106 protein-coding genes and 1 riboswitch (2 of these 107 cut by a window edge) are annotated in these 112,132 nt (G+C 72.4%); of the genes, 63 read left to right on the top strand and 43 right to left on the bottom strand.

All coding sequences use genetic code 11. The features are described 5' to 3' along the window. Nucleotides 1-493 carry the 3' portion of a hypothetical protein gene (locus tag ACFVWY_RS15505; RefSeq protein WP_389871852.1) on the top strand. Its footprint begins 398 nt before the window's first position, so 493 of the gene's 891 nt are visible here — the last part of the coding sequence; the start codon falls outside the window, past its left edge; its stop codon occupies nt 491-493. A gap of 29 nt (nt 494-522) precedes the next feature. Beyond that, nucleotides 523-1,173, top strand: coding sequence for a uridine kinase (locus tag ACFVWY_RS15500; protein ID WP_389871851.1), 651 nt, complete (start codon nt 523-525; stop codon nt 1,171-1,173). Nucleotides 1,174-1,225: 52 nt separating this feature from the next. Here the strand turns inward: ACFVWY_RS15500 and ACFVWY_RS15495 are convergent, their stop codons facing one another. Further along, nucleotides 1,226-2,158, bottom strand: a complete 933-nt coding sequence (locus tag ACFVWY_RS15495) for a carbohydrate kinase family protein (RefSeq protein ID WP_389871849.1) — start codon at nt 2,156-2,158, stop codon at nt 1,226-1,228. After that, complete coding sequence (locus ACFVWY_RS15490) at nt 2,155-3,165, bottom strand: pseudouridine-5'-phosphate glycosidase (RefSeq protein WP_389871848.1); 1,011 nt, start codon at nt 3,163-3,165, stop codon at nt 2,155-2,157. Before ACFVWY_RS15490 ends, ACFVWY_RS15495 begins: the two co-directional genes overlap by 4 nt. Before the next feature lie 142 nt (nt 3,166-3,307). Between ACFVWY_RS15490 and ACFVWY_RS15485 the strand changes: the two genes are divergently transcribed. Further along, nucleotides 3,308-3,670: a cupin domain-containing protein gene (locus ACFVWY_RS15485; protein ID WP_389871846.1), complete on the top strand. Its 363-nt coding sequence runs from the start codon at nt 3,308-3,310 to the stop codon at nt 3,668-3,670. Nucleotides 3,671-3,725: 55 nt separating this feature from the next. On the opposite strand, the gene ACFVWY_RS15480 is transcribed toward ACFVWY_RS15485, so the two are convergent. From ACFVWY_RS15480 to ACFVWY_RS15470, 3 genes are all read right to left on the bottom strand, one after another. Then, entirely contained in the window at nt 3,726-5,033 is a 1,308-nt protein-coding gene (locus ACFVWY_RS15480; protein WP_389871844.1) for an MFS transporter, read from the bottom strand. Nucleotides 5,034-5,106: 73 nt separating this feature from the next. After that, nucleotides 5,107-5,649 carry a methylated-DNA--[protein]-cysteine S-methyltransferase gene (locus ACFVWY_RS15475; protein WP_389871841.1) on the bottom strand — a complete coding sequence of 181 codons (543 nt, stop codon included), beginning with the start codon at nt 5,647-5,649 and terminating at the stop codon, nt 5,107-5,109. 139 nt (nt 5,650-5,788) lie between these two features. Then, nucleotides 5,789-6,673: a glycerophosphodiester phosphodiesterase gene (locus ACFVWY_RS15470; RefSeq protein ID WP_389871838.1), complete on the bottom strand. Its 885-nt coding sequence runs from the start codon at nt 6,671-6,673 to the stop codon at nt 5,789-5,791. A gap of 216 nt (nt 6,674-6,889) precedes the next feature. Between ACFVWY_RS15470 and ACFVWY_RS15465 the strand changes: the two genes are divergently transcribed. The 5 genes from ACFVWY_RS15465 to ACFVWY_RS15445 all read left to right on the top strand — a co-directional run bounded on the left by ACFVWY_RS15465 (nt 6,890) and on the right by ACFVWY_RS15445 (nt 14,099). Further along, a complete protein-coding gene (locus ACFVWY_RS15465) occupies nt 6,890-7,777 on the top strand; it encodes an MHYT domain-containing protein (protein WP_389871836.1) in 888 nt (295 codons plus the stop codon). Nucleotides 7,778-7,863: 86 nt separating this feature from the next. Beyond that, nucleotides 7,864-9,990, top strand: a complete 2,127-nt coding sequence (uvrB, locus tag ACFVWY_RS15460) for an excinuclease ABC subunit UvrB (RefSeq protein ID WP_389871833.1) — start codon at nt 7,864-7,866, stop codon at nt 9,988-9,990. 141 nt (nt 9,991-10,131) lie between these two features. Beyond that, nucleotides 10,132-10,710, top strand: a complete 579-nt coding sequence (locus ACFVWY_RS15455) for a TerD family protein (RefSeq protein WP_124718298.1) — start codon at nt 10,132-10,134, stop codon at nt 10,708-10,710. 130 nt (nt 10,711-10,840) lie between these two features. Next, nucleotides 10,841-12,778: a TerD family protein gene (locus ACFVWY_RS15450; protein ID WP_389871830.1), complete on the top strand. Its 1,938-nt coding sequence runs from the start codon at nt 10,841-10,843 to the stop codon at nt 12,776-12,778. Between the two features lie 316 nt (nt 12,779-13,094). Beyond that, nucleotides 13,095-14,099, top strand: a complete 1,005-nt coding sequence (locus ACFVWY_RS15445; RefSeq protein WP_389871828.1) for a TerC family protein — start codon at nt 13,095-13,097, stop codon at nt 14,097-14,099. A 632-nt stretch (nt 14,100-14,731) separates the two neighbouring features. Here the strand turns inward: ACFVWY_RS15445 and ACFVWY_RS15440 are convergent. Both ACFVWY_RS15440 and ACFVWY_RS15435 read right to left on the bottom strand, forming a co-directional pair. Beyond that, entirely contained in the window at nt 14,732-15,385 is a 654-nt protein-coding gene (locus ACFVWY_RS15440; RefSeq protein WP_389871826.1) for an MBL fold metallo-hydrolase, read from the bottom strand. Between the two features lie 10 nt (nt 15,386-15,395). After that, a complete protein-coding gene (locus tag ACFVWY_RS15435; RefSeq protein ID WP_389871823.1) occupies nt 15,396-16,085 on the bottom strand; it encodes a maleylpyruvate isomerase family mycothiol-dependent enzyme in 690 nt (229 codons plus the stop codon). A gap of 175 nt (nt 16,086-16,260) precedes the next feature. On the opposite strand from ACFVWY_RS15435, the gene uvrA reads away from it, so the two are divergent. Both uvrA and ACFVWY_RS15425 read left to right on the top strand, forming a co-directional pair. Beyond that, nucleotides 16,261-19,227, top strand: a complete 2,967-nt coding sequence (uvrA, locus tag ACFVWY_RS15430; RefSeq protein WP_389871820.1) for an excinuclease ABC subunit UvrA — start codon at nt 16,261-16,263, stop codon at nt 19,225-19,227. A gap of 279 nt (nt 19,228-19,506) precedes the next feature. Continuing rightward, nucleotides 19,507-19,935, top strand: a complete 429-nt coding sequence (locus tag ACFVWY_RS15425) for a Rieske (2Fe-2S) protein (protein ID WP_389871817.1) — start codon at nt 19,507-19,509, stop codon at nt 19,933-19,935. A gap of 114 nt (nt 19,936-20,049) precedes the next feature. On the opposite strand, the gene ACFVWY_RS15420 is transcribed toward ACFVWY_RS15425, so the two are convergent. Continuing rightward, complete coding sequence (locus ACFVWY_RS15420) at nt 20,050-20,976, bottom strand: hypothetical protein (RefSeq protein WP_389871814.1); 927 nt, start codon at nt 20,974-20,976, stop codon at nt 20,050-20,052. Between the two features lie 230 nt (nt 20,977-21,206). Here ACFVWY_RS15420 and ACFVWY_RS15415 point away from each other — a divergent pair, with 230 nt between their 5' ends. From ACFVWY_RS15415 to ACFVWY_RS15350, 14 genes are all read left to right on the top strand, one after another. Continuing rightward, the gene (locus ACFVWY_RS15415; protein ID WP_389871811.1) at nt 21,207-21,818 is read left to right on the top strand and encodes a papain-like cysteine protease family protein; all 612 of its coding nucleotides are present in this window, start codon (nt 21,207-21,209) and stop codon (nt 21,816-21,818) included. Between the two features lie 4 nt (nt 21,819-21,822). After that, nucleotides 21,823-22,731 (top strand): hypothetical protein, encoded by a 909-nt coding sequence (locus ACFVWY_RS15410; protein ID WP_389871808.1) that lies wholly within the window; start codon nt 21,823-21,825, stop codon nt 22,729-22,731. A 97-nt stretch (nt 22,732-22,828) separates the two neighbouring features. Then, a complete protein-coding gene (uvrC, locus tag ACFVWY_RS15405) occupies nt 22,829-24,916 on the top strand; it encodes an excinuclease ABC subunit UvrC (protein ID WP_389871805.1) in 2,088 nt (695 codons plus the stop codon). Then, the gene (rapZ, locus tag ACFVWY_RS15400) at nt 24,913-25,902 is read left to right on the top strand and encodes an RNase adapter RapZ (protein ID WP_389871802.1); all 990 of its coding nucleotides are present in this window, start codon (nt 24,913-24,915) and stop codon (nt 25,900-25,902) included. The genes uvrC and rapZ overlap by 4 nt, the downstream gene beginning before the upstream one ends. Next, nucleotides 25,899-26,933 (top strand): uridine diphosphate-N-acetylglucosamine-binding protein YvcK, encoded by a 1,035-nt coding sequence (gene yvcK / locus ACFVWY_RS15395; protein ID WP_389871799.1) that lies wholly within the window; start codon nt 25,899-25,901, stop codon nt 26,931-26,933. The genes rapZ and yvcK overlap by 4 nt, the downstream gene beginning before the upstream one ends. Then, the gene (whiA, locus tag ACFVWY_RS15390; protein ID WP_352275030.1) at nt 26,924-27,913 is read left to right on the top strand and encodes a DNA-binding protein WhiA; all 990 of its coding nucleotides are present in this window, start codon (nt 26,924-26,926) and stop codon (nt 27,911-27,913) included. Before yvcK ends, whiA begins: the two co-directional genes overlap by 10 nt. A 261-nt stretch (nt 27,914-28,174) precedes the next feature. After that, nucleotides 28,175-29,185, top strand: coding sequence for a type I glyceraldehyde-3-phosphate dehydrogenase (gene gap / locus ACFVWY_RS15385; protein ID WP_389871796.1), 1,011 nt, complete (start codon nt 28,175-28,177; stop codon nt 29,183-29,185). Between the two features lie 108 nt (nt 29,186-29,293). Continuing rightward, on the top strand, nt 29,294-30,505 hold the full coding sequence (locus tag ACFVWY_RS15380; protein ID WP_389871793.1) for a phosphoglycerate kinase: 1,212 nt from the start codon (nt 29,294-29,296) through the stop codon (nt 30,503-30,505). Nucleotides 30,506-30,511: 6 nt separating this feature from the next. Next, nucleotides 30,512-31,288, top strand: coding sequence for a triose-phosphate isomerase (gene tpiA / locus ACFVWY_RS15375; protein ID WP_389871790.1), 777 nt, complete (start codon nt 30,512-30,514; stop codon nt 31,286-31,288). A 115-nt stretch (nt 31,289-31,403) separates the two neighbouring features. After that, a complete protein-coding gene (gene secG / locus ACFVWY_RS15370) occupies nt 31,404-31,640 on the top strand; it encodes a preprotein translocase subunit SecG (RefSeq protein ID WP_389871788.1) in 237 nt (78 codons plus the stop codon). Nucleotides 31,641-31,749: 109 nt separating this feature from the next. After that, complete coding sequence (locus ACFVWY_RS15365; RefSeq protein WP_266720873.1) at nt 31,750-32,085, top strand: RNA polymerase-binding protein RbpA; 336 nt, start codon at nt 31,750-31,752, stop codon at nt 32,083-32,085. Nucleotides 32,086-32,236: 151 nt separating this feature from the next. Continuing rightward, entirely contained in the window at nt 32,237-33,889 is a 1,653-nt protein-coding gene (pgi, locus tag ACFVWY_RS15360; protein ID WP_389871786.1) for a glucose-6-phosphate isomerase, read from the top strand. 4 nt (nt 33,890-33,893) lie between these two features. After that, nucleotides 33,894-34,397 (top strand): PH domain-containing protein, encoded by a 504-nt coding sequence (locus ACFVWY_RS15355; RefSeq protein ID WP_389871783.1) that lies wholly within the window; start codon nt 33,894-33,896, stop codon nt 34,395-34,397. Then, a complete protein-coding gene (locus tag ACFVWY_RS15350) occupies nt 34,394-35,944 on the top strand; it encodes a PH domain-containing protein (protein WP_389871781.1) in 1,551 nt (516 codons plus the stop codon). Before ACFVWY_RS15355 ends, ACFVWY_RS15350 begins: the two co-directional genes overlap by 4 nt. 63 nt (nt 35,945-36,007) lie before the next feature. Here ACFVWY_RS15350 and pgl read toward each other — a convergent pair whose 3' ends face one another. The 5 genes from pgl to tkt are packed head-to-tail and all read right to left on the bottom strand — an operon-like array spanning nt 36,008 to nt 42,581. Continuing rightward, nucleotides 36,008-36,790, bottom strand: coding sequence for a 6-phosphogluconolactonase (gene pgl / locus ACFVWY_RS15345; protein ID WP_389871778.1), 783 nt, complete (start codon nt 36,788-36,790; stop codon nt 36,008-36,010). Further along, nucleotides 36,787-37,806, bottom strand: coding sequence for a glucose-6-phosphate dehydrogenase assembly protein OpcA (gene opcA, locus ACFVWY_RS15340; RefSeq protein WP_389871775.1), 1,020 nt, complete (start codon nt 37,804-37,806; stop codon nt 36,787-36,789). Before opcA ends, pgl begins: the two co-directional genes overlap by 4 nt. After that, the gene (zwf, locus tag ACFVWY_RS15335) at nt 37,803-39,335 is read right to left on the bottom strand and encodes a glucose-6-phosphate dehydrogenase (RefSeq protein ID WP_389871772.1); all 1,533 of its coding nucleotides are present in this window, start codon (nt 39,333-39,335) and stop codon (nt 37,803-37,805) included. The genes opcA and zwf overlap by 4 nt, the downstream gene beginning before the upstream one ends. A 5-nt stretch (nt 39,336-39,340) precedes the next feature. Next, complete coding sequence (gene tal / locus ACFVWY_RS15330) at nt 39,341-40,459, bottom strand: transaldolase (RefSeq protein WP_389871769.1); 1,119 nt, start codon at nt 40,457-40,459, stop codon at nt 39,341-39,343. A 34-nt stretch (nt 40,460-40,493) separates the two neighbouring features. Continuing rightward, nucleotides 40,494-42,581, bottom strand: coding sequence for a transketolase (tkt, locus tag ACFVWY_RS15325; protein ID WP_389871766.1), 2,088 nt, complete (start codon nt 42,579-42,581; stop codon nt 40,494-40,496). A 319-nt stretch (nt 42,582-42,900) separates the two neighbouring features. Here tkt and ACFVWY_RS15320 point away from each other — a divergent pair, with 319 nt between their 5' ends. Then, the gene (locus ACFVWY_RS15320; RefSeq protein WP_389871763.1) at nt 42,901-43,854 is read left to right on the top strand and encodes a heme o synthase; all 954 of its coding nucleotides are present in this window, start codon (nt 42,901-42,903) and stop codon (nt 43,852-43,854) included. A gap of 96 nt (nt 43,855-43,950) precedes the next feature. Further along, complete coding sequence (locus tag ACFVWY_RS15315; RefSeq protein ID WP_389871760.1) at nt 43,951-44,307, top strand: hypothetical protein; 357 nt, start codon at nt 43,951-43,953, stop codon at nt 44,305-44,307. A gap of 78 nt (nt 44,308-44,385) precedes the next feature. On the opposite strand, the gene ACFVWY_RS15310 is transcribed toward ACFVWY_RS15315, so the two are convergent. From ACFVWY_RS15310 to ACFVWY_RS15300, 3 genes are all read right to left on the bottom strand, one after another. After that, nucleotides 44,386-45,399: a heme A synthase gene (locus ACFVWY_RS15310; RefSeq protein ID WP_389871757.1), complete on the bottom strand. Its 1,014-nt coding sequence runs from the start codon at nt 45,397-45,399 to the stop codon at nt 44,386-44,388. Between the two features lie 136 nt (nt 45,400-45,535). Continuing rightward, the gene (locus tag ACFVWY_RS15305; RefSeq protein ID WP_389871755.1) at nt 45,536-46,303 is read right to left on the bottom strand and encodes an ABC transporter permease; all 768 of its coding nucleotides are present in this window, start codon (nt 46,301-46,303) and stop codon (nt 45,536-45,538) included. After that, nucleotides 46,300-47,226 (bottom strand): ABC transporter ATP-binding protein, encoded by a 927-nt coding sequence (locus ACFVWY_RS15300; protein WP_389871753.1) that lies wholly within the window; start codon nt 47,224-47,226, stop codon nt 46,300-46,302. Before ACFVWY_RS15300 ends, ACFVWY_RS15305 begins: the two co-directional genes overlap by 4 nt. A gap of 199 nt (nt 47,227-47,425) precedes the next feature. On the opposite strand from ACFVWY_RS15300, the gene ACFVWY_RS15295 reads away from it, so the two are divergent. The 10 genes from ACFVWY_RS15295 (at nt 47,426) to ACFVWY_RS15250 (ending at nt 56,022) form a co-directional block, all read left to right on the top strand. Further along, nucleotides 47,426-48,166: a helix-turn-helix transcriptional regulator gene (locus tag ACFVWY_RS15295; protein ID WP_389871750.1), complete on the top strand. Its 741-nt coding sequence runs from the start codon at nt 47,426-47,428 to the stop codon at nt 48,164-48,166. Continuing rightward, a complete protein-coding gene (sufB, locus tag ACFVWY_RS15290; protein ID WP_389871747.1) occupies nt 48,163-49,584 on the top strand; it encodes a Fe-S cluster assembly protein SufB in 1,422 nt (473 codons plus the stop codon). The genes ACFVWY_RS15295 and sufB overlap by 4 nt, the downstream gene beginning before the upstream one ends. Nucleotides 49,585-49,641: 57 nt before the next feature. Then, the gene (gene sufD, locus ACFVWY_RS15285) at nt 49,642-50,859 is read left to right on the top strand and encodes a Fe-S cluster assembly protein SufD (RefSeq protein ID WP_389871745.1); all 1,218 of its coding nucleotides are present in this window, start codon (nt 49,642-49,644) and stop codon (nt 50,857-50,859) included. Further along, on the top strand, nt 50,859-51,176 hold the full coding sequence (locus ACFVWY_RS15280) for a bifunctional 3-phenylpropionate/cinnamic acid dioxygenase ferredoxin subunit (RefSeq protein WP_093539686.1): 318 nt from the start codon (nt 50,859-50,861) through the stop codon (nt 51,174-51,176). The genes sufD and ACFVWY_RS15280 overlap by 1 nt, the downstream gene beginning before the upstream one ends. 7 nt (nt 51,177-51,183) lie before the next feature. After that, the gene (gene sufC, locus ACFVWY_RS15275; RefSeq protein ID WP_389871743.1) at nt 51,184-51,948 is read left to right on the top strand and encodes a Fe-S cluster assembly ATPase SufC; all 765 of its coding nucleotides are present in this window, start codon (nt 51,184-51,186) and stop codon (nt 51,946-51,948) included. After that, complete coding sequence (locus ACFVWY_RS15270; protein WP_389871740.1) at nt 51,945-53,201, top strand: cysteine desulfurase; 1,257 nt, start codon at nt 51,945-51,947, stop codon at nt 53,199-53,201. Before sufC ends, ACFVWY_RS15270 begins: the two co-directional genes overlap by 4 nt. Before the next feature lie 25 nt (nt 53,202-53,226). Continuing rightward, nucleotides 53,227-53,682, top strand: a complete 456-nt coding sequence (sufU, locus tag ACFVWY_RS15265; RefSeq protein WP_072483050.1) for a Fe-S cluster assembly sulfur transfer protein SufU — start codon at nt 53,227-53,229, stop codon at nt 53,680-53,682. Continuing rightward, nucleotides 53,679-54,032, top strand: a complete 354-nt coding sequence (locus ACFVWY_RS15260; protein ID WP_389871737.1) for a metal-sulfur cluster assembly factor — start codon at nt 53,679-53,681, stop codon at nt 54,030-54,032. The genes sufU and ACFVWY_RS15260 overlap by 4 nt, the downstream gene beginning before the upstream one ends. Nucleotides 54,033-54,209: 177 nt before the next feature. Further along, nucleotides 54,210-55,604 (top strand): hypothetical protein, encoded by a 1,395-nt coding sequence (locus ACFVWY_RS15255; protein WP_389871735.1) that lies wholly within the window; start codon nt 54,210-54,212, stop codon nt 55,602-55,604. A gap of 64 nt (nt 55,605-55,668) precedes the next feature. Continuing rightward, on the top strand, nt 55,669-56,022 hold the full coding sequence (locus ACFVWY_RS15250) for a VOC family protein (RefSeq protein WP_389871732.1): 354 nt from the start codon (nt 55,669-55,671) through the stop codon (nt 56,020-56,022). Between the two features lie 57 nt (nt 56,023-56,079). On the opposite strand, the gene ACFVWY_RS15245 is transcribed toward ACFVWY_RS15250, so the two are convergent. Continuing rightward, nucleotides 56,080-57,111, bottom strand: a complete 1,032-nt coding sequence (locus ACFVWY_RS15245; protein ID WP_389871729.1) for a hypothetical protein — start codon at nt 57,109-57,111, stop codon at nt 56,080-56,082. Between the two features lie 210 nt (nt 57,112-57,321). Here ACFVWY_RS15245 and ACFVWY_RS15240 point away from each other — a divergent pair, with 210 nt between their 5' ends. Next, the gene (locus tag ACFVWY_RS15240) at nt 57,322-57,642 is read left to right on the top strand and encodes a DMT family transporter (protein ID WP_389871726.1); all 321 of its coding nucleotides are present in this window, start codon (nt 57,322-57,324) and stop codon (nt 57,640-57,642) included. Then, nucleotides 57,642-58,178 (top strand): TetR/AcrR family transcriptional regulator, encoded by a 537-nt coding sequence (locus ACFVWY_RS15235; protein WP_389871724.1) that lies wholly within the window; start codon nt 57,642-57,644, stop codon nt 58,176-58,178. Before ACFVWY_RS15240 ends, ACFVWY_RS15235 begins: the two co-directional genes overlap by 1 nt. Nucleotides 58,179-58,239: 61 nt before the next feature. Here the strand turns inward: ACFVWY_RS15235 and ACFVWY_RS15230 are convergent, their stop codons facing one another. Beyond that, the gene (locus tag ACFVWY_RS15230; protein WP_389871721.1) at nt 58,240-59,127 is read right to left on the bottom strand and encodes a winged helix-turn-helix transcriptional regulator; all 888 of its coding nucleotides are present in this window, start codon (nt 59,125-59,127) and stop codon (nt 58,240-58,242) included. A gap of 296 nt (nt 59,128-59,423) precedes the next feature. Between ACFVWY_RS15230 and dapD the strand changes: the two genes are divergently transcribed. Further along, complete coding sequence (gene dapD / locus ACFVWY_RS15225) at nt 59,424-60,413, top strand: 2,3,4,5-tetrahydropyridine-2,6-dicarboxylate N-succinyltransferase (protein WP_389871718.1); 990 nt, start codon at nt 59,424-59,426, stop codon at nt 60,411-60,413. Here dapD and dapA read toward each other — a convergent pair. After that, nucleotides 60,404-61,294, bottom strand: coding sequence for a 4-hydroxy-tetrahydrodipicolinate synthase (gene dapA / locus ACFVWY_RS15220; RefSeq protein ID WP_389871715.1), 891 nt, complete (start codon nt 61,292-61,294; stop codon nt 60,404-60,406). The two genes, dapD and dapA, sit on opposite strands and share 10 nt — an antisense overlap. A 214-nt stretch (nt 61,295-61,508) precedes the next feature. Here dapA and ACFVWY_RS15215 point away from each other — a divergent pair, with 214 nt between their 5' ends. Then, a complete protein-coding gene (locus tag ACFVWY_RS15215) occupies nt 61,509-62,129 on the top strand; it encodes a DUF4232 domain-containing protein (RefSeq protein ID WP_389871964.1) in 621 nt (206 codons plus the stop codon). A gap of 16 nt (nt 62,130-62,145) precedes the next feature. On the opposite strand, the gene ACFVWY_RS15210 is transcribed toward ACFVWY_RS15215, so the two are convergent. Further along, nucleotides 62,146-63,279 (bottom strand): lipid II:glycine glycyltransferase FemX, encoded by a 1,134-nt coding sequence (locus ACFVWY_RS15210; protein WP_389871712.1) that lies wholly within the window; start codon nt 63,277-63,279, stop codon nt 62,146-62,148. A 138-nt stretch (nt 63,280-63,417) separates the two neighbouring features. Here ACFVWY_RS15210 and ACFVWY_RS15205 point away from each other — a divergent pair, with 138 nt between their 5' ends. Further along, on the top strand, nt 63,418-64,131 hold the full coding sequence (locus ACFVWY_RS15205; RefSeq protein ID WP_389871710.1) for an antibiotic biosynthesis monooxygenase: 714 nt from the start codon (nt 63,418-63,420) through the stop codon (nt 64,129-64,131). Between the two features lie 171 nt (nt 64,132-64,302). Here ACFVWY_RS15205 and ACFVWY_RS15200 read toward each other — a convergent pair whose 3' ends face one another. Further along, the gene (locus ACFVWY_RS15200) at nt 64,303-66,156 is read right to left on the bottom strand and encodes an endonuclease/exonuclease/phosphatase family protein (RefSeq protein ID WP_389871708.1); all 1,854 of its coding nucleotides are present in this window, start codon (nt 66,154-66,156) and stop codon (nt 64,303-64,305) included. 195 nt (nt 66,157-66,351) lie between these two features. Between ACFVWY_RS15200 and ACFVWY_RS15195 the strand changes: the two genes are divergently transcribed. Together ACFVWY_RS15195 and ACFVWY_RS15190 are read left to right on the top strand one after the other, a co-directional pair. Next, nucleotides 66,352-67,827: a hypothetical protein gene (locus ACFVWY_RS15195; protein ID WP_389871706.1), complete on the top strand. Its 1,476-nt coding sequence runs from the start codon at nt 66,352-66,354 to the stop codon at nt 67,825-67,827. A 217-nt stretch (nt 67,828-68,044) separates the two neighbouring features. After that, nucleotides 68,045-69,523 carry an alkaline phosphatase PhoX gene (locus ACFVWY_RS15190; RefSeq protein ID WP_389871704.1) on the top strand — a complete coding sequence of 493 codons (1,479 nt, stop codon included), beginning with the start codon at nt 68,045-68,047 and terminating at the stop codon, nt 69,521-69,523. An 89-nt stretch (nt 69,524-69,612) separates the two neighbouring features. On the opposite strand, the gene ACFVWY_RS15185 is transcribed toward ACFVWY_RS15190, so the two are convergent. From ACFVWY_RS15185 to ACFVWY_RS15175, 3 genes are all read right to left on the bottom strand, one after another. Continuing rightward, nucleotides 69,613-70,842 (bottom strand): TerD family protein, encoded by a 1,230-nt coding sequence (locus ACFVWY_RS15185; protein ID WP_389871701.1) that lies wholly within the window; start codon nt 70,840-70,842, stop codon nt 69,613-69,615. A 96-nt stretch (nt 70,843-70,938) separates the two neighbouring features. After that, complete coding sequence (locus ACFVWY_RS15180; RefSeq protein ID WP_389871699.1) at nt 70,939-71,157, bottom strand: hypothetical protein; 219 nt, start codon at nt 71,155-71,157, stop codon at nt 70,939-70,941. Between the two features lie 83 nt (nt 71,158-71,240). Next, nucleotides 71,241-72,050, bottom strand: a complete 810-nt coding sequence (locus ACFVWY_RS15175; protein ID WP_389871697.1) for an NAD-dependent epimerase/dehydratase family protein — start codon at nt 72,048-72,050, stop codon at nt 71,241-71,243. 278 nt (nt 72,051-72,328) lie between these two features. On the opposite strand from ACFVWY_RS15175, the gene ACFVWY_RS15170 reads away from it, so the two are divergent. After that, nucleotides 72,329-73,303, top strand: coding sequence for a 5-dehydro-4-deoxyglucarate dehydratase (locus ACFVWY_RS15170; RefSeq protein ID WP_389871695.1), 975 nt, complete (start codon nt 72,329-72,331; stop codon nt 73,301-73,303). Further along, a complete protein-coding gene (locus ACFVWY_RS15165; RefSeq protein ID WP_389871692.1) occupies nt 73,300-74,478 on the top strand; it encodes a hypothetical protein in 1,179 nt (392 codons plus the stop codon). Before ACFVWY_RS15170 ends, ACFVWY_RS15165 begins: the two co-directional genes overlap by 4 nt. A gap of 125 nt (nt 74,479-74,603) precedes the next feature. Here ACFVWY_RS15165 and ACFVWY_RS15160 read toward each other — a convergent pair whose 3' ends face one another. From ACFVWY_RS15160 to ACFVWY_RS15150, 3 genes are all read right to left on the bottom strand, one after another. Next, the gene (locus tag ACFVWY_RS15160; protein ID WP_389871689.1) at nt 74,604-76,055 is read right to left on the bottom strand and encodes a peptidoglycan D,D-transpeptidase FtsI family protein; all 1,452 of its coding nucleotides are present in this window, start codon (nt 76,053-76,055) and stop codon (nt 74,604-74,606) included. A 124-nt stretch (nt 76,056-76,179) separates the two neighbouring features. After that, a complete protein-coding gene (locus ACFVWY_RS15155; protein WP_389871686.1) occupies nt 76,180-76,653 on the bottom strand; it encodes a GNAT family N-acetyltransferase in 474 nt (157 codons plus the stop codon). A gap of 4 nt (nt 76,654-76,657) precedes the next feature. Beyond that, nucleotides 76,658-77,428 carry an IclR family transcriptional regulator gene (locus tag ACFVWY_RS15150; RefSeq protein ID WP_389871683.1) on the bottom strand — a complete coding sequence of 257 codons (771 nt, stop codon included), beginning with the start codon at nt 77,426-77,428 and terminating at the stop codon, nt 76,658-76,660. A 170-nt stretch (nt 77,429-77,598) separates the two neighbouring features. Between ACFVWY_RS15150 and ACFVWY_RS15145 the strand changes: the two genes are divergently transcribed. The 4 genes from ACFVWY_RS15145 (at nt 77,599) to ACFVWY_RS15130 (ending at nt 81,594) form a co-directional block, all read left to right on the top strand. After that, nucleotides 77,599-79,122, top strand: coding sequence for an aldehyde dehydrogenase (NADP(+)) (locus ACFVWY_RS15145; RefSeq protein WP_389871680.1), 1,524 nt, complete (start codon nt 77,599-77,601; stop codon nt 79,120-79,122). Continuing rightward, nucleotides 79,119-79,619, top strand: a complete 501-nt coding sequence (locus ACFVWY_RS15140; protein ID WP_389871677.1) for a hypothetical protein — start codon at nt 79,119-79,121, stop codon at nt 79,617-79,619. The genes ACFVWY_RS15145 and ACFVWY_RS15140 overlap by 4 nt, the downstream gene beginning before the upstream one ends. A 91-nt stretch (nt 79,620-79,710) precedes the next feature. After that, nucleotides 79,711-80,418 carry a DsbA family oxidoreductase gene (locus ACFVWY_RS15135; protein ID WP_389871674.1) on the top strand — a complete coding sequence of 236 codons (708 nt, stop codon included), beginning with the start codon at nt 79,711-79,713 and terminating at the stop codon, nt 80,416-80,418. Nucleotides 80,419-80,532: 114 nt separating this feature from the next. Next, a complete protein-coding gene (locus ACFVWY_RS15130) occupies nt 80,533-81,594 on the top strand; it encodes an aminotransferase class V-fold PLP-dependent enzyme (protein ID WP_389871671.1) in 1,062 nt (353 codons plus the stop codon). A gap of 5 nt (nt 81,595-81,599) precedes the next feature. Here ACFVWY_RS15130 and ACFVWY_RS15125 read toward each other — a convergent pair whose 3' ends face one another. From ACFVWY_RS15125 to ACFVWY_RS15110, 4 genes are all read right to left on the bottom strand, one after another. Continuing rightward, nucleotides 81,600-82,619 (bottom strand): VOC family protein, encoded by a 1,020-nt coding sequence (locus tag ACFVWY_RS15125; RefSeq protein WP_389871669.1) that lies wholly within the window; start codon nt 82,617-82,619, stop codon nt 81,600-81,602. A gap of 42 nt (nt 82,620-82,661) precedes the next feature. Next, nucleotides 82,662-83,978 (bottom strand): hypothetical protein, encoded by a 1,317-nt coding sequence (locus tag ACFVWY_RS15120; protein ID WP_389871666.1) that lies wholly within the window; start codon nt 83,976-83,978, stop codon nt 82,662-82,664. Further along, nucleotides 83,975-84,850, bottom strand: a complete 876-nt coding sequence (locus tag ACFVWY_RS15115) for a class I SAM-dependent methyltransferase (RefSeq protein ID WP_389871663.1) — start codon at nt 84,848-84,850, stop codon at nt 83,975-83,977. Before ACFVWY_RS15115 ends, ACFVWY_RS15120 begins: the two co-directional genes overlap by 4 nt. 181 nt (nt 84,851-85,031) lie before the next feature. Further along, on the bottom strand, nt 85,032-86,138 hold the full coding sequence (locus ACFVWY_RS15110) for a pyridoxal-phosphate-dependent aminotransferase family protein (RefSeq protein ID WP_389871660.1): 1,107 nt from the start codon (nt 86,136-86,138) through the stop codon (nt 85,032-85,034). Between the two features lie 110 nt (nt 86,139-86,248). Between ACFVWY_RS15110 and ACFVWY_RS15105 the strand changes: the two genes are divergently transcribed. Beyond that, nucleotides 86,249-87,349, top strand: a complete 1,101-nt coding sequence (locus ACFVWY_RS15105; RefSeq protein WP_389871657.1) for an amidohydrolase family protein — start codon at nt 86,249-86,251, stop codon at nt 87,347-87,349. Nucleotides 87,350-87,672: 323 nt separating this feature from the next. Beyond that, entirely contained in the window at nt 87,673-88,791 is a 1,119-nt protein-coding gene (locus ACFVWY_RS15100; protein WP_389871655.1) for an SCO1860 family LAETG-anchored protein, read from the top strand. Nucleotides 88,792-88,817: 26 nt separating this feature from the next. On the opposite strand, the gene cobC is transcribed toward ACFVWY_RS15100, so the two are convergent. Continuing rightward, nucleotides 88,818-90,305: an Rv2231c family pyridoxal phosphate-dependent protein CobC gene (cobC, locus tag ACFVWY_RS15095; RefSeq protein ID WP_389871652.1), complete on the bottom strand. Its 1,488-nt coding sequence runs from the start codon at nt 90,303-90,305 to the stop codon at nt 88,818-88,820. A 95-nt stretch (nt 90,306-90,400) separates the two neighbouring features. Between cobC and ACFVWY_RS15090 the strand changes: the two genes are divergently transcribed. Further along, the gene (locus tag ACFVWY_RS15090; RefSeq protein WP_389871649.1) at nt 90,401-91,123 is read left to right on the top strand and encodes a ZIP family metal transporter; all 723 of its coding nucleotides are present in this window, start codon (nt 90,401-90,403) and stop codon (nt 91,121-91,123) included. 29 nt (nt 91,124-91,152) lie between these two features. On the opposite strand, the gene ACFVWY_RS15085 is transcribed toward ACFVWY_RS15090, so the two are convergent. The 7 genes from ACFVWY_RS15085 to ACFVWY_RS15055 all read right to left on the bottom strand — a co-directional run bounded on the left by ACFVWY_RS15085 (nt 91,153) and on the right by ACFVWY_RS15055 (nt 99,775). Then, on the bottom strand, nt 91,153-92,556 hold the full coding sequence (locus ACFVWY_RS15085; protein WP_389871646.1) for a cobyrinate a,c-diamide synthase: 1,404 nt from the start codon (nt 92,554-92,556) through the stop codon (nt 91,153-91,155). Nucleotides 92,557-92,578: 22 nt separating this feature from the next. After that, nucleotides 92,579-93,178, bottom strand: a complete 600-nt coding sequence (gene cobO / locus ACFVWY_RS15080; protein WP_389871643.1) for a cob(I)yrinic acid a,c-diamide adenosyltransferase — start codon at nt 93,176-93,178, stop codon at nt 92,579-92,581. Further along, nucleotides 93,178-95,238: a putative cobaltochelatase gene (locus ACFVWY_RS15075; protein ID WP_389871640.1), complete on the bottom strand. Its 2,061-nt coding sequence runs from the start codon at nt 95,236-95,238 to the stop codon at nt 93,178-93,180. Before ACFVWY_RS15075 ends, cobO begins: the two co-directional genes overlap by 1 nt. Beyond that, a complete protein-coding gene (locus ACFVWY_RS15070) occupies nt 95,235-96,842 on the bottom strand; it encodes a cobyric acid synthase (protein WP_389871638.1) in 1,608 nt (535 codons plus the stop codon). The genes ACFVWY_RS15075 and ACFVWY_RS15070 overlap by 4 nt, the downstream gene beginning before the upstream one ends. Next, nucleotides 96,839-97,837: a cobalamin biosynthesis protein gene (locus ACFVWY_RS15065; protein ID WP_389871635.1), complete on the bottom strand. Its 999-nt coding sequence runs from the start codon at nt 97,835-97,837 to the stop codon at nt 96,839-96,841. Before ACFVWY_RS15065 ends, ACFVWY_RS15070 begins: the two co-directional genes overlap by 4 nt. A 138-nt stretch (nt 97,838-97,975) precedes the next feature. Further along, a riboswitch (cobalamin riboswitch) is annotated at nt 97,976-98,106 on the bottom strand. Nucleotides 98,107-98,254: 148 nt separating this feature from the next. After that, a complete protein-coding gene (locus tag ACFVWY_RS15060; protein WP_376684236.1) occupies nt 98,255-98,485 on the bottom strand; it encodes a hypothetical protein in 231 nt (76 codons plus the stop codon). Nucleotides 98,486-98,521: 36 nt separating this feature from the next. After that, a complete protein-coding gene (locus tag ACFVWY_RS15055; protein WP_389871631.1) occupies nt 98,522-99,775 on the bottom strand; it encodes an anion permease in 1,254 nt (417 codons plus the stop codon). Between the two features lie 239 nt (nt 99,776-100,014). On the opposite strand from ACFVWY_RS15055, the gene ACFVWY_RS15050 reads away from it, so the two are divergent. The 3 genes from ACFVWY_RS15050 (at nt 100,015) to ACFVWY_RS15040 (ending at nt 103,349) form a co-directional block, all read left to right on the top strand. Next, nucleotides 100,015-100,674, top strand: a complete 660-nt coding sequence (locus ACFVWY_RS15050) for a class II aldolase/adducin family protein (protein ID WP_389871962.1) — start codon at nt 100,015-100,017, stop codon at nt 100,672-100,674. Between the two features lie 66 nt (nt 100,675-100,740). Beyond that, nucleotides 100,741-101,868: an alpha/beta hydrolase gene (locus ACFVWY_RS15045; RefSeq protein ID WP_389871628.1), complete on the top strand. Its 1,128-nt coding sequence runs from the start codon at nt 100,741-100,743 to the stop codon at nt 101,866-101,868. 188 nt (nt 101,869-102,056) lie between these two features. Then, nucleotides 102,057-103,349, top strand: coding sequence for a hypothetical protein (locus ACFVWY_RS15040; RefSeq protein WP_389871960.1), 1,293 nt, complete (start codon nt 102,057-102,059; stop codon nt 103,347-103,349). Nucleotides 103,350-103,426: 77 nt separating this feature from the next. Here the strand turns inward: ACFVWY_RS15040 and ACFVWY_RS15035 are convergent, their stop codons facing one another. Continuing rightward, nucleotides 103,427-103,840 (bottom strand): VOC family protein, encoded by a 414-nt coding sequence (locus ACFVWY_RS15035; protein WP_389871626.1) that lies wholly within the window; start codon nt 103,838-103,840, stop codon nt 103,427-103,429. 140 nt (nt 103,841-103,980) lie between these two features. Then, nucleotides 103,981-104,871, bottom strand: a complete 891-nt coding sequence (locus ACFVWY_RS15030) for a neutral zinc metallopeptidase (protein WP_389871623.1) — start codon at nt 104,869-104,871, stop codon at nt 103,981-103,983. A gap of 256 nt (nt 104,872-105,127) precedes the next feature. Here ACFVWY_RS15030 and ACFVWY_RS15025 point away from each other — a divergent pair, with 256 nt between their 5' ends. The 3 genes from ACFVWY_RS15025 to ACFVWY_RS15015 all read left to right on the top strand — a co-directional run bounded on the left by ACFVWY_RS15025 (nt 105,128) and on the right by ACFVWY_RS15015 (nt 108,229). Next, nucleotides 105,128-106,726, top strand: coding sequence for an ABC-F family ATP-binding cassette domain-containing protein (locus tag ACFVWY_RS15025; RefSeq protein WP_389871620.1), 1,599 nt, complete (start codon nt 105,128-105,130; stop codon nt 106,724-106,726). A 342-nt stretch (nt 106,727-107,068) separates the two neighbouring features. Continuing rightward, on the top strand, nt 107,069-107,290 hold the full coding sequence (locus tag ACFVWY_RS15020; RefSeq protein ID WP_010987827.1) for a helix-turn-helix domain-containing protein: 222 nt from the start codon (nt 107,069-107,071) through the stop codon (nt 107,288-107,290). 147 nt (nt 107,291-107,437) lie between these two features. Next, nucleotides 107,438-108,229, top strand: coding sequence for an enoyl-CoA hydratase/isomerase family protein (locus tag ACFVWY_RS15015; protein ID WP_389871617.1), 792 nt, complete (start codon nt 107,438-107,440; stop codon nt 108,227-108,229). A 56-nt stretch (nt 108,230-108,285) separates the two neighbouring features. Here ACFVWY_RS15015 and ACFVWY_RS15010 read toward each other — a convergent pair whose 3' ends face one another. Beyond that, on the bottom strand, nt 108,286-109,008 hold the full coding sequence (locus tag ACFVWY_RS15010) for a hypothetical protein (RefSeq protein ID WP_389871614.1): 723 nt from the start codon (nt 109,006-109,008) through the stop codon (nt 108,286-108,288). Nucleotides 109,009-109,101: 93 nt separating this feature from the next. Between ACFVWY_RS15010 and ACFVWY_RS15005 the strand changes: the two genes are divergently transcribed. Genes ACFVWY_RS15005 through amaP form a run of 5 tightly spaced genes read left to right on the top strand, consistent with a single transcriptional unit; the run spans nt 109,102 to nt 111,493 of the window. Continuing rightward, the gene (locus ACFVWY_RS15005; RefSeq protein ID WP_389871611.1) at nt 109,102-109,575 is read left to right on the top strand and encodes an Asp23/Gls24 family envelope stress response protein; all 474 of its coding nucleotides are present in this window, start codon (nt 109,102-109,104) and stop codon (nt 109,573-109,575) included. Nucleotides 109,576-109,606: 31 nt separating this feature from the next. After that, nucleotides 109,607-109,798 carry a hypothetical protein gene (locus ACFVWY_RS15000; protein WP_389871608.1) on the top strand — a complete coding sequence of 64 codons (192 nt, stop codon included), beginning with the start codon at nt 109,607-109,609 and terminating at the stop codon, nt 109,796-109,798. After that, the gene (locus ACFVWY_RS14995; RefSeq protein ID WP_389871606.1) at nt 109,795-110,157 is read left to right on the top strand and encodes a hypothetical protein; all 363 of its coding nucleotides are present in this window, start codon (nt 109,795-109,797) and stop codon (nt 110,155-110,157) included. Before ACFVWY_RS15000 ends, ACFVWY_RS14995 begins: the two co-directional genes overlap by 4 nt. Then, entirely contained in the window at nt 110,154-110,909 is a 756-nt protein-coding gene (locus ACFVWY_RS14990) for a DUF6286 domain-containing protein (protein ID WP_389871603.1), read from the top strand. Before ACFVWY_RS14995 ends, ACFVWY_RS14990 begins: the two co-directional genes overlap by 4 nt. 5 nt (nt 110,910-110,914) lie before the next feature. Continuing rightward, nucleotides 110,915-111,493, top strand: a complete 579-nt coding sequence (gene amaP, locus ACFVWY_RS14985) for an alkaline shock response membrane anchor protein AmaP (RefSeq protein WP_389871959.1) — start codon at nt 110,915-110,917, stop codon at nt 111,491-111,493. A gap of 36 nt (nt 111,494-111,529) precedes the next feature. On the opposite strand, the gene ACFVWY_RS14980 is transcribed toward amaP, so the two are convergent. Then, nucleotides 111,530-112,132 carry the 3' portion of an SDR family oxidoreductase gene (locus ACFVWY_RS14980; RefSeq protein ID WP_389871599.1) on the bottom strand. The gene runs 153 nt beyond the window's last position, so the window shows 603 of its 756 coding nt (coding positions 154-756); its start codon lies beyond the right edge, outside the window; its stop codon occupies nt 111,530-111,532.

Raw genomic sequence — 112,132 nt, 5'->3', positions numbered from 1 at the left:
GGCCGACGACACGTGGTCGTGGCCTGCGAGCGCGCTGGCCAACGCGGTCGCCGCGACGAAGGCCGTACTGCGTGACCGGCCGGAGGATGCCCGCGGGCTGCTGGAGCGTGGCCTTCGCCGGGTCGACGCGCCCAAGGGGCCGTCGGGGCACTGGCTCATCGACATCCGCCGCCTCGCCGACACCGCGGCCGGGCGTGAACCGGACCTGAGACCGCTCGCCGACCGGGTGCACGACCTCGCCGAGCGCCACCGGGCCCCGCTCATCTGGTGGGCGTTCCCCGCGGCCGTACGCGCGGAGGTCGATGAGCTGATCCTGGCGGACCGGAGCATCCAGGCCGTCCGCGCGATGCGGGAATCCGGTCTCGAACCGCGCCCCACGCTGCACGGCTGTGCCGATGTGCTCGCCGCCCGCCACCGCGCCCGCGTGGGCGGCGCGCTCGACGGCCGTGGTCCGGACGGTCCGCGCGGCAGGACGGCGGGGACCGGTTCCTGACCCGGGACGCCGACGGTGATGATGGTGGGGTGCGATTCGAAGCGATCACCTGGGAGCGGCTGTCCGACGCCTTCGCCGCGCGTGCAGACGCCCTCGAACCCGCTGACGCAGGCCCCTGGCTGAAGCTCGCCGTCGACGGCGCTCCGGCGGCCCGCACCGGGGAACTGGCCGAGCTGGTCGCGCAGGCCCTGCGGGTCCGGGGCCGCGCGGTGCTGGTGGTGTCCACCGAGGGCTTCCTGCGCCCGGCGAGCCTCCGGTACGAGTACGGCAAGGAGGACCCCGACGCGTACTACGACAGCTGGTTCGACACCGGGGCGCTGTGGCGCGAGGTCTTCGGGCCGCTGGAGCCCGGCGGCAGCGGGCGGGTGCTGCCGGACCTCTGGGATCCGGTGGCCGACCGGGCCACACGCAGTCCGTACCGCCCGCTGCCCGGGGGCGGGGTGCTGCTGGTGCACGGCCCGTTGCTGCTGGGGCACTGGTTCCCGTTCGATCTGAGCGTCCACCTGCGGTTGTCGCCGGGCGCGCTGCGGCGGCGCACCGAGGAGAGCGGGCGCTGGACGCTGCCCGCCTTCGCGCGGTACGAGACGGAGACCGCGCCCGGCGAGCGCGCGGACGCGGTCGTACGCGCCGACGACCCCGCGCACCCGGCCTGGACGGGGTGGAGCGGTGACCTGACGTGAGGGGGCGGGCGCGGTGACGCGGCGGGCCGGTGCCGCGGGCGGGACGGGCCGGTTACGGGAATGGGGCACCCGCGTCCCCTGGCCCGGGGAGTGGCCCGGGGCGCCCGCCCACGACGGTGACCGCCTCCGCCCCGGCCCGGCAGCCCGCCGCCGTGGCCGTCACGTCGTCCGCCCCCGCCAGTCGCGCCGCGAGGAAGCCGCCGGTGAACGCGTCGCCCGCCCCGGTCGAGTCCACCGCGCCGGAGACCTGGACGGCGGGGACGTGCCGGACCACCGTCGCCCCGGCGGCGAGCAGCGCCCCGCCCTCGCCGAGCGTGACCACCACCCGGCCCGCTTGACGGCTCAACTTGGCCGCGGCGTCGGCCGGTTCGGGCAGACCGGTGAGCAGCCGGGCCTCGTCCGCGTTGGGCAGCAGCAGAGCGGCACCCTCCACGGCGGCCAGGAAGCGGTCGGCGCCCAGCTCGGCGAGGAAGCCGGCCGAGGCGGGATCGACGCTCACCGCAATCCGCCGCCGCCGTGCCTCCCGCAGGGCGAGCAGGGCCGTCGCACGGCTTGTCGCGGCGAAGAGGAGATAGCCGGAGAGATGGAGGTGGACGACTCCGTCCAGCATCGATGGCGACCAGTCGGCGGGGGAGAGGCGGAGCACGGCACCGCTGTCGGTGAGGAAGGTGCGTTCGGCGGCCGAGTCGACGAGCGCGACGACGGTGGCGGTCGGCGCCTGTTCGTCCACGGCCAGCAGACAGCGCACCCCCGCCCGTCGCAGCGCCTCCCGGTGCCAGTCCGCGCTGTCGGCGCCGACCCGGGCCAGCAGCCGTACGTCGGAGCACCCCGAACGGGCGGCCCAGCAGGCCACGTTGGCTCCCGCCCCGCCGGGCAGCGTACGGATCCGGGCGGCGGTGTCCGTGCCGTGGACCAACGGCTCCCCGTGCCGGGCCACCACATCCGTCACCACGTCCCCGATGACGAGCAGACCTCCGCCGGTCATGCCCCGGCCGCCGGATCCTGCCTCGGCGCGGGCTCCTGCCGGGCTTCGGGGGCGGGGCTCCGGGGCACGGCGGCGGCCCACGCGCCGGCGATCCGCGCGGCCAGTGCCACGTTCCCGCGTACGGCCGTCAGATTGGCCTCCAGCGCGGCGCCCCCGGTGCCCCGCACCAGCCGTTCCAGCAGGAAGGGCGTGACGGCCTGCCCCGCGATACCGCGCTCCTGGCACTCCGCCAGGGCCTCGGCCAGCACGTGGTCGTGGAGCGCCGGGTCCAGTTGGTCCGCCGCGGGCACGGGGTTGGCGACGACCAGCGCCGAATCGGCGCCGCCGAGCGCGTCCTGGGCCCGCATCACCGCCGCGACCTCCTGAGGCGTGCGCACCGTCCAGTCGACCGGCTCGCCCGAACTCGTCAGGTAGAAGCCGGGGAAACGGTCGGTGCCGTAGCCGAGCACGGCGACGCCCAGCGTCTCCAGGCGCTGAAGCGTGGCCGGAACGTCCAGGATCGACTTCACGCCCGCGCACACCACCGTGATGCCCGTGCGCGCGAGGAGCCGGAGATCGGCGGACTCGTCCTGGGACCGCACCCACTCCCGGTGGACGCCCCCGAGGCCGCCGGTCGCGAAGACGCGCAGCCCGGCACGTGCGGCCAGGAAGGCCGTGGCCGACACGGTGGTCGCGCCGCTCGCACCCGCCGCCAGGGCCGGTGCGAGGTCCCGGTGGCCCAGCTTCCGCATCGCCGGGTCCATGGCGACCCGGTCCAGCTGGGCCTTGTCCAGACCGATCCGGGGCCGTCCGTCGAGCACGGCGATCGTCGCGGGCACCGCGCCCGCGGACCGTACGAGATCCTCCAGCTCCGCGGCGATCCGCAGATTGCGGGGGCGCGGCAGACCGTGGGCGATGATCGTCGACTCCAGGGCCACGACGGGGCGGTGCGTGGTGAGGGCGTCCCGTACCTCGGGGGAGAGGACGGGAGCGCCGGAGTGCGCGCTGCGCGACGCGTTGAGTGACATGTCCACATCCCTGTCGCGGGTGTGGCCGCCTCAAACGTACGACGGGGGAGCCGGGCCGGTACCCGACGGTCCGGGCGCCGCCTGCCACCTCGGGGCGGGCTGCTGCGGAGTCGTCCCGGGGAGGTCGCTAAGGTGACCGGCCATGAGCACTTCTGATCACTCTTCCGCCTCTTTCGTCGTGCACATTCCGGATGCCGTACTTGAACCGGAACCGCTCGACCCCGAACAGATCGTCTCCGGTGAGCCCGTGGTGACCGGCAAGGTGCTCTGGGAGTCCCCTGACGGCAAGCAGTCGCGTGGCATCTGGCAGATCACCCCCGGTGTGGTCACCGACACCGAGGCCAACGAGCTCTTCGTGGTCGTCAGCGGCCGGGCGACCGTGGCGGTCGAGGGCGGCGCCACGCTGGAGATCGGGCCGGGTGACGCCTGCGTGCTGCGCGAGGGTGACCGTACGACCTGGACGGTGCACGAGACGCTGCGCAAGGCGTACCACATCAGCCTCTGAGGCTGGGCGCCCCGGGGACGGTTCGGTCTCCCGGGCGGTTTCAGCCGCCGGGCTTTCAGTCGCCGGGCCGCGCCGAGGGCGCGAGTGCCCGGCGCAGCGCCAGGGCCGCCATCGGCAGCAGCAGGCATGCCCCGACCACATTCAGCCAGCCGTAGCTCGCGCGGGCGACGATGACCCCGGCGACGGCTCCGCCGACGCCCGCCGCCGTGTTCATCGTCAGGTCCGACAGGCCCTGCACGGCGGCGCGGGCCGCCTGCGGGACGGAGTCGGTGAGGAGCGCCGAACCGGAGACCAGCCCCGCCGACCAGCCGAGTCCGAGCATGAAGAGCCCGGCCGCCGTCTGCCCGTGGCTGGCGCCCGCGGTACCGGCCAGCAGCGCGGCGCAGGCCAGCAGCCCGACCGCGAGCCCGATCACGGTGAGCCGCCCGAAGCGGTCGGACAGCCATCCCATCACCGGGGAGAACGCGTACATCCCCGCGATGTGGCCGCTGATGACCAGGCCGATCAGCTGGAGCCCGGCGCCGTGGTGTCCCAGGTCGACCGGGGTCATCACCATGATCGAGACCATCGCGGTGTGCGAGACGGCCACCGTCACCAGCGCCAGCCGCGCCATCGGCGAGGCCCGGACCGCCGCGAACCCGGCACGCAGTGAACGGCTGGCCGGGGACGTCTCGCCCTGCGGTGCCAGCGCCCGTGCCGTGAGCAGCGGGTCCGGTCGCAGCAGTGCCCCGACGACCACGGCGGCCAGCAGGAAGATCCCGGCCGCGAAGACGAACGGCCCGGCCTGTTCGGACACCGGGCTGCCGCGGAAGACCCGGCCCACCGGGGCGGCGATGTTCGGCCCGAGGACGGAGCCGATCGTGGTGGCCCAGATGACCGTGGAGATCGCCCGGCCGCGCCGGTCCGGCTCGGCCAGATCCGCCGCGGCGAACCGGGCCTGCAGATTGGCCGAGGAGCCCGCGCCGAATCCGGCCATGCCGAGCAGCAGCAGCGGGAAGCTCTCCACGAGCGTGGACAGCACCACGAGCCCCGCGCCCAGCGCACCGATCAGATACGCCAGGACGAGCCCGGGACGCCGCCCGCGCGCGGTCATCAGCGCGGCCAACGGCAGCGAGAGCAGCGCAGTCCCGGCCACCGAAGCCGTCGGGCCCAGCCCGGACAGGGCCTCGGAACCGCCCACCTCCGTGGCCAGCACCGGGGCCAGGGCGATACCGATCGGAACGCCGAGGCCGCCGAGTATCTGGCTGCCTATGAGCACCGCCGACGTTCTGCGCCGCAGTCCGGGCAGATCGGCCGCCGAGACCGGGGCGGCCGGGCCGCCGGGCCCGGTGGGGGTGTCAGGTGCGTCAAGGGTGTTGGTCACTGGCGCAGTGTGCCAGCTCGTACACAGGTGCGAAAGCGGGTGGGTGCCCGCGTGCGGCTCTCCGGCCACCGGCTCAGAACAGCGGCTGCGGCAGTACCCCTTCCAGGGCCAGCAGTTGCCGCTTGGTCTCAAGGCCCCCGCCGAAACCGCCGAGCCCGCCGTCGCTCTCCACCACCCGATGGCACGGCACCACCACGGGCAGCGGATTGGACGCCATCGCCACCCCGACCGCCTGCGCGGCCCTTGGCTGTCCCACCCGCCGGGCGAGATCGCCGTACCCGACGACCGTTCCGTACGGCACGCCTGCCGCCAGCTCGCGGAGCACCTGGCGGTTGAAACCGGAGGTCAGCGACCAGTCCAGGGCGAGCGAGAAGTCCTGCGGCGCACCCGCGAAATACTCCGCGAGCTGGCGTATCGGCTCCGCGAGCCGGGCGGAGCCGGGCCGCTCCACCGGCTCCGTGCCGAACCGGTCCCGCAGCCGGCCCACCGCCGCCTCCCGCACCCCGGGGCGGGCGTGGAAGACCACGCTCACCAGCCCCGCTCCGGTCGCGGCGAGCAGCAGCGGGCCGATGCCGCTCCCGACGACGGCCCACTCGACGACCCCGTTGCTCTCCATGGGGACCACCGTACGACCGCCCACTGACAATGAGGCGCGGGACGGCGGCCGGGTACGCGCCAGCGGACGGGTACGGGTACAGGCTCGGGCACGGGACGGCGGACCGGGCGCGAGGCGGGCCGCGCCCCGGGCCGTGGGGTCAGCGCGTGGCTTCGCGCACCACGTCGGGGTTGTTGGTGATGATCCCGTCCACGCCCAGGCCCGCCACCTTCGCGGCGGTCGCCGCGTCGTTGACCGTCCAGGTGCTGATCTGGAGCCTCTTGCCGTGCGCGCCCTTCAGCGCGTGCACCGCCGCCACGTAGTCGGCCGAGACCGAGGGGTGGGAGGGGTTGATCTGGTCGGTGAACGCCGCGTACGAGGGCAGGTCGGCCACCGCCGGGGTGCCGAGGAAGCCCGTCGTGACGTCCGGGCGCAGCTGATGCACCTTCTTCACGCTGTCCGCGCCGAAGCTCTGGACGACGAGCCGGTTCTTCACATGGGCGCGGTCGAGCCACCCGTTCTGGCGCAGCACCCGAAGGGTCTCCTTCTCGATGCCGGGGTAGAGCTCGGGGCTCTTGATCTCCAGGAGGAGCTTCTGCCGGTTGCGCTCGACCCGCTTTAGGTACTCCTTGAGCGTGGGCACCCTGGCCCCGGCGAACCGCGGGCCGAACCAGCTGCCCGCGTCCAGCTTCGCGATCTCCTTCGCGGTGAAGTCCTTGACCGCCCACGGAGCACGGTCCGGGAAGACCTCCTCGGCGTGGGTGGTCCGCTTCAGACTGGTGTCGTGCATGACCACCAGCGCGCCGTCCCTGGTGAACTGGACATCGTTCTCCACCCAGTCGAAGCCGAGGGCGTCGGCCTTGTCGACGGCGGCCAGGGTGTTCTCCGGCGCGTACGCCGAGGCGCCCCGGTGGGCGATCACGACGGGCGCGGTCCGCTTCGCGTCCGTGGGGCCGCCCGCGGCCAGGGCTCCGGTGCCCGACACGAGGGCGCCGGTGCCGATCGCGGCGGCGACGAGGGCGGCGGTTGCGGTACGTGCGTACACGTGTACTCCTTGCGTCGGAAGGTGCGGACGGGCCGAGAGTGGCAGCCGCGCACCAACGGGGGACAGGCGAAGGATGGCCACACCGTGAACGCAGCCGCCGATGCCGGGTAACGGGCCGGATCTGTACTCGATAAAATGCAGCTCTTCTGTTTGTTTGCCGGGACTCGCGCCTTAGGGTCACCCCGAACCCCGGGCTTCCGCGAAGGACGTACGAGCATGCAGGGCACGATCGACGGATTCAGCTACGGAGCGGTGACGCCCGTCGTGTCCTTCCTGATGGCCTGCCTCGGCGCGGCCCTCGGCCTTCGCTGCACCAACCGCTCGCTGCGCACCGAGCGGTCCTTCAAGGCAGGCTGGCTGGCGCTCGGCGCGACGTCCATCGGCTCCGGCATCTGGACCATGCACTTCATCGCGATGACGGGCTTCTCCGTCGAGGGCGTGGTCATCACCTACGACAAGCCGATCACCTTCGCCAGCCTCGCGGTCGCCGTCGGCATGGTCGGCGTCGGCATCTTCGTCGTCGGCTACCGCGGCGCCACCGCGATGGCCCTGGTGACCGGCGGCACCATCACCGGGCTCGGCATCGCCACCATGCACTACCTGGGCATGGCCGGAATACGTCTCGACGGACAGCTGGAGTACGACACGTTCACCGTGGTGCTCTCCGTCGTGATCGCCGTGGTGGCCGCCACCACGGCGCTCTGGGGAGCCGTCTCCGTCAACGGCTTCCTGCCCAGCCTCGGCGCCAGCGTCGTCATGGGCGTCGCGGTCAGCGGCATGCACTACACCGGCATGGCCGCGCTCAGCGTCCACCTGCACCCCGGTGCGATCCCCGAGGCCGGGGCGGCCGGCACGGTGAACGCCCCGCTCGTGCCGCTGCTGATCGGCCCCGGCTGCTTCCTCGTCCTCGCCGCGGTCGTCGTGATGTTCGACCCGCTGATGGTGATGGGCACTCCGGACTGGAACGACCGCAGCTCCGCGCACGGCACCGGACGGCCCGCCGGAATCCCGGCCCAGCGACAGGTGCCGAGCTTCGGCACGCACGCCGATCCGGCGTCCTTCCACTCCCGGCCGCGCGACCCCGCACCCCCCGGGGAGTGGTGAACCGGAACCGCGGTTCCGGCGGGTCCGTCCCGGCCGGCGGTGGCGGGTCCGGCCCGGTTGTCAGTGGCGGGTCGTACGGTGGTCACATGCGGCCCGTTTCGAAGATCGAACGTTCGGTGGCGCCTTTCGAGGTCGTCAGTCCCTACCAGCCCAGCGGCGACCAGCCCGCGGCCATCGCCGAGCTGGAGCGGCGCGTCCGCGCGGGCGAGAAGGACGTCGTCCTGCTCGGCGCGACCGGCACCGGCAAATCCGCGACCACCGCGTGGATGATCGAGAAGCTGCAGCGCCCCACGCTCGTGATGGCGCCGAACAAGACGCTCGCCGCCCAGCTGGCGAACGAGTTCCGCGAGCTGCTCCCCAACAACGCCGTCGAATACTTCGTCTCGTACTACGACTACTACCAGCCCGAGGCGTACGTCCCGCAGTCGGACACCTACATCGAGAAGGACTCCTCGATCAACGAGGAGGTCGAGCGGCTGCGCCACTCCGCGACCAATTCGCTGCTCACCCGGCGCGACGTCATCGTGGTCGCCTCCGTCTCGTGCATCTACGGCCTCGGTACGCCCCAGGAGTACGTGGACCGCATGGTCCGCCTCAAGGTCGGCGACGAGATCGACCGCGACCAGCTGCTGCGCCGCTTCGTCGAGATCCAGTACACCCGCAACGACCTCGCGTTCACCCGAGGCACCTTCCGGGTCCGCGGCGACACCATCGAGATCTTCCCGGTCTACGAGGAGCTCGCCGTCCGCATCGAGATGTTCGGTGACGAGATCGAGGCGCTCTCCACCCTCCACCCGCTCACCGGCGAGGTGATCAGTGAGGACCAGTCCCTCCACGTCTTCCCCGCCAGCCACTACGTCGCCGGTCCGGAGCGCATGGAGAAGGCGGTCAACGGCATCGAGCAGGAGCTGGAGCAGCGCCTGGCCGAGCTGGAGAAGCAGGGCAAGATGCTGGAGGCCCAGCGGCTGCGGATGCGCACCACGTACGACATCGAGATGCTCCGGCAGATCGGCACCTGCTCCGGCGTCGAGAACTACTCGATGCACTTCGACGGCCGCTCCCCCGGCACCGCCCCCCACACCCTCCTCGACTACTTCCCCGAGGACTTCCTGCTCGTCCTGGACGAGTCGCACGTCACCGTGCCGCAGATCGGCGCCATGTACGAGGGCGACGCCTCCCGCAAGCGCACCCTCGTCGACCACGGCTTCCGGCTGCCCTCCGCGCTGGACAACCGCCCGCTGAAGTGGGAGGAGTTCCTGACCCGGATCGGCCAGACCGTCTACCTCTCCGCCACCCCGGGGACGTACGAGCTGTCCCGGGGCGACGGCTTCGTGGAGCAGATCATCCGCCCCACCGGCCTCGTTGACCCCGAAGTGGTCGTCAAGCCCACCGAGGGCCAGATCGACGACCTGGTGCACGAGATCCGCACCCGTGCCGAGAAGGACGAGCGGGTCCTGGTCACCACCCTCACCAAGAAGATGGCCGAGGACCTCACCGACTACTTCCAGGAACTCGGCATCCAGGTCCGCTACCTGCACAGTGACGTCGACACGCTGCGCCGCATCGAGCTGCTGCGCGAGCTGCGCGCCGGGGAGTACGACGTACTGGTCGGCATCAACCTCCTGCGCGAGGGCCTCGACCTGCCCGAGGTGTCGCTCGTCGCCATCCTCGACGCGGACAAGCAGGGTTTCCTGCGCTCGGGTACGTCCCTGATCCAGACCATCGGCCGCGCCGCCCGGAACGTCTCCGGACAGGTCCACATGTACGCCGACACGATCACCCCGGCGATGGCACAGGCCATCGACGAGACCAACCGCCGCCGCGAGAAGCAGGTCGCGTACAACACCGAGCGCGGCATCGACCCGCAGCCGCTGCGGAAGAAGATCAACGACATCGTCGCGACGATCGCCCGCGAGGAGATCGACACCGAGCAGCTGCTCGACAGCGGATACCGCCGTGGCAAGGACGCCAAGGGGGCCAAGGCCCCGGTTCCCGCGCTGGGCGGCAAGCAGTCCGGAGGCAAGCGGGCCAAGGGCGGCGAAACGGTCACGGACCGGCCCGCCACCGAACTCGCCGGGATCATCGAGGAGATGACGGACCGGATGCGGGCGGCCGCCGCGGACCTCCAGTTCGAGGTGGCGGCGCGGCTGCGCGACGAGGTCGGGGAGCTGAAGAAGGAGCTGCGCCAGATGCGGGAGGCGGGCCTCGCCTGAGCCCGCCCCGCCCAGGGGCGCCCGGTGTGTTGCAGGACCGACACAATACGGCCCAACGTGCGCGTCTCACCGGCGCGACTGCGTAGGGTTCTGGAAACCGCGCACGGATGGTTGCGGGTAAATGCGGAGAGGGGACAGCGCGTGACGGTCAATATGACCAAGGGTCAGGCCATCAGCCTGCAGAAGAGCGACGGGGGAACCCTGACCGCGGTTCGGATGGGACTCGGCTGGCAGGCAGCGCCGCGCCGGGGTCTGTTCGGGTCGCGTACCCGGGAGATCGACCTTGACGCGTCGGCGGTGCTCTTCGCCGACAAGCAGCCGGTCGACGTGGTCTTCTTCCGCCACCTCGTCAGTGACGACGGCTCGGTCAAGCACACCGGGGACAACCTGGTCGGCGGCGCCGGTTCCGGCGGCGACGACGAGGCGATCCTCGTCGACCTCCAGCGGGTGCCGGTCCACATCGACCAGATCGTCTTCACGGTGAACTCCTTCACCGGCCAGACGTTCCAGGAGGTGCAGAACGCCTTCTGCCGCATCGTCGACGAGACCAACGGCCAGGAGCTCGCCCGCTACACCCTGGACGGCGGCGGCCAGTACACCGCCCAGATCATGGCCAAGGTGCACCGCGCGGGCAACGGCTGGCAGATGACGGCCCTCGGCAACCCGGCCAACGGCCGCACCTTCCAGGACCTGATGCCGGCGATCCTGCCGCACCTGTAGCCAGGGCCCGGCCCAAGCCGGTACACATCAGTACCCGCAGCTCCCGGAGGCATAGGCCGCCGGGAGCTGCATCACATCGCGCCGCCCGCACACCGGGCGCACCGCAGCGCATCGTCGAGGGGACAGGGCAATGACGGCCGAGCTGGCCCGGGGGCAGAACCACACACTGCCGCAGACCCGACTGGAGATCCGGGTGTCGGCCGGCACGCCGGTGGTGGCCGGTGCCACGCTCGGCGACGAGAACGGCACGGTACGCGGCACCGAATGGATCGCCCACCCGGCTTCGCCTCAGCTCCCCGGGCTCGAAGTGTCCAAGCAGGCCGCCGCCGGCCACCGCCTCGCCGTGGACCTCGACGCCCTGCCCCCCTCGGTGCACCGGGTCACCGTGCTGCTGGCCCTGCCGACCGGGACCGGCGGCCCGGCGAGGTTCGGCGCCGTCGCCGCCCCGTTCGTCGCCGTCACCGGTCTCGACGGCGGTGAGATCGCCACCTTCACCCTCACCGGCCTGGACACCGAGTCCGCGGTCACGGCCCTGGAGCTCTACCGCCGCCAGGGAGCCTGGAAGGTACGCGCCGTCGGCCAGGGGTACGCCGGTGGCCTCGGCGCCCTGCTCGCCGACCAGGGTCTGCCCGGCGCCGCCGACCTGGCCCGCTCCATCCAGGACGCCGTCACCCGGGCGATGGCCCGCTCGGTCGCCCCGCCCCCGCCCCCGCCCCGCACCCCGGACACCGGCCGGGGCGGTCCGGGCACCGGCCCCGTACCGGCCCAGGGCGGCCACCGGCCCGCCGCCCAGCCGTCCGAGCCGCTCACGGAGCCCGTCACTCCCTCGTCCGCCACCCCGCCGGACGGCACCATCAACTACGCGCACCCGCGCCGCCAGATCTCCGCGCCCCCGCCGCCGCCCCCCACCGCCCCGCCTGCCGAGCCGGGCCGCCCCGCCCAGCCCGTCGCCGGTGACGCGACCGGCTGGTCCATGGACGAGCGCCTCTACAACCAGATCTGGGGCATGTTCGAGGACCTGGCCCGCACCGCCGCCGCGTACCGCAGCGCCGTCGACTTCGCCGAGTCCCGCATGGAGCAGGAGCTCGACCGCACCCTGTCCGACCCGCGCAGCCGGATCGGCGGTGCGGGCGACCGGGCCCGTGCCGAGGCCCGTGCCCGGCACGACGAGCTGACCGCCCGCGCCCGCGAGGCCCTCGACCGCGACCTCGCCCAGCTCGCCGCCGAGTCCGACGTGGTGGAGCCCGCGCTGCCCGCCGCGTTCGCCCGCTGGGACAACCCCGTCTGGCACGCCTACCGCGTCCCGATGGAGACCCCCATGGCGCTGCGCATCGGCGATCTCCACCTGCCCGAGAAGTCCGAGCTGAACATCCCGCTGCTGGTCCGGCTGCCGCTGGAGCGGGGGCTCTGGATCGACAGCGGCCGCACGTCCTCCGACGCCGCCGCCCTGCTCGACAGCGACCGGCTGCGCGGCCTCGCCATGGAGGGCGCGGTCCTGCTCGCGGCCCGGCTGCTGGCCGTCTACCCGGCCGACGACTTCTCTGTCCATGTCATCGACCCGGCGGGCACGGCGGCCGGGGCCCTCGCGCCCCTGGTGCGGTCCGGCGCGCTCGCCACTCCGCCCGCCTCCGGGGCCGCCGGGGTGTCCTCGGTCCTGGCCCGCCTCACCCGCCGCGTCGACCTGGTGCAGATGGCGGTCCGGGCCCGTGCCGCGGACTCGCTGCCCCCGGACGTTGACCCGGGCGAGCAGCTGCTGATCGTCAACGACTTCCCGCACGGCTTCGACGACCGGGCCGTCACCCAGCTGCGCTACCTCGCCGACGAGGGCCCCTCGGCCGGCGTCCACCTGATGATGGTCGCCGACCGGGAGGACGCCGCCGGGTACGGGCCGGTGCTCGACCCGCTGTGGCGCTCACTGCTGCGGATCACCCCGGTCCCGGACGACCACCTGGCCGACCCCTGGGTGGGGCACGCCTGGACGTACGAGCCGCCGCGGATCCCGCAGGGCAGCCGGGTCCTGGAACAGGTGCTCGCACAGGTGGCCGCGGCGCGCCGCCCCCGGCGGTGAGCGGCCGTCCCAGGCGCTGAACGATCGGCCCCGGCCCGGTTCGGGCCGGGGCCGATCCGCGTACCGCACCCCTCCGTGCACCGCTCTGACCTGGTTCTTTGGGTGATCATTGCCTTGCTCTTTACCTTTTCTTGGGCTTTCCTGTACTGTTCTTTGAACGGAGGGGAGTACTCCCGTACGCGGCGTTTCCGTCAGTACGGACCGTGACCGGTCCCGGAGCGTCGGCCCGTGGTGCGCGACCCGTGCGCCCGGGTGGAGGAGACCTCCGGCAGCGACGACGCTGAATCAGTAGCCGTAGCGAACTGCCGGAGGCGCAGTGGACGTTTCATGGACCATCTGGGTGCTGACCATTCTCGGTCTGTCAGCCCTGATCGCCGTCGACTTCTTCATCGGGCGCAAGCCCCATGACGTGACGACCAAGGAAGCCGGGATCTGGACGGTCATCTGGATCGCGCTGGCCGCCCTCTTCGGGCTCGGCCTGCTGCTCTTCGGTGAGAGCCAGGCCTCCGGTGAGTTCTTCGCGGGCTTCATCACCGAGAAGTCGCTCAGTGTCGACAACCTCTTCGTCTTCGTCCTGATCATGGCGAAGTTCTCGGTGCCGTCGCACCTGCAGCAGCGGGTGCTGCTCGTCGGCGTGCTGATCGCGCTGGTGCTGCGGGCCATCTTCATCGCGGCCGGGGCCGCCGTGATCGCCAACTTCTCCTGGGTCTTCTACATCTTCGGCGCGTTCCTGGTGTACACGGCCTGGAAGCTCGTCCAGGAGGCGCGGGCCGGTGACGAGGAGGAGGAGTTCGAGGAGAACCGCCTCCTCAAGAGCATCGAACGCCGCTTCGGGGTGGCCGACCGCTACCACGGCACCAAGCTCTTCATCCGGAACAACGGCAAGCGCGTCCTGACCCCGCTGATGGTCGTCATGCTCGCCATCGGCACCACCGACGTGCTGTTCGCCCTGGACTCCATCCCCGCCATCTTCGGCCTGACCCAGGACCCGTACATCGTCTTCACGGCCAACGCCTTCGCCCTGATGGGGCTGCGGCAGCTGTACTTCCTGATCGGCGGGCTGCTGAAGAAGCTGGTCCACCTCAGCTACGGGCTCTCGGTGATCCTTGGCTTCATCGGGGTGAAGCTGGTGCTGCACGCCCTGCATGAGTCCGGGGTGAACGTCCCCGAGATCTCCATCCCGGTCTCGCTCGGCGTCATCTGCGGCGTCCTGGTCATCACCACGATCACCAGCCTCCTCGCCAACCGGAAGCAGGCCCGCGCGGAAGCGGTCGAGGACGGGGAGCGGCCCGCCGACAAGGGCGCGGGGGTGGACGCCTGACCGCGGCGTGACGGCGCCGGGCCCGCCCGCCTTCACGGCGGAGCGGGCCCGGCGCCGTCGATGTCACCAGCCGAGGGCCCGGTCATCTCGCGGTGGACGGGGCTCCGCTGCGCTGAGCGCCCGCGGCGTTCCGCTCGCCCAGGGCCGGCCGCGTACGGCGCGCCCCCGTTCCGAAGCCGCCGGAGCGGGGGTGCCGCCGCGTCCGGCGTGTGCCGGCCGCTGGTACGCAGAGCGGAGCGCGGTCACGCTGCCGTCCAGCGCGGCCCGGAGACGTGCACGGCGTGGAAGGCGGCACCGCACGAGCGGGCCGTACCGAGGTGCCGGATCCGGCCGACGCGGACGTCGCCGTGCCAGTGCTGATCGTCCGGGCCGGAGCGGCGTGCCGGTGCGCGAGAGGAGATCGTGCCCGACCCGACCGTCTGAATCGACCGCCGCACGAGCGCCTGTCCGGTCGCCGGTGCGGATGCCGCCGTCCACACCAGGCCGGAAGGGCCTCACCCGTTTCAGGCCGGTCAGCCGTGCCCCCTGCCACCGGCCTCCGTGGGCAGAACACCGGGGGCGCCGCGTGTGCGGTACGGGAGCACCGGAGCGGGGCCGGCCCTTTCCAGGACGGCCCCGCTCGGATGCGCCGTTTACCAGCCTCGCGACCGCCAGCTGGCGAGGTGAGGTCGTTCCGCTCCCAGCGTCGTGTCGTTCCCGTGGCCCGGGTAGACCCACGTCTCGTCCGGCAGCGGATCGAAGATCTTGGCCTCGACATCGTCGATCAGGTTCGTGAAGTCCTCGGGGCTTGTTGTCCGTCCGGGGCCGCCCGGGAAGAGGCAGTCCCCGGTGAAGACGTGCGGGGCGCCGTGCGGGTCGTCGTAGACGAGCGCGATGGAGCCCGGGGTGTGGCCGACGAGGTGGCGGGCGGTCAGGCTGACCCGGCCCACCCGGACGGTGTCCAGGTCGTCCACGAGCACATCGGCCGGGACCGGGATGCCCTCGGCGTCATGACGGCCCGCGAAGGTGCGCGCCCCGGTGGCCGCGACCACCTCGGCGAGCGCCTGCCAGTGGTCGCCGTGCCGGTGGGTGGTGACCACGGACGCGATGCCGTCGTCACCGATCAGCCGGAGCAGCGTCCCGGCCTCGGCGGCCGCGTCGATCAGCAGCTGCTCGCCGGTGGCCCGGCAGCGCAGCAGATACGCGTTGTTGTTCATCGGGCCGACGGCGACCTTGGAGATCATCAGATCCGTCAGTTCGTGCACATCCGCGCGCCCGCCGACCTTGACCGCTCCGCTGTACGTCATAGGGCTCAGCCTATAGCGGGGGGAGCGCCGGAAGGGGGCCGCCCTCGACGGTCAGCGCCGCCCCGTCGCGGCGACCGCTGAGCCACCCGAGAAGATCGGGGGCCGTGCCGCGGACCGTCACGGGACCGCCCTCCGCGCCGCCGCCGGTCGTCCGGACCGGGCCCCCGTCGCCGGCCAGCCGCGTGGCGACGACATCGGGGTGTCCGTCGAACCGGTCGGCGAGGAACTCGATCTCCCGGCCGACGAACTCCGCCGCCAGGTCCTCCAGCTCGTAGCCGATCCCCAGGTCGACGTGGTGCAGCTCGACCTCGACGCGGCGGCGGAAGGGAAGCCGGGAGGCGGAGTCCGTCACACCGTTGCGCAGGGTGACCGTGCGCGACCAGTCGGCCGGCTCGGCGGCGGCCGAGGCGAAGCGGGCGGCGCTCCCGGCCAGGTCGGCCCGCTGCTCGGCGGGCGGCCTGGGTGCGTCGCGCTCGATGTCGCGGTCACGGGTTTCGCTGTCTGCGTACATGGGCCGACCCTGGAGAACGTTTACCAGCGCGTCGGCGTTACGGGAGAGGTGCGCCAGGACATGGCCCCTGCTCCAGCCCGGCAGTCGTGACGGCTCGGCGAGCGCGGCGGCGTCCAATGTCGCGATGGCGCTGAGCAGTCGATCGGTGGCTTCACGTACGGCGTCCAGGTCGTGCGCATGATCAATCATGGGGCCGAGCCTAGCCCCGCCACTCATTCGGGTGAAGGAGGTCCAAGCCGTCCGTAAATCGAATGTGCGTGCTATACGCTCGTGACTGAAGCTTTCGTACACCGCTGTGGCGCCCCCCATACCCTGGGACAGGGGCTCAGTTCCCCCATTTCTCTCCAGAAAGGTGCGGACCGGCGTGACCGACCGTCTCATCGTCCGTGGCGCTCGCGAGCACAACCTCAAGAACGTCTCGCTCGACCTTCCCCGTGACTCTCTGATCGTCTTCACCGGGCTCTCGGGGTCGGGCAAGTCGTCCCTTGCGTTCGACACGATCTTCGCCGAGGGGCAGCGGCGCTACGTGGAGTCCCTCTCCTCGTACGCGCGCCAGTTCCTCGGCCAGATGGACAAGCCGGACGTCGATTTCATCGAGGGTCTCTCGCCCGCCGTCTCCATCGACCAGAAGTCGACCTCGCGCAACCCGCGCTCGACGGTCGGCACCATCACCGAGGTCTACGACTACCTCCGGCTGCTCTTCGCCCGGATCGGCAAGCCGCACTGTCCCGAGTGCCGCCGTCCGATCTCGCGGCAGTCGCCGCAGGCCATCGTCGACAAGGTGCTGGCGCTGCCCGAGGGCAGCCGATTCCAGGTGCTCTCGCCGCTGGTGCGCGAGCGCAAGGGCGAGTTCGTCGACCTCTTCGCCGAGCTCCAGACCAAGGGGTACAGCCGGGCCCGGGTCGACGGCGCGACCATCCAGCTCTCCGAGCCGCCCAGGCTGAAGAAGCAGGAGAAGCACACCATCGAGGTGGTCATCGACCGTCTCACGGTGAAGGAGGGCGCCAAGCGGCGGCTGACCGACTCGGTCGAGACCGCGCTCGGGCTCTCCGGGGGCATGGTCGTGCTCGACTTCGTCGATCTCCCCGAGGACGACGCCGAGCGCGAGCGGATGTACTCCGAGCACCTCTACTGCCCGTACGACGACCTCTCCTTCGAGGAGCTCGAACCGCGCTCCTTCTCCTTCAACTCGCCCTTCGGCGCGTGCCCCGACTGCACGGGCATCGGTACGCGGATGGAGGTCGACCCGGACCTGATCGTCCCCGACCCGGAGAAGTCGCTCGACGAGGGCGCCATCCATCCCTGGTCGCACGGTCACACCAAGGAGTACTTCGGCCGCCAGATCACCGCGCTCGCCGACGCCCTCGGATTCCGCACCGACATTCCCTGGGCCGGACTGCCGCAGCGGGCCAGGAAGGCCCTGCTCTTCGGCCACAAGATCCAGACCGAAGTCCGCTACCGCAACCGCTACGGGCGGGAGCGCGCGTACACCACGCCGGCCTTCGAAGGCGCGGTGCAGTTCGTCAAGCGGCGCCACTCCGACGCGGAGAGCGACTCCAGCCGGGAGCGCTTCGAGGGGTACATGCGGGAGGTGCCCTGCCCGACCTGCGAGGGCACCCGGCTCAAGCCGATCGTCCTGGCGGTGACGGTGATGGAGAAGTCCATCGCCGAGGTCTCCGCGATGTCGATCAGCGAGTGCGCCGAGTTCCTCGGCCGGATGAAGCTCAACGCCCGCGACAAGAAGATCGCCGAGCGGGTGCTGAAGGAGGTCAACGAGCGGCTGAAGTTCCTGGTCGACGTCGGCCTCGACTACCTCTCGCTCAACCGCGCCGCGGGCACCCTGTCCGGTGGCGAGGCCCAGCGCATCCGGCTGGCCACCCAGATCGGCTCCGGCCTGGTCGGCGTGCTGTACGTGCTGGACGAGCCCTCCATCGGCCTGCACCAGCGGGACAACCACCGGCTGATCGAGACCCTGGTCAGGCTCCGCGACATGGGCAATACGCTCATCGTCGTCGAGCACGACGAGGACACCATCAAGGTCGCCGACTGGGTCGTCGACATCGGCCCCGGCGCCGGTGAGCACGGCGGCAAGGTGGTCCACTCCGGATCGCTCAAGGAGCTGCTGGCCAACGGTGAGTCGATCACCGGTCAGTACCTGAACGGCAAGAGGTCGATCCCGACGCCCGGCATCCGCCGCCCGGTGGACCCGGAGCGCCTGCTCACGGTGCACGGCGCCCGGGAGAACAACCTCCGGGACATCGACGTCTCCTTCCCGCTCGGGGTGTTCACCGCTGTCACCGGCGTCTCGGGTTCCGGGAAGTCGACGCTGGTCAACGACATCCTCTACACCCACCTGGCCCGGGAACTGAACGGCGCCAAGTCGGTCCCCGGACGGCACACCCGGGTCGACGGCGACGACCTGGTCGACAAGGTGGTCCACGTCGACCAGTCGCCCATCGGCCGTACGCCCCGGTCCAACCCGGCCACGTACACGGGCGTCTTCGACCATGTCCGCAGGCTCTTCGCGGAGACGATGGAGGCGAAGGTGCGCGGCTATCTGCCGGGCCGCTTCTCCTTCAACGTCAAGGGCGGCCGCTGCGAGAACTGCTCCGGCGACGGCACCATCAAGATCGAGATGAACTTCCTGCCGGACGTGTACGTCCCGTGCGAGGTCTGCCACGGAGCGCGCTACAACCGGGAGACCCTGGAGGTCCACTACAAGGGCAAGTCCATCGCCGAGGTGCTGGACATGCCGATCGAGGAGGGCCTGGAGTTCTTCGAGGCCGTCCCCACGATCGCCCGCCACCTGCGCACGCTCAACGAGGTGGGGCTCGGATACGTACGGCTCGGCCAGTCCGCGCCGACGCTCTCCGGCGGTGAGGCGCAGCGCGTCAAGCTCGCCAGCGAGCTGCAGAAGCGCTCCACGGGCCGCACCGTCTACGTCCTGGACGAGCCGACCACCGGTCTGCACTTCGAGGACATCAGCAAGCTGATCAACGTGCTCTCCGGCCTGGTCGACAAGGGCAACTCGGTGATCGTCATCGAGCACAACCTCGATGTCATCAAGACGGCGGACTGGGTCATCGACATGGGCCCCGAGGGAGGCAACGGCGGCGGCATGGTCGTCGCCGAGGGCACCCCCGAGGAGGTCGCCGGGGCTCCGGCCAGCCACACCGGGAAGTTCCTCCAGGACATCCTGGACCCGGAGCGGGTGAGCGAGGCCGCCCTGCCCGCGGCCCGCAAGCCGGTGCGGCGAACGGCCGCGAAGAAGACAGCGGCGGCGAAGAAGCCCGCCGCGGCGAAGAAGACGGCCCGTACGCGCAAGGCCTGACCTCCGCGGGCGCGGGGGGTGTCCGGCCCATGCCTGCGACAACGCGGGCACGGGCCGGACGCTCCCTGGCGGCCCCGGGAGGTCCGGGGCCGCCAGCACACCGCTGACCAGGGGCGACCGGGCTCGGGTGGCCCGGCCGCGGAGCCGTCCGTCTCCGCCGGTATCGTCGGTTCCGTCACTGATGGCACCGATGGCCCGAGCCGCCCGCGGTACTCCTGGTACGCGCGGCGCCCCGGCCGCAGCCGGTGCTCATCCGCCCCTCTGACCACTGGAGACCGCATGCCCGGCCAGCCCGCCGCCCGCCGAACCGTGCTGAAGGGTGCCGCTCTCGCCGGCGCAGCCGGGCTGGGAGTGGCCGCCTGCTCGACCGATTCGAAGCTCGGCCATGCCGAGACGCCGACGCCTACCGCGCCCGTCGAGCTCGGCCCGCCGGACGCGGTCGAGGTCGGCCAGTCCAAGCTCTACCGCAACGAGCGGGTCATCGTGAGCTGCCCGGCCAAGGGCCAGTACAAGGCGTTCAGCGCCCAGTGCACCCACGCGGGCTGCCTGCTCGACAAGGTCGAGGACAACGTGGGGACGTGCCCCTGTCACGGCAGCCACTTCGACACCACGACAGGCAAGGCCATGCGCGGCCCGGCCACCGCACCGCTGCCCGCGGTCCCGGTCAGGGTCGAGGGCGGAAAGCTGGTCGCGGGCCCCGACGCCTGACCCCGGCCGGACACGGACACGGACACGGCTCCCCAGCCGGAACCGGCTCCCCAACCGGAACCGGCTCCCCAACCGGAACCGGCTCCCCAACCGGGACCGGGACCGGGACCGGGATCACTCCCAGTCCCAGTCGATGCCGACCAGACCGGGCCGTACCCCCTGCTCGACCAGGTGGACGGTCCGGTGCCGGCCGGTCAGCGTGAGATCCGTACGCGCGCCGCGCGGCGCCCCCGCCGATACCTGGGCGAAGCGTCGGCAGCGTACCGGCAGCGCGGCCTCGTCGAAGGCCACCTGGAGCACGTACTGCCCGCCGCCGAAGCTGAAGCCCCGCACGTACTCGCGCGACGGCCCGCCCGTGCCGTCGTGGAATCCGTAGCCGAAGAGATGGGTGTCGCCCGCCCGCAGCCGGGTGTCGAAGAGCAGCTCCGCGACGAGGACCCCCGTCGTACGGTCCCAGCGGACCCGCCCCGTCCGGCAGTTCTCCCGGGCCGTCACCCTCACCCGTGCCGGATCACAGCCCTGATCCCCCCGGTGGACGGCAAGATAGCGGTCGATGCCGTCCCGGTGGGCCCGCACCACGTGCTGTGACTCGCGCTGCCGCAGTTCCCGGCCCGGACCGATCCGTACCCGCTCGTGGTGGCCCACCGTGTGCAGCCCGCCGTCCACCGGCGAGCCCAGCTCTCCGAGCAGCCGCTCCACGGCTCCGGACGACTCCAGCAGGGAACGGTACGAACGTGCCGCCGGACGGTCGGCATCCGGCCGCGGACTCCCGGCGTCCAGCAGCCGGAGCAGCGAGTTTCCCGGCAGTTCCAGCACCTCCTCCAGCGCCTTCACGGCCCGCAGCGACTCGGCGCGCTGCGGGCGCCTGACCCCCTGCTGCCAGTAACTCAGGCTGGTCACACCGACTTTGACCCCGCGGTGCGCGAGATGGTGCTGCACCCGCTGGAGCGGCAGCCCGCGTACCGAGAGCGCGGTGCGCAGCGCCAGATGGAACGGGCCGGTGTGCAGCACCTGCGCCAGTTCAGCCTCGGTGTGCTGCATGAGGACCTCCAGGTGAACGTTCACGACGCGGTGCCCGGGGGACCGTGCCGGAGGGGGCGGTGCCGCAGGTGGCCGGGGGAGGGCCGTTCACGTGCCCGCCACGCCGTTCACACCACGATGTTCCCCCGCATTGAAGCGTGTTGACCCGCCTGCGACAACGGTTGATGCTCCTCGCACAGCGTCCGGACGCGCTCCTTTCGATCCCACACCCCCGCTTCGGGAGGAACGCCATGCGCAACCGAATAATCCGAAGAGGGCGGATCCTGGCGACGACCGCCCTGGCCGCCGCCCTCCTCGCCCTGACGACGACCGCCTCCGCCGCCCCGGCGCCCGCCACCTCCGCCCAGGCGAGCCCGCTCGCCGCCACCCAGCGGCTGAACATCACCATGCAGGCCCAGCAGAAGACCAACTGGTGCTGGGCGGCGTCCGGCAACACCGTCGCCACCTGGTTCGGCCGGAACTACTCGCAGAACCAGTTCTGCAACGCCGCCTTCGGCCGGGCCCAGGGCTATGAGTGCCCCAACTCCCAGGCCACGCTCGGCAACGTCCAGGACGGCCTGTACTGGGCCGGGGTCAACCCCGGCTCGTACGTGACCGGCTGGCTCCGCTACCCCACCGTCCAGGCCGAGATCGCCGCGGGCCGCCCGGTGGAGACCCGCATCCAGTGGTCCTCCGGCGGCGGCCACATGCACGTCCTGTACGGGTACGACGACGCGGGCAGCTGGGTCTACTGGGGCGATCCCTGGCCCTCCAGCAACCGCTACAACTGGGCCTCGCACGCCTGGTACGTGAACAACAACGAGTTCGCCTGGACCCACTCCCTCTACCGGATCGGAGCGTGACGCGATGAGCCACGCGACCGCACACGCTCCGCACGCCGCCCGGTCCGCAGGTCCCTCGCGGGCCGCGCGGTCCGCCGCGGCGGCCCTCGCGGCCACCGGTGTACTGGCGGGCTGCGCCCTGTTCACCGTCGCGGCCCCGACCGCGGCCGCCGCCACCGGACCGTCCGCGGGCCCGGCCGCCCTGGCCGCCGCCCGGCAGTCGGCCGCCGGGCCCGCGACCCTGGACACCCTGGCCCGGTTCTTCGCCCGCGAGGGCGCGGTCAGCAGGTCGGCCGCGGCCCCCCGCATCGTGGGCGCGACCGTCCCGGTGCGCACCCTTAACGCGGACTTCGTCGCCGGGAAGCCGGGGGCACCCGTCGCCCGGCTCGACTACCTCGCCACCACCGCCGTCTCCTCGGACGGCCAGAAGGCGTCCCTGTGGTCCCTTCCGAAGGAAGGGACGGACGGCTCCTGGCAGGTGGTGAACATCGCCACCGGCGACGACGAGTCCAGATACGCCGCCGCGGGCGCCCGAAAGCTGCCCGGCGGGACGGTCTTCCGCGAACCGCAGGTGGACGCCTGGTACGTCCACAAGGGGACGAAGGTGCTCCCGCTGGACCAGGACGCGGTCCGCGCGGTCGGCGCCCACGGCACCACGCTGGCCGCCTACCGCGCCCGGGTGCGCGCCGCCTACGGCGACAAGCTCCCCGGCTCCGGCTACGCCCGGTCGGGGAAGGCGGGCGGCTACGCCCCGTCCACCGTCCCCGTGCCCCGTGCCGCCGAGCACCGGACGGCCGCCGCGGGCGCGGTCTCCGGCCCGGCGGTGAGCGCCGCCTCGGCCGCGGCCGGAGCGGGCGCCCTGCTCGCGCTCGTCCTCACCGGCCGCGCCGTCCTGCGCGGACGGCGGCACCGGCCGGGCCCGGCGGCCCGCTGACCCGTGCTCCGGGGCGCGCTCCCGTGCTCCGCGCCCCGGAGCACGGCACCGCTTCCGGTCCCCCTTGCTGTCGGTGCCCGCCAGTAGGGTGGGAGTCATGGCAGACCCCTCCAGCTACCGCCCCAAGCCGGGTCAGATCCCCGACTCCCCGGGGGTCTACAGGTTCCGTGACGATCACCGCCGGGTGATCTACGTAGGCAAGGCCAAGAACCTCCGCCAGCGCCTGGCCAACTACTTCCAGGACCTGGCCTCGCTCCACCCGCGCACGCGCACCATGGTCACCACGGCCGCCTCGGTGGAGTGGACGGTCGTCTCCACCGAGGTCGAGGCCCTCCAGCTGGAGTACTCCTGGATCAAGGAGTACGACCCCCGGTTCAACGTCAAGTACCGCGACGACAAGAGCTACCCCTACCTCGCGGTCACGCTCAACGAGGAGTTCCCGCGCGTCCAGGTCATGCGGGGGGCCAAGAAGAAGGGCGTGCGCTACTTCGGTCCGTACGGGCACGCCTGGGCGATCCGCGAGACGGTCGACCTGATGCTCCGGGTCTTCCCGGTGCGTACGTGTTCGGCCGGGGTCTTCAGGAACGCCGCCCGGACGGGCCGTCCCTGCCTCCTTGGTTACATCGGCAAGTGCTCTGCCCCCTGCGTAGGCCGTGTCACTCCCGAGGAACACCGCGCCCTGGCCGAGGACTTCTGCGACTTCATGGCCGGCCGCACCGGTTCGTACATCCGCCGCCTGGAGAAGGACATGGTGGCCGCCGCCGAGGAGATGGAGTACGAGCGGGCGGCCCGGCTCCGCGACGACGTGGAGGCCCTCAAGCGGGCCATGGAGAAGAGCGCGGTCGTCCTTGCCGACGCCACCGACGCCGACCTGATCGCGCTCGCCGAGGACGAGCTGGAAGCCGCCGTCCAGATCTTCCACGTACGCGGCGGCCGGGTGCGCGGCCAGCGCGGCTGGGTCACCGACCGGGTCGAGAACGTCGGCACCCAGGGCCTGGTCGAGCACGCCCTGCAGCAGCTCTACGGGGAGGAGACCGGCGACGCCGTGCCCAAGGAGGTCCTTGTCCCCGCCCTGCCCGAGGACCCGGACGCGGTCTCCCAGTGGCTCGCCGACCGCCGCGGCTCCCAGGTCAGCCTGCGCATACCGCAGCGCGGCGACAAGAAGGACCTGATGACGACGGTCCAGCGCAACGCCCAGCAGGCCCTGGTGCTGCACAAGACCAAGCGCGCCTCGGACCTGACCACCCGCTCCCGCGCCCTGGAGGAGATCGCCGAGGCGCTCGGCCTCGACACCGCCCCGCTGCGCATCGAGTGCTACGACATCTCGCACCTCCAGGGCGACGACGTGGTCGCCTCCATGGTCGTCTTCGAGGACGGCCTGGCCCGCAAGAGCGAGTACCGCCGCTTCCAGATCAAGGGCTTCGAGGGCCAGGACGACGTCCGGTCGATGCACGAGGTGATCAGCCGCCGCTTCCGCAGGTACCTCCAGGACAAGGAGCGCAACGGGGAGTGGGAGGAGCCCCCCGCGCCGGCCGGGGACTCCGCGTCGGCCGGGGACTCCGCGCCGGCCGGGGACTCCGCGCCGGCCGGGACGTCCGGGGCCCCCGGCGCCGTACCGGACCCCGCCGCGGCCGGCACCGAGCCGCGCGAGGACGACGGGCGTCCCAGACGCTTCGCCTACCCGCCGCAGCTCGTCGTGGTCGACGGCGGCCAGCCGCAGGTCGCCGCGGCCCAGCGCGCCCTCGACGAGCTGGGCATCGACGACATCGCCGTCTGCGGCCTCGCCAAGCGCCTCGAAGAGGTCTGGCTGCCCGACGACGAGGACCCCGTCGTCCTGCCCCGCTCCAGCGAGGGCCTCTACCTCCTCCAGCGCGTACGTGACGAAGCCCACCGCTTCGCGATCACCTATCAGCGCGCCAAACGGGCCAAACGCATCCGTTCCAGTCCCCTGGACGCGGTCTCCGGCCTCGGCGAAACCCGGAAACAGGCGTTGATCAAGCATTTCGGCTCCGTGAAGAAGCTGAGGCAGGCGACAATCGACGAGATCTGCGAGGTTCCGGGGATAGGCCGCAGGACGGCGGAATCAGTAGCCGTCGCCCTCGCCTCGACCGCCCCGGCCGCGCCCGCCGTGAACACGGCGACAGGAGAGATCATTGAAGAGGACGACGGGGGCAGTACGTCATGACCGAGCGTGAGTACGCGCACGAAGCCGCACGCGAGCCAGCAGTCGAGCACAACGGCACCGACCGAACAGACGGAGCACCACACGTGAGTACGGGCAGCACGATCGAGACCGGCGACGGGAATGCGACCATTCCCGAGCTGGTGATCATCTCGGGGATGTCGGGCGCCGGCCGCAGCACCGCGGCCAAATGCCTGGAGGACCTCGGCTGGTTCGTCGTCGACAACCTGCCGCCCGCCCTGATCCCCACCATGGTCGAGCTCGGCGCCCGCTCGCAGGGCAACGTGGCACGGATCGCCGTCGTCGTCGACGTCCGGGGCCGCCGTTTCTTCGACAACCTCCGCGAGTCCCTCGCCAGCCTGGAGGCCAAGCACGTCACCCGGCGCATCGTCTTCCTGGAGTCCTCCGACGACGCCCTGGTCCGCCGCTTCGAATCGGTCCGCCGCCCGCACCCCCTCCAGGGCGACGGCCGGATCGTCGACGGCATCGCCGCCGAGCGCGACCTGCTGCGCGAGCTGCGCGGCGACGCCGACCTGGTGATCGACACCTCCAGCCTCAACGTCCACGAACTGCGCGCCAAGATGGACGCCCAGTTCGCCGGGGACGAGGAGCCGGAGCTGCGCGCCACGGTGATGTCCTTCGGCTTCAAGTACGGCCTGCCGGTCGACGCGGACCTGGTGGTCGACTGCCGCTTCCTGCCCAACCCGCACTGGGTTCCCGAACTGCGCCCCTTCACCGGGCTCAACGAGGAGGTCTCCGCCTACGTCTTCGACCAGCCGGGTGCCAAGGAGTTCCTGAACCAGTACACCGAGCTGCTCCAGCTCATCGCCGCCGGATACCGCCGCGAGGGCAAGCGCTACGTGACGATCGCCGTCGGCTGCACGGGCGGCAAGCACCGTTCGGTCGCCATGTCCGAGAAGCTGGCGGCCCGGCTCGCGGCCGAGGGCGTCGAGACCGTCCTCGTCCACCGGGACATGGGGCGCGAGTGACCAGCCGCAATCTGCGCCTGCGGCGACTGCGCAGAGCCACCTCCGCGCTTTCCGGCCGCAAGCGCGGCGCCCAGCCCAAGGTCGTCGCCCTCGGCGGCGGCCACGGGCTGTCCGCGTCGCTCACCTCGCTCCGCCGGATCACCGGTGACCTCACCGCCGTGGTCACCGTCGCCGACGACGGCGGCTCCAGCGGCCGCCTCCGCGAGGAGCTGGGTGTGCTGCCCCCCGGTGACCTGCGCAAGGCGCTGGCCGCCCTGTGCGGCGACGACGAGTGGGGCCAGACCTGGGCGCAGGTCATCCAGCACCGCTTCCAGTCCCGGGGCGATCTCCACGAGCACGCGGTCGGCAACCTGCTGATCGTCGCCCTGTGGGAGCAGCTCGGCGATCACGTCCAGGCACTCGACCTGGTCGGCAAGCTGCTCGGCGCGCACGGCCGGGTGCTGCCGATGTCCGCCGTGCCGCTGGAGCTTCAGGCGCTGGTCCGCGGGCACGATCCGGCCCGCCCCGATGACGTGGACACCGTGTGCGGCCAGGCCACCGTGGCGCTCACCCCCGGTGAGGTGCAGTCCGTCCACGTCGTCCCGCACGACCCGCCCGCCGTCCCCGAGGCCGTGGCGGCGGTCCTGGACGCCGACTGGGTGGTGCTCGGCCCGGGATCCTGGTTCTCCTCGGTGATCCCGCACCTCCTCGTCCCCGAACTGCTCGACGCGCTCATCGAGACCAAGGCCCGCAAGGTCCTCTCGCTCAACCTCGCTCCGCAACCGGGTGAAACTGATGGCTTCTCCCCGCAGCGTCATTTGGAGGTTTTGGGACGACACGCCCCTAAACTCGCCCTGGACGTGGTGCTGGCCGACGAAGCTGCCGTGCCCGACCGTGAGTCCCTCGCCGATGCCGCCAAGCGGCTCGGCGCCGCGGTCGAGCTGGCGCCGGTGGCCTCACCCGACGGCGTTCCGATTCATGACCCGGAGCTGTTGGCCGCCGCGTACGACCGTATTTTTCGGATGCATGGAAGGATCGGCCCATGGCGATGACGCAGGCGGTGAAGAGCGAAATCTCTCGGCTTCCTGTCACCCGGACGTGCTGCAGAAAGGCGGAGGTCTCGGCCATTCTCCGGTTCGCGGGCGGGCTGCACCTGGTGAGCGGCCGGATCGTGATCGAGGCGGAGCTGGACACCTCGATGGCGGCACGGCGGCTCAAGCGGGACATCCTTGAGATCTTCGGGCACAGCTCGGAGCTGATCGTGATGGCTCCGGGCGGGCTGCGGCGCAGCTCCCGCTACGTCGTACGCGTCGTGGCGGGCGGCGACCAGCTGGCCCGGCAGACCGGACTGGTGGACGGCCGGGGCCGCCCCATCCGCGGGCTTCCGCCGCAGGTGGTCTCGGGGGCCACCTGCGACGCCGAGGCGGCCTGGCGCGGGGCCTTCCTGGCCCATGGCTCGCTCACCGAGCCGGGCCGTTCCTCCTCGCTGGAGGTGACCTGCCCCGGCCCGGAGGCGGCGCTCGCCCTGGTCGGCGCGGCCCGGCGGCTCTCCATCGCGGCCAAGGCCCGCGAGGTGCGCGGGGTGGACCGCGTCGTGGTCCGCGACGGGGACGCGATCGGTGCCCTGCTGACCCGGCTCGGCGCCCACGACTCGGTGCTGGCCTGGGAGGAGCGGCGGATGCGCCGCGAGGTCCGCGCCACCGCCAACCGCCTGGCCAACTTCGACGACGCCAACCTGCGCCGCTCCGCGCGCGCCGCGGTCGCCGCCGGTGCCCGGGTGGGACGTGCCCTGGAGATCCTCGGTGAGGAGGTGCCCGAGCACCTCGCGGCGGCCGGCCGTCTGCGCATGGAGCACAAGCAGGCGTCCCTGGAGGAGCTGGGCGCGCTCGCCGACCCGCCGCTGACCAAGGACGCGGTCGCCGGACGGATCCGCCGACTGCTGGCGATGGCCGACAAACGGGCCCAGGACCTGGGTATCCCAGGCACCGAATCCACCCTCAGCGAGGAGCTCGCCGACGGCCTGGTGAGCTGATCCGGAGGGGCGGCGAATCCGGCCGTACGCCGGACGCGCGAAGCCCCCCACGGAAGCTGACGCTGCGTAATGACCGCAGCGTGTACGGCCGAATGAACGAAGGCCCGTACTCCTACCGAGGGGTACGGGTCTTCGCCGTTCCGACGGCCCCGCTCGATGTCACCCCGCGGGCCTCGGAGAGGTAGGGTCGGAGGCGGTCGGGGACATCTCATACAACTCGCCGGGGTGAAAATCCCGCGTATCCAACGAGGAGATCGGTTCGTGACGATCCGCGTAGGCATCAACGGCTTCGGTCGCATCGGCCGCAACTACTTCCGCGCGTTGCTGGAGCAGGGTGCGGACATTGAGATCGTGGCTGTCAACGACCTGGGTGACACCGCGACCACGGCCCACCTGCTGAAGTACGACACGATCCTCGGCCGCCTCAAGGCAGAGGTCAGTCACACCGCCGACACCATCACCGTCGATGGTCACACGATCAAGGTTCTCTCCGAGCGCAACCCGGCCGATCTCCCCTGGGGCGAGCTGGGCGTCGACATCGTCATCGAGTCGACCGGCCTCTTCACGAAGAAGGCGGACGCCGAGAAGCACCTGGCCGGCGGTGCCAAGAAGGTCCTCATCTCGGCTCCGGCCAAGGGCGAGGACGTCACCATCGTGATGGGCGTCAACCAGGACCAGTACGACGCGGCCAGCCACCACGTCATCTCCAACGCCTCCTGCACGACCAACTGCGTCGCGCCGATGGCCAAGGTCCTCGACGAGAACTTCGGCATCGTCAAGGGCCTGATGACGACGGTCCACGCGTACACCAACGACCAGCGGATCCTGGACTTCCCGCACTCGGACCTGCGCCGCGCCCGCGCCGCGGCGGCCAACATCATCCCCACCACCACCGGTGCCGCCAAGGCCACCGCCCTGGTGCTCCCGCAGCTGAAGGGCAAGCTGGACGGCATCGCCATGCGCGTCCCGGTCCCGACGGGCTCGGCCACCGACCTGGTCGTCGAGCTTCAGCGCGAGGTCACCAGGGACGAGGTCAACTCCGCGTTCAAGAAGGCCGCGGAGGACGGCGACCTCAAGGGGATCATGTTCTACACCGAGGACCCGATCGTGTCGTCGGACATCGTCAGCGACCCGGCGTCCTGCACGTTCGACTCGTCGCTGACCATGGTTCAGGACGGCACGTCGGTGAAGGTCCTCGGCTGGTACGACAACGAGTGGGGCTACTCCAACCGTCTTGTCGACCTGACCGTCTTCGTCGGCGGCCGGCTCTGACCGTCGAACCGGCAGGTACCTCGATGTGAGCACGGGGCTCGAACAGCGCAACGTCGCGCCGTTCGAGCCCCGTGGCATGCTCTCCCGCCCTCCAAGGAGTCCAGCAAGATGAAGACGATCGACGAACTGATCGCCGAAGGGGTCACCGGCAAGCGCGTATTCGTCCGCGCCGACCTCAACGTGCCGCTCAACGGCACCACCATTACCGACGACGGCCGCATCCGTGCCGTCGCGCCGACCGTGAAGAAGCTGGTCGCGGCCGGTGCGCGGGTCATCGTCGCCTCGCACCTGGGCCGCCCCAAGGGCGCCCCGGACCCGGCCTTCTCGCTGGCGCCCGCCGCCGCCCGGCTCGGTGAACTCCTCGGCGCCGAGGCCGCGTTCGCGACCGACACGGTCGGCGAGTCGGCCCGCGCCACGGTCGCCGCCCTGGGCGACGGCCAGGTCGCCGTCCTGGAGAACCTGCGCTTCAACCCCGGCGAGACGTCCAAGGACGACGCCGAGCGCGGCGCGTTCGCCGACCGGCTCGCCGAACTCGCCGACCTGTACGTGGGCGACGGCTTCGGCGCCGTGCACCGCAAGCACGCCTCGGTCTTCGACCTCCCGGCCCGGCTGCCGCACGCCGCCGGTGACCTGATCGCCACCGAGGTCGGCGTCCTGAAGAAGCTCACCGAGGACGTCGAGCGCCCGTACGCCGTGGTGCTCGGGGGATCCAAGGTCTCCGACAAGCTCGGTGTCATCGACCACCTGCTGGAGCGCGCCGACCGCATCCTGATCGGCGGCGGCATGGCGTACACCTTCCTCAAGGCCCAGGGCCACGAGGTCGGCAGCTCGCTGCTCCAGGAGGACCAGATTCCGGCGGTGCGCGAGTACCTCAAGCGCGCCGAGGCCCGGGGCGTCGAGTTCGTGCTCCCCGTCGACGTCGTGGTCTCCGAGCGGTTCCCGGACCTCAAGACCCAGGCCCCGACCGAGCACCGCACGGTGCCTGCCGACGCGATGCCGGCCGGTTTCATCGGCCTGGACAACGGCCCGGAGACCAACAAGCTGTACGCCTCGAAGCTCGCCGACGCCGCCACGGTCTTCTGGAACGGACCCATGGGCGTCTTCGAGCACCCCGACTACGCCCAGGGCACCCGGGCCGTAGCCCAGGCTCTCGTCGACTCCCCGGGCTTCAGCGTGGTCGGCGGTGGCGACTCCGCCGCCGCCGTGCGCACCCTGGGCTTCGACGAGAACGCATTCGGACACATCTCGACCGGTGGCGGTGCCAGCCTCGAATACCTCGAGGGCAAGACGCTCCCCGGCCTCGCCGCACTGGAGGACTGACCTTTCATGACCACGCGTACCCCGCTGATGGCGGGCAACTGGAAGATGAACCTCAACCACCTTGAGGCCATCGCCCACACCCAGAAGCTCGGCTTCGCGCTGACCGACAAGGACTACGACGCCGTCGAGGTGGCCGTCCTGGCGCCCTTCACCGACCTGCGCTCCGTGCAGACCTTGATCGAGGGCGACAAGCTGAAGATCAAGTTCGGCGCCCAGGACATCTCGGCGCACGACTCCGGCGCGTACACCGGTGAGATCTCCGGTCCGATGCTCGCCAAGCTCCGCTGCTCCTACGTCGCGGTCGGTCACAGCGAGCGCCGCCAGTACCACGGCGAGACCGACGAGCTCTGCAACGCCAAGGTGAAGGCCGCGTTCAAGCACGGCCTGACTCCGATCCTCTGCGTCGGCGAGGGCCTGGACGTCCGCAAGGCCGGTGACCAGGTCTCCTATACCCTCGCGCAGCTCGACGGCGGCCTGAAGGACGTACCGGCCGAGCAGGCCAAGTCCCTCGTGGTCGCCTACGAGCCGGTCTGGGCCATCGGCACCGGCGAGGTCGCCACCCCCGAGGACGCCCAGGAGGTCTGCGGCGCGATCCGCGGCCGGCTGGCCGAGCTGTACTCGCAGGAGCTGGCCGACGGCGTCCGTATCCAGTACGGCGGCTCGGTGAAGTCCGGGAACGTCGCCGCGATCATGGCGCAGCCCGATGTGGACGGTGCGCTGGTCGGCGGTGCCGCGCTGGACGCCGACGAGTTCGTCAAGATCGTCCGCTTCCGCGACCAGTGAGTATGCGGTAGCGCCGATCCGTCGTACTCTTGCGGGGGCCGTGGAGGGAGCAGCCTTCCGGCCCCCGCCGTTCGCACATGCAGTCCAGAGGAATTCCGGAAAGTAGGGACCAGCCGTGATTTTGGCGTTCGAGATCGCCCTGATCGTCTTCAGCCTGCTGCTGATGCTGCTGGTGCTGATGCACAAGGGCAAGGGCGGCGGCCTCTCCGACATGTTCGGTGGCGGTATGCAGTCGTCCGTCGGTGGCTCCTCGGTCGCCGAGCGGAACCTCGACCGGATCACCGTGGTTGTCGGTCTGGCCTGGTTCGCGTGCATTGTCGCGCTCGGTCTGCTGATCAAGCTGGACGGCTGACCCGTCGTACGCGATTACCGGTGATGGTGTAACTCCTTTCACTGGACGCGCGTTGGGCCTTACGTAGACTGGTGCACCTTCGAGCACCATCACGCAGGGAGTTACGACCGTGGCAAGTGGCAACGCGATCCGGGGAAGCCGGGTCGGAGCGGGGCCGATGGGGGAGGCCGAGCGCGGCGAGTCCGCGCCGCGCCTCCGCATCTCCTTCTGGTGCTCGAACGGGCACGAGACCCAGCCGAGCTTCGCCAGCGACGCGCAGGTACCGGAGACCTGGGACTGCCCGCGCTGCGGCTTCCCGGCCGGCCAGGACCGGGACAGTCCCCCGGCCCCCCCGCGCACCGAGCCCTACAAGACGCACCTCGCGTACGTACGGGAACGGCGCAGCGACGCCGACGGCGAGGCGATCCTCGCCGAGGCCCTGGCGAAACTCCGGGGCGAGATCTAGAAGTTCACCGGCCGGGCACCCCCAGGGTGCCCGGCCGGGCTGCTTCTGCCGTGCCGGGCGCCGCCCTCGCCTCGTCAGCGCCTCTGATCAATTAGGTTGGGGGTGCGGCGGGGCATCTGCAGGCACGAGAAGAATTGGGCTGAGATCCGGGATGAACACACCAAGCCGAACCAGGCTCGACCAGACGCCCGAGTGGACCGCACTGGGCAAGCACCGCGAGCAGTTCGGGAACACCCACCTGCGGGAGCTCTTCGCGGACGCTCCGGAGCGCGGCACCGGATACGCCCTCCGGGTCGGCGACCTGTACGTCGACTACTCCAAGCACCTGGTCACCGACGAGACGCTGCGGCTGCTGCGCGCGCTCGCCGCCGCCACCGACGTGAACGGGCTGCGGGACGCCATGTTCCGCGGCGAGAAGATCAACACCACCGAGGACCGCGCCGTCCTGCACACCGCGCTGCGTGCCCCGCGTGACGCCGTGATCGAGGTCGACGGCGAGAACGTGGTGCCGGGCGTGCACGCCGTGCTCGACCGGATGGCGGCGTTCTCCGGCCAGGTCAGGTCCGGGGCGTGGACCGGCCACACGGGCAGGCCCATCCGCAACGTCGTCAACATCGGCATCGGCGGCTCCGACCTCGGCCCCGCCATGGCGTACGAGGCGCTGCGCTCCTTCACGGACCGCGAGCTGACCGTCCGCTTCGTGTCGAACGTCGACGGCGCCGACCTCCACGAGGCGCTGCGCGACCTCGACCCGGCCGAGACGCTCTTCGTCGTCGCCTCGAAGACCTTCACCACGATCGAGACGATCACCAACGCCACCTCCGCCCGCAACTGGCTGCTGACCGGTCTGCGCGCCGGACAGGACGCGGTCGCCAAGCACTTCGTGGCGCTGTCCACGAACGCGGACAAGGTCGCGGAGTTCGGCATCGACACCTCCCACATGTTCGAGTTCTGGGACTGGGTCGGCGGCCGCTACTCCTACGACTCGGCGATCGGGCTCTCCCTGATGATCGCCATCGGCCCGGACCGCTTCCGCGAGATGCTCGACGGCTTCCACCTCGTCGACGAGCACTTCCGCACCGCCCCGCCCGAGGAGAACGTCCCGCTGCTGATGGGCCTGTTGGGCGTCTGGTACGGGGCGTTCTTCGACGCCCAGTCGCATGCCGTGCTGCCGTACAGCCACTATCTGTCCAAGTTCACCGCGTACTTGCAGCAGCTCGACATGGAGTCCAACGGCAAGTCCGTGGACCGGGACGGCCGTCCGGTCGACTGGCAGACCGGCCCGGTCGTCTGGGGCACCCCCGGCACCAACGGCCAGCACGCCTACTACCAGCTGATCCACCAGGGCACCAAGGTCATCCCGGCCGACTTCATCGGCTTCGCCGAACCGGTCGCCGACCTGCTGCCCGGCCTGGTCGCCCAGCACGATCTGCTGATGGCCAACTTCTTCGCCCAGACCCAGGCGCTGGCCTTCGGCAGGACACCGCAGGAGGTGCGCGCCGAGGGCGTCGCCGAGGAGCTGGTGCCGCACAAGACCTTCCGGGGCAACCACCCGACGACGACGGTCCTCGCCGACCGGCTGACCCCGTCCGTCCTCGGCCAGCTGATCGCGCTGTACGAGCACAAGGTCTTCGTCCAGGGCGCCGTCTGGAACATCGACTCCTTCGACCAGTGGGGCGTCGAACTCGGCAAGGTCCTCGCCAAGAAGATCGAGCCGGTGCTCACCGGCGAGGCGGAGGGCGAGCGGCTGGACAGCTCGACCACCGCGCTGGTCCGCGCCTACCGGGCCCGCCGGGGCCGTTGAGCCGATGACCACGGGGGAGGGGACGGTGCGGCTGCGGCCGCCGGCCAACACGCTGGACCCGAGGGCTGTGCGGTGGTGGCGGACCCGGTGGCTGCTGCTGACCGCGGCCCCGGTGGTGGTGCTGGGCGTACTGGGACTGCTCATCGAGCCCGCCCGGTTCTGGCTGCTGCTGCCCGCCGCGGTCCTCGCGGCGGTCGGCACCGGCTGCGCCGTCCTCCTCCCCGTCTGGTGGTACCGCGTCCACCGCTGGGAGGTCACCGAGGAGGCGGTGTACGTCAGGACCGGTGTCCTGTGGCAGGAGTGGCGGATCGCCCCGATGTCCCGCATCCAGACCGTGGACACCGTGCGCGGACCGCTCGAACAGCTCTACCGGCTTGCCACCGTCACCGTCACCACCGCCTCGGCCAGGGGCGCGGTCCGCATCGGGGGCCTCGACCACACCACGGCCGCCGAGCTGGCCGAACAGCTGACCCGGATCACCCAGGACACCCCCGGGGACGCCACATGATCCCCGGCGCGGCCGCCACCCCCGCACCACGGGCCGAACCGCCCGCCACCACGGACTGGCGGCGGCTGGACCGGCGTACCGTCCTCGCCAGCGCGCTGGTGACGGCCGGGATGGCGGCCGGGGCCGCCGTGCCGGCCACCCTCGGACTGTCCGGACGCCTCGGCACCGGCGCCGCCGTCGCCTGGGCCGTCGCCGGAGCCGTCCTGCTGATCGGCTCCGCCGCGGCAGGCACCTGCATACGCTGGCGGCGTACCCGCTACCGCGTCGGCACCGAACGCGTCGAGCTGCACACCGGGCTGTTCCTGGTCAAGAAGCGCTCCCTGGCCCGTGAGCGCATCCGCAGCGTCGACCTCACCGCCCATCCGCTGCAACGGGTGCTCGGGCTGGTCACCGTCCGCATCGGCACCGGCGAGCACTCCGGCCACGACTCCACTCTGGAGCTCGACCAGGTCACCCGCCCGGAGGGCGAACGGCTCCGCCGTACCCTGCTGGACCGCGCGGTCGCCGGCGCCCCCGGCCCCCACCGCGAGGGGCAGCTCGCCGCCCTCGACCCGCGCTGGATCCGCTACGCACCCGTCTCGTTCGTGGCCCCCGCGCTCGGCGTCGCGGCGGCCGGTTCCGTGATGCAGGTCAGCGACTGGTTCGGGGCGCAGGGCGAGGTGATCGCCTGGGTCGGCGACCGCTTCCGGGACACCTCGCTCACCGTCATGATCCTCTCCCTCGTGCTGGCCGCGACGGCCGCCGGGGTGGTCGGTGCGCTCGGCCTGTGGGCCGAGATGTGGTGGAACTACCGGCTGGAGCGCGAGCCCGGCGGCACCCTGCTCATCCGGCGCGGACTGCTGACCTCCCGGTCCGTCTCCATCGAGGAGCGGCGGCTGCGCGGTGTCGACGTGGTGGAACCGCTCGGCGTGCGGGCGTTCGGCGGAGCCCGGATCGAGGCGATCACCACCGGGCTCGCCCAGGACGAGGAGGAGCGGCACGCTGACCACAACACCCTGCTGCCCGCGGCGCCCCGCCCGGTCGCGGACGCGGTGGCCGCCGACGTGCTGCGCGAGGCGGTGTCCCCGACCGGCGCCCCGCTGACCGCGCACCCCCGGGCGGCGCTCGGCCGCAGACGGCGCCGGGCGCTGTGGGCGGTCGCCCTCCCGGCCGCCGTCCTGGCGCCGATGGGCGTGGTGCTGACGCCGGTGCTGCTGTGGGCCGCGCTCGGCTGCGCCGCCGTCGGGCTGCCCGCCGGGATGCTGCTGGCCCGGGACGCGTACCGGGGCCTGGGGCACACCCTCAGCGGTGACTACCTGGTGGTGCGCTCGGGCACGGTCCGCCGCTCGACCGCCGCGCTGGAGCGGTCCGGGATCATCGGCTGGACGGTCCGCCGGTCGTACTTCCAGCGGCGGGCCGGGGTACTGAGCGTCACCGCGACCACGGCCGCCGGTTCGGGGGCGTACACGGCGTACGACACGGACGCCGACGAGGGGCTCGACTTCGCCGCACGGGCCGTGCCCGGTCTGCTGGAGCCCTTCCTGGAGCGCGTCCCGCCCGCCCCGTAACGCCGCAGGCCCGGCCGTTCCGAGGAACGAACCGGGCCTGCGTCCGGGCAAACGGACGGACGGTCAGGGCGAAGCGGGCGGGTAGAGCGCACGCGGCAGCCGGGAGGCCGCCGCCGCGTCCATCAGCCACAGGGTGCGGCTGCGCCCGTACGCACCGGCCGCCGGGGCCTGGATCTCCCCGGCACCCGAGAGCGCGATCTCCGCGGCCTCCGCCTTGTCCTCGCCCGCCGCGAGCAGCCACACCTCGCGGGCCGCCCGGATCGCGGGCAGCGTGAGCGAGATGCGGGTGGGCGGCGGCTTGGGGGCGCCGTGCACACCGACGACGGTGCGCTCGGTCTCCCGTACCGCGGGCAGCTCGGGGAAGAGCGAGGCGACATGGGTGTCCGGGCCGACGCCCAGCATCAGCACGTCGAAGACCGGCACCGGGCCGTGATCCTCGGGACCGGCCGCGGCGGCCAGCTCCTCGGCGTACGCGGCCGCCGCGGCGTCGGCGTCGTTGCCCCAGGGGCCGTTCGAGGCGGGCATCGCGTGCACCCGGGACGGGTCCAGCGGCACCGTGTCCAGCAGGGCCTCGCGGGCCTGCGTGACATTGCGCTCCGGATCGCCCTCCGGCAGGAAGCGCTCGTCACCCCACCACAGGTCCAGCCGCGGCCAGTCGATCGCGTCCCGGGCGGGCGCGGCGGCGAGCGCGGCCAGCAGGCCGTTGCCGTTGCGCCCGCCGGTGAGGACCACCGAGGCATGGCCCCGGGCGGCCTGGGCGTCCACGATCCGGGTGATCAGCCGGGCCGCGGCGGCCTGGGCCATCAGCTCCTTGTCGCGGTGCACGACGAGCTGCGGGACGCTCACTTCGACGCCGCCTTCTTAGCCGCGGACTTCTTCGCGGTGGCCGGGGCGGGAGCCGCCTCGGCCCCGGCCTCGGCCGGCTTGGGCTCCGGACGTCCGCCGAGCTTGGCCACGCCGAACTTCACCGACGCCTCGTAGGTGTTGTCCGGGTCGAGACGGCGCAGCTCCTCGGCGAGCAGCTCCGCGGTGTCGCGCCGCTTGAGCGCCACCGCACGGTCCGGCTGGCCCTGCATCGAGAGCGTGGCCAGCGAACCGTCCGGGCGGTCCAGGACGATGACGCCGTTCTTGGTCTCCATCCGTACGGCCGTCAGACCGGGACCGGCGGAGACGGTGCGCTCGACGGGCACCTGGAGACGGTCCGCGAGCCACATGGCGAGCAGCTCGCAGCTCGGGTTCTCCGACTCGCCCTCGACCGTCGCCGAGACGACCTCGACGTGCTGCTGGTCGAGCGCGGCCGCCAGCATCGAGCGCCACGGCGTGATGCGGGTCCAGGCCAGGTCGGTGTCGCCCGGGTTGTACGAGTCGGCGCGGACCGCCAGCTCGCTGCCGGGGTGCTCCGCCGCGTACGCGTCCGTGATGCGGCGCTGGGCGAGCGCGCCCAGCGGGTCCTTCGCGGGGTCGGAGGGCGCGTCCTGCGGCCACCAGACCACGACCGGGGCGTCCGGCAGCAGCAGGGGCAGCACCACGGACTGGGCGTGGTTGACCAGCTCGCCGTGGAGCCGCAGGACGACCGTCTCGCCGGTGCCCGCGTCGGAACCGACCCGCACCTCGGCGTCGAGCCGGGCGTCCCGGCGGCTGCGCGCCGAGCGGCTGACCCGCTTGATGACCGCGATGATCCGCGAGGGGTGCTCGCGCGAGGCGTCACCGGCCGACTTGAGCGCGTCGTACGCGTTCTCCTCGTCGGTGACGATGACCAGGGTGAGCACCATGCCGATGGCCGGGGTGCCGATGGCGCGGCGGGCCGCGACCAGTGCCTGGTTGATCTTGCTGGAGGTGGTCTCCGTGAGATCGATCTTCATGGGCGACGCCAGCTCCGTCCGTCTCGTGCGAGCATCTCGTCGGCCTCGGCCGGACCCCAGGTGCCCGCCGCGTACTGGGCGGGCTTGCCGTGCTTGTCCCAGTACTCCTCGATCGGGTCGAGGATGTTCCAGGAGAGTTCGACCTCCTGGTGCCGGGGGAAGAGGTTGGCGTCGCCGAGCAGCACGTCGAGGATGAGCCGCTCGTAGGCCTCCGGGCTGGACTCCGTGAAGGACTCGCCGTACGCGAAGTCCATCGTGACGTCCCGCACCTCCATCGAGGTGCCCGGCACCTTGGAGCCGAACCGCACGGTCACGCCCTCGTCCGGCTGCACCCGGATGACCAGGGCGTTGCCGCCCAGCTCCTCGGTGGCACCGGACTCGAAGGGCAGGTACGGGGCCCGCTTGAAGACGACCGCGATCTCCGTGACCCGGCGGCCGAGCCGCTTTCCGGTACGGAGGTAGAACGGCACGTCCGCCCAGCGGCGGTTGTTGATCGTCAGCTTGATCGCGGCGTAGGTGTCGGTCTTCGACCTGGGGTCGATGCCGTCCTCCTCCAGGTACCCGAGGACTTCCTCGCCGCCCTGCCAGGCGTGCGCGTACTGGGCGCGCACCGTGTGCTTGCCCAGGTCCTCCGGCAGCTCGACCGCCGTGAGCACCTTCAGCTTCTCGGCGACCAGGGCCTTCGGGTGGAAGGAGCCGGGCTCCTCCATCGCGGTCAGCGCCAGCAGCTGGAGCAGGTGGTTCTGGATGACGTCACGAGCGGCGCCGATGCCGTCGTAGTAACCGGCCCGGCCTCCGATGCCGATGTCCTCGGCCATCGTGATCTGGACGTGGTCGACGTACGACCTGTTCCAGATCGGCTCGAACATCGTGTTGGCGAAGCGCAGCGCCAGGATGTTCTGGACCGTCTCCTTGCCCAGGTAGTGGTCGATCCGGAAGACCTCGTTGGGCGGGAACACGTCGTGCACGATCCGGTTGAGCTCCTGCGCGCTCTTCAGGTCGTGCCCGAAGGGCTTCTCGATGACGGCACGCCGCCAGGAGCCCTCCTTCTGGTCGGCGAGCCCGTGCTTCTTGAGCTGCTGGACGACCTTGGGGAAGAACTTCGGCGGCACGGACAGGTAGAAGGCGAAGTTGCCTCCCGTGCCCTGCGCCTTGTCCAGCTCCTGGATCGTGCTCTTCAGCTGCTCGAAGGCCTCGTCGTCGTCGAAGTTGCCCTGGACGAAGCGCATCCCCTGGATGAGCTGCTGCCAGACCTCCTCGCGAAACGGCGTACGGGCGTGCTGCTTGACGGCGTCGTGGACCTCCTGTGCGAAGTCCTCGTCCTGCCATTCACGGCGGGCGAAACCCACCAGTGAGAAGCCCGGCGGCAGCAGACCGCGGTTGGCCAGGTCGTACACGGCCGGCATCAGTTTCTTGCGGGACAGGTCGCCCGTGACGCCGAAGATCACCAGGCCCGACGGCCCCGCGATGCGCGGGAGCCGTCGGTCCTGGGGGTCACGAAGCGGATTGGCTCCGGGAACACCAGACAAGGGGGTCAGCCCTCCGAGGGGGCGAGGCGCTTGAGCTCCGCCTCGGTCGAGTTGAGCAGGTCGATCCAGGCCGCTTCGAACTTCTCGACGCCCTCGTCCTCCAGGAGCTGGACGATGTCGTCGTACGAGATGCCGAGCCTCGCCACCGCGTCGAGCTCGGCGCGGGACTGCTCGTAGCTGCCGGTGATGGTGTCGCCGGTGACCTGGCCGTGGTCGGCCGTGGCGTCCAGGGTGGCCTCGGGCATGGTGTTGACCGTGCCGGGGGCGACCAGGTCGACCACGTACAGGGTGTCCTTGTACGCGGGGTCCTTGACGCCGGTCGAGGCCCACAGCGGGCGCTGCTTGTTGGCGTGCGCCTTGTCGAGGGCGGCCCAGCGGTCCGAGGAGAAGACCTCCTCGTACGCCTGGTAGGCGAGCCGGGCGTTGGCGAGCGCCGCCTTGCCCTTGAGGGCCTTGGCCTCGTCGGTGCCGAGGGCGTCGAGCCGCTTGTCGGTCTCGGTGTCCACCCGCGACACGAAGAAGGAGGCCACCGAGTGGATCCTGGACAGGTCCAGGCCCGCGGCCTTCGCCTTCTCCAGGCCCGCCAGGTAGGCGTCCATGACCTCGCGGTAGCGCTCCAGCGAGAAGATCAGCGTGACGTTGACGCTGATGCCCTTGCCGATGACCTCGGTGATCGCCGGGAGACCGGCCTTGGTCGCCGGGATCTTGATGAGGGTGTTGGGCCGGTCCACCAGCCAGGCCAGCTGCTTGGCCTCGGCGACGGTGGCGGCGGTGTGGTGGGCCAGCCGCGGGTCGACCTCGATGGAGACCCGGCCGTCCTGGCCGTCCGTGGCGTCGAAGACGGGGCGCAGGATGTCGGCCGCGTCCCGCACGTCCGACGTGGTGATCATGCGGATCGCCTCGTCGACGGTGACCTTGCGGGTGGCGAGGTCGGTGAGCTGCTGCTCGTAGCCGTCGCCCGAGGAAATCGCCTTCTGGAAGATCGACGGGTTGGTGGTGACGCCCACGACGTGCTGCTGGTCGATCAGCTCGGCGAGGTTGCCGGAGGTGATCCGCTTGCGCGACAGGTCATCGAGCCAGATCGCCACGCCCTCGTCGGAGAGGCGCTTGAGTGCGTCTGTCATGAGAATTGCATCTCCTACTAGTCGTATAACGGCGTCAGCGCGCGGCTGCCGCGAGAGATTCCCGCGCCGCGGCGGCGACGTGCTCGCCCGTGAAGCCGAACTCGCGGAAGAGGACCTTGGCGTCGGCCGAGGCGCCGAAGTGCTCCAGCGAGACGATCCGGCCCGCGTCACCGACATAGCGGTACCAGGTCAGACCGATGCCCGCCTCCACCGCCACGCGCGCCTTCACGGACGGCGGCAGCACGCTGTCCTTGTACGCCTGGTCCTGTTCCTCGAACCACTCGACCGACGGCATCGAGACCACCCGGGTCGGGATGCCCGCCGCCTGCAGCTCCTCGCGCGCCTCTACGGCGAGCTGCACCTCGGAGCCGGTTCCGATCAGCAGCACCTGCGGTGCGCCGCCCTCGGCCTCGAAGAGCACGTAGCCGCCCCTGGCCGCGTCCTCGTTCGCCGGGTACGTCGGCACGCCCTGGCGGGTCAGCGCCAGACCGTGCGGGGCACCCTTGCCGAACACCTTGGTGTAGCGGCGCAGGATCTCCCGCCAGGCGATGGAGGTCTCGTTGGCGTCGGCCGGGCGGACGATGTTCAGGCCCGGGATGGCGCGCAGCGAGGCCAGGTGCTCGACCGGCTGGTGGGTCGGGCCGTCCTCGCCGAGGCCGACCGAGTCGTGCGTCCACACGTAGGTCACCGGCAGGTGCATCAGCGCGGACAGGCGTACGGCGTTGCGCATGTAGTCGGAGAACACCAGGAAGGTGCCGCCGTAGATACGGGTGTTGCCGTGCAGCGCGATGCCGTTCATGGCCGCGGCCATGGCGTGCTCGCGGATGCCGAAGTGGATCGTGCGGCCGTACGGGTCCGCGCCCGGCAGCGGGTTGTCCGCCGGGAGGAACGACGACGTCTTGTCGATCGTGGTGTTGTTCGAGCCCGCGAGGTCGGCGGAGCCGCCCCACAGCTCGGGGATGATCCCGCCGAGCGCCTGGAGCACCTTGCCGGAGGCGGCGCGGGTGGCGACGCCCTTGCCCGGCTCGAAGACCGGCAGCTCGTCCTCCCAGCCCGCGGGCAGCTCAGCGGCGGAGATCCGGTCGAAGTCGGCGGCCCGCTGGGGGTTGGCGGTGCGCCAGGCGGCGAAGCCCTTCTCCCACTCGGCCCGCGCCTCACGGCCGCGGTCCAGCGCCTCACGGGTGTGGGCGATGACCTCGTCGGCGACCTCGAAGGTCTTCTCCGGGTCGAAGCCGAGGACCCGCTTGGTGGCGGCGACCTCCTCGTCGCCCAGCGCCGAGCCGTGCGAGGCCTCGGTGTTCTGGGCGCTCGGCGCGGGCCAGGCGATGATCGAGCGGGCCGCGATGAACGACGGGCGCCCGGTCTCGGCCTTGGCCGCCTGGAGCGCCGCGTACAGACCCGCGGGGTCCAGGTCGCCGCTGGGCAGCTGCTCGACGCGCTGGACGTGCCAGCCGTACGCCTCGTACCGCTTCAGGGTGTCCTCGGAGACCGCGGTCTCCGTGTCGCCCTCGATGGAGATGTGGTTGTCGTCCCAGAGCAGCACCAGGTTGCCGAGCTTCTGGTGGCCGGCGAGCGAGGACGCCTCCGCGGAGATGCCCTCCTGGAGGCAGCCGTCACCTGCGACGACCCAGATCATGTGGTCGAAGGGGGAGGTGCCGGGCGCGGCGTCCGGGTCGAACAGGCCGCGCTCGTAGCGGGAGGCCATCGCCATGCCCACCGCGTTGGCGACACCCTGGCCCAGCGGACCGGTGGTCGTCTCGACGCCGGTGGTGTGGCCGTACTCGGGGTGGCCCGGGGTCTTCGAACCCCAGGTGCGGAAGGCCTTGAGGTCATCCAGCTCCAGGCCGTATCCGGCGAGGTAGAGCTGGATGTACAGGGTCAGGCTGCTGTGGCCTGCCGAGAGCACGAACCGGTCGCGTCCGGCCCAGTCGGCGTCGGCGGGGTCGTGCCGCATCACCTTCTGGAAGAGGGTGTACGCGGCGGGAGCGAGGCTCATGGCCGTACCGGGGTGACCGTTCCCGACCTTCTGTACGGCGTCCGCGGCGAGGACACGCACGGTGTCCACGGCCCGCTGGTCCAATTCGGTCCACTGGAGATCTGTGGTGATCGGCTTGGTGCTCACCCTGAGTCAGGGCTCCTCTCCACTGTCGTAAACCGGTGACTGAGACCGCACCGGGCGTTGTCGAGCCTACCGCCGCCGGAACACGCATTTTGCGCTGCTTTCCAGGGTGCGGGCGGCCCGTGGAGTTCGCCTCCCGGATGAGCGGGGGGGCAGCACTTCCGAGCCGCCACGGCAGGTACCGCCACCCGTGCCGGGGCCCCGCCCCAACACGACCCACCCCCGCGAAGAACGGCGTGTCCCCAACGTCTACAGTGGTCTGGTTCGCGCAAGTCTTTACTGGGCTCTCACGCCCGGAGCTTGCTGGATTTCTCTGTCAGGGGTGTGCGTGACGGCCGTCGAGTCCCGACCCGCAGGGGTCGCCTTGACTCCCAGCCCAGGGGGCCATCGCCCGTTCGGGGCCCGTGTCAAGGCTTTCGTGGCGCTGACCAAGCCGCGGATCATCGAGCTGCTGCTGATCACCACCGTGCCGGTGATGTTCCTTGCGGCCCAGGGCGTGCCCGACCTCTGGCTCGTACTCGCCACCACCGTCGGCGGATACCTCTCGGCCGGTGGCGCCAACGCGCTGAACATGTACATCGACCGCGACATCGACGCGCTGATGGACCGCACCGCGCAGCGACCGCTGGTCACCGGCATGGTCAGCCCGCGGGAGTGCCTGGCCTTCGGCATCTCCCTCGCGGTGATCTCGACCGTCTGGTTCGGCGTGCTGGTCAACTGGCTGTCGGCCTGGCTGTCGCTCGGTGCGCTGCTCTTCTACGTCGTGGTGTACACGATGCTGCTGAAGCGCCGGACCGCGCAGAACATCGTCTGGGGCGGCATCGCGGGCTGTATGCCGGTCCTCATCGGCTGGTCCGCCGTGACCAACTCGATGTCCTGGGCCGCGGTGATCCTCTTCGCCGTCATCTTCTTCTGGACGCCGCCGCACTACTGGCCGCTGTCCATGAAGGTGAAGGAGGACTACGCCCGGGTCGGCGTGCCGATGCTGCCGGTGATCGCCTCCAACAAGGTGGTGGCCCGCCAGATCGTCGTCTACAGCTGGGTGATGGTGGCCGTCTCGCTGCTGCTCACTCCGCTGGGCTACACCGGGTGGTTCTACACCGCGGTGGCGGTGGCGACCGGCGGCTTCTGGCTCTGGGAGGCGCACGGCCTGCAGAACCGCGCCAAGGCCGGGGTGAGCGGGGCCAAGCTCAAGGAGATGCGGCTGTTCCACTGGTCCATCACCTACGTGTCGCTGCTCTTCGTCGCCGTGGCGGTCGACCCCTTCCTGAGGTAGCCCGCTCCTGAGTTCCCGCCGATGGGCGGGGTACGTGGCCCAGCCCACGTACCCCGCCCATCGCGCGTTCGGCTACCCGTCGGTAGCATCCTGGACATGGCTGAAACGGCTGAGACCCAGGTGGAGAGCGGCAAGCAGGCGGCCCGCGCGGAGCGCAGGGCGGCGAAGCTCGCCAAGGAGATCGGCGCCTTCGCCAAGGCGCACGGCGGAGCGGAGGGACAGCTCGCCTACATCGGGCAGACGGGCACCCGCATCGTGCTCGTGGGCGAGGACGGCGGCTGGGGCGATCTGGTGGCCCCGTCGTACGCGATCGCCGAGAGCGCCACGCAGAAGGCCGGGATCACGATGCACGAGTCCTTCGACGGCGACTTCGCGGCGAAGGTCCGCACTGGCCCGTACGAGTGGACGCGGATGGCCGGCATCCAGGTAGGCGGCCCCGCCAACCCGGCCTGACACACCCCCGGAACGCAGATCGCCGGACGGTTCCCGGGAAGGAACCGTCCGGCGATCTGCGTCGCAGGGGCGTACGGGTCAGCCGGCCGTCGCGGGCTCGGGCCGCCCGGCCGCGGGGCCGGGCACCGCCGCGGTGGCCCCGGGCCGCTCGCGCAGCGACAGGAGCACCCGCACGATCGCGATCCACACCAGGCACGAGCCCAGCATGTGCAGACCGACCAGGATCTCCGGCGTGTCGGTGAAGTACTGCACGTACCCGATCACGCCCTGCGCCATCAGTACGAGGAAGAGGTCGCGGGCCCGGTGCCGCGGCCCGACGGGCGCGTCGACGGCCTTCAGCACGAACCAGAGCGCCACGGTCAGCGCCACCACGGCCCAGGCCAGGTCGGCGTGGAGCTGCGCGATCATCTTCCAGTCGATCGGAATGCGGTGCACATCGCTGGAGTCACCCGCGTGGCGTCCCGCGCCCGTCACGACCGTACCGACCGCGACCAGCAGCCCCGCGACGACCGCCAGCAGCCAGGCCAGCTGCGACACCGCCTTGCCGACCAGCGGCCGGGGCGCCTCGTCGCCCTCGCGGACCCGGTGCCAGGTCACCATCGCGATGGTGAGCAGCGCCGTGGAGAGAAGGAAGTGCGCGGCGACGGTGTACGGGTTCAGCCCGACCAGCACCACGATGCCGCCGAGCACCGCGTTGCCCATGACCACCCAGAACTGCAGCCAGCCCAGCCGGGTCAGGGAGTGGCGCCAGGGCTTGGCCGAGCGGGCGGCGATGATCGCCCACCCGACGGCCGCGCACAGCACGTAGGTCAGCATCCGGTTGCCGAACTCGATGACGCCGTGGAAGCCCATCTCGCTCGTGGCCGTGAGGCTCTCGTCGGTGCACTTGGGCCAGGTGGGGCAGCCGAGACCGGAACCGGTCAGCCGCACCGCGCCGCCGGTCACGACGATGAGCACGGCCATGACGACGGCCGACATGGCCGCCCGGCGGACCGTACGGGGGGACGGCGTCCACCGTTCGGCGATGTACTGGAGCGGATTCCGCACGGCTTGAGCGACTTCGGCTCGGGTCAGCTTGGGCACGCGCACCATCGTAGGCGGAGGCTTGTGCAAGCTTTCACGAGGGGGACGAGTTGCCACGAACCGGCGACGCAACGCGGTCGCGTTCTCACTCAGGGCGGTCTCACTCCGGGCGTTCCCGCCGTGGGCGTTCCTCCTCCGCGCGGCCTCACTCCCAGCGGAAGAACCGTGCCGCCGCGCCCAGTCCCAGCACCGCCCACACCGCCAGCACGCCGAGGTCGCCCCAGGGCATCGACGCCCCGTGCTGGAGGACCTCGCGCAGGCCGTCCGAGAGGGCCGCGATCGGCAGCAGCCCGAGTGCCGACTGCACCGCGTCCGGGAACTTGTCCAGCGGCACGATCACCCCGCCGCCCACCAGCAGCAGGAGGAAGACCAGGTTGGCCGCGGCGAGCGTGGCCTCCGCCCGCAGCGTCCCGGCCATCAGCAGGCCGAGCCCGGAGAAGGCCGCCGTACCGAGCACCAGCAGCAGGAGGACGGCGAGGGGACTGCCCTGCGGCGACCAGCCCAGCGTGAACGCGATCACGGTGAGCAGCGCCACCTGGAGCACCTCGGTGACCAGTACGGCGAGGGTCTTCGCGGCCATCAGCGCCCAGCGGGGCAGCGGAGAGGCGCCGAGCCGCTTCAGCACCCCGTACCGCCGTTCGAACCCGGTGGCGATGGCCTGGCCGGTGAAGGCCGTGGACATCACGGCCAGGGCGAGGATGCCGGGAGCCAGGAAATCGACCGCCTCGCCCGCGCCGGTGTCCACGATGTCGACCGCGCTGAACAGCACCAGCAGCAGCGTCGGGATGACCACCGTCAGCAGCAGCTGCTCGCCGTTGCGCAGCAGCATCCGGGTCTCCAGCGCGGCCTGCGCGGTGATCATGCGGCCGAGCGGAGCGGCGCCCGGCCGCGGGGTGTACGTACCGGCGCTCATGCGCGCAGCTCCTTGCCGGTCAGTTCCAGGAAGACGTCCTCCAGGGTGTGCCGTTCCACGGAGATGCCGGAGGGCATCACTCCGTGCTGGGCGCACCAGGAGGTGACGGTGGCCAGCAGCTCCGGGCCGACGTCGCCGCTGATGCGGTACGTGCCGGGGGTGAGCTCGGCGGTCTTGGTGCCGTCGGGCAGCGCCTTCTGGAGCGAGCCGAGGTCGAGGCCGGGGCGGCCGGTGAAGCGCAGGGTGTTCTCGGCGCCGCCGCGGCAGAGAGCCTCGGGGCTGCCCTGGGCGATGACCTTGCCCGCGTCGATGACCGCGACGTCGTCGGCCAGCTCCTCGGCCTCGTCCATGAAGTGCGTGGTGAGCACGGTGGACACCCCGTCGGAGCGCAGTTCGCGCACCAGCTCCCAGGTGGAGCGGCGGGCCTGCGGGTCGAGCCCGGCGGTCGGCTCGTCGAGGAAGACCAGCTCGGGGCGGCCGACGACGGCCATCGCCAGGGCGAGCCGTTGTTGCTGGCCGCCGGAGAGTCGCCGGTAGGTGGTGCGTCCGCAGCTGCCGAGGCCGAGGCGCTCGATCAGGGCGTCGACGTCGAGCGGGTGCGCGTGCAGCTTCGCCATGTGGCGGAGCATCTCGTCGGCGCGCGCCCCGGAGTAGACGCCGCCCGACTGGAGCATCACGCCGATCCGGGGGCGCAGCCGCGCGGCGTCGGCGACCGGGTCGAGGCCGAGGACGCGTACCGTCCCGGCGTCGGGGCGGCGGTAGCCCTCGCAGGTTTCGATGGTGGTGGTCTTGCCCGCGCCGTTGGGGCCGAGGACGGCGGTGACGGCGCCGGTGCGTACGCACAGGTCGAGGCCGTCCACCGCGGTCTTGGAGCCGTAGCGCTTCACCAGGCCGCGGAGCTCCACGACGGACTCGCTCTTCATGGCCGGTAAGTCTAAGCGCTGTCCCCCGGGCCCCCGAGGGCGAGCCGGGCCCCGCGCGAGAGGGCCCGGCGGCCCCGCGGACAGGCGGAAGCGGACCGCGGTCCGGGGCCTGATTAGGTAACCCTAAGTGATGAATGGCACCAGAGATCGTTCCGGACCGTGGTTGTCAGGGCCGGATGATTTACGCAACAATGGCGTTGTGAAATACGTCGGCGAGGCTCCGCGGGAGGAACCCGCGACCGGTGAGCGCCCCACGCGCAACCGGGTCGCGCGCTCCATCCTGGACCACGGCCCGTCCACCGTCGCCGAGCTGGCCGAGCGCCTCGGTCTCACCCAGGCCGCGGTGCGCCGCCATCTCGACGCCCTGGCGTCCGACCGTGTCGTCGAGGCCCGTGAACAGCGGGTCTACGGGGCGCGGACCCGTGGCCGCCCGGCCAAGGTGTTCGCCCTCACCGACTGCGGCCGGGACGCCTTCGACCAGTCCTACGACACGCTCGCGGCGGACGCCCTGCGCTGGATCGCCGAGACCTCCGGCGAGGAGGCGGTCAGCGCTTTCGCCCGCGCGAGGATCGCCGCCCAGGCCGAGGCGTACCGCGCGGCGCTCGAGGCCGCGGGCCCCGAGGCCCGCACCGAGGCGTTGGCCAAGGCCCTGTCCGCCGACGGGTACGCTGCTACGGCGCGTGACGCGCCTGGTCCGCAACAGGGCGAGCAGCTGTGCCAGCACCACTGCCCGGTCGCGCATGTCGCCGAGCAGTACCCGCAGTTGTGCGAGGCGGAGACGGAGTTCTTCTCCAGTCTCCTCGGAACCCATGTGCAGCGTCTGGCCACCATCGCCCACGGCGACGGTGTGTGTACGACGTACATCCCGCGCAGCGGCCACCCCGCACCGAAGACAACCCATTCAGCATCTGCACGCAAGGCCGGGAGGAACCCCGCATGACGCTCCCCACGGAGACTGCCCACCCCGAACTCGAGGGTCTGGGTACGTACGAATTCGGCTGGGCCGACTCCGACGCCGCAGGCGCCGCCGCCAAGCGCGGGCTCTCCGAGGAGGTCGTCCGCGACATCTCGGCGAAGAAGAACGAGCCCGAGTGGATGCTGAAGCTGCGCCTCAAGGGTCTCAAGCTGTTCGACAAGAAGCCCATGCCGAACTGGGGCTCCGACCTCTCGGGCATCGACTTCGACAACATCAAGTACTTCGTGCGTTCCACGGAGAAGCAGGCGGAGTCCTGGGAGGACCTGCCCGAGGACATCAAGAACACCTACGACAAGCTGGGCATCCCGGAGGCGGAGAAGCAGCGCCTGGTCGCCGGTGTCGCCGCGCAGTACGAGTCGGAGGTCGTCTACCACCAGATCCGTGAGGACCTGGAGGAGCAGGGCGTCATCTTCCTCGACACCGACACCGCGCTGAAGGAGCACCCGGAGCTCTTCAAGGAGTACTTCGGCACCGTCATCCCGGTCGGTGACAACAAGTTCGCCTCGCTGAACTCGGCCGTGTGGTCCGGCGGCTCGTTCATCTACGTGCCCAAGGGCGTCCACGTCGACATCCCGCTGCAGGCCTACTTCCGTATCAACACGGAGAACATGGGCCAGTTCGAGCGGACGCTGATCATCGTCGACGAGGACGCCTACGTCCACTACGTCGAGGGCTGCACCGCCCCGATCTACTCCTCCGACTCGCTGCACTCCGCGGTCGTCGAGATCATCGTGAAGAAGGGCGGCCGCTGCCGCTACACGACGATCCAGAACTGGTCGAACAACGTCTACAACCTGGTCACCAAGCGTGCCGTGGCCTACGAGGGCGCGACCATGGAGTGGGTCGACGGCAACATCGGCTCCAAGGTCACCATGAAGTACCCGGCCGTCTACCTGATGGGCGAGCACGCCAAGGGCGAGACCCTGTCGATCGCCTTCGCGGGTGAGGGCCAGCACCAGGACGCCGGCGCCAAGATGGTCCACATGGCGCCGAACACCTCCTCCAACATCGTCTCCAAGTCGGTGGCGCGGGGCGGTGGCCGTACGTCCTACCGCGGTCTGATCGAGATCGGCGAGGGCGCCCCGGGCGCCAAGTCGAACGTGCTCTGCGACGCGCTGCTGGTCGACACCATCTCGCGCTCCGACACCTACCCGTACGTCGACGTCCGTGAGGACGACGTGTCCATGGGGCACGAGGCCACCGTCTCCAAGGTCTCCGAGGACCAGCTCTTCTACCTGATGAGCCGCGGTCTGACCGAGTTCGAGGCGATGGCGATGATCGTGCGCGGCTTCGTCGAGCCGATCGCCAAGGAGCTGCCGATGGAGTACGCCCTCGAACTCAACCGGCTGATCGAGCTGCAGATGGAGGGTTCGGTCGGCTGACAGGCCCCGACCACGAACCCCCGCCTTTTGACAGAGAAAGCGAGCACTACGACAGCCATGGCTGAGGCTCAGAACTCCCCCACTCTCGGCTCCGTTCGAGCGGGGGGATCCCCTTCGACGGGTTCCACTACCGCCGGTTCCATCGCGGTGGCCGCCGAGTCGACCGTCGCCACGCGCATGAGCGCGCCCCCGTCCTTCGACGTCGCGGACTTCCCGGTCCCGCACGGCCGCGAGGAGGAGTGGCGGTTCACGCCCCTGGCGCGGCTGCGCGGACTGCACGACGGCACGGCCACCGCCACCGACGGCGCCGTGAAGGTGGCGATCGAGGCCCCCGAGGGCGTCACGGTCGAGACCGTCGGCCGCGACGACGCCCGGCTCGGCAGGGCCGGTACGCCGGTCGACCGGGTCGCCGCCCAGGCGTACTCCTCCTTCGCGCAGGCGTCCGTCGTCACGGTCCCCAAGGAGGCCGTGCTCACTGAGCCGATCCGGATCGCGGTCCACGGCGAGGGAGGCACCGCCTTCGGCCACCAGGTCGTCGAGCTCGGGGCCTTCGCCGAGGCCGTCGTGGTCATCGACCACACCGGTGACGCGGTGCTCGCCGCCAACGTCGACTACGTCCTCGGCGACGGTGCCAAGCTGACCGTGGTCTCCGTCCAGGACTGGGACGAGAACGCGGTCCACGTCGGCCAGCACAACGCGCTGGTCGGCCGGGACGCCTCGTTCAAGTCGATCGTCGTCACCTTCGGCGGAGACCTCGTCCGGCTGCACCCCCGGGTCGCCTACGCCGGTACCGGAGGCAGCGCCGAGCTCTTCGGCCTGTACTTCACCGACAAGGGCCAGCACCAGGAGCACCGCCTCCTGGTCGACCACAACACCCCGCACTGCTCGTCCAACGCCGCCTACAAGGGCGCGCTCCAGGGCGACGACGCGCACGCCGTGTGGATCGGTGACGTCCTCATCCAGGCCGCGGCCGAGGGCACCGACACCTACGAGATGAACCGCAACCTCGTCCTCACCGACGGCGCCCGGGTCGACTCCGTGCCGAACCTGGAGATCGAGACCGGTGAGATCGTCGGCGCCGGTCACGCCTCCGCGACCGGCCGTTTCGACGACGAGCAGCTCTTCTACCTGATGGCCCGCGGCATCCCGGCCGAGGAGGCCCGCCGCCTCGTGGTGCGCGGCTTCTTCGCCGAGCTCGTCCAGCAGATCGGACTGCCGGACGTCGAGGCGCGGCTGCTCGACAAGATCGAGGCCGAGCTGAGGGCGTCCGTCTGATGGCCTTCGTCAAAGCCTGCGCGCTGAGTGAGCTGGAGGACGACACCCCGAAGCGGGTGGAGCTCGATGGTGTCCCGGTGTCCGTCGTCCGTACCGAGGGCGAGGTGTTCGCGATCAACGACATCTGCTCGCACGCGAACGTCTCCCTGTCCGAGGGAGAGGTCGAGGACTGCATGATCGAGTGCTGGCTGCACGGCTCCAGCTTCGACCTGCGCACCGGCAAGCCGTCCGGCCTTCCCGCGACGCGCCCCGTCCCCGTATACCCCGTCAAGATCGAAGGGGACGATGTGCTCGTCTCCGTCACCCAGGAGTCCTGAGTCACCCATGGCAACGCTTGAAATCCGCGACCTGCACGTCTCCGTCGAGGCCGACAACGCCACGAAGGAGATCCTCAAGGGCGTCGACCTGACCGTGAAGCAGGGCGAGACCCACGCCATCATGGGCCCCAACGGGTCCGGCAAGTCCACCCTCGCGTACTCCCTCGCAGGTCACCCCAAGTACACGATCACCAGCGGCTCGGTGACCCTGGACGGCGAGGACGTCCTGGAGATGAGCGTCGACGAGCGCGCCCGCGCCGGTGTGTTCCTCGCGATGCAGTACCCGGTCGAGATCCCCGGTGTCTCGGTCTCCAACTTCCTCCGCACCTCCGCCACCGCCGTCCGCGGCGAGGCGCCCAAGCTGCGCACCTGGGTGAAGGAGGTCAAGGAGACGATGGCCCGCCTCCAGATGGACCCGGCGTTCGCCGAGCGCAACGTCAACGAGGGCTTCTCCGGCGGTGAGAAGAAGCGCCACGAGATCCTCCAGCTGGAGCTCCTCAAGCCGAAGATCGCGATCCTCGACGAGACCGACTCCGGCCTGGACGTCGACGCCCTGCGCATCGTCTCCGAGGGCGTCAACCGGGTCCGCGAGTCCGGCGAGGTCGGCACGCTGCTGATCACGCACTACACGCGGATCCTCCGCTACATCAAGCCCGACTTCGTGCACGTCTTCGCCAACGGCCGTATCGCCGAGTCCGGCGGTGCCGAACTCGCCGACAAGCTGGAGAACGAGGGCTACGAGGCTTACGTGAAGGGTGGCGCGTCCGCGTGACACAGCTGCCGGGCCTCCTCGACACCGAGGCGATCCGCAAGGACTTCCCCCTGCTGGATCGAACGGTCCACGACGGGAAGAAGGTCGTCTACCTGGACAGCGCGGCGACCTCGCAGAAGCCGCGCCAGGTGCTCGACGCCCTCAACGAGTACTACGAGCGGCACAACGCCAACGTGCACCGCGGCGTGTACACCATCGCGGAGGAGGCCACGGCGCTGTACGAGGGCGCCCGTGACAAGGTCGCCGCGTTCATCAACGCGCCCAGCCGCGACGAGGTGATCTTCACCAAGAACGCCTCCGAGTCGCTCAACCTCGTGGCCAACATGCTCGGCTGGGCCGACGAGCCCTACCGGGTGGACCACGAGACCGAGATCGTCACCACGGAGATGGAGCACCACTCCAACATCGTGCCCTGGCAGCTGCTCTCGCAGCGCACCGGCGCGAAGCTGAAGTGGTTCGGCATCACCGACGACGGCCGCCTCGACCTGTCCAACATCGAGGAGATCATCACGGAGAAGACGAAGATCGTCTCCTTCACGCTGGTCTCCAACATCATGGGCACGATCAACCCGGTCGAGCAGATCGTCCGCCGGGCCCAGCAGGTCGGCGCCCTGGTCTGCATCGACGCCTCGCAGGCCGCCCCGCACATGGTGCTCGACGTGCAGGCCCTGCAGGCCGACTTCGTGGCCTTCACCGGTCACAAGATGGTCGGTCCGACCGGCATCGGCGTGCTCTGGGGGCGGCAGGAGCTCCTGGAGGACCTGCCGCCGTTCCTCGGCGGCGGCGAGATGATCGAGACCGTGTCGATGCACTCGTCGACGTACGCCCCCGCGCCGCACAAGTTCGAGGCCGGCACGCCCCCGATCGCCCAGGCCGTCGGCCTCGGCGCGGCCGTGGACTACCTCTCGGCGATCGGCATGGACAAGATCGCCCGGCACGAGCACGTGCTCACCGAGTACGCGGTGAAACGGCTGCTGGAGGTCCCCGACCTGCGGATCATCGGCCCGTCGACGGCCGAGGACCGGGGCGCCACGATCTCGTTCACGCTCGGTGACATCCACCCGCACGACGTCGGCCAGGTTCTTGACGAGCAGGGCATCGCCGTCCGGGTCGGACATCACTGCGCACGGCCGGTCTGCCTGCGGTACGGAATTCCTGCGACGACGCGAGCGTCGTTCTATCTGTACTCCACGCCTGCCGAGGTCGACGCCCTGGTGGACGGCCTGGAACACGTACGGAACTTTTTCGGATAATGGACGAGCGGCTGAGGGTTGACTGGTGAAGCTTGACTCCATGTACCAGGAAGTGATCCTGGACCACTACAAGCACCCCCACGGGCGCGGCCTGCGGGACGGCGACGCCGAGGTGCACCACGTCAACCCGACGTGCGGCGACGAGATCACGCTCCGGGTGAAGTACGACGGCGAGACCATCGCCGATGTGTCGTACGAGGGTCAGGGCTGCTCCATCAGCCAGGCCAGCGCCTCCGTGCTCAACGACCTGCTGGTCGGCAAGGAGCTGGGCCAGGCGCAGAAGATCCAGGAGACCTTCCTGGAGCTGATGCAGTCGAAGGGCCAGCTGGAGCCGGACGACGCGATGGAAGAGGTGCTGGAGGACGCGGTCGCGTTCGCCGGTGTCTCCAAGTACCCGGCCCGGGTGAAATGCGCGCTGCTGAGCTGGATGGCGTGGAAGGACGCGACGGCCAAAGCGCTGTCCGAAGGGAAGACGGCATGAGCGAGAACACGGTGACGACCGACGAGACCCCGACGATCAAGCCGGCCTCCGAAGAGGAGGTCCGTGAGGCCCTGTACGACGTTGTCGACCCCGAGCTGGGCATCGACGTCGTCAACCTGGGCCTGATCTACGGCATCCACGTCGACGACGCCAACATCGCCACCCTCGACATGACGCTGACGTCCGCGGCCTGCCCGCTGACCGACGTCATCGAGGATCAGGCGAAGTCCGCGACCGACGGCATCGTCAACGAACTGCGGATCAACTGGGTCTGGATGCCGCCGTGGGGTCCGGACAAGATCACGGACGACGGCCGCGAGCAGCTGCGCGCCCTGGGCTTCAACGTCTGATCCCGTACGCGGTCTGATCCCGTACGCGCGAGCCGCGCGCTGCGGCGAAACGGCCTCCGGCTCCGTGCCGGGGGCCGTTCTTCGTCCCCGCGCCGCCTGCCGTACCCAGGATGTGTGTCCGTCGTTGGCACGGGTAGCGGAACGTAACCGCGACACCACGCTGACGAGAGGCATGCTGTGCTGCATCAGATCTCGCTTCCCGGCCGCAGGACGGCCACCGCTGCGGGCGGAGTGCTCCTGCTGGCCGCGCTCGGTCTCAACGCCCCCGCGCATGCCGCGAGTTACGGCACGCCGACGATCGGGCTCTCGGTCTCCTACCTCTCCGGCGCCGTCGGCGCGAGCGGCGATCCGGTGGTCACCGTCACCGTCGCCCAGAGCGGGGCGGACGCGAGCGCGCTCGGCGTGGCGGCATCCGCCAGCTCCAGGCCGTCCGTCGCCGGGACCGGTGACGTGACCGTGACGGGCACCGGCGCGACCCGGACCCTCGCGGTCGCCGCACGCGGCCGCGGCTACACCGACCTCACGGTCAAGGTCACCGGACTCGACGGCAAGACCGCCACCAAGACCCTGCGCTACGCCGCGTCCGCCGCCGTGCGCAACGCCGCCGACACCCGCTACCTCACCGGCTCCGCCGACTCCTCGGCCGCCGTCGACGTGGGGGGCGGATACGTGGTCGTGGCCGACGACGAGTCCAACACGCTGCGCCTGTACAGCCGTTCCGCCTCGGGTGGACCGGTGCGCAGCTGGGACGTCGGCTCGGCGCTCGGACTGTCGAAGGAGATCGACATCGAGGCGGCGGCCCGGGTCGGTGACACGGTCTACTGGACCGGTTCGCTCGGCAACAACAAGGACGGTGTCTACAAGTCCCCCCGCAACACCGTCTTCACCACCACGGTGACCGGCTCGGGTGCCGGTACCCAGCTGACGGTCGGCGGCTCCTACAAGAAGCTCCGTGACGACCTGGTCGCCTGGGACAAGGCGAACGGCAACCGGCTCGGCTTCGCCGCGGGCACGGCGGAGGGCCAGGCTCCCAAGCAGATCGACGGGTTCAACGTCGAGGGCCTGGAATTCGCCCCCGGCTCCACGACCACCGCGTACCTCGGCTTCCGGGCGCCGCTGGTGCCGCCGGAGCAGGGCGGCAAGGCCCTGATCGTGCCCGTCACCAACTTCGACAAGGTGGCGGGCAGCGGAGCGAAGGCGGTCATGGGCGTGCCGGTCGAGCTGGACCTCGGCGGGCTCAGCATCCGGGACATCCGCAAGAACGCAGCCGACCAGTACCTGATCGTGGCCGGTTCCTGGGCGGCCGACGACAACTCCGCCCCGTACGCCCTCTACACCTGGGACGGCGTCCCCGCTCACGCGCCGGTCAAGCGGGCCGATCTGCCGACCGCGGACCCGGGCGGCTGGGAGGCCGTCGTGGACGTCCCGGACCTGACGGCGCCGGGGGCCAGGGCGCAGCTGATCACGGACTCCGGATCGGCCGATCTGTACGGGGACGGCACGGAGGCGAAGGACCTCGGCCAGGCCGCATGGAAGAAGTCGCGGGCCGTCTGGTTCACGGTCGGCGGCTGACGGACCGTACGCCCTCGCCGGTCCGGGGTGCGAACGGCCGTGCCCGCCAGGCAGACTGGCGGGCATGGCCGTCTCCCTTTGCAGCATTGTCATCGATGCCCACGACCCGCCCGCACTCGCCCGCTTCTGGTGCGCGGTGCTCGACTGGACGGTGGTGTACGAGGCGGAGGACGAACTCGTCATCGGTGCCGACGAGTCCGCCCTGCCCGTGATCACCTTCGTTCCCGCAGCCGGGGAGAAGACGGCCAAGAACCGGCTGCACATCGACCTCGACCCCGACGACAGGGACACCGAGGTCGCGCGCGCCATCGGTCTCGGGGCCCGCCGGGCCGACGTCGGTCAACGGCCGGACGCCAGCTGGGTGGTGCTGACGGACCCCGAGGGGAACGAGTTCTGCGTGCTGTCGTCGAACAAGTAGCTCATCGGCCGGGCAGTCCGCCGACCGCCCGGCTCATCGGCCGGCCACGGGCCCGTCCTACCGCGGGCCGTGGTAGGTGGGCCCGTACGGCGCGCCGTACTGCGCCGGTACGCCCGCCGCCTCGGCGAGGGCCGGGCCCAGGTTCTCCGCGCGCATGCGCCGGTCCACGTAGATCAGGCCGGTCACCAGCGGCGGGAAGACCGCGGTGATGAACTGGCTGACCAGCCCGCCCAGGGCCATGATCACCGCGTAGCCGCTCATGGCGAAGAGGACCGAGGTGGCGTTGGGGTCCTCGCTCAGCGTCGTCCCGCCGATGACACCGGAGAACATGCCGAGGAACGAGAACGGCATCTGGATGATGTAGCTCGCGGCGAAGGCCAGCAGTCCGCCCAGCACGCTGATCCCGAAGACCCGCCACCATTCGCCGCGCACCAGCCGGGCCGAGCGGCGCATCGAGGCCACCGCGGACTGCCCCTCGAACACCGCGGCCGAGGGCGCCAGGGAGAACTTCACCCAGAGCCAGATCGCCAGCGGGGCCGAAGCGAAGGCGCCCAGGAAGCCGAGCACGGCCAGCGGGGTGGCACCGGAGTCGGGCGACATGGTGATCGCACCGATGATGAGCGCGATGGCCCCGACCGCCATGAGCAGCATCGGGACCATCGCGATCAGATAGGTGAGGATCACCGTCGCGATCACCGTCGGGACGCGGGACCAGGCCCGGCGCCAGACGGCGGAGAAGGAGGCCGGCCTGCCCAGTACGGCCTCCTGGAGCACCGTGGGAACGGCCGCGTACATCATGGCCGTCGAGATCACGTAGGCGATCATCCCGATCAGCCAGACGACACCGAAGCCGATCATGACCGGAATCACGTCGGAGGGGCGCGGGTCCTCCTCGGCGTTGAGCGCGAAGAGGGTGTGCAGATGGCCGCTGACCACGGAGTACGTGATCACGACCGTGACGGCCAGGACCGCCAGCGCCCCGCCGTACACGGCCGCGCCCACACCGAACAGCTGCTTCCAGTAGCGCCCCAGCGTGCCGAAGGCGCCGCCGAATATGTCGCCGAGCTTCAGAGGCGTCAGCGGTATCACCCCGGGCTTCGGCGGCGGTGCCCACGCTCCCCATCCCGGCGGCCCCGGGGGTCCTCCGTACGGTGCTCCGCCCCACCCTGCGTCCTGCGCCACTGTCGCTCCGCCGTCTCTCGTCGTACTGGTGTGCTGTCGGTCGGGACACCGTAACGTTTCGGCCGCCCGGAAGCTCCCGGCTTCTCCGCACCCCCGACGATACGTACACTCGTACACATGGGTTACGGACTGCTGGCCGCGGCCATCGCGGCGGAGGTGGCCGGCACGACGGCCATGAAGTACAGCGAGGGCTTCACCCGGCTCTGGCCCTCGCTGATCACCGTCGCGGGCTACCTCCTGGCCTTCGGGCTGCTCGCCCAGACGCTGAAGTCGCTCTCGATGGGCACCGCCTACGCGATCTGGGCGGGGATCGGCACCGCCGCCATCGCCGCCATCGGCATCCTCTTCATGGGTGAGTCCGGCGGCGCGGTCAAGCTGGCGGGCATAGCGCTGATCATCGCCGGAGTGGTGGTGCTGAATCTGGGCGGAGCCCACTGATGGCACGCCGCTACGACCCCGGCCGGCGCGACCGGATCATCGACGCCGCGATCCGGGTGGTCGGCACCCGCGGCATCGCGGAGCTGAGCCACCGCTCCGTCGCGGCCGAGGCCGATGTGCCGCTCGGCTCCACGACGTATCACTTCGCCTCGCTGGACGAGCTGCTGACCGCGGCACTGTGCCGGTCGAACGAGAACTTCGCCGGGGTCATACGGGACAGCGAGGCGCTGGCCGACCCGGACCGCGCCCTGGCGGCCGAACTGGCCCGGCTGCTCGGCTGGTACCTCTCCGGCGGGCACGGACGGGCCGAGCTGGAGTACGAGCTGTATCTCGCCGCGCTCCGCAGGCCCGCGCTGCGGCCGGTCGCCGCCGAGTGGACCGACGACGTCGCCGCGCTGCTCTCCCGCCGGACCGATCCGGCCACGGCCCGCGCGCTGATCGCGCTCATGGACGGGATCTGCCTCCAGGTGCTGCTCACCGGCGGCACGTACGACGAGGCGTACGCGCGGGAGATGCTGGGCCGGATCACCGGCTGAGACACGCTTTCCTGGTGCCCTGGTGCCCTGGTGCCCTGGTGCCCTGGTGCCCTGGTGCGCCTCAGCCGCCGGGCCGGGTGAGGGCACGGGCCGCCGCCAGCGCCGCCCGGACACTCTCCTCGATGTCCGTCACCGGGTACAGCGCCTCGCGTACCGTCCGGTCGCGGTCCACCACCAGCGTCAGCCGCTTCAGCCGGCTGACGCCCCCGGCGCGGAAGGTCGGCAGCCGCAGGGCCGCCGTCAGCTCCAGCTCCGCGTCGGACAGCAGCGGGAACCGCAGCCGCTCCGCCCGGCTGAAGTCCCGCTGCTCGTCCGGGCGCTGGGTGGAGACCCCGTGCACCGTCGCGCCCGCCGCCGTGAACTCGGCCAGCTGGTCGCGGTAGGTGCAGGATTCGAGCGTGCAGCCCCGCGCGCCCGGGATCCCGGCCCAGCCCGGCGGATAGGCGTCCTGGCGGGCGTAGGCGCCCGGGAAGAAGTACAGAACGGTGCCCGGGGTGTCGGCGACCGGGTCGCGCGGAGCTCCGTCGTGGTCCGTCAGGCGCAGCTCTGGCAGGCGCGTGCCCACCAGGGCGTGCACGCGGGCCGCCTCCTTCGAACTCTCCGCGGCCGTCGCCATCGTGTCCCCTTCCCCGAGCAGCCAGGTGTCGCCCCAGTCCTGGAGCGCGATCAGTACGGGCAGCAGGGCGCGTCCCCGCCGGGTGAGCCGGTACTCGTACCGGGGCGGACGGTCCTGGTACGGCTCCCGGGAGAGCACCCCCGCGTCCACCAGCAGGCGCAGCCGCTCGGTCAGCACCTTGCGGGACATGCCTAGTTCCGCCTGGAGCGCGTCGAAGCGGTGCACCCCGCGCGCCGTGTCCCGGACGATCAGCAGGGTCCACCAGTCGCCCACCACGTCGAGCGCCTGGGCGATCGCGCAGTCGGCACCGGCCAGGCTGGTGCGCTGGGGCATGGGTTCCTCCGTCGCTCTCCCGCGTCAGGCTTCTGCTGTCTGCTGTCTGCTGTCTGCTGTCTGCTGTCTGCTGTCTGCTGTCCGCTGTCCGCTGTCCGCTGTCCGCTTCTCGCTCTGAGCCTTCCGCCTTCTGCCTTCTGCCTTCTGCCTGTGCCGGAGTGACCGGCAGGGACGCATGATAGCCCGGTGGGTTCCCAGAAGGAACTCACCGGGGTGGCGTCCTGCCCTGCCCGCGCCACGACCGCCTGGCGGGACCGGTTGGCTCCCGTGGCGTCCGGCCGGTTAGGTTTCGTGTCATGACCGACACGACTCCTGCTCGCACCACCGGCGCCGTCGCCGCCGGCCTCGCCACCATCGCCGGCGACGGTACCGTTCTCGACACCTGGTTCCCCGCCCCCGTGCTCACCGCCGAGCCCGGCCCGGCCGGAACCGAGCGGCTCACCCCCGCCCAGGCGGTCGACCTGCTGGGCCAGGGCGCCGCCAAGGCCGTCGGCGTGGACGCCCGCCGCGGGGTCGAGGTCGTCGCCGTCCGTACGGTCATCGGCTCGCTCGACGACAAGCCGCTCGACGCGCACGACGCGTACCTGCGCCTGCACCTGCTGTCGCACCGCCTCGTCCAGCCGCACGGCCAGAACCTGGACGGCCTCTTCGGCCTGCTCGCCAACGTCGCCTGGACCTCGCTCGGCCCGGTCGCCGTGGACGACCTGGAGACGGTCCGGCTGAACGCCCGCGCCGAGGGCCTGCACCTCCAGGTCACCTCGGTCGACAAGTTCCCCCGGATGACGGACTACGTGGCCCCCAAGGGCGTCCGGATCGCCGATGCCGACCGGGTCAGGCTCGGTGCCCACCTCGCCGCCGGTACGACCGTCATGCACGAGGGCTTCGTCAACTTCAACGCGGGCACCCTCGGCACCTCGATGGTGGAGGGCCGCATCTCCGCGGGCGTCGTCGTCGGCAACGGCTCCGACATCGGCGGCGGCGCCTCCACCATGGGCACCCTCTCCGGCGGCGGCAAGGAGCGCATCGTGATCGGCGAGCGCTGCCTGATCGGCGCCGAGGCCGGGGTCGGGATCGCGCTCGGCGACGAGTGCGTCGTCGAGGCCGGGCTCTACGTCACCGCCGGTACGCGCGTCACGCTGCCGGACGGACAGATCGTCAAGGCCCGTGAGCTCTCCGGCGCCTCGAACATCCTCTTCCGTCGCAACTCGGTCTCCGGCGCCGTCGAGGCCCGCCCGAACAACGCGGTCTGGGGCGGCCTCAACGACGTCCTGCACAGTCACAACTGATCCAGGGCGCTGAGCAGTTCCGCGTACACCTCCCGCAGCCCGTCGGCCGCCCCGCGCCCGGCGGGCTGCAGCGGTTCGCGGACCGAACCGGCGCCGAGCAGCGCCTTCGCGGTCACCGCGCCGGGCAGTCCGGCGCCCATCATGGCCCTGGTGAGCGGGGCGGTCAGCAGGTTGAGCCGGGTGGCCCCGGCGGTGTCACCGGCGTCGAAGGCGTCCAGGACGGCCCGCAGCGGGCCGGGCGCCACATTGGCGACCGTGCTGACGTAGCCCGCCGCGCCGACCGCGTACAGAGGCAGGTTCAGCTCCTCGCAGCCCGAGTAGTACGCCAGTGAGGTCGCCCCGATCACCCTCGTGGAGCCCATCAGGTCGTACGCGCAGTCCTTCACGGCCACGACGCGAGGATGCCCGGCGAGCCGCAGCAGGGTCTCCGGCTCGACGCGGGTACCGGTGCGGCCGGGGATGTCGTACAGCATCAGCGGGAGGCCGGTCGCGTCGGCGACACGCCGGAAGTGCGCCTCGACGGCGGCCTGCGGCGGGCGGCTGTAGTACGGCGTCACCACCAGCAGGCCGTCCGCACCCGCCCGTTCGGCCTGCCGGGCGAGTTCCACGGTGTGCCGGGTGTCCGCGCTGCCGACCCCGGCGACGATCGGCACCCGTCCGCCGACCGCCTCCCGGACGGCCCGCAGCAGCGCGGTCTTCTCGGCGTCGCTCGTGGTCGGGGACTCGCCGGTGGTGCCGTTCAGCACCAGACCGTCGCAGCCGTCCGCGACCAGGGCGGCGGCGTGCCGCCCGGCGGCGTCCGGGTCCAGCTCACCGGCGGCGGTGAAGGGCGTGATCATGGCGCAGAGCGCGCGGCCGAACGGGGGAAGGGGTGCGGTCATCCCCGAAGTCTCGGCCGGACCAACCGTGAAGGTCCACTTAGATCTGCTTCGGGTGACCGGCAAGGAACGCTCAACAGTGGACGGGGGAGACACCCTCGCTCTGGCATGATCGAACGTCCATGCGGCAGGCGGGTCGAGCGGGGGCGTAAGCATGCGGGGACGGGCGGACGCGGGACACGGAACGGGACACGGGAGACGCGATCCGGTGGCGGCCGTGCTGCTGGCCGGGGCACTGGGGCTCACGCTCTCCGGCTGCGCGGGCTTCCTCGTACCGGCGGGCGAGGGCGAGCCGCGGCCCGCGTCCGGCGGACCGTACGCGGTGCACGCCGACGAGCTGCCGACGCCGCTGCCCAGTGCCTCCGCCGTGCCTCCGTCCACCGCACGGCCGACCACCCCCGTGCCCACGCCCACCGGCCGGGCCGGATGCCCGTCCTCCGGCGTGGTCGTCGACATGGGCGAGGTGCAGCCGGCCCTCGGCCACCGGGCCGTCGGGCTCACCCTCACCAACTGCGGCGACAAGCCGTACCCGGTGGACGGCTACCCCTCCGTCCGTGCCCTGGACGAGGCGGGCGACCCGCTCCCGGTCAAGGTCAACCCCGGCTCCTCCTACATGGGCACCGACCGGGGCCCGCAGCAGGTCGTGCTGAAGCCCGGCCGGTCGATGCACGCACTGCTGGCCTGGGTCTCCACCCCGACCGGCGGCGACCTCATCGAGGGCGACGCCCTGGAGATCGCCCCGGCCCCCGGCCTGGAGCCGCGTGTCTTCCCGCTCGAAGGCAGCGACGTACGCCTGCTCGACGAGCTCAACATGACGGCCTGGCGGACCACGCGCTAGGACGGCCGGGAGCGGATCAGCGGCGGGCCATGTAGAGGGTGAAGGCCTTGTGGAGCACCTTGTTGATCGGAAGGTCCCACTCGCCGATGTACTCGGCGGCCCGCCCGCCCGTGCCGACCTTGAAACGCAGCAGGCCCAGCAGGTGGTTGCTCTCGTCCAGGGTGTCGGTGATGCCGCGCAGGTCGTAGACGGCCGCGCCCCGCTCGTGCGCGTCGCACATCATCCGCCACTGGACGGCGTTGCTCGGCTGGACCTCGCGCTTGTGGCCGGTCGAGGCGCCGTAGGAGTACCAGACGTGGTCGCCGACCGTCAGCATCGTCGCCGCGGAGAGCGTCTGCCCCTCGTGCTCGGCGAGGTAGAGCCGCATCCGGTCGGGGTCCTCGGCGCGCAGCGCCGTCCACATGCGTTCGAAGTAGGCGAGCGGGCGCGGGATGAAGCGGTCGCGTCCGGCCGTCTCGCGGTACAGCTCGTAGAAGGCCGGAAGGTCCTCGAAGCCGCCCTCGACGACCTTGACGCCCGCCTTCTCCGCCTTCTTGACGTTGCGCCGCCACTGCTGGTTCAGGCCGCCGCGGACCTCCTCCAGCGTGCGCCCGGCGAACGGCACCTGGAAGACGTACCGGGGCTGCCCCGCGCTGAACCCGTCCTCGCTCTCCTCCTCGCCGCGCCGCCAGCCCAGCCGGACCAGCTCCGCCACGAGCCTGGCGGCCCGCGGGTCCTCCTCGTCCGCCGGCACGTCGCGCAGCCGCCCGGCGGACGGGTCGGCGATGGCGTCCTTGACGGTACGGGCGTCCCAGCGCCGCGCCACCACCGGCGGCCCCATGCGCACCGAGAACGCGCCCCGTGCCTTCAGATGCGCCACCATCGGACCGAGCCACTGCCCGGGCTCCGCGCCGAACCAGTCGATGACCGGGCCCTCCGGCAGATAGGCCAGATAGCGCTTCACCCGGGGGATCGGCCGGTACAGCACGAGCCCCGCGCCGACGATCCGTTCCCGGCCCGCACTGTCCCGGTCGAACCAGCCGATGCTCTCCGCCCGCCAGTCGGGCTTCACCTCACCCCACGACGGGACCTGCATGTGGCTCGCGGCGGGGCGGCTCGCGAGGAACGCCAGATGTTCCTCGCGGCTGATCGTCCTGAGAAGCGGTGCCATGCGGTACTCCGTTCGTCGTGCTTTCGGTGGACGCGGCGGGGCCGACCGGACGCGGCGCATTGACCTCAAGCGCGCTTGACGTACCAGGGTGGCCGGTGAGGGCGCACCACCCCGGTGCCCCGGTCAGGAGGACCCGCCATGAGCGTGCGTTTCGCATCCCGCCCCGATCTTGCCCGTAATGACGTCGGCCTCGTCAAGGTGAGCACCTGGGACACCGGCACCCCGGAGCGCATGCGGCACACCGTCGAGGCGATTCGCGGGGCGTGGTGCGGCCGGGACTGGCCGCATCCCGGACTTCTTTCGTACACCGTTCACACCGGGGAGGACGGGCGGACCCTGCTCCACTACAGCCAGTGGAGTGGTGAGCAGGCGTACCAGGAATTCTTCCGGGAGGGCAGGGACGAGCGCAACGCGGACATCGACGCCGCCGTACCGGGAATCCGGCGGCTCGGACTGCACACCCTGGAGCTCTACCGCTCGCTGCTGCCGCAGGAGGACGACGCGCGGGAGCCGGGCTGCGTGGTGATCGTCGACGTCGAGTTCGAGGGCGCCGACCCGGCGCGGCAACGGGACTGGGTGGACACCGTGTTCGAGGCGCTGGCGACCGACGGGGCGCGCGCCCCCGGCGGCATCTCGGGCCACTTCCACGTGAGCACCGACGGAAGGCGGGTGCTGAACTACGCCGAATGGGAGAGCGCTCGGGCCCATCTGGACGCACTGGCCGGGGAGGGCCCCGGGATCGGCTCGGACACACCGCAGTGGGAGCGGGTGCGGTCGTATCCGGGGGTGAGTGGCGGCGGCGTCCACCGCTACACGCCCGCGCTCAGCATCGTGCCGAGCGCGGGCGTCTAGGGTCTCTCGTTTGGATCATGCCGGGCTCGCGGGGGCCGGCACGCACATCTGCCGCGTTGTCGTCAGTCACCGACGCTCCGCGTCGGCTCCTTCCTCCGCCTTGCAGCTGCACGCACCAGCCCCCGCTCCCTGATCCAGCCTGATCCAAACGAAAGACCCTAGGGCGTGGGACTACGGGCGGAAGCGGACCACCTGCGGGTCGTGGTCGCTGTTCTGGTCGGCGAACTCGGCGTTGATGTGCACGCTGTCGTACGTGAAGTCGCCGATCGCCGGGCTGGTCAGGATCTGGTCGAGGACCTGGCTGTTGCCCTGGTAGACGTAGGTGTAACGCTCCGAGCGCGGCAGGGACTTGATCGCCGGGTACAGCACGCCGCCAGCGGTCAGCTCCTTGGCCGTGCCGGAGAACTCGAAGTCGTTGATGTCACCGACGACCAGGACCCTGGCGTTCTTCTGGGCGCTCAGCAGCTTCTTGACGAAGGTGTTGACCGCCCGGCCCTGGGCGTGCCGCTGGACCTCCGAGGAGCGGGCCGGCGGCTGGTGCTCCGCGTAGATGGCCTCGTCGCCGCCCTTGGACGCGAAGTGGTTGGCGACCACGAAGACCGTACGGCCGCGGAAGCTGAACTCGCCCACGAGCGGCTTGCGGCTGTTCTCCCAGGCGGCGTTCGCCAGGTCGATGCGGCCGGGGGAGAAGGTCAGCGCGGCGCGGCCACGCTCCCGCACGACCCCGGTGGCCGACGTCGCGTCGCCGCCGCTCCGGTCGGTGAACGAGACCCGCTCCGGGTTGAAGAGGAACACCTGGCGGATGTTGCCGCCGGGCTCGCCGCCGTCCTTCTTGTCCTCGGGGTCGACGGAGCGCCAGTCGTACGCCGGGCCGCCCGCGGCCCGGATGGCGTCGGTGAACTTCTTCACCGTCAGACCGGCGGAGACCGTGCCGTCGTCCTTCGCGCCGTTGTCGTCCTGGATCTCCTCCAGCGCCACGATGTCCGGCGAGGCGAGGTTGTCGACGACCGCGGCGGCGAGCGCGTCGAACTTCTCCTGCGGGTCGGACGGGTCGAGGTTCTCGACGTTGTACGTGGCCACCGCCAGCTCGCCGGAACGCTGCTTGCGGGTGACCTCCCGCCGCAGGCCCTTCGCGGTGACGGTGCCCATGGTGCGGGCGGTCAGCGTGTAGCCGCCGTACTGGTTGAAGTCGAGCGGACCCTCGGTCACCCCGGTGAGCACATCGCCCACGTCGGCCTTGGGGAAGGGCTGCTCGGCGAGCGGCACCAGCGACTGGATCTGGAGCCGCCCGGTGTTCTGCTGGTCGTACGAGCCGTAGACGGTGCCGCCGCGGCGGGCGTCGTTCTCGTGCGGTTTGACGGTCACCCACAGCTCGGCGTGCGTGTCGGTGGCACCGGCCACCCGCGAGGTGCCGACGCTGACGTTCATGCCTTCGACCGACTCGTAGTAGTCGAGGGCGTAACGGGACGGGCGCAGCGGCAGCGCGTTGACGGAGCCGCCGGCCGCCGGGTCGCCCTGCGGGGCGTACCGGGACGGGACCGAGCGCCCGGTGATCCGGACCGGCGCGGGCAGCGCGTTGCCGGAGGAGACCACGGTGACGGTGGGCTTGCTGAGCTGGGTCAGCGACTGGTTGCCGGAGGTGAGGCCGCCCGGGACGTACTCGGTGACCGTGCCGGAGACGGTGACCGCGTCACCGGCCGCGACGGTGGGCGCGGAGCCGGTGTAGACGAACACGCCCTCGCTGGTGGCAGGGTCGGTGTCGGGCCGGGTGTCCTGGAACCAGAAGCCCTTGGAGCCGTACGTCCGCACGCCGGTGACGACGCCCGGCACCTGGCTGACCTGCTGGCCGACGAGCGGCGATATCCGGGTGGAGCCCTGGATGTCGTGGATGCGGACCTGGCCGTCCGCGGCGGGGGTGTCGGAGGCGGACGCGGAGGTGGTCGCGGCGCCGGTGAGCAGACCGGCGGCGAGCGCGGCGGCGACGAGCGCGGAGACGGTGGTCGTTCTGGACGATGCGGCAGGCATCAAGGCTCCGGGGTATCGAGGAACGGCTGGGGATCTACGCGCGTCAATCTCTTGTGTGGGCCCGGCGGTTGTCAAGGTCTCCGGGATGGACTGCCCCTGTCCGTTTCATGAACCGGGCGGCATGGGACGAAATACGTCTACGCTGGGGCCCGCCCGATCCGGTACGCACCGTACGCCCCCGAGGAGAACCCCCTGATGTCCGCAGAGCCCCCCACCCTGCCGCCCGTACGGCTGCGCACCGAGGCCGAGCTGGCACGGGACGCGCTCGCCGCACCGCTGCTCGCCCGCGCCGTCCGGCTCGCCCGCTGGGCGGGGCCGGGGACCGGTGTGGGCGCGGGCGGCGAGCTCGTCGACGCGCAGTTGCCCGCGGCGGCCGAGCACCTCGGCCTGGCGGCCGACGAGAACGGTGCGGCGGAGGCGAGCGAGGCGTGGCGGCTCGCGGTCGACACGGGGCTCATCGACGTGGAGGACCCGCCGCAGGACGACGACCCGGACGCGGTGGGGAAGGCCGCCCCCGGGGAGAACCTGCCGCTGGTCACCGGCGGTTCGCCGCAGGACGTGCTGTCCATCTGGCTCGACGGCCTGGAGGCGGCCTTCGCCGATGCCACCGCGCCGGTCTTCGACGACCTGGCTGACCTGGTCGGGGAGGACGGTTCGGTCGACTTCGACGCGCTGGACTGGGATCCGGAGGCCGAGGCCGACTTCCTCGACGGGGTCCTCGCCAATCTCTACCTGCTCAGCGTCGGCGACGGCCACGGCGGTACGGACCCGGCCCCGGTGCCGCTGCCCGCGCTCGCCGCCTCGGTGATCGTCCCCGACGAGATGGGCGAACCGACCGACGACGTGCTGGAGCAGGTGTCCGAGGCGATGATGCGCCTGGACGACCAGTTCCGGGTCCTGGAGCCGATCGGCATCGTGGAGTACCGGCCGGTGGACGAGGCGCTGCTGGTCGAGGCGGGCGAGGAGGCCGGTGAGGAGGCCGGCCCGGCCGCGGACGACGAGGACGTCACCCGGTACGGGATGGTCCGGCTCACCCCCCTCGGCCTGTACGGGCTGCGCGCCAGGATGCTGGAGGCCGGGGTGGACGCCCCGGCGATCGGCGACCTCGCGGACAAGGGGGCCGACGCCCTGCTCGGAGGCGTCGCGTACTACCCGGAGGCGGCGGCCGCCAGCGAGGTCGGGCTGTGGCTCGCCCGGCGCGGCGGCACGGACGGCGCGGCGGCCGAGCTGCTGGCCGCGGCCCGCGGCACGGACTCGCAGGCACCGTTGCGCAGGCTCCACTGCCAGCAGGCGCTCGCCCTGGTCGGCGCGGAGGCGGAGCCCGCGGTCCGCGCGGTGCTGGACGACCCCGAGCTGGGCGGCCTGGCCCGGGTCTGGCTGGCGGAGCTCGGTGCGGAAGGGGTGCCCGCGCCGCCTGAGTCGATGATCTTCTGGCTGGCCGTCGACACCATCGCGGCCCAGCTGGCGGCGGACGGCGATCTCGGCGAACTCCAGGACCTGGTCGAGGGGCTGGCCGGCCGGCACAGCGGCTTCTTCGACGAGGCCTGGCGGGTGGACCACCCGGCGACCGCCGACGTGCTCGACGCGATGGGACGGCTGCACAGCGACAAGAAGAAGGCCAAGGAGGCCCGCAAGGCCGCGTTCAAGGCCCGCTCGCGCAAGACCTCCTGAGGGCCCCCTCGGACCGGTCGGCCTCCGGGCCGACGGTCCGGGTGGCGTGGGTGGCGTGGGCCGCACGGCCGGGTGAGGGTGGATTTCAGACATGTAATCCGGCCAAGTGCACAGGAAGGATGCCCCGGGGCGTCGCCCGCGGTTCAACTGGTGTTGGCGTGGGGGCGCGAAGGTGGGCGCGGCAACAACCCGCCCACGTCGTCCCAGGAGTTACGTGATGCCCTTCACGCGCAGGGAATTCACCAAGCAGTCCGCCCTCACCGGTGCCGGTATCGCACTGACCGGCACCGTCGCGGCGCTGGCCACCGCGCCGGGCGCGCTGGCCGCGGGCGAGCCGAAGCACGGCCAGAACGGCCAGGGCGAGCACCACGACGGCCACGACCACGGTCATGGCCACGGCCGTGAGCCCGGCTATGGTCCGCTGCTTTCCGACCCCAAGGGTCTCCTCGCGCTCCCCAAGGGCTTCTCGTACCGGGTCATCACGCACTGCGGGGTCACCAAGCTGGAGTCCGGCGAGTTCACCCCCTCCAACCACGACGGCACGGCCGCCTTCGAGGGCCCGCGCGGTGTCACCCTGCTCGTCAACAACCACGAGCTCAGCGGCACCCGCGCCGGCTGGGAGCACCCGGTGCCGCTCACCGAGGGACTCGTCTACGACCCGGTCGCGGCCGGTGGCTGCACCGTCGTGGAGACCCGCCGCGACGGCCGTACCGCCGAGTGGGTCGGCATCGCCGGTACGTCCACCAACTGCGCCGGTGGCGTCACCCCGTGGGGCACCTGGCTGACCTGCGAGGAGACCGAGGACAAGGCGGGCAAGAACGGTCTGCTCAAGGACCACGGCTACGTCTTCGAGGTCGACCCCTACGACCGGCACGCCAACCGTGACCCGCACCCCGTCAAGGCCTTCGGCCGGTATGCCCACGAGGCCGTCGTCATCGACCCCAAGCTCGGCCACGCCTATCTGACCGAGGACGCCTCCGGCCCCAACGGGCTGCTCTACCGCTGGGTTCCGCCGCACGGCTTCCGGCACGGCCGGGGCAAGCTGCGCACGCTGGCCGATGACGCCGGGGTCCTCCAGGCCACCAAGTGCTTCGACCGCAACGGCGCGTTCGTCGACGACCTGTCCCGCGCCACCAGGATCGGCACGGTCTACGGGGTGGACTGGGTCGACGTGCCCGACCGCGACGCCAGGTCCGTCTCGGTGCGCAAGCAGTTCGCCGCCGGTGAGGTCACCCGCGCCCGCAAGCTCGAAGGCATGTGGTGGGGTGACGGCGGTGCCTACATCGTCTCCTCGTTCGCCCGCGCCGAGAGCCCCGTCCAGCACGACGGCCAGGTCTGGTTCTACGACCCCAAGCGCCGCACCCTGACCCTGAAGGTGCTGCTCGGGGTGAACCCCGACCCGTCGAAGGACGGCGCCTTCGACGGCCCCGACAACATCACCGTCTCGCCGTACGGTGGTCTGGTCATCTCTGAGGACGGCGAAGGCGTCCAGCACCTCTTCGGCGCGACCGAGAGCGGCCGCACCTACCCGATCGCCCGCAACGAGCTGAACATCGGCAGCGAGGAGGAGCCGGAGTACAGCGAGTTCACCGGAGTCACCTTCTCGCCCGACGGGCGGACGCTGTTCGCCAACATCCAGACGCCGGGCATCATGGTCGCCATCACCGGCCCGTGGAAGCGCCAGCCGCAGAAGTAGGACCCCGTCCGCCCCACGGGGCCTCGCCGCTCATCAGCGCAGCGGCGAGGCCCCGTTCGGCGTCCGGTGGATGAGCCCGCCGTTCCTGGCTACAGGGCCTGGGCGGCGGGCTTCACCATGCCGCGGACGGTGCGCGACTTCACGAAGTCGCCCATCGCCGTCATCTCCCACTCGCCGGAGAACTGCCTGATCAGCTTGGCCATCATCACGCCGGTCTGCGGCTCGGCGCCCGTCAGGTCGAAGCGGACCAGTTCCTCGCCGGTGGCCGCGTCGATCAGCCGGCAGTAGGCCTTGGCGACCTCGGTGAACTTCTGGCCGGTGAACGAGTTGACCGTGAAGACCAGGCCGGTCGCCTCCGCGGGGAGCCTTCCGAGGTCCACGACGATCACCTCGTCGTCGCCCGCGCCCTCGCCCGTGAGGTTGTCGCCGGAGTGCTTGACCGCACCCTTCAGGATGGAGAGCTTGCCGAAGTAGCAGCTGTCCAGGTGATTGCGGTTGGGCCCGAAGGCGATCACGGAGGCGTCGAGGTCGATGTCCTTGCCCCGGAACGCGGGCTCCCAGCCGAGGCCCATCTTGACCTGGGACAGCAGCGGGCGGCCGCCCTTGACCAGGGAGACCGTCTGGTTCTTCTGGAGGCTGACCCGGCCCTTGTCGAGGTTGATCTTGCCGCCGCCGGGCGGGGCGGCGGGCGGGGCCGGGGGAGCGGCGGGGGCCGGGGGAGCGGCGGGGACCGGGGGAGCGGCGACCCGGGGGTCCACCGGAGCCACAGCGGGTGCCGGGGGTGCCACGGGCACCGGAGGCGCGGTGGCGGCGGGCTCCTCCTCGACCGTGACCCCGAAGTCCGTGGCGATGCCCGCCAGGCCGTTTGCGTACCCCTGGCCGACGGCACGGGCCTTCCAGACGCCGTTGCGGCGGTAGACCTCGATGACCACGAGTGCCGTCTCGGCGCCCAGCCGCGGCGGGGTGAAGGTGGCGAGCACGCTGCTGTCGTCGGCGTTGCGCACCGTCGCGGTGGGCTCGATGCCCTGGAAGGTCTGGCCCGCCGCGTCCGGGCTGGCCGTGACGACGATCTTCTCGATGCCGGGCGGGACCGCGGCGGTGTCCACCACGATCGAGTCCGGCGTGGTGCCGCCGCCGGAGCGGTAGGTCACGCCGGGGCCGTTGGGCTGGTTGTAGAAGATGAAGTCGTCGTCGGAGCGGACCTTGCCGTCGGCGGTGAGCAGCAGGCCCGAGACGTCGAGCCGCACCGGAGCGGCGACGTCCACGGCCACGCGGGCCGCGGAGAGAGGGATGTTCGAGCCGGGGGTCATTGCGGTCATGCTCGGGGTAACGAACGACATTGCTTTGCCGTTCCCTTACCTTCGCAGACGTCCCGGACTTCCTGGCCTTCCCGGACTTCTCGCCCGTACCGCCCGTCAGCGGTTGCGGGGATGGCTGCGGGCGGCGCGCTCGTTGCCGTGCTTGTACGCCCCCGTCCAGCGGGCCATCACCAGCTGCGCGTCCCCCGATTCCACCTCGGCCAGGAACCTCGCCGCCCGGTCGCCGCGCAGGGTGCCCGCGCTGCGGCCGTGATGGGTGAGGGTGACGCTCGCGTCGCCGTGCTGCTCGTACAGGAATCCGGAAGGTCTCGGCATGGCCCCGCATCCTGCCCGCCGCACGGAGGGCCTGTCGTGCGGATTTCGGCGACGGCGGGCCCGGCGGCGGGGCGGGGTGGTGGTCAGCGTGGCCAGAGCGGCGGGCGGGTGCAGAAGTGGCCGCCGAGGCGGGTGTGGTCGGGGTTGTCCGGGTCCAGCTCGCCCTGCTCGGCGACGAGCCGGGCCGCGTACGGCTCCGAGTCGTCCTGCGGCTCGTACCCCAGCGCGCGGGCCGACGTCAGGTCCCACCACAGCCGGGTGTTGGCGGAGGAGCCGTGGACGACGGTGTGCCGTACGTCCTTCGCGCTGAGCGCGGCGTGGAAGAGCCGGGCACCGTCCGCCGGGCTCAGCCAGAGCGACAGCATCCGCACCGAGGTCGGCTCGGGGTAGCAGGAGCCGATCCGTACCGAGACGGTCTCCAGGCCGTGCCGGTCCCAGTACAGCTGGGCGAGGTCCTCGCCGAAGGACTTGGACAGCCCGTAGAAGGTGTCGGGGCGGCGCGGGGCGTCGGTGCGGACCGGCGGGTCGCCGGGCAGCGGCCGGGGCGTGTGGCCGATGACGTGGTTGGAGGAGGCGAACACGACGCGCCGTACGCCCTCCTCCCGCGCGGCCTCGTAGAGGTGGTACGTGCCCTCGACGTTGGCCCGGAGGATCTTGTCGAAGGAGGACTCCAGGGAGATGCCCGCGAGGTGGATGACCGCGTCGACCCCCCGGACGGCCTCGCGCAGCGCCTCCCGGTCGGCGAGGTCGGCGGTGATCGCGTCCGGCTCGCCCTCGACGGGAGCGGCGTCGAAGAGCCGGAGCGTGTAGCCGTACCCGGGCAGCAGCCCGCGCATCAGGGTGCCGAGACCGCCGGCGGCGCCGGTCAGCAGGACGGTGCGGGGAGCGGGCATGCGCGAATCTCCTCGGCCTGGACGCCATCGGGGCGGACGTCAAATGCGTGGACGGCATTCATATGTGTGGACACGCTAGGAAGCGCCGGTGCGCCGCGTCAAGTGGCGCCGCGATCGCGTCGCGCCGCGCCCCTGAGCCGACGTGTCCGTGACCCGCTTCGGCGATCGTGCGGCGTTCCGCTCCTTGACCCGCGCGGGCACGCTGGCTTAGCGTGCAGTCGTTCATGAATATGGACACCAGTCAGAATTGTGTACGCCTGCACGCTCAGGGAGCGCCAGTGACCTCAGCACCTCTCGCCGCCCGCCTCGCCCGCGTCGCCGGGCCGCTCTTCTTCCCCGTCACCGCGTACGGACCCGATGGCGACATCGATCTCGACGCCTTCCGCGCCCATGTGCGCACCGGCGTCGACGCGGGTGCGGCGGCCGTCTTCGCCTGCTGCGGCACCGGTGAGTTCCACGCGCTCGCGCCGGAGGAGTTCCGCCGGGTCGTCGCCGCGGCCGTCGAGGAGACCGCGGGGGAGGTGCCCGTCGTCGCCGGGGCCGGATACGGCACGGCGCTCGCGGTCCAGTACGCGAAGGCCGCCGAGGAGGCAGGCGCGGACGGGCTCCTCGCCATGCCTCCGTACCTCGTCGTCGCCAGCCAGGAGGGGCTGCTGGCCCACTACACCGCGCTCGCCGCGGCCACCTCCCTGGAGACGATCGTCTACCAGCGCGACAACGCCGTCTTCACCCCCGAAACCGTCGTCGCCCTCGCCGGGACGCCCGGCATCATCGGCCTCAAGGACGGCTACGGCGACCTCGACCTGATGCAGCGCACCGTGAGCGCCGTCCGCACCGAACGGCCCGGCGCGGACTTCCTGTACTTCAACGGGCTGCCCACCGCCGAACTCACCGGACCCGCCTACCGGGGCATCGGCATCACGCTCTACTCCTCCGCCGTCTTCGCCTTCGCGCCCGACATCGCGCTCGCCTTCTACGGGGCTCTGGAGAGCGGCGACGACGCCCTGACCGGCGAACTCCTCGACCACTTCTACCGGCCGCTGGTGGAACTGCGCGCCAAGGGCCGCGGTTACGCCGTCGCGCTCGTCAAGGCCGGGGTCCGGCTCGGCGGACTGGACGTCGGCCCGGTCCGCCCCCCGCTCACCGAGCCGTCCGCCGCCCACATCCAGGAGCTGACCGCGATCCTCGCGCGCGGCCGGGCCGTGCTGGAACAGTACGGGCTGGAGCAGCTCGGCCAGGAGAGCCGCGGGTGAGGACCTCGGCCTTCCTCTACCCCTGGGACGTCGTCGGCGACCCGGACGCCGCCCACCGCCTCGCCGCCCTCGGGATCCAGCAGGTGACGCTCGCCGCCGCCTACCACTCCACCCGGGCGCTGACTCCCCGTCACCCCGACCGGCGCATCGTCACCGCCGAGTACGCCGCAGTGCTCTACCCGCCGGACGCCGACCGCTGGGCGGGGCGCGCGCTGCGCCCCCACGAGCAGTCCTGGGTGGACTCGGACGACCCGTTCGCCGAGGCTGCCGAGGCCCTCACCGGCGCCGGTCTGGAGGTGCACACCTGGGTGGTGCTGGCGCACAACTCCCGGATGGGCGCCGAACACCCGGACACCTCCGTGGTCAACGCGTACGGTGACCGCTACCCCTGGGCGCCGTGCGTGGCCCGGCCCGAGGTCCGCGCCTACCTGACCGACCTGGCCGCCGAGGCCGCGACGCGCGAGGGTGCGCGCGGCACCGAGCTGGAGTCCTGCGGCTGGTACGGCTTCGCGCATCTGCACGCCCACGACAAGACCGCGGGCGTCGGGCTCGGCGACGCGGCGCAGTACCTGATGTCGCTCTGCTTCTGCTCCGTGTGCCGTGCCGGTTACGCCGGCCACGGCCTGGACGCCGACGCCCTGGCCGTGGCCGTGCGCGCCGCGCTGGAACCGGTCTGGGCCGGTACCGGCTCCACGGCGGCCGGGCGCACGGGCATCGAACGGCTCCTCGGCGCCGATCTCGCCGCCGCCACCCTCAGGTGGCGCGGCGAGATGGCCCGTACCCTCCAGGAGGACGCGGTCGCCGCGGTGCGGGCGGCGGCGTCTCCCGGCTTCCAGGTGCTGTTGCACGCCGACCCCGAGCCCCACCGCACCGGCGCGAACACCGGCGTCGACCCGGCCCGCATCCTGTCCGTGGCGGACGGTGTGGTGCTGCCCTGCACCGGCGGCGACGCGGCGCGCGAGGCGGTGCTCGGCCCGTTCACCGGCCGTGAGGGGGTGCTCGCGGCCAACTTCTCCGTGGTCACCGGGATGGGCGGCAGCCCCGCCACCCTGGAGCGGGACGCCGCGCACGCCGCCTCGCTCGGGGCGAACCAGCTGCGCCTCTACCACGCCGGACTGGCGTCCGGCCCGGACCTCACGGCCGTCGCCGGAGCACTGGCACGGCTCCGGCGATGAAGGAGCCGGGCCGGTGGGGGCGCCGATAAGCCACCCCCACCGGCCCGGCAACGCCTCCCCCCCCGGCCCGTCTCCGGCCCGGTCCGTCGCGCCGGCCGTCACCGTGCTGCCGGTGCCGTCCGCGTTCAGCCCGCCAGCGCCGCCTTCATCATCTTCTGGGCGATCGGCGCGGCCAGGCCGTTGCCGCTGACCTCCGAGCGTGCCGCGCCCGAGTCCTCGACGACCACGGCGACCGCGACCTCCTGCCCGCTGGACTGGTCCTTCGCGTAGGAGGTGAACCAGGCGTAAGGGGTCTTGCTGTTGCCCACGCCGTTCTGCGCGGTACCCGTCTTGCCGCCGACCTCGGCCCCGGCGATCCGGGCGTTGGTGCCGGTGCCCTCCTCGACGACGGTCACCATGGCGCTGCGCAGCTGCTCGGCGGTGGACGCCGAGACGACCCGCTCGGTGTCCCCGTCCGGGAACTCCTGGAGCGTGTCGCCCTCGGCATCGGTCACCGAGGACACCATGTGCGGCGCGGCCAGCTCGCCGCCGTTGGCGAGGGCGGCCGGGACCATGGCCATCTGCAGCGGCGTCGCGGTCACCTCGAACTGGCCGATGCCGGTGAGCGCGGTCTGCGGCCGGTCCATGCCGGTCGGGTAGACGCTCGTGGACGCCCGTACCGGCACGTCCAGCTTCTCCGCGTTGAAGCCGAACTTCTCCGCCATCGTCCGGACCTTGTCCTGGCCGAGGTCGACGGCGGCCTTCGCGAAGACGTTGTTGCAGGAGTACCGGAGCGCGGTGCGCAGCGTCGCGTTCTCGCAGGGCGCCGAGGCGTTCTCGTTGCGCAGGACCGTGCTGGTGCCGGGCAGCGTGTACGGGTTGGGGCTGTCGGTGCGCTCGTCGACCGATCCGTACAGCCCGTCCTCCAGCGCGGCGGCGGCCACCACCAGCTTGAACGTGGAGCCGGGGGCCAGCGGCTGCCGCAGCGCCCGGTTGACCATCGGCTTGTCCGGATCGTTCAGCAGCTTCTTCCAGTCCGCGCCGTCCGCCGTCCCGCTGATCGTCGACGGGTCGTAGGAGGGCGTGGAGACCATGGCCAGGATCCGGCCGGTCCTCGGATCGATCGCGACCGCCGCGCCCTTGTCGTCGCCGAGCGCCTCGTACGCCGCCTTCTGCACGTCGGGGTCGATCGTCGTCAGGACGTTGCCCGGTGCCGCCTGTTCGCGGGTCAGCGCGCCCAGCGGGTTCTTCAGCCGGTCGTCGGTGCCGTCCAGCACATGGCTGTAGATCCCTTCGAGCTGGGTGGACCCGTACGCCTGCGAGCCGTAGCCGGTGACGGCGGCGTAGAGCTCGCCCTGGGTGTAGGTGCGTTTGTACGCGAGGTCGCTGCCCGTCGTCCTCTTCGATCCGGTGACCGGGCTTCCGGCCACGATGATGTCACCGAGCGGCTGCGCGTACTGCGCGATGGTGTTCCGCCGGTTGTGGTCGTTGTCCGCGAGCGCCTCTGCCTGGTAGGCCTGCAACCAGGTCGCCCGCAGCAGCAGGGCGAGGACCAGCAGCAGGCAGAAGACCGAGGTTCGTCTGATGGTTCTGTTCATCCCACCGGAAGGACGAGCGGGGCGTCGGGCACCGTTCCTGAATGAGGCGGTTCTCACCGGTTTCTCATGAGGCGCCGGACGGACGGGGACGGCGGAGGCCGCGGTGTACGGCCTCCGCTTTCCGTCAGCCGGGCAGGGTGAACAGCAGCTCGTCGGTCTCCTCGCCGCGGGCGTGCGCGAAGCCGCTGTCCGTGCCGGTGACGGTGAAGCCGCACTTCTCCAGGACCCGGCGCGAGCCGGTGTTGTCGGCCGCCGCCCGTGCGTGCAGCGGGCGTTCGGGTACGGCGTCGAGCAGGGCCGACAGCGCGGCCGTGGCGAGCCCGCGGCCCCAGCGTGCCCGGTCGATCCAGTAGGTGACCTGCCGGTCGCCGGGCGGCCCGTACACCCCGGCGTTGCCGGCCACCGTGCCGTCCTCGACCACCGTGCGCAGGACGATCGAGCGGTCGGCCAGGATGTGCCGCCAGTGGGCGTCGAACGCCTCCCGGTCGCCGGGGTCCGCACTGGTGAAGGCGGCCGTACGGGTCGATTCCGGGTCGGACATGAACGCGAAGAACAGCGGCAGGTCACCGTCCTGGACCTCGCGCAGGATGATCGGCATGGTGTCAGAGCCTCCGGGTGGCGAGGGCGAGGCGGTCGCGGGCGTCGAACAGCGCGTCCTTCACCATCTGCTCGTGCGCGGGAGTGAGCCGGGCGACCGGGACCGAGCAGCTGATCGCGTCCCGGGCGGGAGTGCGGTACGGGACGGCGACGCCGAAGCAGCGCAGACCGAGGGTGTTCTCCTCACGGTCCACCGCGTACCCCTGCTCGCGGACGGCGTGCAGCTCCTCGATGAGCTTCTCGCGGTCGGTGATGGTGTGCTCGGTCAGCGCGGGCAGCGTCTCGGGGAGCAGCTTGCGGACCTGCTCGTCGCTGTGGGTGGCCAGCAGCGCCTTGCCGAGCGAGGTCGAGTGGGCGGGCAGCCGCCGGCCGACGCGGGTGAACGGGCGCAGATAGTGCTGGGACTGGCGGGTCGCGAGGTACACCACGCTCGTTCCGTCGAGCCGGGCCAGGTGGATGGTCTCCGCCGTGTCGTCGGAGAGCCGGTCCAGGGTCGGCCGGGAGGCCGCGACCACCTCGTCACCGTCGATGTACGAGGTGCCGACCAGCAGGGCCCGTACGCCGATCCCGTACCGTGTGCCCGTCGCGTCGGTCTCCACCCAGCCCAGCTCCACCAGGGTGCGCAGCAGCATGTACAGGCTCGACTTCGGGTAGCCGACGGCCTCCTGCACGGTGGCGAGCGAGTGCATGCCGGGCCGCCCCGCGAAGTATTCGAGCAGTTCCACCGTCCGTACGGCGGACTTGACCTGTGCCCCACCGGATTCGGCAACCGACATCGCCCTGCACCCCTTCCAGCCCACTGGTGAAACCCTGAGACTTCTTGAACCGGGGACTTCTTGCCAACAGCGAGCGCCCGGAAATAGAGTCACATCACATTCACGATTCAGAACTCTGTTCAGAATACCGAACAATCTCTGATGTGTGGCAGTGAGCGGAAGGAACCACGGTGGCAGCAGCATCAGTCTGGAGCGTCGACCCCCGCACCGGGAACCCGCGGGAGCAGGTCGCGGTGGAGGCCACGGCGCAGGAGGTCGACCGCGCGGTCCGGGCCGCCCACGCGGTACGGGAATCGCTCGCCGACCGCACCCTGCGGGCCGCCTTCCTGCGCACCGCGGCCGACCTGCTCACCGAGGCCGGGGAGCACGTCATCGAGGCCGCCGACGCGGAGACCGCGCTCGGCCCGGCCCGGCTCACCGGCGAACTCGCGCGCACCGCCGCCCAGCTGAGGGCCTTCGCGGAGGTCGTCGACGAGGGCGCCTTCCTCGACATCCACATCGACCACGCGGACGCCGAGCGCACTCCGCCCTGGCCCGACCTGCGCCGTTACAAGATCCCGCTGGGCGTCGTCGCCGTCTACGCGGCCAGCAACTTCCCGCTCGCCTTCTCCGTGCCCGGCGGCGATACCGCGAGCGCGCTGGCGGCCGGCTGCCCGGTCGTCGTCAAGGCGCACCCGGACCACCCCGCCACCTCCGAGCTGTGCGCCTCCGTGCTGCGCCGGGCGGCCGCCCGCGTCGGCCTGCCCGAGGACGTGCTGGTCCTGGTGCACGGCTTCGAGGCCGGGGTCGAGCTGATCCGTCACCCGCTCGTCGCCGCGGCCGGGTTCACCGGCTCGGTACGCGGCGGCCGGGCGCTGTACGACGCGGCGGCGGCCCGCCCCCGCCCCATCCCCTTTCACGGCGAACTGGGCTCCCTCAACCCCGTCGTCGTCACCGAGGCGGCCGCCGCCGAGCGTGCCGAGGAGATCGGTGCCGGACTGGCGGGCTCGATGACCCTGGGCGCGGGCCAGTTCTGCACCAAGCCCGGCTTCGTCCTGGTCCCGGCGGGCGCGACCGGCGACCGGCTGCTGAAGACCCTGACCGACGCGGTCAGCGACACCGAGGCCGCGGTCCTGCTCGACCACCGGATGCGCGACGCCTTCGTGGCGGGCGTACGGACCCGGGCCGGACTCCCCGGCGTCGAGGCCCCGGTCACCCCCGGCGCGGGCGGCGAGCACACCGTCGCGCCCGGCTTCCTCACCGTGCCGGCCGGGCTGCTGGCCGCCGAGGGCCCGCACGACGAACTGCTGGAGGAGTGCTTCGGCCCGGTCGCCGTCGTCGCCCGCTACACCTCCGGGGACGAGATCGCCGCCGTGCTCTCCCGCCTCCCCGGCAACCTCACCGCCACGCTCCAGACCGCCACCGGCTCCGCCGACCCGGACGCCCCCGCGTTCCTCGCGGCCCTCACCCCGCTGGCCGGCCGGGTCCTCGTCAACGGCTGGCCCACCGGCGTCGCCGTCGCCCCCGCCCAGCACCACGGCGGCCCCTACCCGGCCTCCACCTCCACCTCCACCTCGGTCGGCGCCACGGCCATCGAGCGCTGGCTGCGCCCGGTCACGTACCAGACGACCCCCGAGGCCCTGCTCCCGCCGGAACTCCGTGAGGACAACCCCCTGGGCCTGCCCCGCCGGGTCGACGGGCGCCCGCGGTCGTGACACCCCCCTCGCCCGCCCGGACGCTGTCCGGCATCGAGGCCCTGCTCACCGCACCCCTCCCGGCCGCCGGTCCGACGGTCGCCGAGGGGGAGCCGGACACCGGCGAGTGGAGCGCGACGGCGGGCGAGGGCTTCCGGATCGTGCCCCTCTGGCGGAGCGCCGACCTGGTGGGTGTGTACGGGCCCGAGTGGGCGGCCGCCGAGGCCGCGGCCTCGGCCCGTCTCGCCGGGCTCGTCCAGGAGCTGGACCGCCGATGGGGCGCCCACCGCCCGGCGGGCATGCGGGTGCCGATCTTCCGGGACACGGCGGGCGAACCCCTGCCGCCGCTGTACCAGGCGCTCTGCGACGCGGACTGCCTGGGCGACCTGGCGGTGTGGGGTCCGGTCGACGGGCGGTGGATCGCGGTCTCCCTCAACCAGAGCGACGGCGACGCCCCGATGATCCTGGTGGCCGTGGTCGCGGACCGGCCGATCACCGAACTCGACGACGGGGAATGACGGCCTCCGGTCCTGTGTTGTGTCCGGGAGCGGAGGGTGGCTCCGTGCGGCCCGGTCCGCGATGGCGAGGAACACGGAGAGAAGAAGAGACATGCGCGTCGAGATCTGGAGCGACATCGCCTGCCCCTGGTGCTACATCGGGAAGGCCCGCTTCGAGAAGGGGCTGGCCGGGTTCGCCCACCGTGACGAGGTCGAGGTCGTCCACCGGTCCTTCGAGCTCGACCCCGGGCGGGCCAAGGGCGACACCGCGCAGGTGATCGACGTGCTGGCGGAGAAGTACGGCCGCACCCCGGAGGAGGCGCGGAGCATGGAGGCGAACGTCGCCGCCAACGCCCGCGCCGAAGGACTCGGCTACCTCACCGAGGGCCGCGACCACGGCAGCACCTTCGACATCCACCGGCTGCTCCACCTGGCCAAGGCCCGCGGCCGCCAGGACGAACTGCTGAACCTCGCCTACCGGGCGAACTTCGCCGAGGAGCGGTCCGTCTACGACGACGAGGTGCTCGTCGATCTCGCCGCCGAGGCCGGGCTCGACGCCGCCGAGGCCCGTGCCGTGCTCGCCGACCCGGAGGCGTACGCGGCCGAGGTGCGGGCCGACGAGCAGGAGGCGTCCGAGCTGGGCGCGAACGGGGTGCCGTTCTTCGTGCTCGGCCGGCGCTACGGCATCTCCGGCGGCCAGCCCGCCGAGGTCTTCGCCCAGGCGCTGGAGCAGGCGTGGAAGGACCGTCCGCTCACCGCGATCGGCGGGGACGCGGCGGCCTGCGACGCCGACGGCAGCTGCGAGGTCCCGCGCGCCTGAGCTCCTGAGGCGGGCGCCTTGGCGCCGTCACCCTGGGCGCGAGCCGTGTACGCGGTGCTGTCCCCTCAGCTTTACGCGATTGACCGGAGGTTGAGGGGACACCAGGCTGGGCGCATGGATACTGCCTCGCTCAGCGCCCTGGTGGACGACGAGTTCGCGCCGACGAAGACCTACCTCAACACCGCCTCCTGCGGGCTGCTGCCCCGGCGGACCCTGGCCGCCGTGACAGCACTCGCCCAGACGCTCGCCTCCGGCCGTGCGGACGGCTCCGGTGACTTCGCGGTGGTGGAAGCCGTCCGGGACCGCTTCGCCCGCCTCGCCGGGGTCGGCGCCGACCGGGTCGCGATCGGGGGCTCCGTCTCCGTACACGTCGGGCTGATCGCCGCCTCGCTGCCGCCGGGCGCCGAAGTCCTCGCGCCGCAGGGCGAGTTCAGCTCGGTCGTCGGCCCCCTCGCGATCCGTGAGGACCTCCGGATGCGCTACGTTCCGCTCGACCGGATAGCCGAATCGGTGGGGCCGGACACCGCGCTGGTCGCCCTCTCCTCCACGCAGTCGGCCGACGGCCGGATCGCCGGGCTGAAAGCGATACGCGCGGCCGCCGCCGACCACGGCGCCCGGACCCTGATCGACGCCACCCAGTCGGCCGGCTGGCTGCCGATGGACGCGGGGGAGTACGACTACACCGTCACCGGCGGCTTCAAGTTCCTGCTCTGCCCGCGCGGCACCTCCTTCCTCACCGTCACCGAGGCGGCGCAGCCAGCCCTGCCGCCGCTCTACGCCGGCATGGGCGCCGCCGTCGATCCCTGGAGCAGCGTCTACGGCCCGGTCGAACGGCTCTCCCCGACCGCGCGCCGCTTCGACGCCCCGCCCGCCTTCCTCGCCTACCACGGCGCCGAGCGGTCCCTCGCGCTGCTGGACGAGATCGGGGTGGAGACCGTCCACGCCCACGCCACCGGGCTCGCGGCCCGGCTGCGGGCGGGGCTGGCCCGGCTCGGACACGAGACGGTGCCCGGGGACTCGCCCATCGTGGCGGCGCCCGGCCTCGGCGACCGGGAACCGGAGCTCGCGCGGGCCGGGGTCGTGGCGTCGAACCGGGCGGGGAACCTGCGCGCGGCCTTCCACCTCTACAACACGGAGGCCGATGTGGACCGGGTCCTGAACGTCCTCGCGGGCTGAGGCCCCTACGGAGTCGCGTCCAGCGGCGTCCCGTTCCACTGCCACGACGTGACGCGCGGACGGCTGGGCAGTCCGGCGCGGCCGGTGGCCCAGCGCAGCACGGCCCACCGGTCCGCGTCCGCCGGGGCGTCCGGGAACAGCCGGGCCAGCGCCCGGTCGCACAGACCGGACGGCGGATTCCACGCGACACCCAGACCGGCGGCGAGGTCGTCCAGGTGCACCAGGGTCTCCACGACCCCCATCGCGGCGAAGCCCTCCGGGTCGGACACTCCGCTCGGGTGGTACGCGCGCAGCTCCGCCGGGGCCGTCCGCACCATCGCGGCGAGCAGTGCGCCGTTCGCCTCCAGCGTCCGCAGCAGTCCGTCCGGCCCGGCCGCCCGGTCCGCGAACACCGCGTTCTTCGGACCGCCCTCGCGGTCGGCGCTCCAGCGGTACGGGAGGTACGCGTCCCGCGGTGGCCGCCGCGGGCCGATCTGGGCCGCGTAGGAGAGGAGGTCGTCGGCCAGGTGCTCCGCGGTCTCCCAGCAGGTCCACTCCAAGGACCCGGCCGGGGTGTCCCAGCGGTCCGCCGGGGCGTCCCGGAGCGCCTCGACGGCCAGGCGCACCGCGTCGGTCACGTCGTCGGCCGTGACCGGCAGCCGGGTTCCGGTCAGGGCCGCGAGCTCGGCCGCGCCGAGCTCGACACAGAACTCGTTGCCCTCGGGGTCGGCGAGCGTCACCCAGCCCCGTCCGTTCGGCTTGCGGTGGTCGGCCACGAGCGTGGCCCCCAGCCCGAGGAGCCGTTCGACCTCCTCGTCCCTCGTCCGGTCCTTCGGCTGGATGTCCAGGTGGACGCGGTTCTTGACGCGCTTGGGCTCGGGCACGGTGATGAACAGCAGCGCGGCGCCAGGCGAACGCACGAGCGCCTCCGGGTCTCCGGGGGCGTCGTCGGCGGAGAGCGCCGTGCCGGTCACCCCGGCCCAGAATCCGGCCAGGGCGTAGGCGTCGGCACAGTCGATGGTGATGTGGCGTACGTATGAGGTCATGGACCTCACTGTGGCCGCCGACATATCGGCGGGTACAGCGAATTACGCCTGTGGGGACGGATCGCCTGACCGGCCTTCAGGCGTGGGTGCCGCTGGTGCTGGTGCTGGTGCTGGTGCTGGCGTGGGTGCTGGTGCGGGCGCAGGTATGGGTACGGGCACGGGAACGGGCGCGATCCTGCGCTGGCGTGGCATCAGCGGGGGCGGGACGGGCCTGCGGCTGCGGCGCTCGGGGAGGAACAGGGCCAGGATGCCGGCGGCGGTCATCCCGATCAGCCCGGCGAGGATCCCCAGCCGCGGCACCAGCGGCGACGTCTCCGGCAGGAGGAACACCACGGCATCGAGGCTGAACGACGCCGCCGCCACCATGGCGAGCGTGGACGCGACCCGGTTGAGCCGGGTGTCGAGCGCCTCGGTGCGCTGCGCGGCGGCGGCCAGCAGCGAGTTGCCGACGTAGCCGAGCAGCTTGTCCGTGCGCTCCTGGGTGTTGTCCAGGCCGATGGACTCACGGGCCGCCAGGTAGGTGGCCCGTGGGCCCTGGGTGGACTCTATGCGGTACCCGTCGAGGTGGTGGTAGTCGGACCAGACCCCGTCGAGGAAGCGCCGGAACGCGTGCACATCGGTCGTGGGTGACTCGGCCTTCGCCAGGTCGACCAGAATCCGCTTGCCGCCCAGCAGGGCGCCGACCAGCAGGGACTGCTGTGCGGTCGCGATGTCGGTCGGCTCCGTCATCGTCCGCAGCTCGGGCAGCGGCGTCGCCGGGTCGCGGTCCCAGGCGTAGGTGTACGGCAGCAGGATCCGGCAGTGCGGCCCCGGGCTGAACTCCGGCAGCCGGGGGTCGGGCGTCCACGGCGGGTCCTCGGTGACGAAGTGGCAGTTGTACCGGGCGGACTGGCGGTCCACCGGCGCGGCCACCCCGCTGCCCGCCAGGTCCGGCCGCAGCGAGAGCCCCTGCACCATCCCGCAGGCCGCCGCGGCCGTCAGCAGCGCGCTGAGGACGGGGCCGTCCGCCTCGCGGAGCAGGTTGTTCACCCGCGCGTCCACCGCGTCGAGCTCGGCGAGCGGCAGCAGCCGCAGATCGGCCTCGTGGCGCAGCGCGTACGTCACCAGGATGCTGCCCGCGCTGAGGATCCGGGCGTGGCAGCTGACGATCTCCGTGCCGGGCAGGCTGATCACCCTGGTGATGATCTCCTTCAGGTCCAGCTCGATCGTGTGGTCCGGGTTGTACACGAGGGTGCCGAGCTCGCCCGCGACCGGACGTAACACGCCGTGCCCCGGCACCTGGAAGGAGCTGATCGCCAGGGGCGGGGAATTGTGGTGCACCGGGTACGCCCTGCTCTGCAGGTGCAGCACCTGTCTCAACGCGTCGCTCCGGTTCGCCCCGGAACGCCCTGCCCGGGGACACCGCGCGCGGAGGCGTGCCAGGACACCGCCACGTACTCGGGGATCAGGTCGGACTCGGGTACGTCGATCCGGCCGAGGTACCGCTGCTGGAGGTCCTCCGGGCCGCAGTCCTCGATCTCGTCGCCGAGCAGCTCCGTCAGGCCGTGGTGGGTCAGGTACGAGGCGTCCTCCGGCACCGAACGGCTGCGGAACCACTGCCGCTGGTCGGCGAGGACCTGGCTCCCGGCGGCCGCGGCGGGCCAGTAGCTGACCGCCGTGACCGCACACGAGCCGAACTCGGCCCCGAGGCTCACGACCGCGCGTGCCTCGTCCGGCGGCAGGTAGAAGACCAGGCCTTCGGCCACGTAGGCCACCGGGCGTCCGTCGGCCACCTTGCGTACCAGGGAGGCCAGCTCCTCGCGGGAGGCCGCGCCGGCGAGGTCGGCCGCGTGGTGGTGGACGTCCCGCTCGGGCAGGGCCCCGGACGCCACCAGCTCCGCCGTGCGGGCCTGCTTGGCCGCGATCATGTCCGGCAGGTCCACCTCGATGGCGGTCCGGAACGGCAGCAGCCAGGGGTACGACGAGAATCCGGCCCCGCACACCACGAGCACCGTGTCCGGGTCCTTCTCCAGCGCACGGGCCAGGGTGTCCGCGATGTATCTCCCGCGCAGGGAGACGACCAGGTCGTCGTGGGGGTAGACGGTGCCGGCGAACTCGTCCCACAGTTCACGCACCGCGGGCCGGTCGCTCTGAGGGATCCAGGCGGCTGCCAGTGGGTCCTCCGAGAGACCGGGCATCCTGGCACGCGACTCGTTGACGAGATAGGCGGTCAGTTCTACTCCACAACGCATAGGCGGGTCTCCCGTTGGTCCGTGGTGTGCAGGGCCCGGTCACCGCCCCGGCCCCGGGCTTCCGGGGTGCCAAGGCTCGTGATCAGGCCCCACATAGTACGCACCGGCGCTCGGCGCCCGCCAGCGCCCGGGGGCTCAACGACCCGCCCGGAGCAGGCACTTCACGGGATCCCGTCGCAGGTCACGCGCTCGGCCAGGCCTCCGCGACGGCCTTGCGGGCGGCTTCGAGGTCGACCGGCCGGCCGGTGTCGGCCAGCGCCGAGCCCAGGGCCGCGAGCGAGGAGAGCACCGCGCCGCGCGTCGCGTCCACGCCGTAGTGATTGACCCGGATCATCTCCTTGGACAGCGCGCCACCGCCCGCGATCAGCGGCAGCGACGGGTCGGCCGCCAGCGCACGGGCGACCAGCCCGGCGGCGTCCACCCCCTCGGGGGTACGCAGCGTCGTGGCGACCGGCGCCGCCTCCTCGGCCCGGTGCACGTACGGGGAGAGGCCGCCGCCGAGCGCCACCGCGCCCGCACGCGTCGCCGCGGCGGCCGCGGCGTGACGGGCCATCACCGCGTCCAGGCCCTCGGCCTCGATCCGCTCCACGCACGCCTCCAGCGCGAGCATCTCCAGCTGGGCGGGGGCGTGCAGCAGCGCCTTGCGGCCACCGTCGATCCACCGCTCCTTCCAGTCCAGCAGCGAGAGGTAGGAGCGGCGGGGCGCCTGCGGGTTGGCGGCGATCCGCTCCCAGGCCCGCTCGCTCACCGACACCGCCGACACCCCGGCCGGGCCGCCCATCGCCTTCTGCGCGCCGATCACACAGAGGTCGACGCCCCAGGCGTCCGGCAGCAGCGGCTCGGCACCCACCGAGGCGACCGCGTCCAGCATGAACAGCGCCCCGTGCGCGCGGACCACCTCGCCGATCCCGGCGACCGGGTTGGTGTTGCCGGTCGCCGCCTCCGCGTGGACCAGCGAGACGAAGTCGATCTCCGGGTGCCCGGCGAGCGCCTGGGCGACCTGTTCGGCCGTGACGGCCGTGTGGAAGGGCACCGCGAGGTCGATCACCTCGGCGCCGCAGTCCCGCAGCCAGTTCCCGAAGGTCTGCCCGTACGGACCGGTCACCACGTTGAGCGCGGTCGTACCGGGCCGGGCGCCGCCCCGGATGCAGCCTTCGAGCGGGAGCAGCGCCTCGCCCTGCATGATGACGACGTCCTGCCCGGTGGCGAGGAGGCCGGCCACCCGCTGCTCGATGGCCGCGAAGCGCGCGGCGGTGAGCGGGGCGAGGTCGAGGAAGGGGTGGGTCACGGTGGTGCTCTCTTCGGGTCGGATCGGTTCGGCGCGCGGGGGCGCGTACGGACGGTGCTGTCGTCGAAGCGTACCGAGAGCCCCCGGCGCCGCCTCGTACAGTGCTGCCCATGAGTGATCACAAGGCTTCGCAGGTGCTGCATGTGAAGGGGCGGGTGCTCGTCGGCCCCGAGGACGCCCGGGACGAGCTCTGGGTGGTGAGCGGCCGGATCACGTACGACCGGCCGGCCGGGGCAGGGGAGGCGGTGACCGTCACCGGCTGGGCGCTGCCGGGCCTGGTGGACGCTCACTGCCACGTCGGGCTCGACCTCCACGGAGCCGTGGACGCGGCCACCAGTGAGCGCCAGGCCCTCGCCGACCGGGAGGCGGGCGCGCTGCTGCTGCGGGACGCGGGCTCACCGGCCGACACCCGGTGGATCGACGACCGCGAGGACCTGCCGAAGATCATCCGGGCCGGGCGGCACATCGCCAGGCCCCGCAGGTACACCCGGAACTACGCCCACGAGATCGAGCCGGAGGAACTCGTCGCGTACGTCGCCCAGGAGGCGCGCCGCGGCGACGGCTGGGTGAAGCTGGTCGGCGACTGGATCGACCGTGGCGTCGGCGACCTGACGGCCTGCTGGCCGCGTGACGTGGTCGGGGCGGCCATCGCCGAGGCCCACCGGCTGGGTGCCCGGGTTACCGCGCACTGCTTCGCCGAGGACTCGCTGCGCGACCTGGTCGAGGCCGGGATCGACTGCGTGGAGCACGCCACCGGACTTACCGAGGACACCATTCCGCTCTTTGCCGAGCGCGGCGTCGCGATCGTCCCCACCCTGGTCAACATCGCCACGTTCCCCGCGCTCGCGGAGGGCGGCGAGGCCAAGTTCCCCCGGTGGTCGGCCCATATGCGGCGGCTGCACGAGCGGCGCTACGACACAGTCCGCGCCGCGTACGACGCGGGCATCCCGGTCTTCACCGGGACCGACGCGGGGGGTGCGCTCGGCCACGGGCTGGTGGCGAACGAGGTCGCCGAGCTGGTGAAGGCGGGCATCCCGGCCCTGGACGCGCTCTCCGCGACGACCTGGGGAGCCCGGCGGTGGCTGGGACGGCCGGGGCTCGACGAGGGCGCCCCGGCGGACCTGGTGGTGTACGACGAGGACCCGCGGGCGGACGTACGGGCCCTCGCCGCGCCGCGCCGGGTGGTGCTGAACGGGCGGGCGGTCGGCTGACGGGCCGACCGCCCCTGAGGTGCGCCGGGTTGACCGGCAGTGACCGGAGCGCTCCCGTCGTCGTTGGAGCACTCTTGCGCGTGCCCCGGCGCGACCAGTGGCCGCGCCGTCCGCGCTCGGCGGATCGGGTGAGCCGGAGGAACGCGCGTACCGAGATAATCGAATACAGGCGCGGAAACCCCCCTTTGGGGTGAACTCACGTCAGGTATCCACGAGTTCACCCTCTGTGCGTAAAGCTTTCGGGGTCGAGGCCACCGGAGCTCTCGATGTCCCCCATTGGAGGGCACCGGTGGCTCCATGTCTCATGTGGGGGTTCCACCACCTTGAACAGCAACACCTTCCGACTCGCCGCCCTGGCGGTCGCCGTCGCACCCGTCGCCCTGCTGGCCGCCGTTCCGGCCCAGGCGGCGCCCGCGGCCACCACGACCACCGGCGGCGGGAAGGCGAGTGCGGCCGTGCTCCGCGCCTCGCTCGACGTCTCGCTCCTGAACAAGACGGTCGAGGTACCGCTCAGGACCTCGCTCAACGCGGTACAGGCCCCCGCCGACGCGGACAGCACCGCGCTGCGCGTCCGGGTCGACGGGGTGGACGGCGGAAAGCCGGTCAGCCTGCTCGCCGCCGACGTGGCCACCGCGAAGGCCCGCGCCGACCGGCAGCGCGCCGAGGGCTACAGCAATGTGCTCAAGGCCCGGGTCCACCTTCCCGGGCTCCCGGTGCTCCCGCTGATCGAGGTGGAGAAGGTCACGTCCAGGGCGGTCTGCGAGGCGGGCCGCAAGCCGGTCGCGGAGTCCAACGTCCTGGGCCACGTATCGGTCCTCGGCAAGCGGATCGACCTGACCGCGGGCGGTACCACGCGGGTCGCCGTCCCGGGCGTCGGTGAGGTGAGCCTGGACCTCTCCAAGACGCACACCACCTCGCGCACCGCGGCGGCGACCGCGCTGCGGCTGAAGGTCTCCGTCAACCCGCTCAACCTGAACGTGGCCGATGTGCAGGGCGAGGTCACGCTGGTGGAGGCCACCTGCGAGACGCCGGTGGCGGGCGGCGGGAACAACGGTGGTACGAGCACCGGCGGTTCCACCACCGGCGGCTCGAACAGCGGCGGCTCGAACAGCGGCGGCTCCGGCAACAGCGGCGGCTCCGGCAACGGGGGCGGCGACAACGGCGGCTCCGCCAACGGAGGTTCCACCCAGGGCGGCTCCACCAGCGGAAGCGGCACCGCCGGTTCGACCGGCGGCCACAACGGCTCCGGCGGCAACGGCACCGGCGGCGACGGGGTGAAGCCGCAGACCGGCACCGGCCACGCCCCCGACGCCGACTCCAGCCTCGCCGAGACCGGAAGCTCCTCCTCCACCCCGTACCTCGCGGGCGGCGCGGCCGTGCTGCTGGCCGCTGGCGGCGGGGCGGTGATGCTCACCAGGCGCCGCGCCCGCGCCCGCGGCTGACCCGGTGCCGGCGCGGCGGCGGTCCCTCAGCCCGCCGCCGCGTCCGGCCTTGGCAACGCCCGGCCGAACGCCGCGAGAAAGCGCTCGGTCGTGGCCCGGTCGCGCACGGCCAGCCGCAGCCACTCGGGGCCGAGTCCGGGAAAGGTATCGCCGCGCCGCGCCGCGAAGCCCAGCGCCCGCAACCGCTCCCGCACTTCGGCCGCCCGCTCCAGCCGCACCAGGACGAACGGCGCCTCGGCCGGTTCCACCACCCGCACCCCGCCGAACCCCCGCAGCCCCGCCACCAGACGGGCCCGGTCCACCGCGATCCGCTCCGCCGCCCCGGCCGCCTCCGCCAGGGCCCGCGGCTCCATGCACGCCTCGGCGGCCGTCAGCGCCGGGGCCGACACCGGCCACAGCGGCTGCGCCGCCTCCAGCGTGCGGACGGTCCCCGGCCCGGCCAGCACGTAACCGATCCGCAGCCCGGCGAGCCCCCAGGTCTTGGTGAGGCTCCGCAGCACCACCAGCCCCGGGAGGTCCGTGCGCCCGCACAGCGACTCCCGCTCGCCCGGCACCGCGTCCATGAACGCCTCGTCGACCACCAGGAACCGGCCGGGCCGCGCCAGCCGTTCCAGCACAGCCGCCGGATGCAGCACCGAGGTGGGGTTGGTTGGATTGCCGACCACCACCAGATCCGCCTCCTCGGGCACCGCCGCGGGGTCCAGCCGGAAACCGTCCCCGGCCCGCAGCAGCACCCGCTCCACCTGGTGCCCGGCCGCGCGCAGCGCCGCCTCCGGCTCGGTGAACTGCGGATGGACCACCACCGGGCGGCGTACCGGCAGCGCCCGCGCGAGCAGGACGAACGCCTCCGCCGCCCCCGAGGTCAGCAGCACCCGCTCCACCGGCAGCCCGTGCCGGGACGCCACCGCCGCCCGCGCCGCACGGCCGTCCGGGTAGGCGGCCAGCGAGGTCAGCGAGGCGGCGATCCGCTCCCGCAGCCAGTCCGGGGGAGTACCCGCCCGTACGTTCACGGCGAGATCGGTCAGATCCCCGCCCCGCACCTCCGCGTCCCCGTGGTGCCGCAGGTCGTGCGGATCCGCGCCGGTGCCGTACGGGGCGCGGCGGACCACCGCGCAGGTCGCCATCGGTACCCGGCCCCGGGGCGCCGACTTCCGCTTCGGCACCAGCAGCTCGCCCCCCGCCGCGAGCGCGGCGGCCTCCGCGACCGAGGGCGTCCCGACGGCGGCGCACGGCGCGCCGGACGGGCTGGGCACCTCGACCCGGGCCAGCTCCCCGGCCGGATACGTACGCAACGGCACCCCGAGTGCCACCGCGGCGGCGACGATGCCCGGCTCGTCCGCCTTGGCGTCCACGGTCACCAGCTCCGCGACGCTCAGCGGCGAGAGCCCGGCCTCCCGCAGAGCGTCCCGGACCAGTCCGATGATCTCCTCGGCGGGGGCGCCGCGGGACGCGCCGACCCCTACGGCGAGTGACACGGACGGCAACACCGCGGCGGCGTCGACGGTTTCGGACATGGAACGGGTCCTTACGTGGTGGGCGGGTCCGGAGAGCGGAGGCGTCAGGCGGCGCTGAGATGCGCGGACCGGGGACGATCGGCTAGCAAGAGCCCATGGCGGTGTTCGTCGCGCTCGGCGCGTTCCTGATGACCCTGGTGGGCGGCTGGGTCGCCCAGCGCGTCACCGACCGCCGCCATCTGGTGCTCGGCTTCGCCGGCGGGCTGATGCTCGGCGTGGTCGGCCTGGACCTCCTGCCGGAGGCGATCGAGACCGCGGGCGGGCCCGTCTTCGGCGTCCCGGCCGCCCTGCTGCTGTTCGTCGCGGGCTTCCTCTTCGCCCACCTCGTGGAGCGGCTGCTCGCGGTACGCCAGGCGGCGCACGGCGCGGGCGGGCAACGGGTGCCGCAGGTCGGGCTCACGGCGGCGGCCGCCATGGTCGGCCACAGCCTGATGGACGGCGTCGCGCTCGGCGCCGCCTTCCAGGTCGGCCCCGGCATGGGCGCCACCGTGGCACTCGCCGTCATCACCCACGACTTCGCCGACGGCTTCAACACCTACACGATCACCAGCCTGTACGGGAACGCCCGCCGCAAGGCCCTGCTCATGCTGTTCGCGGACGCCCTGGCTCCGCTGGCCGGCGCCGCGACCACCCTGCTGTTCACCCTTCCGGCGGAACTCCTCGGCTGCTATCTCGGCTTCTTCGGCGGCGCCCTGCTCTACCTGGCCGCCGCCGAGATCCTTCCCGAGGCGCACCACGAGCACCCGGCCCGCTCCACGCTGCTGTGCACCGTGGCCGGGGTCGGCTTCATCTGGCTCGTGGTGGGCATCGCGGACTGAGCGCCCTCCCGGCACCGCGTCCCCGGTGGTCATCGCGCGCACCGCTCGACGAAGCGGCGGGCCATCCCGGGCGCCGAGGCCCAGTGCGTGTGCAGATAGCTGGCGTGCACCCCGCCCCGTACGAAGCCCTCGACGCGCCGTTCGGGCAGGTGCATGCCCCACGCCGGTTCGGCCCCGGCCCCCGGCTCCAGCACGGTCCGGTGGAACTCGTGGCCGCGTACCCGGGTGCCGGGTGCCGCCAGCACGCTGTCCGAGACCGCCACCGCCTCCCGGTAGCCCAGGGTCAGCCGCTTCGACATCCGGGCCCTGGCGTCGAGGACCCCGCACATTGGCAGCCCGTCCAGCGACCGCGCCAGGTACAGCAGCCCCGCGCACTCGGCCGACACCGGCGTCCCGGAGCCCGCGAGCGCCGCGACGGCCTCCCGCAGCGCCGCGTTGGCGGACAGCTCGGCGGCGTACACCTCGGGGAAGCCCCCGCCGATGACCAGGCCCCGCGTCCCCTCGGGCAGCTTCTCGTCCCGCAGCGGGTCGAACGGCACGACCTCGGCCCCGGCGGCGGTCAGCAGCTCGGTGTTCTCCGCGTACGAGAAGGTGAACGCGGCTCCCGACGCCACCGCGACGACCGGGGCCGCCCCGCCCCGCCCGCCGACGACCGGGGCCGCCCCGCCCCGCCCGCCGACGACCGGCCCGCCGCAGCCGCCGACCGCCTCCGCCGCGTCCCACGCCCCGTCCGGCAGCGCGGGAGCGGACCGGGCCAGCGCCAGCAGCGCGTCCAGGTCGCACCCCGCCACCACCTGCTCCCGCATCGCCTCGACCGCGCCCACCGCGTCGCCGCGCCGCTCGGCCACCGGCACCAGACCCAGGTGCCGTGACGGCACCGCCGCCTGCTCGGCCCGTCGCAGCACCCCCAGCACCGGCAGCCCCGACTCCTCCAGCGCGTCCCGCAGCAGCTCCTCGTGGCGCTGCGAGCCGACCTTGTTCAGGATCACCCCGCCGATCCGCACCTGCGGATCCCACGAGGCGAAGCCGTGCGCCAGCGCGGCCACCGACCGCGACTGGGAGGAGGCGTCGACGACCAGCACCACGGGCGCCCGCAGCAGCTTCGACACCTGGGCGGTCGACGCCAGCTCCCCCTGCCCCGACGCCCCGTCGTACAGCCCCATCACCCCCTCGACCACCGCCAGGTCGCACCCGGCCGCCCCGTGCGCGAACAGCGGGGCGACCGCACCGGGGCCGCACATGTACGCGTCGAGGTTGCGCCCCGGCCGCCCCGTGGCCAGCGTGTGGTAGCCGGGGTCGATGTAGTCGGGGCCGACCTTGTGCGGGGACACGGCCAGGCCGCGCCGCGCGAAGGCGGCCATCAGACCCGTCGCGACGGTGGTCTTGCCGCTGCCCGAGGAGGGCGCGGCGATCACCAGACGTGGAACCGTCACCGGGCCGCCCCCGTGGCGCGCGTCACCATTCGATGCCCCGCTGACCCTTCTGCCCGGCGTCCATCGGGTGCTTGACCTTGGACATCTCGGTCACCAGATCCGCGGCGTCCAGCAGCGCCTGCGGCGCGTTGCGGCCGGTGATGACCACATGCTGGGTGCCGGGACGCTCACGCAGCACCTCGATCACCTCGTCGGTGCTGATCCACCCCCAGTGCATCGGGTACGCGAACTCGTCGAGGACGTACAGCCGGTACGTCTCGGCCGCCAGGTCGCGCTTGATCTGCTCCCAGCCCTCGCGCGCCGCCTCCTCGTTGTCCACCTGGCCGTCGCGCTGGACCCATGACCAGCCCTCGCCCATCTTGTGCCAGACGACCGGGCCGCCCTCGCCGCTCGCACCGAGGACCTTCAGCGCGTTCTCCTCGCCGACCTTCCACTTCGCCGACTTGACGAACTGGAAGACGCCCACGGGCCACCCCTGATTCCAGGCGCGCAGCGCCATCCCGAAGGCTGCCGTCGACTTCCCCTTGCCGGTGCCGGTGTGCACCATCAGCAGCGGCCGGTTGCGGCGCTGACGGGTGGTGAGCCCGTCGTCCGGCACGGTGGTCGGCTGTCCCTGCGGCATTACGCGGCCCTCCTGTTGGTTTCCCTCCGGCCGGCGCCGCGCCGGCCGGTCTCCCGGCCGCCCGCGTCCCGGACGCCCTTGACGAGTCCGGCGATCGCGTCGGCCCGCAGCTCGTCCAGGGTCACGGCGCCACCGCCGAGATCCCGGGCCAGCCCGGCCGCGAGCCCGAGCCGAACCGGCCCCGACTCGCAGTCCACGACGACGGACGCGGTGCCCTGCGCGGCGTGCAGCCGCGCCGCCCGGGACGCCAGTGCCACCGGCCCCGGGCCCCCGGTCGCCCGGCCGTCGGTCACCACGACCAGCAGCGGACGGCGCGAGGGATCGCGCAGCCGCTCCACCCGCAGCACCTCATGGGCCTTCAGCAGCCCGGCCGCCACGGGGGTGCGCCCGCCCGTGGGCAGCAGTTCGAGCCGGGCCGCCGCCGCGTCCACCGACGACGTCGGCGGCAGCACCACCTCGGCGTCCCGGCCCCGGAAGGTGACCAGCCCGACCTTGTCCCGCCGCTGGTACGCGTCCAGCAGCAGCGACAGCACCGCGCCCTTCACGGCTGCCATCCGCTGCCGGGCAGCCATCGACCCGGAGGCGTCCACCACGAAGAGCACCAGGTTCCCCTCGCGCCCCTCCCGCGTCGCCTGCCGCAGATCGTCCCGCCGGACCACCAGCCCGCGCCCCGACCGCCCGCGCGCCCGCTGGTGCGGGGCGGCGGCCCGTACCGTCGCCGACAGGTGCAGCTTGGTCAGGGCGCCCTCCGGGCGTCGCGCGCCGGTGGTGCGCCCGTGCTCGGTACGCGCCCGGGACCGGCGCCCCGCCGCGCCCTCGCCCAGCCCGGGGACGCTCAGCATCTTCGTACGGAACGGCTCGGTGGCGCCCACCGGCCGCTGCTCGCCGCCCCCGGACGGCTGCGCCTGTCCCTGTCCCTGGCCCTGCTCCGGTACGGACGGGGCCGACGCGTCGTCGGCGTCCTGGCCGGGGCGCGGCGGTGTGCCGGGGGCATCGTCCCGCGGGGGCCGCCCGCCGCCACCGGGGCCGTCCGGGTCCGGGCCGTCGTCCTCGCCGTTCTGCTCCAGCGTGTCGTCCAGCTTGTCCTCGTCGAGCCCCGGCGCGTCGAAGGGATTGCGCCGCCGCCGGTGCGGAAGGGCGAGCAGGGCCGCCTGCCGCACGTCCTCGGCGAGCACCTCCGTGCGCCCCGCCCAGGCGGCCAGCGCCGTGGCCGTCCGCGCCATCACGATGTCCGCGCGCATCCCGTCGACCTCGAAGGCCGCGCAGGTCGCGGCGATCTGCCGCAGCGGAGCATCACCGAGGCGCACCCCGGGCAGCAGCTCCCGCGCGGCGGCGATCCTCGCCCGCAGCGCCTCCTCCTCGTCGGCCCAGCCGGCCGCGAAGCCCGCGGGGTCGTCGTCGTACGCCAGCCGCCGCCGCACCACCTCGACCCGCTGGTCGGTCTCCCGGGACGCGGCGACCTCCACGGTCAGCCCGAACCGGTCGAGCAGCTGCGGCCGCAGCTCGCCCTCCTCCGGGTTCATCGTCCCCACGAGCAGGAAACGCGCCGCGTGCCGGACCGAGACGCCCTCACGCTCCACGTACGACGCGCCCATGGCGGCGGCGTCCAGCAGCAGGTCCACCAGGTGGTCGTGGAGCAGGTTGACCTCGTCGACGTAGAGGATCCCGCGGTGCGCGTCGGCCAGCAGGCCCGGCTCGAACGCCTTCACGCCCTCCGCGAGCGCCCGCTCGATGTCGAGCGCCCCCACGAGCCGGTCCTCCGACGCGCCGACCGGCAGCTCCACCATCCGGGCGTCCCGTGACACTCCGGCGCCCGGCTCGTGCGGGCCGTCCGGACACGCCGGGTCGGCCGCCGCCGGATCACAGGAGAACCGGCACCCGGCCACGACGGCCACCGGTGGCAGCAGCGCCGAGAGCGCGCGTACGGCGGTGCTCTTCGCGGTGCCCTTCTCACCCCGCACCAGCACACCGCCGATGCCCGGCGAGACGGAGTTGAGCAACAGGGCGAGTTGCAGGTCCTGCTGCCCGACGACGGCGGTGAACGGGAAATGCGTACTCACTGGGCGGTCCTTCCTGCGCTTTCGGCGGTTCCTGTGATTTCTGTGGCCCCTGTGGTTCCTGCGGCCTCTTCGGGCGCGGAGGCGGGGGAGCGGGGGCCGCCGGGCGCTCCGGGAGCGACGAACGGCAGTCCGGACGGCGCGCCCGACTCGATGAGCCGGAGCAGCGCGTCGGTGTCGGCGTGTTCCTCTATCAGGTCGCCGAGGCGGTCGAGCTGTTCCTCGCGCAGCGCGCCGAAGGAGGTGTCGGGGGCGGGGACGAACCGCCGTCCCGCGGCCTGTGCGACCTCGGTCAGGAAGCGGCGGCGGAACACGTCGCTCTCCAGCGAACCGTGCCAGTGGGTGCCCCACACGGACCCCACCCGGCAGCCGTCCAGGAACGCCTCCCCGCCGCGCACGTCCGCCACCCCGTGATGGATCTCGTACCCCTCCACGGGCGCGCCGAGCGCCTCGCCGACCGGCCGGGCCAGGGTCTTCTCCCGGTCGAAGCGGATGTGTACGGGGAGCAGGCGCAGGCCCTCGACCAGACCGGCCCGGGACTCCACCTCGTCCTCGATGCGCTCGCCCAGGAGCTGGAAGCCGCCGCAGATGCCGAGGACGGGCCGCCCCTCGGCCGCGCGCCGCGCCAGAGCGTCGGCGAGACCGCGTTCCCGCAGCCAGGCCAGTGCCTTCACGGTGCCCCGGGTGCCCGGCACCACGACCAGGTCGGCGTCGGACAGCTCTTCGGCCCGGTCCACGAACCGGACGACGACCCCGGGCTCGGCCGCCAGCGCGTCCACATCGGTGAAGTTCGACATCAACGGCACCGCGCACACCGCGACCCGCAGCACGTCCGCGCCGTGCGGCGGCGCGACGGCCGACTCGCGCACCGCCCCGCGCAGCGAGACCCGCAGCCCGTCCTCCTCGTCGATGCCGAGCCCGTGGGCGAAGGGCAGCACCCCGTACGTCGGCCGTCCGGTCAGCTCGCGCAGCATGTCCAGGCCGGGCTCCAGCAGCGACACGTCACCGCGGAACTTGTTCACCAGATAGCCCGCGACCAGCGCCTGGTCCTCGGCGGCCAGCAGCGCCGTCGTACCGAAGAACGACGCGAAGACGCCGCCCCGGTCGATGTCGCCGACCACCACGACCGGGAAGCCCGCCGCCCGCGCGATGCCCATGTTCACGATGTCGGTGCGCCGCAGGTTGATCTCGGCCGGGCTGCCCGCCCCCTCGCAGATCACCGCGTCGTACGTGGCCCGCAACTGCTCCAGGCAGTCCACGACCGTGCCGAACAGGGCCTCCTGGCGGCCGCCGTGGTAGCCGCGCGCGCTCATCTCGCCGACCGGCTTCCCCATCAGGACGACCTGGCTGGAGCGGTCGCCGCCGGGCTTCAGCAGGACCGGGTTCATCAGCGCGGTCGGCTCGACGCGGGCGGCCTGGGCCTGCATGGCCTGGGCGCGCCCGATCTCGGCGCCCTCACGGGTGACGAACGAGTTCAGTGACATGTTCTGCGCTTTGAAGGGCGCCACCTTCACGCCCCGGCGCACCAGCCAGCGGCAGATGCCCGCCGTGACGACGCTCTTGCCCGCGTCCGAGGTGGTCCCGGCGACCAGCAGCCCGCCGCTCATGAGGTCCTCCGTCCCGCGCCGCGCGGCCCCGCCGCCCTGCGCGCACCGATCCGTCGTACGGCGCAGGCCGCGCCGAGCCGTCCCGCCACGCACACGCCGAGAGCCAGCGCGCTCACGCGACGCGACAGCCGCACCGCGCGTTCGATGTCCGCGCTCTCCACCGCGCGGCCGCTCTCCCCGTTGAGTACCGCACGGTGCTCCACCCGGCCCCCGTACGCGAGAGTCCCGCCCAGCCGTACGCCGAGCGCCCCCGCGAACGCGGCCTCCACCGGGCCCGCGTTGGGGCTCGGGTGCTGGGCCGCGTCGGCCCGCCAGGCGTGGAGCGCGCCCCTCGGGCGCCCCCCGGCGGCCACCGCGAGCAGGGCGGTGAGCCGGGCGCCGGGCCAGCCCGCGAGGTCGTCGAGGCGGGCCGAGGCCCAGCCGTAGCGGCGCAGGCGCGGCGATGTGTGGCCGACCATGGCGTCGAGGGTGTTGACCGCCCGGAAACCGGCCAGCCCGGGAACCCCGGCCAGCGCGCCCCACACCAGGGCGCCGACCACGGCGTCCGAGGTGTTCTCCGCCACGGACTCCACGACGGCGCGGGCGATCTGCGGCCCGTCCAGGGCCTCCGGATCGCGCCCGCACAGATGGGGCAGCCGTTCACGGGCCAGGGCGAGGTCACCGGCGTCCAGGGCGCCGCCGATGGCCCGCGCCTCCCGGCCCAGGGACGTACCGCCGACGACGGACCAGGTGGCGGCGGCGGTCAGCGCCACGGAGGCGGCGGGACTGCGGCGTACCGCGCGGGCGGCCAGCGCGGCACCGCCAGCGGCGGCTCCGGCGCAGACCAGGGTGTGCAGCGCGCCCCAGCCGCGGTGGTCGTGCCACAGGCGGCGCTCGACGCCCGCCGCGGCCCGCCCGAAGGCGGCGACCGGATGGCCCCTGCGGGGGTCACCGAGCAGCAGGTCGCCGATCAGACCGGCGGTGGCGCCGTACGCGAAGATGCGGTCGGCTCGCACGGCTCAGCCGGCCGTCGCGCCGCGGAGGGTTCTCGTACGACAGGACCTGGGGCCTGGGACAGCGGGCACACGGCGGCCGGGCATGGCGATATGTCCTCACTCAGGGTCCGCGCCCTGGTTCGACGTGACGGGCGACGAGAGTCTCCTGGCTCCCGGATCCGCGGGCCCCCGGCCTTCCAGCCCGCTCGCGCGCGCCGTGACGTCCGGTGTGGGGGACCGCTCCCCGGTGACAGTGGCGGGACCGCGCCGGATTCGCACCGGCTTCCTCTGCTGTCGCCGTAATTGGCTCCGGCAGTCCACCACGCCCCGCGAAGGCCCGTCAACCTACCGTTGACCTGCGGCGGCGCAGTGTGCTGATACCCACATCGGGCCGGACACCCGGGGTGTCCGGCCCGATCGGGGCGTACGCGGTGCGGTTCAGGCGACGATCAGATAGATGCCGTACCCGACGGCCGCCGCGCACAGCGCGAAGCAGGCGTACGCACCGGCGCGGGCCAGCAGCAGCGAGCCGCCGGAGCCGCCCTGTGCCGCGGGTTCGGCCTGCTTGGAGAGGCCGACGATGCCCAGGGTGAAGAGGCCCACCAGCGCGACGGTGACCACGAGGGAGACGCCGAACACGGAACCGAGGGCTGCCCAGTCGATTTTCATGCTGAATCCTTAGACGGTCGGGATCGGGGCGACCGGTCAGACGGTGGCGGGCTGCGCCGGGTCCTGGGGGGTGACGGACGCGGCGGGGACGGCGGCCATGACGGTCGCGGCCGAAACCTGGGCCGCGGTGGGCGGCGGGCTGACGGCGGCGATGGCCGTGGTGACGACGCCCGCGGGCTCGGCCGGGGCGACATCGTCGTGGCCGACCGGCTTGCGACGGGAGAGCAGCCAGATCGAGCCGGAGCCCAGGACCAGCAGCGCCGCGACGACGATCACTCCCCAGGTGCCCTGCTTGGTGAGCAGCTCCGCGCCCGCCCCGACCAGACCGGCGGCCGGCAGGGTCAGGCCCCAGGCCACGAACATCCGGGTGGCGGTGGACCAGCGGACCACACCGCCCTGACGGCCGAGGCCCGCGCCCATCACGGCGCCGGAGCAGGACTGGGTGGTGGAGAGCGAGAAGCCGAGGTGCGAGGAGGCCAGGATGACCGTGGCGGCGCTGGTCTGAGCGGCGAAGCCCTGCGGCGGCCTGAGGTCGGTGAGGCCGCTGCCCATGGTGCGGATGATGCGCCAGCCGCCCAGGTAGGTGCCGAGCGCGATGGCCAGACCCGCGGACACGATCACCCAGACCGGCGGGTTGGACCCGGGGCTCAGGACCCCGCCGGTGACCAGGGCCAGGGTGATGATGCCCATGGTCTTCTGCGCGTCATTGGTGCCGTGGGCGAGGGAGACCAGCCCGGCCGAGGCGATCTGCCCGGCCCGGTAGCCCTTGGCGGTGGCCCGTTCCTGGGCCTCGTCGCGGATCTTCCCGCCGATCCGGTACGTCAGCCGCGTGGCCAGCAGCGCGGCGAGACCGGCGACGACCGGGGCGGCGATCGCGGGGAGCAGCACTTTGGTGACGACGGTGCCGCCGTTGACGGACGACCAGCCCGCCGACATCACGGCCGCGCCGATCAGACCGCCGAACAGGGCGTGCGACGAGCTGGACGGCAGCCCGACCAGCCAGGTCAGCAGATTCCACAGAATGGCGCCGACGAGCGCCGCGAAGATCACTTCTGTTCGGAGCCCGTCCTCGTTGACGATCCCGCCGGAGATCGTCCTGGCGACCTCCACCGACAGGAACGCGCCGACGAGGTTGAGAACGGCGGACATGGCCACCGCGGTCTTCGGTCTGAGCGCACCGGTCGAGATGGTGGTCGCCATCGCGTTCGCGGTGTCATGGAAACCGTTCGTGAAATCGAACACTAGAGCTGTCACGATCACAATCGCGAGGAGCAGCGTGATGTGTTCCATTTACCCAGGCAATCGTTCGACGTCATTGGCATGTGGACCGTAGGCAACCTGGGTAAACGGAAGATGAACTGGGGAGGGCACTGTGGTGACTCCAACCGGAGTCACATCATTCCGTTTACGGTCGGCCCCGTACGCCGGGACGTTCCCCCGGGAGGGTGGAACGCTGTGGTCCGGTCGGCCCCGTACCCATCGATCCCCCGGGCTGACAGGATCGGTCCATGAGCGATCAGCTTCGGCGCATGAGCGATCAGCAGCGGGACGCGATCGGGCGGGCCTGGGACGGGGTCGTCGCCACCGCGCGGCGGACGGCGGCCGAGGGGCTCGTCGTCGGGACCTCGGGAAACGTGTCGGCGCGGGTCGGCTCCACCATTCTGGTCACACCGAGCGGAGTGCCCTACGACCGGCTGGGCCCCGAGGACGCCGTGGGCGTCGATCCGGAAGGCAACCGCCTCTTCGGCGCGATGGCCCCGACCAGCGAGCTCCCACTCCACCTCGCCGTCTACCGGAACACCGACGCCGCCGCCGTCGTCCACACCCACGCGGTGCACGCCACGGCCGTCTCCACCCTCGTCACCGAGATCCCCCCGGTCCACTACGCCGCGGCCATGCTCGGCGGCCCCGTCCGCGTCGCCGCCTACGCCCGCTACGGCACCCCGGAACTGGCCGCGCACATGCTCACGGCCCTCCGGGACCGCACAGGCTGCCTGCTCCGCAACCACGGCACCGTCACCTACGGCACCACCCTGGACCAGGCGTACGACCGGACCGCCCAGCTCGAATGGCTCTGCAGGCTCTGGCTCACCGCGAGCTCCGTCCCCGGGCACACCCCGAGCCTGCTCACCCCGGAGCAGCTGGACGAGGTGGGTGAGGCACTCAAAGGGTACGGACAGCCGGGCTGACCCGACCGGTCCAACGGCCGGCCCCGTCCGCTGGCAGCGCACCCCGCCCGCCACGACACTGAAGCCGTGCGCCCGGCAACGATCACGGCAGCAGCCGTCACCACGGTCCTCGGCGTCGGCGCGGCGGCGGTCGCGGCCGGCCGGTACGCCAGCGACGTCGCCCTCAGGGCCCCGGCCGGGCGGCCGCTCCCCGCCGACCGCAGGCTCACCGTCCACGCCACGGCGGCCGGGCAGGTCACCCTCACCCGCTCCTTCACCGCACTGCGCCCCGGCACGTACGGACTGGTCGGCGACGACGTCCACGCCGTGGTCGGCCCGGTGATCGAGCACGCCCACCACGCCCCCGACACCGTCGTCCGGCGGCTGGAACGCGTGGACCGGGGCACCCTGGAGCCCGGCGCCAAGGTCCGCGTCACCCCGCAGCTGTACAGCGGCGACCCGTTCCTCGCCCTCGGCCTCAGCCACAAGGAGGTCGAGATCCCGGGCGAACTCGGCGCCCTGCCCGCCTGGTTCCTGCCCGGCCCCCGCGACACCTGGGTCATCACCGTGCACGGCCTCGGCACCACCCGGGAACACCCCATGAACCTCATGGGGTTCCTCCACGACCTGCGGCTGCCCGTGCTCGACCTCGCCTACCGCGGCGACGCCGGTGCCCCGCGTTCGCCCGACGGCCTCGTCCATCTCGGCGAATCCGAGTGGCGCGACCTGGACGCCGCGATCCGCTTCGCCGTCCGCTACGGGGCCCGCGACGTCGTCCTGCACGGCTGGTCCACCGGTGCCTCGATGGCGCTGCACGCGGCCGTCAACTCCGCCCTGCGCGACCGGATCAGCGGGCTCGTCCTGGACTCCCCGGTCCTGGACTGGGCCGCCACCCTGCGCGCCCTGGCCGTCGCCCGCGGCGTCCCGGCCGTCCTGCTGCCGCTCGCCCTCCGCGCCGCCGAGGGACAGACCGGGCTGCACGGCGCCCGGCTGCTGGACGAGTCCCTCGCCCAGGCGCTGAACGCCCCGACCCTGATCTTCCACGGCCCCGACGACCAGCTCGCCCCCTGGCAGCCGACCCGCGACCTCGCCGCGCGCCGCCCCGGCCTGATCGCCCTGCACACCGTCCCGCAGGCACCGCACGCGGCGATGTGGAACGCCGATCCGGCCCGCTACGAGGAGACCCTGCGCCGCTTCCTGACCCCCTTGATGTGACCCGATGAAAGAGGAATCGGCCCCATTGGTCCCGGAGGCCGTCCACCGGCCGCTCCACCGGGAATTCGGGTTCCGTTTGGGCTTTCGGGCCGTCAGGGGCAAGACTGCTACCCGTGACGTCCCGTAACCCGCGCGACTCCAGGCTGCGACTTGTCCGCCCGCGACCCCTCGCCACCGCTCGCAAGGCCGTGACCACCCGGCGCACCAGGCCGGCCCCCCGCCCGCCGGAGGGCACCCCACCCCGGTCGGAACTGGCCCGCCAGGCCAGGACCGCCCTCGCCGACGCCGTACGGATCGCCCGCTGGGCGGCCGACGGCGCGATCCCCGGCGCCCCACCGCTCGCCGCCCAGGCGCTCCAACGGGCCGCGACCGCTCTGGAATTGTCCCCGGCCCAGGTGCGCTCCGGCTGGGACCGGGCCAGGCTCGCCGGACTGGTCGAACTGCACGGTGACACCGCACGCCCCGGCTGGCGGCTGCGCGCCTGGGACCGCGACGACTCCGCCGTGCTCCGCGGCTGGGTGGCGCTCTTCGACGCCTGGTCGCTCGTCCACCCGGCGCCCGCGGACCTGGAATCCACCGCCGTCGCCGAGGCCGTCGAAGCCGTGCCCCAGGTCCTCTCCCTCCTCCAGCTCTCGGCCGGTCCGGTCACCGTGCCCGCCCTGCTGGACCTGCTCGGCCAGCGCGTCACCGAACTCCGCGAGGAGCGCTGCGAGGTGCCGTACGGGCCGCTGCCCGGACCGGTCGAGCCCGCCCCGCCCGCCGACCCCGCCGCCCTGCTGGACTGGGCCCTGGAGGGGCTGGCCGCCGTCGGCGCGCTCACCCTCGCCGCGGACAACGCCACCCTCACCCCGCTCGGCAACTGGGCGGTCTGGGTCAAGCTGGAACAGATCTGCGTCGCCGCCCAGAGCCCGGCCGGGAACATCGAGCAGTCCGCCGCCGACATGCTGCGCGGCTGCGCCCGGCTCACTCCCGGCCCCGCCCGCGACGAATACCGGGCCTGGCTGGCCGCCCGCCCCGTCGGCAGCGCCGTCGCCGAACTCCTCGACGTCGCCCGGGGCGAGGACGCCCTCCTGCGCGGGCTCGCCTTCGAGGCGCTCCGTGTCGTCGGCGCCCCCGCCGAGCCCGAGGTCCGCGCGGTCCTCGGCGACTCCTCGCTGCGCCCCTACGCGCTGCTCTGGCTGGCCGAGTACGACGGGGCCGATCCCGAGGACGCCCCGGACGTGCTCAGCCGCGAGGAGGCCACCTGGCTCTGGGTCGACACCGCGGCGGCGGTCGCCGACCACGGTGAGACCGGACTGCTGGTCCGCCACCTCGACTCGGCCGTCCAGGGCACCGTGCCCGCCCTGCTGGAGGAGGTACGGGCCGTCGGCCACCCGCGCACCGTGCAGGTGCTGGTGGCCCTGGCCGCCGCGCACCCGGACCCCGCGCTGGCCAAGGCGGTGCGCCGGGCCGCGTTCCAGGTGCACACCGGCGGCGCCTGACCCCCCGGGCCTGACCCCCCGGGCCTGACACCCCCGCGTCGCCCAGGCCCGTCCCCGGGCCCGTCCGGCGCGGGGGGTCAGCCCGCCGATCCCGGCGCGTACGTCCCAAAGCTCCACACGTTGCCCTCGGCGTCCCGCGCCATGTAGTCGCGCGCGCCGTAGTCCTGGTCGGTGGGCGGCATCAGGATCTCCACCCCGTGCTCCACCGCTCTGGCGTGGTGCGCGTCGATCTCCTCGACCACCACGTAGACGCCGGCGGGCCCGGCGTCCCGCATCGCCCTGGAGAAGACGCCGTCCCGGCCCTTGGACCCCAGCATCACCCTGCCGTTGCCGCAGGACAGCTCAGCGTGGAGCACCTGGCCGTCCTCGCCCTCGTACACCGCCTCCTGGGTGAAGCCGAAGGCCTCCGTCAGCGTCCTGATCGCGGCCTGCGCGTCCTCGTACAGGATCGCCGGGTAGATCGTCGGAACTCCGGCCGCTGCGCTCGCCACGGCGCTCACCCCTCTTCCTCCGTGTCTCCTCGCCCTGCTCCGGCGATCCGCCTGTGTGATCTGCCTCTCAGTCTTCCACCGGGCACCGGCGGCGGCCCGCCCGACGCGGCTCCCGGCCGGGCCGGGCCCGGGGGTGGTGCTCAGCGGAAGGTGTCGCAGGAGGCCAGGTCGCCGTCGCGGTAGCCGGTGGCGAACCACTGCTGGCGCTGTGCGGCCGAGCCGTGCGTCCAGGACTCCGGGGTGACCCGGCCCTGGAACTTCTCCTGGATCCGGTCGTCGCCGACCGCGGCCGCGGCGTCGAGCCCGTCCCGGATGTCCGCCGGGGTCAGCGAGGTGATCAGGGGCCGCCCGGTCGTTTCGTCGGGCGTGGTCGTCGCGTGGTGGGCCCAGACCCCGGCGTAGCAGTCCGCCTGGAGCTCCACCCGGACCGCGTTGCTGCCGGCACCGGTCATGCCGTCCTGCGACCGCTGGAGCGTGCCCAGCAGGTCCTGCACGTGGTGGCCGTACTCATGGGCGACGACGTAGGCCTGGGCGAACGGGCCGCCACTGGAGCCGAACTTCGACCGCAGCTCGTCGAAGAAGCCCAGGTCGAGATAGACCTGCTGGTCACCTGGGCAGTAGAACGGCCCGACCGCCGAGGTCGCGGCGCCGCACGCGGTGCCGATCCGGTCGCTGAACAGAACCGTCCGGGACGGTGTGTACGTGGCCCCGCGCTGCCGGAACTCCTGCTTCCAGTAGTCCTGCACACTGTTGACCACCGCCACGGTCCGGCAGTCGTCCCGGGTGTTCGCGTCCCGCCCCGTCCGGCAGGACTGCTCCACCTGGGCGGCCGTGGAGGGGGTCGGTGCCGTGTCCGGCCCGCCGGACGACAAACCGAGCTGTTCGGGTCCGACCCCGAAGAAGAGCCCCAGCAGCAGCGCGATGATCCCGACGATGCCGCCGCCCACGGTGGCCCTGCCGCCCGGGATCCGGCTGCCGCGCACGTCCTGGACCTCGGACGTGTCCAGGCCGGCGTCGTCGTCGAACTGCATGGGGCACCGTCTTCCGCTCCGGCCGCTGTGGCCCCCCGCTTTTGCCGAGTATCGGGCAGGTCACACCACATCGCTCTTTTTCGGTCGCGTGGCGGGGCGGGGCGGAGCGGGGCGGGCCGGTGCCGGGGCGTGCGCGGAAAAGCAGTTGCACACCGCCAGTAGAATGGCCGCATGGCAATTCTCCTTGTGCATTAGCGGCGTCGAGACATCTCCGCCCTCGTCCCGTAAGCCGTTCCGACCGCCCTGGAGTATTACCGTGATCACCGCCTCCGGCATTGAGCTGCGTGCCGGCGCCCGCATCCTCATCGAGTCCGCCTCCTTCCGTATCGCCAAGGGCGACCGCATCGGCCTCGTCGGCCGCAACGGAGCGGGCAAGACCACGCTCACCAAGTGCCTCGCGGGCGAGGGCAGCCCCGTCGGCGGCACCATCACCCGCTCCGGCGAGGTGGGCTACCTCCCGCAGGACCCCCGCTCCGGCGACCTCGACGTGCTGGCCCGCGACCGCATCCTCTCCGCCCGCGGCCTCGACGAGATCCTGCGCAAGATGCGGGAGAACGAGGACCGGATGGCGAACGGCAAGGGCGCCACCCGCGAGAAGGCCATGAAGAGGTACGAACGGCTGGAGACGGAGTTCCTCACCAAGGGCGGATACGCCGCCGAGGCCGAGGCCGCCACCATCGCCGCCGCGCTCAGCCTGCCCGACCGGGTGCTCGGCCAGCCGCTCCACACGCTCTCCGGCGGTCAGCGCCGCCGCGTGGAGCTGGCCCGCATCCTCTTCTCGGACGCCGACATCCTGCTGCTCGACGAGCCGACCAACCACCTCGACGCCGACTCCGTCGTCTGGCTGCGCGACTACCTCAAGACCTACCGCGGCGGCTTCATCGTGATCTCGCACGACGCCGAGCTGGTCGAGACGGTCGTCAACAAGGTCTTCTACCTCGACGCCAACCGCGCCCAGATCGACATCTACAACATGGGCTGGAAGCTCTACCAGCAGCAGCGCGAGGCCGACGAGAAGCGTCGCAAGCGTGAGCGACAGAACGCCGAGAAGAAGGCCGCGGCCCTCAACTCCCAGGCCGACAAGATGCGCGCCAAGGCCACCAAGACCGTCGCCGCGCAGAACATGGCCAAGCGTGCCGAGCGGCTGCTGTCCGGACTGGAGGCGGTCCGCGTCTCCGACAAGGTCGCCAAGCTCCGCTTCCCCGAGCCCGCCCCCTGCGGCAAGACTCCCCTGATGGCGGAGGGGCTCTCCAAGTCGTACGGATCGCTGGAGATCTTCACCGACGTCGACCTCGCCATCGACAAGGGCTCCCGGGTCGTCATCCTCGGCCTCAACGGCGCGGGCAAGACCACCCTGCTGCGGCTCCTCGGCGCCGCCGAGAAGCCCGACACCGGCCGGATCGTCGAGGGCCACGGCCTCAAGCTCGGCTACTACGCCCAGGAGCACGAGACCCTCGACCCGGACCGCACGGTCCTGGAGAACATGCGCTCGGCGGCGCCCGACCTCGACCTCGTCGAGGTCCGCAAGACGCTGGGCTCCTTCCTCTTCTCCGGTGACGACGTCGACAAGCCCGCCGGGGTCCTCTCCGGCGGCGAGAAGACCCGCCTCGCCCTGGCGACCCTGGTGGTCTCCTCCGCCAACGTGCTCCTCCTGGACGAGCCGACGAACAACCTGGACCCGGCCAGCCGCGAGGAGATCCTCGGCGCGCTGCGTACGTACAAGGGCGCCGTCGTTCTCGTCACGCACGACGAGGGAGCGGTCGAGGCCCTCCAGCCGGAGCGCATCATCCTGCTGCCGGACGGGGTCGAGGACCTGTGGGGCGCGGACTACCGGGACCTGGTCGCGCTGGCCTGATCCGGCCTGCCGCCCTCCTGGTCCCCCCTGTATGGATCATTCGGCCTACGCGTGATCCATCATCTGCGTGAGGGCGTCTCGTACCCGGTCGCGAGGCCCGGCGGAAACCCGCCGGGCCCACCCGTATGGCAGGCAGCCACGCCCGGACGGCCCTGACCTGCCAGTTCGTCCCGGACGGCGTCCCGCCCGCCGCCGCAACCCCACGGAATGCGGGGTTCCAGACACTTCCGGCCCCTCCTCGGACGCCAACGCGCGCGCACAGACCTTGCCGAATGGGTGGCCAGGAAGCCCCCGAGGGGTGATCATGAGAGTCCAGAGCGCACTTCCCATGAGGAGGCACGGGTGGCCGAGACTCTGAAGAAGGGCAGCCGGGTGACCGGCGCCGCGCGCGACAAGCTCGCGGCAGACCTGAAGAAGAAGTACGACTCCGGTGCGAGCATCCGGGCGCTGGCCGAAGAGACCGGCCGGTCCTACGGATTCGTCCACCGGATGCTCAGCGAGTCCGGAGTCACGCTGCGGGGACGCGGCGGAGCGACACGGGGCAAGAAGGCCACCACGGCCTGACGGCCCCGGCGGTCGGGACAGGCCGCAGGGCCCGTCCCGGGGCCCCTCGGTTCGGTGGTGCCACCCGGTCGGCAGCGATGCGGACCGGGTGGTTACTGTTCAGTCACTTAGCTCCGCACGTTGACTGCACCGATCCGGAGGCGCCCCATGACCTCGCTCGACCCCGTGCTCGACAAGGACGGCGTACGACTCACCGTCGATGACGCGGTCGCCACGGTGACCCTCACCAATCCGGCCAGGCGCAACGCCCAGTCTCCCGCTCTGTGGCGGGCGTTGACGGAAGCCGGGCGGGCGCTGCCCGGCAGCGTGCGGGTCGTCGTGCTCCGTGGCGAGGGCAAGTCCTTCTCCGCGGGGCTGGACCGGCAGGCGTTCACCCCCGAGGGGTTCGACGGTGAGCCGTCCTTCCTCGACATGGCGCGCGGCTCGCAGGACGAGCTCGACGCGACCATCGCCGAGTACCAGGAGGCGTTCACCTGGTGGCGCCGCAACGACCTCGTGTCGATAGCGGCCGTCCAGGGGCACGCGATCGGTGCCGGTTTCCAGCTCGCCCTCGCCTGCGATCTGCGGATCGTCGCCGAGGACGTGCAGTTCGCCATGCGCGAGACCAGCCTGGGCCTGGTGCCCGACCTCACCGGTACGCACCCCCTGGTGCACCTGGTGGGGTACGCCCGCGCGCTGGAGATCTGCGCCACCGGCCGCTTCGTGCACGCCGAGGAGGCCGAGCGCACCGGGCTGGCCAATCTCGTGGTGCCCGCCGATGAGCTGGACGCGGCGGCCCGGGACCTGGCCGGCGCGCTGCTGGCCGCCCCGCGCGACGCCGTGGTGGAGACCAAGGCGCTGCTGGGCGGTGCCGTCACGCGCGGATACGAGGAGCAGCGCGCCGCCGAGCGCGCCGCGCAGGGCCGCCGGCTGCGCGACCTGGCGGGCCTCGCCGACTGAGCCCGCGGCCGTGACCGGCTCGCGGGGCGGGCCCGTATCGCGGACCCGCCCCGCGCTCAGTCCCGCCCGACCACCGCGGTGACCAGCACCGCGACCGGGGGCGCCCCCGTCACCGCGGCCACCGCGCCCCGCACCGCGCGGGCCACGTCGAGCGCCCGGTGGTCCGCGTCCGCCGCCAGCTCGATCCGGGCCCCCTCCAGGCCCCGGCGCGCCGTGTGCCCAGGCGTGCGGGTGAGCGTCACCACACCCCAGGCGCCCGCCGCCGCCTCCTCCAGCGCGCCCTGGGCCCGCACCCCGTGCACCTCAGGATCCGTGACCGGGGCGGGCGTGTCCGGCGCCGCGTCCAGCAGATCCGTCACCCGGAGGTCCACCGCGCCGATCACCAGGCCGAGCCGCTGATCGGCCGCTGCCAGCAGCGCCGCGCGCAGGGCCCCGGCCGACTCGGGCAGCGGCCGCCCGGCCACCGCCGCCATGGCCGCCTCGATCCGCAGAGCCCCCGGCGCCGCGCCCGGCGTCGCCTCCGGACCGGCCGCCGAGATCCGGACCGCCCCGAGGACGGGGCCGGGGTCCGGCCCCGTCACCGCACTCCGCAGCACCGCGACCGCGGCCCGCTCGGTGATCCAGGCCCCGTCCGCCGGGCCGCCCAGCGGCAGCAGCCGGCCGGGGCCCCGGGGCCGTCGCCGGGTCCGGGCCGGGCCGACCCGGACGGCGGAGCCCGTGTCCCGCCGGTCTGCCGCCACCCATCCGTCGGCCCCGCTCGGGCCGTCAGCCGTCGTCATCTCCCCAGCCTGCCGCATCCATGACGCGAGACCAGGCAAGCGCACCTAATGTGGGCAAAGAGGCCCAAACCTGCCCCGAAGGGAAATGTGGCGATGACCGAAACCACGCAGCGGAACCGGCCCGAGAACCCCGACAAGGAATCGGGCCCGCTCACCAAGCGCGGCCAGGGCGCCCCCGCCACCCGTGGCCGTACGACCATCGCCGACGGGGTGGTCGAGAAGATCGCGGGCATGGCGGCCCGCGACGTGGTCGGCGTCCATGCGATGGGCAGCGGCCTCTCGAGGACCTTCGGCGCGGTGCGCGACCGGGTGCCCGGCGGAGGCAAATCCGTCACCCGAGGGGTCAAGGCGGAGGTCGGGGAGTCCCAGACCGCGCTCGATCTGGAGATCGTCGTCGACTACGGCGTCTCCATCGGCGAGGTCGCCCGCGATGTACGGGAGAACGTGGTCGCCGCGGTCGAGCGGATGACCGGACTGGAGGTCGTCGAGGTCAACATCGCGGTCAGCGACGTGAAGCTGCCCGACGAGACCGATGACGACGACCACCCCGAGCCACGCCTCCAGTAATGGTCACGGCCGGTCAGCGGAGGAGCGCACGATGAACATGGCGGTGGTCGGCATGGTGGCCGGCATGGCGCTCGGATTCGCCGGGTACTTCGGCGGGTTCGGGGCCTTCCTGCTGGTGGCCGCCCTGGGAGCGATCGGCTTCGTCGTCGGCCGCTTCCTGGAGGGCGATCTGGAGCCCGGTGACTTCTTCCGGAGTCGCGAGCGCGGCGACCGGCGACGGTGACGGCCGTGCCGGGGGCGAGCGGCCGGATCGCGGCGGGGGAGCGCGGGGAGACCCGGATCGCCGACCGCGTGGTGGCGAAGATCGCCGCGCAGGCGGCGAAGGAGGCGGTCGACGAGCCGCCCGAAGGGGGTACGGCACCACGCGCCACCGTCACGGTGCGCCGGGACACCGCCCGCGTCCGGGTGAGCCTGGAGCTCGGCTACCCCGGTGACATCGGCCGCCAGTGCGGCGGGGTGCGTCGCCGGGTCGTCGAACGGGTGAGGGCCTTGGCGGGGATGGACGTGCCCGAAGTGACCGTACAGGTCGAGCGCCTGCATCCGACCGGAGCGGGCGCCGCGGCACAGGGGAGGATCCGATGACCGAACCCCACGGACCCGGACCCGAACCCCACGGACCCGGACCCGGACCCGACGGACCTGGACCCGGACCCCACGGACCCGGACCCGGCACACCGCCACCCGGCCACGGCGGAGCCGGGCGGGGCGAGGTCCTTCAGCTCGACCAGTCCGCCTCGTCCGCCTCGTCCGCCGCCTACGGCCCGGCGCCCGCGCGGCGGGCGGAGGGCGGCCGGCCGGGCCGCTTCTGGTCGCCGCGCCGCATCCCCGCGGCGCTCCTCGCGCTCGTGGTCCTCGGCGGCAGCGGTCTGCTGCTCTACGACGTGGCGGCGGTGCGCGCCGGCCGCCCCGCGATGCGATGGCGGCAGGTCCTGGCCGGCGAACTGGCCGAACGCCCGCTCTCCAGCGCCTGGCTGCTCGGCCTCGCCGCCCTCGCCGTGCTGCTCGGCCTGTGGCTGCTCCTGCTGGCCGCCACCCCCGGCCTCCGCGCCCTGCTGCCGATGCGCCGCGACCGCCCCGGCGTGCGGGCCGCACTCGACCGTTCCGCCGCCGCCCTGGTGCTGCGCGACCGGGCCGTCGCGGTGGCCGGGGTGCAGTCGGTGCGGGTCCGGATGGGCCGGGGCCGGGCGGCGGTGCGCGCCGTGTCGCACTTCCGTGAACTCGATGACGTACGGGCCGATCTGGACACCGTGCTGCGGACCGGCATCCGGGAGCTGGGCCTGGCCAGGCCGCCGCGCCTGACCGTGCAGGTGCGCCGACCCGCGAAGAAGGGGTGAGCCCGTTGCTCAGGACCGTCAACCGGGTACTGCTCGGGCTGGCCGGGCTGGTGCTGTTGTGCGGCGGCGGAGCGGTGCTCGCCGCCGGACTCGGCCTCGCCGTGCCGTCCTGGTGGCCCTGGCACGGCAAGGACGACGTGCTGCTCTCCGCGGCCGACCGGGACCGCTGGCGCGCGGCGGGCTGGTGGTGGCCGACCGTCATCGCCGTCCTCGCGCTCGTGGTCGTGCTCGCGCTGTGGTGGCTGCTGGCCCAGCTGCGCCGCGCCCGCCTCGCCGAGGTGCTGGTGGACAGCGGCGACGGCGAGGGGGCACTGCTGCGCGGCCGGGCCCTGGAAGGGGCGCTCGCCGCGGAGGCGGGAACGCTGGACGGGGTGTCCCACGCCCAGGTCGCGCTGACCGGTCGGCGCAGCGCGCCACAGGCCCGGATCGGTCTGCTGCTGGAGCCGCACGCGACCCCGGACGAGGCACTCGGCCGCCTCGCCGACGAGGCGCTGGCCCACGCACGCGACGCGGCGGGGCTGGCCGAGCTGCCCGCCGAGGTACGGCTGAGGGCGGTCAGGCACCGTGCCGAGCGGGTGAGCTGACCGCCGACGGGCCGGTGCGGGGCCGGGGCGGCGGGTTCAGAAGCCGTGCCGGGAGCCGCCGTCGACCGGGAGCATGATGCCGGTCAGATACGAGGCGGCGGGCGACAGCAGGAACGCCGCGGCCCGGCCGAACTCCTCCGGAGTGCCGTACCTGCGCAGCGGAATCAGCGCCGCGCCCGCCGCCCTGGCCGCCTCCGCGTCGCCCGAGAGGGCGTCCAGCTCCCGTACCCGGTCGGTGTCGATGCGCGCCGGGAGCACGCCCACCACCCGGATGCCCCGGGGACCGAGCTCGTCGGCCAGCGACTTGGCGAAGCCAGCCAGGCCGGGGCGGAGCCCGTTGGAGATGGTTAGCCCGCCGATCGGCTCGTACACGGATCCGGAGAGCACGAAGCCGATCACTCCGCCGTCGCCGAGTTCCGCCGCCGCGGCCCGGGCGAGCCGTACCGCCCCCAGGAACACCGACTCGAAGGCCGACCGCCACTGCTCGTCGGTGTTGTCGGCGACGAAACCGGGAGCCGGGCCTCCGACGCTGATGAGAATGCCGTCCAGCCGGCCGAACCGTTCGTGCGCGGCCTCCAGCAGCCGCCGCGCGGAATCGGGGTCGGCGTTGTCGGCGGCCAGGCCGACCGCGTCCGGCCC

It is taken from the genome of Streptomyces sp. NPDC058195, from assembly GCF_042883525.1.
In the GTDB taxonomy this organism is placed as follows: Bacteria; Actinomycetota; Actinomycetes; order Streptomycetales; family Streptomycetaceae; genus Streptomyces.
The sequence above is the reverse complement of the archived record's forward strand: the minus strand, read 5'-3'. Positions and strand labels throughout refer to the sequence as shown.

What these genes read in the sequence shown, in the direction of transcription:
- ACFVWY_RS15380 (WP_389871793.1), top strand. Translation starts at nt 29,294, where the DNA reads ATGAAGACGATCGACGAACTGATCGCCGAAGGGGTCACCGGCAAGCGC.
- sufC (WP_389871743.1), top strand. Translation starts at nt 51,184, where the DNA reads ATGGCAACGCTTGAAATCCGCGACCTGCACGTCTCCGTCGAGGCCGAC.
- ACFVWY_RS15030 (WP_389871623.1), bottom strand. Translation starts at nt 104,871, where the DNA reads ATGCAGTTCGACGACGACGCCGGCCTGGACACGTCCGAGGTCCAGGAC.
- ACFVWY_RS15050 (WP_389871962.1), top strand. Translation starts at nt 100,015, where the DNA reads ATGAGCGATCAGCAGCGGGACGCGATCGGGCGGGCCTGGGACGGGGTC.
- ACFVWY_RS15280 (WP_093539686.1), top strand. Translation starts at nt 50,859, where the DNA reads ATGGCCTTCGTCAAAGCCTGCGCGCTGAGTGAGCTGGAGGACGACACC.
- ACFVWY_RS15185 (WP_389871701.1), bottom strand. Translation starts at nt 70,842, where the DNA reads ATGACCGCAATGACCCCCGGCTCGAACATCCCTCTCTCCGCGGCCCGC.
- ACFVWY_RS15315 (WP_389871760.1), top strand. Translation starts at nt 43,951, where the DNA reads ATGGCTGAAACGGCTGAGACCCAGGTGGAGAGCGGCAAGCAGGCGGCC.
- rapZ (WP_389871802.1), top strand. Translation starts at nt 24,913, where the DNA reads ATGACCGAGCGTGAGTACGCGCACGAAGCCGCACGCGAGCCAGCAGTC.
- ACFVWY_RS15300 (WP_389871753.1), bottom strand. Translation starts at nt 47,226, where the DNA reads ATGAAGAGCGAGTCCGTCGTGGAGCTCCGCGGCCTGGTGAAGCGCTAC.
- cobO (WP_389871643.1), bottom strand. Translation starts at nt 93,178, where the DNA reads ATGCCGCAGGGACAGCCGACCACCGTGCCGGACGACGGGCTCACCACC.
- sufD (WP_389871745.1), top strand. Translation starts at nt 49,642, where the DNA reads ATGGCTGAGGCTCAGAACTCCCCCACTCTCGGCTCCGTTCGAGCGGGG.
- ACFVWY_RS15495 (WP_389871849.1), bottom strand. Translation starts at nt 2,158, where the DNA reads ATGACCGGCGGAGGTCTGCTCGTCATCGGGGACGTGGTGACGGATGTG.
- ACFVWY_RS15090 (WP_389871649.1), top strand. Translation starts at nt 90,401, where the DNA reads ATGGCGGTGTTCGTCGCGCTCGGCGCGTTCCTGATGACCCTGGTGGGC.
- pgi (WP_389871786.1), top strand. Translation starts at nt 32,237, where the DNA reads ATGAACACACCAAGCCGAACCAGGCTCGACCAGACGCCCGAGTGGACC.
- sufB (WP_389871747.1), top strand. Translation starts at nt 48,163, where the DNA reads ATGACGCTCCCCACGGAGACTGCCCACCCCGAACTCGAGGGTCTGGGT.
- ACFVWY_RS15010 (WP_389871614.1), bottom strand. Translation starts at nt 109,008, where the DNA reads ATGACGACGGCTGACGGCCCGAGCGGGGCCGACGGATGGGTGGCGGCA.
- tal (WP_389871769.1), bottom strand. Translation starts at nt 40,459, where the DNA reads ATGACAGACGCACTCAAGCGCCTCTCCGACGAGGGCGTGGCGATCTGG.
- ACFVWY_RS15160 (WP_389871689.1), bottom strand. Translation starts at nt 76,055, where the DNA reads ATGAACAGAACCATCAGACGAACCTCGGTCTTCTGCCTGCTGCTGGTC.
- ACFVWY_RS15260 (WP_389871737.1), top strand. Translation starts at nt 53,679, where the DNA reads ATGAGCGAGAACACGGTGACGACCGACGAGACCCCGACGATCAAGCCG.
- ACFVWY_RS15135 (WP_389871674.1), top strand. Translation starts at nt 79,711, where the DNA reads ATGCGCGTCGAGATCTGGAGCGACATCGCCTGCCCCTGGTGCTACATC.
- tpiA (WP_389871790.1), top strand. Translation starts at nt 30,512, where the DNA reads ATGACCACGCGTACCCCGCTGATGGCGGGCAACTGGAAGATGAACCTC.
- ACFVWY_RS15150 (WP_389871683.1), bottom strand. Translation starts at nt 77,428, where the DNA reads ATGTCGGTTGCCGAATCCGGTGGGGCACAGGTCAAGTCCGCCGTACGG.
- ACFVWY_RS15305 (WP_389871755.1), bottom strand. Translation starts at nt 46,303, where the DNA reads ATGAGCGCCGGTACGTACACCCCGCGGCCGGGCGCCGCTCCGCTCGGC.
- ACFVWY_RS15115 (WP_389871663.1), bottom strand. Translation starts at nt 84,850, where the DNA reads ATGCGTTGTGGAGTAGAACTGACCGCCTATCTCGTCAACGAGTCGCGT.
- ACFVWY_RS15015 (WP_389871617.1), top strand. Translation starts at nt 107,438, where the DNA reads ATGACCTCGCTCGACCCCGTGCTCGACAAGGACGGCGTACGACTCACC.
- ACFVWY_RS15125 (WP_389871669.1), bottom strand. Translation starts at nt 82,619, where the DNA reads ATGACCTCATACGTACGCCACATCACCATCGACTGTGCCGACGCCTAC.
- ACFVWY_RS15350 (WP_389871781.1), top strand. Translation starts at nt 34,394, where the DNA reads ATGATCCCCGGCGCGGCCGCCACCCCCGCACCACGGGCCGAACCGCCC.
- ACFVWY_RS15435 (WP_389871823.1), bottom strand. Translation starts at nt 16,085, where the DNA reads ATGATTGATCATGCGCACGACCTGGACGCCGTACGTGAAGCCACCGAT.
- dapA (WP_389871715.1), bottom strand. Translation starts at nt 61,294, where the DNA reads ATGACCGCACCCCTTCCCCCGTTCGGCCGCGCGCTCTGCGCCATGATC.
- ACFVWY_RS15000 (WP_389871608.1), top strand. Translation starts at nt 109,607, where the DNA reads ATGAACATGGCGGTGGTCGGCATGGTGGCCGGCATGGCGCTCGGATTC.
- ACFVWY_RS15230 (WP_389871721.1), bottom strand. Translation starts at nt 59,127, where the DNA reads ATGCCCCAGCGCACCAGCCTGGCCGGTGCCGACTGCGCGATCGCCCAG.
- ACFVWY_RS15475 (WP_389871841.1), bottom strand. Translation starts at nt 5,649, where the DNA reads ATGGAGAGCAACGGGGTCGTCGAGTGGGCCGTCGTCGGGAGCGGCATC.
- ACFVWY_RS15055 (WP_389871631.1), bottom strand. Translation starts at nt 99,775, where the DNA reads ATGGAACACATCACGCTGCTCCTCGCGATTGTGATCGTGACAGCTCTA.
- ACFVWY_RS15465 (WP_389871836.1), top strand. Translation starts at nt 6,890, where the DNA reads ATGCAGGGCACGATCGACGGATTCAGCTACGGAGCGGTGACGCCCGTC.
- ACFVWY_RS15420 (WP_389871814.1), bottom strand. Translation starts at nt 20,976, where the DNA reads ATGCAGCACACCGAGGCTGAACTGGCGCAGGTGCTGCACACCGGCCCG.
- ACFVWY_RS15190 (WP_389871704.1), top strand. Translation starts at nt 68,045, where the DNA reads ATGCCCTTCACGCGCAGGGAATTCACCAAGCAGTCCGCCCTCACCGGT.
- ACFVWY_RS15355 (WP_389871783.1), top strand. Translation starts at nt 33,894, where the DNA reads ATGACCACGGGGGAGGGGACGGTGCGGCTGCGGCCGCCGGCCAACACG.
- ACFVWY_RS15200 (WP_389871708.1), bottom strand. Translation starts at nt 66,156, where the DNA reads ATGCCTGCCGCATCGTCCAGAACGACCACCGTCTCCGCGCTCGTCGCC.
- ACFVWY_RS15415 (WP_389871811.1), top strand. Translation starts at nt 21,207, where the DNA reads ATGCGCAACCGAATAATCCGAAGAGGGCGGATCCTGGCGACGACCGCC.
- ACFVWY_RS15175 (WP_389871697.1), bottom strand. Translation starts at nt 72,050, where the DNA reads ATGCCCGCTCCCCGCACCGTCCTGCTGACCGGCGCCGCCGGCGGTCTC.
- ACFVWY_RS15450 (WP_389871830.1), top strand. Translation starts at nt 10,841, where the DNA reads ATGACGGCCGAGCTGGCCCGGGGGCAGAACCACACACTGCCGCAGACC.
- ACFVWY_RS15440 (WP_389871826.1), bottom strand. Translation starts at nt 15,385, where the DNA reads ATGACGTACAGCGGAGCGGTCAAGGTCGGCGGGCGCGCGGATGTGCAC.
- cobC (WP_389871652.1), bottom strand. Translation starts at nt 90,305, where the DNA reads ATGTCCGAAACCGTCGACGCCGCCGCGGTGTTGCCGTCCGTGTCACTC.
- ACFVWY_RS15060 (WP_376684236.1), bottom strand. Translation starts at nt 98,485, where the DNA reads ATGAAAATCGACTGGGCAGCCCTCGGTTCCGTGTTCGGCGTCTCCCTC.
- uvrB (WP_389871833.1), top strand. Translation starts at nt 7,864, where the DNA reads ATGCGGCCCGTTTCGAAGATCGAACGTTCGGTGGCGCCTTTCGAGGTC.
- ACFVWY_RS15310 (WP_389871757.1), bottom strand. Translation starts at nt 45,399, where the DNA reads ATGGTGCGCGTGCCCAAGCTGACCCGAGCCGAAGTCGCTCAAGCCGTG.
- ACFVWY_RS15240 (WP_389871726.1), top strand. Translation starts at nt 57,322, where the DNA reads ATGGGTTACGGACTGCTGGCCGCGGCCATCGCGGCGGAGGTGGCCGGC.
- ACFVWY_RS15205 (WP_389871710.1), top strand. Translation starts at nt 63,418, where the DNA reads ATGAGCGTGCGTTTCGCATCCCGCCCCGATCTTGCCCGTAATGACGTC.
- uvrC (WP_389871805.1), top strand. Translation starts at nt 22,829, where the DNA reads ATGGCAGACCCCTCCAGCTACCGCCCCAAGCCGGGTCAGATCCCCGAC.
- ACFVWY_RS15005 (WP_389871611.1), top strand. Translation starts at nt 109,102, where the DNA reads ATGACCGAAACCACGCAGCGGAACCGGCCCGAGAACCCCGACAAGGAA.
- ACFVWY_RS14990 (WP_389871603.1), top strand. Translation starts at nt 110,154, where the DNA reads ATGACCGAACCCCACGGACCCGGACCCGAACCCCACGGACCCGGACCC.
- ACFVWY_RS15425 (WP_389871817.1), top strand. Translation starts at nt 19,507, where the DNA reads ATGCCCGGCCAGCCCGCCGCCCGCCGAACCGTGCTGAAGGGTGCCGCT.
- ACFVWY_RS15180 (WP_389871699.1), bottom strand. Translation starts at nt 71,157, where the DNA reads ATGCCGAGACCTTCCGGATTCCTGTACGAGCAGCACGGCGACGCGAGC.
- ACFVWY_RS15410 (WP_389871808.1), top strand. Translation starts at nt 21,823, where the DNA reads ATGAGCCACGCGACCGCACACGCTCCGCACGCCGCCCGGTCCGCAGGT.
- ACFVWY_RS15485 (WP_389871846.1), top strand. Translation starts at nt 3,308, where the DNA reads ATGAGCACTTCTGATCACTCTTCCGCCTCTTTCGTCGTGCACATTCCG.
- opcA (WP_389871775.1), bottom strand. Translation starts at nt 37,806, where the DNA reads ATGAAGATCGATCTCACGGAGACCACCTCCAGCAAGATCAACCAGGCA.
- ACFVWY_RS15490 (WP_389871848.1), bottom strand. Translation starts at nt 3,165, where the DNA reads ATGTCACTCAACGCGTCGCGCAGCGCGCACTCCGGCGCTCCCGTCCTC.
- ACFVWY_RS15070 (WP_389871638.1), bottom strand. Translation starts at nt 96,842, where the DNA reads ATGAGCGGCGGGCTGCTGGTCGCCGGGACCACCTCGGACGCGGGCAAG.
- whiA (WP_352275030.1), top strand. Translation starts at nt 26,924, where the DNA reads ATGGCGATGACGCAGGCGGTGAAGAGCGAAATCTCTCGGCTTCCTGTC.
- ACFVWY_RS15105 (WP_389871657.1), top strand. Translation starts at nt 86,249, where the DNA reads ATGAGTGATCACAAGGCTTCGCAGGTGCTGCATGTGAAGGGGCGGGTG.
- dapD (WP_389871718.1), top strand. Translation starts at nt 59,424, where the DNA reads ATGACCGACACGACTCCTGCTCGCACCACCGGCGCCGTCGCCGCCGGC.
- ACFVWY_RS15130 (WP_389871671.1), top strand. Translation starts at nt 80,533, where the DNA reads ATGGATACTGCCTCGCTCAGCGCCCTGGTGGACGACGAGTTCGCGCCG.
- ACFVWY_RS15210 (WP_389871712.1), bottom strand. Translation starts at nt 63,279, where the DNA reads ATGGCACCGCTTCTCAGGACGATCAGCCGCGAGGAACATCTGGCGTTC.
- ACFVWY_RS15235 (WP_389871724.1), top strand. Translation starts at nt 57,642, where the DNA reads ATGGCACGCCGCTACGACCCCGGCCGGCGCGACCGGATCATCGACGCC.
- ACFVWY_RS15155 (WP_389871686.1), bottom strand. Translation starts at nt 76,653, where the DNA reads ATGCCGATCATCCTGCGCGAGGTCCAGGACGGTGACCTGCCGCTGTTC.
- ACFVWY_RS15250 (WP_389871732.1), top strand. Translation starts at nt 55,669, where the DNA reads ATGGCCGTCTCCCTTTGCAGCATTGTCATCGATGCCCACGACCCGCCC.
- ACFVWY_RS15195 (WP_389871706.1), top strand. Translation starts at nt 66,352, where the DNA reads ATGTCCGCAGAGCCCCCCACCCTGCCGCCCGTACGGCTGCGCACCGAG.